Genomic DNA, 115,077 nt, shown 5'->3' on the forward strand with positions numbered 1-115,077 from the left:
GGCCATCGCCGCCAACTGCCTGGACGACGATCCTGGTGTCGCGGTCAGCTTCGAGGAGTTCACGCCCGACACACCCCCTTGGGAGAAGCCGGCATAGAAAAAGGGCGGCCGCCGAAGCGACCGCCCTCCCACCTGGCTTCCGACTGGCGGAGGCCTTTTATTCCTTCGGCATCGGCATGGCCGGCATCGCGCCCGCCTTGCCCTTCATGGCCTGGTGCTGCGCGGGCGGCAGCGGGATCAGGCCACGGCCTTGCAGGTAGCCGCCACGACCGGTGGCCGCGTCCGACACGAACTCGGTGACGAACTCCTTCAGGCCCGGCGTCACGCCGACCTGCGACTTCTTCACGTAGACGTACAGCGAGCGCGACAGCGGATACTGGCCGCTGGCGATGGCCGCCGGGGTCGGCTTCACGCCGTTGACCGACGCGCCCTTGATGCGCGAGGCGTTCTCTTCCAGGAACGAAAAGCCGAACACGCCCAGGGCGTTCGGGGTCTTCTCGATGGTGCCGACGATGGCGTTGTCGTTCTCGCCGGCGTCGACCCAGCCGCCGTCGGTGCGCATCGGCGACACGGTGGCCTTGAACTTCTTCTCGTCCTCGCCCTTCAGCTTGGCCAGGGTGGGGAGCTTGGCGGCGCCGCCTTCCATGGCCAGTTCGACGAAGGCGTCACGGGTGCCCGAGGTGGGCGGCGGGCCGTAGGCCAGGATGCGGGCCTTGGGCAGGCCGGGGCCGACCTCGTTCCAGTTCTTGTAGGGCTGCTTCACCAGCTGGCCGCCACGCAGGGACTGGTCGGCCAGGCCCAGGTACAGTTGCTCAAGCTTGAAGTTGAAGTCCGGGCCCTTCTTGTCGACCGCGACGACGATGCCGTCGAAGCCGATCTTGATCTCGACGATGTCCTTCACGCCGGCCTTCTGGCAGGCCTGGAACTCGGACTTCTTCATCGGGCGCGAGGCGTTGGCGATGTCGGGGAACTTCTCGCCGGTGCCGCCGCAGAACATCTTGATGCCGCCGCCGGTGCCCAGGCTCTCGACCTTGGGCGACTTCTTGCCGGTCTTCTTCGAGAAGTTTTCGGCGACGCGGGTCGAGAAGGGGAACACGGTCGAGGAGCCGGCGGCCCACACGTAATCGCGAGCGGCGTGCGCTTGGTCGGCGACGGCGAACAGGGCCAGCGTGGCGACCGCGCCAAGGAGCTTTTTCATGTCGTCAAATCCTGTGTGATCCGGGGACGCGGGGAACGTGCCGGAGCAATGCAGCGGCTTTTGTCACGGTTCCGCGACAGTTTTACGACACGCAATCCGTAGGCGGACGATATCGCGTTCGGCGCTGAAGAGCCAAGGAAAGGCGGGGCGGTTGCGGATGCGCTTGGGCCCGCTAAGGTTTCCCCAGGCAAGGTCGGAGCGCGGCGATGCTGGACCACATTACCTTCGGCGTGTCGGACTTCGATCGGTCGGTTCGCTTCTATGATCGCGCCTTCGCGCCCTTAGGTATTCAACGGTTGTTCGACGACGACAGCGGTCCCGCCAAGGCCACAGGCTATGGCGACAAACGCCCCTGGTTCTGGATCGCCGAGCACGATCCGACGTCCGGCAAGCTGCACATCGCGATCCGGGCCGCCAGCCGGGAGGCCGTCGACCTGTTTCACCAGGAGGGCCTGCTGGCGGGCGGCGTCGACAACGGCCGGCCCGGTCTGCGGCCGCACTATCATCCCGGCTACTACGGCGCCTTCGTCCTGGATCCGGACGGCCACAACATTGAGGCCGTGTTCCACGACGTCGTGTAGGCGTCCTCCTATCGGACGACCTCGCCGTCTTCCTTGGTGAAGGACTCCGGGACGTTTTCGAGCAGGGCGTAGACCTTCTCGGACGGGCGGGCCAGGGCGACGCCCTTGGGGGTCTCGACGATCGGGCGGTTGACCAGGATCGGGTGCTCGACCATCGCCGCCAGGATCGTCTCGTCCGAGACGCCGTCGGCCAGCAGGCCCAGCTCTTCGGCCGGCGTGCCTTTCTCGCGCATCAGTTCACGGACGGACAGGCCCGAGCGGGCCGACAGGGTCAGCAGCTGTTCGCGGGTCCAGCCGGCTTTCACATATTCGACGACGTTGGGCGTGTAGCCGGCCGCCTCGACCATGGCCACGACGTTGCGCGAGGTGCCGCACTTGGGATTGTGGAAGATGGTGACAGGGAAGTCGGTCATGCGGGTTCCTGCTTGAACATCCAGTCGAAGACGGCGAGCGCCAGGGCGGCGCCGACGACCTGTCCCAGGAGAAAACCCGGGATCGAGGCGGGCGCTATGCCCGAAAAGGTGTCGGTCAAGCCGCGCGCCAGGGTCACCGCCGGATTCGCGAACGAGGTCGACGCGGTGAACCAGTAGGCGGCGGTGATGTAAAGCCCGACGCAGGTCGCCGTGGCCTCTGGCCGGAACCGCGACGCGCCCAGGATGGTGGCCATCAGGCCGAAGGTCGCCACCGCCTCCGACAGCACCTGGGGACTGCCATCGCGGGCATGGGTCGAGACCTGCACGATCGCTTGCCCGAACATGGCATGGGCCAGGGCGACGCCGGCCAGCGCGCCGATGACCTGGGCGGCGACATAGAGGATGGCGTGGTTCGGCTCGATCTGGCGACGCAGCGCCATGACCGTCGTGACCAACGGGTTGAAGTGCGCGCCGCTGACCGGGCCGAGGACGGTGATCAGCACGACAAGCGCCGCGCCGGTCGCCAGGGTGTTGCCCAGCAGCGCCAGGGCGTCCTGGTCCGGCGCCAGGGTCTGGCCCATGATCCCGGAGCCGACCACCACGGCCAGCAGCAGGGCCGTGCCCAGGGCCTCGGCGGCGAGGCGGCGGGCGAGGGTCATTGGCACTTGAAGCTCGGCAGGCAGGCCTCGGGCGCGCCGCCGCAGCAGTCCTCGGCCAGCCAGGTGATCAGCGCGCCCATCGCCGCATACTCGGCGGCATGCAGGATCGAGCGACCGTCGCGGCGCGAGCGGGTCAGACCGGCGCGCTCCAGGATGGCCAGCTGGCTGGAGAGTGTGCTGGCCGGAACCTCGGTCAGGCGGGCGATCTCGCCGGCGGGCAGGCCTTCGGGACCGGCCTGGACCAGCAGGCGGAAGGCCGCGAGGCGGGCAGGGTGGGCCAGGGCCGACAGCCGGTCGATCGCGAGATTCATTTCCATATTTCTCGAATAATGGAAATGATGGGCTGGGGCAACCTCAGTCAGCCAGCGCCAGCAGCCGGCGCGCGCCGGTCTTGTCGGCCAGGATCTGCTCCAGGGTCTGGGCGTCCAGCACGGCCAGGAAGGCGGCGGCGGCCTGGTTCAGCGCGCGGGGCAGGCCGCAGACCGGGGCGACCTTGCAGGTGGCGCAGTCGACCAGCTGGAAGCCGTCCTCGGTCTGGCGCACGACATCGCCGATGCGGATCTCCGAAGCTGGTTTCCCCAGGCGCAGCCCGCCGCCGCGTCCGCGCTGCGCGGCCACGAAACCGGCCTTGGACAGCTGCTGCACCACCTTCATCAGGTGGTCCTTGGAGATGTCGTAGGCGCGGGCGATCTCCTGGATCGAGACCGTCTGGTCGTCGTGCGCGGCCAGGTGCATCAGCACGCGGATCGCATAGTCGGTGTAGCGGGTCAGGCGCATCTGGAGGCTCGCTTACAGGTCAGTTTCGGTCGCGTCGAGCGGCTCGGCTAAAATAGGTACTTAAGGGGCATCTTTTCTTGTTCCAGCTCTGGCGTGTGTATAGATGCATTTTGTCTGCATATTATAACCGAGAGCACCCCGATGACGACCCCGCTGAGCGGCAAGACGATCGCCCTGGTCAAGGCCACGGTCCCGGCCCTGACCGAGCATGGAACGGCGATCACCGCCGCCATGTACAAGCGCCTGTTCGAGACCGACCACATCCGGGCCCTGTTCAACCAGGCCAACCAGGAGTCGGGCGCGCAGGTGAAGGCGCTGGCCGGCGGCATCCTGGCCTATGCCCGCAACATCGATAACCTGGGCGTCCTGGGTCCGGTCGTGGAGCGCATGGCCCAGAAGCACGTCGGCTATCACATCCTGCCCGAGCACTATCCCTACGTGGCCACGGCCCTGCTGGAGGCCATCAAGGAGGTCCTGGGCGACGTCGCCACCGACGAGATCCTCGAAGCCTGGTGCGAGGCCTACTGGTTCCTGGCCGCCATCCTGCAGGGTCGCGAAACGGACATCCGCCAGAGCGTCGAGGCCCAGGAGGGCGGCTGGAGCGGCTGGCGCGCCTTCGTCGTCGAGAGCAAGGTTCGCGAGAGCTCGGTGATCACCTCGTTCGTGCTGCGTCCGCGGGACGGCGGCAAGGTCGTGGCCCACAAGCCCGGCCAGTTCCTGACCTTCGCCTTCGACACCGCCACCCAGAAGGGCGTGAAGCGCAACTACTCGATCAGCCAGGCCGCCAACGGCGAGACCTATCGCATCTCGGTCAAGCGCGAGACGCATGGCGTGGCCTCGGGCCACCTGCATGACGCCATCCAGGTCGGCGACGTCCTGATGGCCACCCCGCCGGCCGGCGACTTCCACCTCAAGCCCGCCGAGCGTCCCGTGGTGCTGCTGAGCGGCGGCGTCGGCATGACCCCGATGGTCGCCATGCTGGAGACCATCGCCGCCGAGCATCCGCAGCTGGAGGCCCACTTCGTCCACGGCGCGCTGAACGGCGACGTCCACGCGATGGCCAGCCATGTGAAGGCCCTGGCGGCGGCCCATGGCGGGACGCGGGTCTCGACCTTCTACAGCGAGCCGGCGGCCGGCGATGTGCTGGGCGACAGCCACGACGTCGAGGGCTTCGTCTCGATCGCCTGGCTGCAGGCCCAGACGCCGTTCGACACGGCCGACTTCTACCTGTGCGGGCCCAAGCCCTTCCTGCGGATCCTGGTCAGCGGCCTGGCCGCCGCCGGGGTGCCCGCCGACCGCATCCACTACGAGTTCTTCGGCCCCGCCGACGAACTTCTCGCTGCCTAGAGCTCACGCGCAAAGAAAGGAGCGCAAGCCATGGAACACGCGCCGTATTCCGTCTTCGTCACCAATGTCGAGCCCTATGAGGGCCCGGCGCCGATCGCCGCCAAGATGGGGGAGGCGGCCGCGGCCGACCTGCCCAAGGCGGTGGGCTGGATGATCGTCGCTTCGTACGCCTCCATCCTGGTCGCGTTCGGCGCGGTGTTCCTGGGGCAGGGCGACGTCCTGTTCAACCTGGGGGTCTGCGCCGCGTACCTGGCCATGTACCTGGGCGTGCCGTGGGTGTTCCTGAAGGTCGAGCCCAAGACCGGCGCGCGTCGTCCAGACCTCGCCGACTTCCTGGAACGGGGCCTGTCCACCTGGACCGGTCACGTCACCGGCCGCGAGGCTCTGGCCCAGATCCTGACCATCCCGATCGCCGTGGCCTTCGCGGCCCTGGGCATCGGCATCATCGTCCGCCTAAGCGCCTGAGCGCGCCTGATCCCTCTCCCAGCCAGGCGCTCGAAAAGCCGGCCCCGCGAAAAATCTTCGCGGGGCCGGTGTGCGTGAGGGGGCGATGTGCGTCATGACTGTCGAGAGCAGTCATGAGGTGAAAGCCGTGGGGCAGGCGACGCCACACGATCTTCGAGGGTTGGATCGGCGCTACAGGCCAGCGCTGATGGCCTTCTTCATGCGCCGCGCCGCCACCCACAGCGACGCCGAGGACATGACCCAGGAGCTGTTCGCCAAGCTGGCGCGGGCGGAAGACCCGGCCATGCAGAACCCTGACGCCTATGTCTTCCAGATGGCCGCCAACCTGCTGCGCGACCGCCATCGGCGCGAGCGGGTGCGGGCCGGCTATCGCGCCGCCATGGCCGGCGACCCCATCGACCTGGAGCCGATCGATCCCGCCCGCATCCTGCAGGGCCGCGAGGACCTGGGCGAAGTCTCAAAGGTCCTGCGCGAGCTGCCCGAGCGGACGCGGGCCATCTTCCTGCTGTATCGTCTGGAAGGCATGAAGCAGGCGGAACTGGCCACCCTTTACGGCATGACCACCAGCGGCGTGCAGAAACACATCCTCAAGGCCATGGGCCATTTGACGCGACGCCTGAGGGCGAACCCATGAGCGGAGCAATGGACGACAAGCTGGATCTCGCCGCCGACGCCGCCGCCGAATGGTGCGTGCGCCTGTCGGAGGGTGACCTCTCGCCTGCCGAGCAGACGGCCCTGGACGCCTGGTTCGCCGCCGACCCGATGCACCGGGAACTGCTGGACGACGCCGTCGCCGCCTGGCGGGCGGTGGACGAGCAGGCCTCGCTGCCCGGCATGATCGCCCTGCGCGGCGAGGCCCTGAACGACCTGCGCCGCGCCCAGCGCAAGCAGTGGTCGCGCAAGCCCGGCCCGCGCGTGGCCATCTGGAGCGCCGCCGCCGCGGTGGTCGCCGCCGTCGCTCTGGGCGGGGCGCTGACCTGGCGGGCCAGCCTGCCGGACGTCTATCGCACCACCGAGGGCGAGCGGCGGATCGTCGAGCTGGCTGACGGCTCGCGCGCCTCGCTGGACGCCGACACCGTGCTGAAGGTCCGCTACGACGGCGATCGTCGCCGCCTGTGGCTGGAGCAGGGCCGGGCCAAGTTCGCGGTGGCCAAGGATCCGCTGCGGCCGTTCTCGGTCGCGGCCGGCGGCAAGCTGGTGGTCGCCACCGGCACCACCTTCAGCGTCGAGCGCGTCGCCGACCAGATGAGGGTGGTGCTCTATGAGGGCCATGTGGCCGTGCTGGACGGCGAGGGCGCCAAGGGCCGTCCGCCGCCGCTGCTGCGGGTCAATGGCGCGCCGACCGAGAAGTCGCTGACCCCCGACCACGAGCTGGTCGCCCAGGTCAATTCCGAGGCCGCCTCGGTCATGCCCGCCGATCCCACGCGCGCCGGCGCCTGGGAGACCGGCCAACTGGTGTTCCAGGACGAGCCCATGTCGCTGGCCGTCGAGCGCGTGAACCGCTACGCCCGCGAGAAGCTGCGGATCGGCGACCCCACCGTGGCGAACCTGCGCATCAGCGGCGTCTTCACCTCGGGCGACACCCGCGCCTTCATCGACGGCGTCACTGCCGTGCTGCCCGTCCGCGCGGTGAGCGGGCAGGGCGGCGAGACCGTGCTGCGGGCTTTCCAGCGCCAGCCAAAAAACTTCACCGAAGGCGGTGAGTCCTCGGTGGAGTGAGGCGTCTCACTTACCGAAAGCGCCGATAGACAAAACAAGCGGCGCAGGGAGGGACGTATGAGCAAGTCTTTCGACCAGCGCTGGCTGCTGGGCGCTTCGGCGGCGGTGTTGATGGCTTTTGCCGCGCCAGGCGCGGTCTCGGCGCAATCACGTGAGCAAGCTTTCGATATTCCAGCCCAGGACCTGGCCGGCGCCCTGCGCGCCTTCGGCCGCGCCTCGGGCAAGCAGCTGGCCTTTGACGAGAGCCTGACGCGCGGCAAGAAGGCCCCGAAGCTGAAGGGCGCCTACACCGCCGACGAAGGCCTGAGCCGCCTGCTGTCGGGCTCGAACCTGGTGGTCCAGCCCACCGCCAGCGGCGTCTACGCCATCCGCGAGCGGCCGCTGCTGGTCAGCGCCAGCGCCGCCGGTCAGGCCGCCGCGCCCGCCACCGCCGTAGAACAAAGCCGCCCCGAAGAGCCCGCGCAAGTCGAGGAAGTGATCGTCGTCGGCACGCCCGGCGGCGCCGGCATCGACAAGCTGTCGGCCAGCTTCGCGGTCACCACCGTCAACGCCCAGGACATCCTGAAGGCCTCGCCCAAGAGCAGCGCCGAACTGCTGTCGCTGGTGCCCGGCGTGTGGGTCGAGACCTCGGGCGGCGTGGCCGGCGCCAATGTCTTCGTGCGCGGCTTCCCCGCCACCGGCGACGCCGAGTTCCTGACCATCCAGCTGCAGGGCTCGCCGATCTATCCGCCCTCGACCCTGTCGTTCCTGGAGAACTCGTCGATCTTCCGCGTGGATGAGACCATCTCGCGGATGGAAGCCCTGCGCGGCGGTCCCAACCCGATCTTCTCGAACGGCCAGCCGGGCCTGACGACAAACTTCATGCTCAAGGAAGGCGGCCCGGAGACCAAGGGTCTGATCAAGGCCACGACCTCCGACTACGGCCTGCGCCGCGTCGACGGGGTGATGAGCGGCAAGCTGGCCGACGACCTCTACTTCATGGCCGGCGGCTATGTGACTCGCTCGCCGGGCATCCGCGACACCCAGTTCGACAGCGAGAAGGGCCAGCAGTTCACGGTCAACCTGACCAAACGGCTGGAGCGCGGCAAGGTCAATGTCTACGCCCGCTTCACCGACGACCACGGGGCCTGGTACCTGCCGTTCGCGGTCAATGTGCCCGGCATCGACAAGGGCGAGTACACCCAGCTGGGCGACTTCTCGCGCCAGCAGACCCTGCAGGTTCACGCCAACGGCCGCACCCGCGACTTCGACCTGGCCCATGGCCGCGGCTGGAAGGGCTATGTCGCCGGCGGCAGCTTCGAGCACGAGTTCGGCGACGGCTGGACCATCCGCGACCGCTTCAGCTTCACCAAGGGCGACGCCGACACCTACGGGCTGGTACCCGACGGCGGGGCGGTGACGGCGGCTTCGGTCGCGTCCGTGATCGGCGGCCCGGTCCGCCTGCGTGGCGGGGCGACCCTGGGCGCGGGCGACTATGTCCAGAACTGGGGCGCGTGGATCGTCGAGAAGGACATCGAGGCCTTCGTCAACGACTTCAGCATCAGCAAGACCATCGGCGACCACGCGATCTCGGCCGGTTACTACGCCTCCAGCTTCTCGTCGGACGACTTCTGGACCATCGGCAACTTCAAGCCGATGCAGGTGAAGGCCAATGGCGACTACCTGGCCGCCAACGTCTCTTGCGCCAACCTGGCGACGGCCGGGAGCGGCTCGGGCTGCTGGGCCTATGGCCTGACCTCGAACGGCGATGGCAAGGTCAACGCCTTCTACCTGGCCGACAGCTGGAAGATTAGCGAGGCGCTGCGCCTGGACGTCGGCGTGCGCCACGAAACCTTCGACACTGACTATGTGGTCGACGACGGCAACGGCTATCCGGACGGCCTGGCCATCCGCACGATCGACTACAGCAAGAGCAAGCTGTCCTACACGGCTGGCCTGAACTTCGATCTCAACGAGACCTCGGGCGTCTTCGCGCGGTATTCCAAGGGCTACAAGTTCCCAAGCTTCGACAACTTCCGGGAAAACCTGAACGACATCCTTAGCGTCAAGCAGTACGAGCTGGGCTACAAGCTGCGCTCGGGGCCGTTCGAGCTGTACGCCACGGGCTTCGCCAACAGCTTCGACGGCGCCAAGTTCGCCGATGTCGGCGGCACGCTGGAGACCAACTCCAACAAGGCGCGCGGCATCGAGCTGGACGGCCGCTGGCGCTCGGACTTCGGCCTGTCGTTGGCCCTGAACGGCACCCTGCAGAAGACCGAGATCAAGAAGTCCTCGATCGTGGCCAATAAGGGCAACAGCGCCCAGCGCCAGCCCAACTGGCAGATCCGCTTCACGCCCAGCTACGATGTCCGCATCGGTGAGGTCGCCACGACCTTCTACGGCACGGTCAGCGCGGTGGACGACCGCTGGGGCGACAACGCCAACACCCAGAAGCTCAACGGCTACACCAAGGTCGACCTGGGCGCGATCTTCAACGTCGGCGACTTCAGCGTCCAGGTCGCCGCCGACAATCTGACCGACAGCCATGGCCTGACCGAGGGCGATCCGCGTTCCACCAGCGGCGCCAATGCTCGCCCGATCCTCGGGCGATCGGTGCGGCTGTCGGTGGGGTATAACTTCTAGTCTTTGACCCAAACTCCGTTTGCCCGGCGAAGGCCGAGGCCCAGATCGTAGGGCTGTGCGTTTCGGATTATCGTCCAGCGCTCAGGCTGCATCTGGACCCCGGCTTTCGCCGGGGAGACGGTTGAAGGATAGATCGAATTGATGGTCCGCCTGATCGCCGCGTCGCTTGCCGCTCTCCTGCTGTCTTCGGCAACCCACGCCGAGGAAGCCGCGAAGATCCCGACGCCGGCGGACACCTATCAGGAACTGTTCCACCAGGTTCAGACGCGGCGGATCTTCCTGGACGGCAAGACCTTCGTCGACGCCACGCCCCGCCGCGCGCCGGCGAAAATCATGGCCGACTATCGCGCCCACGCCCGGTTCAGCGATGCGGAGCTGAAGCGCTTCGTGCGGGCCAACTTCATCGTTCCCGAGGCGGGCGCGGCCCCCAAGCCCAGCGCCGCGCGGCCACCGCTCAAGGATCACATCGCCGCCCTGTGGCCGCACCTGACCAAGCCGCCGGTGAAGCCCGTGGCCGGCGGCTCGGCCCTGGCCATGGCCAAGCCCTTCGTCGTGCCGGGCGGGCGCTTCCGCGAGATCTACTATTGGGACAGCTACTTCACGATGCTGGGCCTGAAGGCCGACGGCCGCGACGACCTCGTGGACAACATGATCGACGACTTCGGCGGGCTTATCGACGCCTATGGCCATATCCCCAACGGCGCGCGCAGCTATTATCTGAGCCGCTCGCAGCCGCCGTTCTTCTACGCCATGGTCGGGTTGTCGCCGGCCCACCGCAACCCGGACGCCTACAAGGCGCGCGTCGCCCTGATGCGCCGCGAGCACGCCTTCTGGATGGCCGGCGAGAAGGACCTCAAGCCCGGCCAGGCTCACCGCCGTGTCGTCGCCCTGGCCGACGGCACGATCCTGAACCGCTACTGGGACGATCGCGCGACGCCGCGCGACGAGTCCTACCGCGAGGACCTGGAGACGGCGCTGAAAAGCTCGCGCCCGGCCGCCGACCTGTTCCGCGACCTGCGGGCCGGGGCCGAGAGCGGCTGGGACTTCTCCTCGCGCTGGATGGCGGACGGCGCGAACCTGTCGACGATCCAGACGACCGCGACCGTGCCGGTGGACCTCAACAGCCTGATGTACGGCCTGGAGACGGCGATCCTGAAGGGCTGCATGATCCTGGCCGACTGGCCCTGCGTCGAGGACTTCGACAAGCGCGCCAAGGCCCGCAAGGCCGCGATCGACACGTGGCTGTGGGCGCCGGAGAAGGGCGCTTATCTCGACTACCAATGGAAGACCGGCCAGCGCCTGGACCACCTGAGCGCGGCGACCTTCTACCCGCTGTTCGTCGGTGCGGCCGACGAGCGCAAGGCTCACGTTGTGGCCCAGAAGGCCTGGGACGAGCTCTTGGCCCCCGGCGGCTTGCGCAGCACCACCGTCCGCACCGGCCAGCAGTGGGACACGCCCAACGGCTGGGCGCCGCTGCAATGGGTGGCCGTCTCGGGCCTGCGCCAATATGGCGAAGACGCCCTGGCCGCCGAGATCGCCAAGCGCTGGCTGGCCACGGTTGAGCGCGAGTACCAGGCCAGCGGCAAGATGCTGGAAAAGTACGATGTCGAGGAAGCCAAGGCCGGCGGGGGCGGGGAGTATCCCACCCAGGACGGCTTCGGCTGGACCAACGGCGTCACGCGCGCGCTGATGGATCCGCCCAAAAACTGAAGGCGCCAAGTAAAAAGGCTCTCCCCGTCGCCGGGGAGAGCCCTTCAAGACGCAGCGCTGTAGGGCGCTTAGAACTCGAAGCCGATCGTGCCGAAGAACTGGCGCGGGGCCGACGAGTGGAACACCAGGATGCTGCCGGCGGCATCATCCGGGGCGAACACGCTGCTGTCGAAGTTGGCCGCGTGGCGTTCGTTCGTCAGGTTGCTGACGTTCAGCGAGGCCTTGGCGCCCTTCATGAAGCCGGTCGGGGCGAACTTGTAGCTGACGCCCAGGTCGAAGGTCGTGTAGCCGCCGAAGCCCTGGTCGTTGGTGTAGGTGTAGTAGCGACGGCCGGTGTACTTGCCCTGCAGCATGGCCGAGAAGCCGCCCTGCTTGAAGGTCAGCACGCTGGCCAGCATTTCCTTGGGCGTATCGACCTGCTGCTTGCCCTTGGTCTGCTTGATCACGCAGGTGGTGGTGCACCAGTTCAGGTCTTCGTCGTAGGTCGACTTGCTGTACGAGACCGAGTTGTACCAGTTCAGGAACGACGTGGCCTTCCACAGCACGCCCAGTTCGGCGCCCTTGCTGGTGACGCCGCCGGCGTTGTGGAAGGAGTTGCCGCAGCCGGGGTTCTGCTGCTGGTTGGTCGGGCAGGGGTTGTACTGCAGCAGGCGGTTCTGGAACTTCACGTCATAGGCCGCGACCGAGACCTGCAGGTTGTCGCCGACATAACGGTAGCCGGCGTCGAAGCTCTTGGAGGTTTCCGGCTCCAGGTACTTGCCCTGGGCGTCCCACACGGCCTGCGAGACCGACTGCGGGCCCAGCTTAAAGCCGCCCTGGAACATGGCCATGTTCTCGGCGTAGCTGGCGAAGATCTCGTGGCCCGGCGCAATGCGGTAGCGGGCGCCGATCTCGGGCAGGAAATTGTCCGAGGCCTTCAGCGAGCCCGACGCGAACTGGGTCGCGGCGGCGGCCGGGGCCTTGGCGATGCCGGGCAGGGCCTTGGCGTTCGACTTGGCGACGGTGCTCTTGAAGCCGAATTCGACGCTCAGGGCGTCGTCCAGCAGGTTGATGGTGTCCTGGACGTAGAACTGCTGGGTGTTCCAGTCGGTCTTCTGGACCCACTGGGCGGTGTTGGGCTGGCCGTCCAGGTACTGGGCCAGGCTGAACGGGCCGGTGACGTTGGTCCAGATGTAGCGGGCGGCGCTGCTGGTGTTCTGTTCCAGCCACAGGCCGGCCTGCAGGTGGTTGAAGCCGTAGGTCCAGGCCAGGCTGGCGACCACGCCGTCACGGTCGATGGTGTAGCGCGTGTCGCGGATCTGGACGGGCAGGTCGTCGCTGGTGTCGGTCGTGCCCTGGTTGGACAGGCCGGTGATGAAGTTGTTGCCCGCGCCCTTGTCGGTGTGGCGATAGACCTGCATGTGCGCCTTCAGCGTCGACGTCACGTCGAAGTCGCCGGCGATGTAGAACAGGTCGTCGTTGCGCAGGATCTGGCCGTTGGTGAAGGTGACGTCGGCCAGCTTCTCAGGGGCCTTCGAGGTCACGCACTTGGCGGCCAGCGAGGCCACCGAGCAGGCCGCGCGGGCCACATAGTCGTTCCAGTTCGGCGCATAGCCGCCCCAGTCCCAGCCCAGGCGCGTGACCATGTCCTTGGACAGATAGGCGTCATCGGCCTGGTTGGTGCGCGACAGGTCGACGAAGGCGGTCAGCGAGCCGCGCTCGCCCTGATAGCGCAGCTTGCCGTTGAACTGCTTGCCGGTCGACTTGTTGTAGGCCGGCTGGTTCACGAACAGGTCCTGCTGGGCGTACTGGCCCGACACATAGGCCGACCAGCCGTTGTGCTCGCCGGTGTCGAAACGCACGAAGGTGCGGGCGCTGTCCTCGCTGCCGACGCCAGCATTGAACGACAGGCCCATGGCCTTCTTCGGATCGCTGGAGGTGTAGATCAGCGCGCCGCCCAGGTTGCTGGTCGACGGGATCGACAGGCCGGCGATGCCGGTGGCCAGATCGGCGCGGCCCAGGTTTTCGGAGATCAGGGCGCGGCTGATGGTCAGGCCGTTGTAGTTGTTGTAGGCGCCGTCACCCAGCGGCATGCCGTCCAGGCTGTAGCCCAGGTGGGTGGTGTTGAAGCCGCGAACCTGCAGCGACAGCGACTGCTCGTTGACGCCCAGGGCGTCGATCGACTGGGCGTTCACGCCGGGCAGGAAGTTCAGCGCCTTCTGGACGCTGGTGCCGGGCGGCAGGACTTCCAGGCTCTGCGGCGTCAGCGTATTGACCGAGCGGGTCTGGCCACTGCCGACGATGACGACGGCGTCCAGTTCGGTGTTGTCGGCGGCGGCGGCAGGCGCGTCGGCGGCCTGGGCTGCGGTCGTCATGAGGCAGGCGGCGATGGCCACCAGGCTGGCGGTTCTGAGCAGCATTCGGATATCCCCTGATACCGGTCGCCGCGCGGGATTCCCGTCTATGGCGCCGTTTTTGCGATGCGCCGCCTCTATTTCATGCGTTGATGACAGTTCTGCTGCGTCTAGATGACGGTTGCCGTCACAAAACCTACGCAGTCGCTGCCTAAGAGCGCCCCCAAGGTCTAGAAAGCACTTGAGGAGCTCACGATGTCGCGCCGCCGTCTCGCCGGAACCATTGTGGGTATCGCGGCCCTGGCCTTCGCGGCGGGAGCTTCGGCTCAGAGCGCGACCTACACGACCGCGCACTGGGACAAGACCCCTGGCGACGTGACCGTGCAGTTCGGCGGCAAGACCTATGTGAACCACGGCCTGGTCGCTGTCGGCTGGCTGCCGGCCGCGACGCGCGACTTCAACGGCGAGACCCTGGGCTCGTTCTCCAGCATGGCGCTGTCGGACTGGAAGAAGGCCGCCGACGGCTCTTACACGGGCGTGCTGCGCACCCTGCCTGATCGCGGTCCGAACAATGTCGGGCCGTTCAAGAGCACGACCGACTACGCCAACCGCGTCCACGAACACGCCATCAAGCTGGTCCCCGGCAAGGGCCTGACCATCACCCCGACCGGCGGTTTCCTGCTGAAGGACCAAGTCGGCCAGCCGTTCACCGGCATGGATCCGGGTTCGAATATCGTCGAGCGTAATGGCGTGCGGTACCCGTCGCCCGCCGCCGGCGGCGAGGGTGCGGGCAAGCTCAGCCTGGACAGCGAGGCGATCGCCTATCTGCCGGACGGGAGCTTCTACATCTCGGACGAATATGCGGCGGGCATCTATCTGTTCGACAAGACCGGCAAGCTGACCGGCGCGATCCAGACCGTGCCGGCGCTGCTGCCGATCAAGAAGGGCCAGCTGAACTTCGGGGCCGAGAAGGCGCCGGATCAGGGCCGCCGCAACAACCAGGGCCTGGAGGCCTTGGCCGTCAGCCCCGACGGCTCGCGCCTGATCGCCGTGCTGCAGAGCGCGGCCATGCAGGACCAAGGCGCCAACGCCGCCACGCGCAACAACACCCGCGTGCTGGTCTACGACATCAGCAAGACCAAGCTGCCCAAGGCTCCGATTGGCCACTACGCGCTGCAGCTGCCGACCGTGCGTGAGGCCGGCGACGGCCAGCCCGCCGACGTCACCGCCGCCCAGTCCGAGGCCGTGGCGCTGAGCAACGACCGCATCCTGCTGCTGGCCCGTGACGGCAATGGCCGCGGCAAGGGCACGGCCAATGCGCCGGTCTACAAGAGCATCCTGCTGGTCGACCTGGCGGGCGCGACGAACCTGGCCGGCACGCCCTACGAGCAAGAGGCCAAGCCGATCGCCACGGACGGCGTGCTGAACGCCGACATCAAGCCGGCCGCCCAGGCCGAGCTGGTCAACATCCTGAACCCGGTCCAGCTGGCCAAGTTCGGCGTGAACCTGTCGGTCAGCCCCTCGACCCCGACCAGCCTGCCCGAGAAGATCGAGGCCATGGCCATCGGCTCGGCCTTCGACAAGACCGGCGACGTCTTCCTGCTGGTCGGCTCGGACAACGACTTCGCCACGGCCAAGGGCCACGTCAACGGCCAGGACTTCGACGCCTCGCTGCACGGCGACACGGGGACCGGCGACAACAACAACCTCGTTTTGGTCTACCGTCTGAGCTTGCCGAAATAGGCTTGGCGGCCTAGGCGAGGCGTCATGAGCGAAGAAGCCAAGAACGCGCGCCATAACGCCAAGATGAAGGTCATCCAGGCGGCGCGCGCCAAGATGATGGCCGAGCGCCAGGTCGAGAAGGGCCTGCTGATCGTCCACACCGGGGCGGGCAAGGGCAAGACCACGGCGGCGCTGGGCATGGCCTGCCGGATGATCGGCCACGGCCGCCGGGTCAGCATCATCCAGTTCATCAAGGGCGCGATGGAGACCGGCGAGAAGGTGGTGTTCGACGCCTTTCCCGACCAGGTCGAGTTCCGGCCGATGGGCGAGGGCTTCACCTGGGACACCCAGGACCGCGCCCGCGACATCGCCGTGGCCCGCGAGGCCTGGGAGGTGGTGAAGGCCCGCATCCTCGACCCCGACGACTGGGACATGGTCATCGCCGACGAGCTGAACATCATCCTGCGCTACGACTACCTGCCGCTGGCCGAGGTGCTGGAGGTCATCGCCGCGCGGCCCGAGGGCAAGCACGTGGTGATCACCGGCCGCAACGCGCTGGAGCCCCTGATCGAGGCCGCCGACCTGGTCACCGACATGACCCAGGTCAAGCACCCGTTCCGGACCCATGGCGTGAAGGCCCAGGCGGGGGTCGAGTTTTGACCCTGCTGCGCGAGGCCGACGACGGCCCGGCGGTGGTGGTCTGCAACACCTGCCGTGTCTGGGCCGAGGAGCGCGAGACGCCCGACGGCGTGTGCGGCGGGGCGGTCCTGGCGGCGGCTCTGCGCGAGGCGGCTGCCAAAACTCCTGGCGGCACGGGCGTGGCGATCCAGGAGATGCCGTGCCTGTTCAACTGTGCGCAGCACTGCTCGATCCACCTGCGGGCGCCGGGCAAGATCGGCTACGTCCTGGGGCGGTTCGAGCCGACCGCCGAGGCGGCGCAGGCGATCGTGGAGTACGCGGTGGCCTATGCTGCAAGCGAGGAAGGCGTGGTGCCGTATCGTCAGTGGCCGGAGGGCGTGAAGGGGCACTTCATCGTGCGGGTGCCACCGGCGGGGAAGCTGGTGGGGGACTGAAATGCCTTGCGTGATCCTCGTCCTTCGACAGGCTCAGGATGAGGATCATGGTTAGGGCGGTTCATTAGAAACCTCATCCTGAGCTTGTCGAAGGACGAGGTTTCGGGCCCGCTCACGCGAACCCATCCACCGCCGCCTGTTCCGCCGGCCAGTGGTCGAAGCTCATCACGATCTGCTGCGCGGTCGCGTCCGCGATCAGCGCGCCGTCTTCCCGTCGGAACTCCGCCCGCGCCGTGATCAGCTGCCGTGTCCGCGCCACGACCTTCGCCTCGATCGCCAGCGGCTCCTCGCGAGCGACCTTCAGGAAGTTCACCTGCAGGTTCACGGTCCGAAACAGCCGGTCCCCCGGCACCACCGTCATGGCCGCGAACGCCAGCACCTGATCCGCCAGCGCGGCCAGATAGCCGCCGAACAACGACCCGTCCGCCGTGGCCAGCTCCGGCGCGGGCCGCCAAGACTTCCGCACCCAGCCTTCGCCCCAGTCGTCGATCAAGCCGAGCTTCAGGGTTTGCACGATCGGCGGCGGGGTCGCCGCGCCGGCCTTCAGTGCGTCGAGGCGTTCAGTCGCCCAGGTCATATTCGTCCCTCCGTGTGCTGCAACGGAAGGCTAGGGGACACGGCCGCGCTCTGTTACTCGACTTTCCAGGGGACGGAGAACCGCGATGAGCGCCGTTGAAAACATGCGGAAAATCCCGCGCCAGGGCCGGGCCCGCGTCTCGGTCGACGTCGTGCTGGAGGCGGCGGCTCAGGTTCTGGAGGCCTCGGGCGAGGCCGGGTTCAACACCAATGCGGTAGCCGAGCGCGCGGGGGTGAGCATCGGCACGCTCTACCGCTACTTCCCCGACAAGCAGGCGATCCTGCTGGCCTTGGCCATGCGGGAGACGCAGGCGCACCGGCGGACCGTCGTCGCGGTGGCCCAAGGCGACACTGGAGGTCTCGCCCGCGATCGGGCGATGATCCGATCGTTCGTCCAGGCTTTCGCGGGGCGCGCCAGAGCACGAAAGATCGCGGCGTCGGCCTTGTTGGCGGAGGCTGACCCTGTCGAGCTGGCGGAGGGTTTCGTGGCGGCGGAGGAGGGGCTCACCGACGCTCAGGGCCGTCCCCTGACCCGCATCCAGGCCTTCGTGCTGACACGGGCGATCCACGGCGCCATGCGCGCGGCGGTGCTGGAGGGCGCCGACTTTCTTGAGAGTCGCGAGTTCGAGGACGAGCTGGTGCGGCTGGGCCGCGCCTATCTGCGCGCCTAGCGCACCGGCCGCCGGACAGCCCAGGCCAGCAGCGCCGCCGACAGCAGGACGCCGCTCATCACCAAGCCGAAGGTGATCAGGCCCTCACGCGTGGCGCGGGCCTCGGCGCGGGCGGTGAACGGACCGGCCTTGGCCTCGGCGAGGGCCGACAATTCTTCGCGAACCAGGTCGTCGGACATGTCGGTCTCCTCTGGGGGCGGCTTAAGGGCGCGGCTCCGGGGGCGGGGGCGCTTGCGGCACGCCGCTGTTGGGCGCGGGCGGTTGTGGATCGGCTGGCGGGGTGGCCGTCAGCGGGGCGATCGGCAGGCCGTCGGGGCCGATCTCGCCTTCCAGCGACAGGCCCAGGTCCTCCAGCGGATCCTCCTCGACGGTCGGCGCGACCTGGCGACCCAGGGCGGCCAGCATGAAGGCCTTCCAGATCTTGGCGGGCTCGCCGCCGCCGACCACGCCGTTCATCGAGCTGTTGTCGTCATTGCCGACCCACACGCCGACCACCAGGTCGTCGACGTAACCGACGAACAGGGCGTCGTGATAGTCCTGGGTGGTGCCGGTCTTGCCGAAGGCGCCGGGGATGGCCGCTTCCAGGCCCGTGCCGCGATGGGTGGCCGAGCGCAGCAGGTCGCGCATGCCCAGCAGCACCTTGGGGTCATAGGCGGTGGTCTTGGGCTTCTGGAACGTGTCCAGGCCGTGAGCGACGACCGGATACTCGCCGGCCGCGATCGAGGCATAGGCGGCCGTCAGGCGCGTCAGGCTCATCGAGCCGGTGCCCAGGGCCATGGTCAGGTCGTCGGGGATCTTTTCGGTCACGCCCAGCTGGCGGGCGACCTTGATCACCTTGGCCGGACCCAGATCGTGGGCCAGGCGCACGGCGGCCACGTTGGACGAGGCGGCGAAGGCGGTGATCAGCGGCACCTCGCGGTCGCGATACTTGCCCTCGTGGTTCTTGGGCATGTAGCCGCTGACCTGCACCGGCGTGTCCAGGATCGGGCTGGTGGAGGTCATGCCCGACTGCAGGGCGGCCAGATAGACGAACAGCTTGAACGACGAGCCCGGCTGGCGCGCGCCATCGGCGCGGTTGAACTGGCTGGCGCCGTAGTCGCGGCCGCCGACCATGGCGACGACGCGGCCATCCTTGCGCATGGCCACCAGGGCGCCCTGGGTGATGTTCAGGACCTTGCCGTCGCGGGCGATGTAGTCGTTGAGGATCCGCTCGGCCTTCTCCTGCATCTCGGGATCCAGGGTGGTCTTGACGATGGTCTCGCCGTAGCGGGCGCCGATGGCGGCGCGGGCCTGGGGCAGGGCCCAGTCGGCGAAGTACGAGCCCGTCGGCAGCTTGTCCTCGATCTCGACCGGCGAGACGTCGCCCACCGCGTCGGCCTGGGCCTGGGTGATGGTCTTGGTCTCAACCATGGCGCCCAGCACCACGCGCATGCGCTCACGGGCGCCTTCGATATTGTTGGTCGGGGCCAGGCGCGAGGGCGCCTTGACCAGGCCGGCCAGCATGGCCGCTTCGCCGACCGACAGCTGCTCAGGCTGCTTGCCGAAATAGTGGCGGGCCGCCGCGCGCAGGCCAAAGGCGCCGTCGCCGAAATAGACCGACGACAGGTAGCGCGACAGGATCTCTTTCTTGGTCAGCCGGGCTTCCAGATAGACCGCGATCATCGCTTCTTGCGCCTTGCGACGCAGGTTGCGGTCGCTGCTCAGGAAGGCATTCTTGGCCAGCTGCTGGGTGATGGTCGAGCCGCCTTCCGACACGCCGCCGGCCTGGGCGTTCTTGCCCAGCGCGCGGGCGATGGCCTTCGGGTCGACGCCCATGTGGCTGTAGAAACGGCGGTCCTCGATCGAGATGAACGCGCCGGGCACGTAGTCCGGCAGCTTGGCCACGTCGATCGGGGCTTCCTTGTACGAACCCCGGCGGGCGATCGGCGAGCCGTCCTCGGCCACCAGCACGATAGCCGAGTTGGTCAGCGGCTCCAGGGCGCGGCTCAGGGGCAGCGACCAGAACAGCGAGGCGAACAGCACGACGACCAGCACGACGGCGGCGGCCGCGCCGATCAGCCAGGCGGGGCGCTTCCAGATCGGCGGCTTTTTGGGCGTGACCGGCTCGGCCGGGGAAAGGGCGGCTTCCGGGACCGTTTCGACGGCTTCCGGCAGCTCGGTTTCGGCGGGCTCGGGCGGGGCGTCTTCCGGGAGAGCCTCGGGTTCGGCGACCGGTTCTTCGACGGCTTCCGGCTCGGGCGCGACGTCCTCGACGACACGCGGCTTGCGCACGCGGCGCGGCTTGGGTTCGGCGGGCGTTTCTGACGAGGTCTCGGGAAGCGCGGCCGCCTCGGTCATCGCGGCGCTGGCGCGCGGCTTGCGAGGCTTCCTGGGCTTGGGCGCCGCCGGGGTCTCGGCAGGGGTGTCGTTCGGATCGTTGGGATCGGACATGAGACTCGGCGCTCGCTTCGGGCGCAGGCCCTCAACCGTGGTCGGGCTCAATACCACAGGGCCAGGACAAGCCAAGCGCGGTGAAAGGGAAGTTTTTGCGGCCCACGCCCTTGAACGGGATTTGTCCGATCATAGATGGAAACCCGTGAGGCTGTTGGCCTCTGCCCTTCCTGGGGCGTTTCCTCCCTAACTCCTTTAGCCCGGACGGTTTTCGCCCGGGCTTTTCTTTTGCCTACTACTCGGCCGCGACCGCGATGCCGCCAAAGCGCTGGGCGCGGGCGGCGCTGGAGCGCAGGTCCGAGAAGCTCTGGGCGACCAACGGATAATCGGACGGCAGGCCCCACTTGGCGCGGTACTGGTCGTCGGTCAGGCCCAGCTGGTTCAGGTGGCGGCGCAGCGAGCGATAACGGCGGCCATTCTCGAAGCTGACGATCGCGTCGGGCGTGACGCTGGCGGCGATCTCTTCGGCGGTCGGCGCGGACACCAGCAGGGGCGTGGCGGACGGACCGGCGAACACCGCCTCGAGGGCGGCATAGGTGCGGGCCGTCAGGGCCGGCAGATCGTCGGGCGAGACGGTGTTGTTGCTGAGATAAGCGCACAGAACCTGGGTGGCGATGTCAGCGGCGCGTTCCTGGGCTTTGTTCATCTTGTTGGTCTCACGAAGAAAACCCGGGAGCGCTGGGCGCTCCCGGGAAGGCGGGTGGGATTAGTGGGCGAGGGCCGCGCGCAGGCGGTCCCCGAAGGCGCAGGAGCTGGGGAGCTCGACGTTCACCCCGGCCCGGGCCTTGCCTTTCAGCCAGTCGCTGAGAGCCTCGGCGACGGTGTGGTCCAGGCTGGTCAGGCCGCGGGTGTTCAGGCGGACCCGGCCCTTGTTCGGGGCGCCGTCCAGGACCTTGGCGATCTTGGGCAGCTGGAGGAACGTGGCCGCGCCTTCCAGTCGGATCTCGCTCTCGTCCTCGCTCAGGCGGTGCTGGGCGACGCTGAGGCGCATCTTCTTCAGGTTGGGGATCAGCTCGAGCAGGGTCAGGGCCATGCCGACCAGCACGCCGGTCAGGAGGTCCGTGGCCACGACCATGGCGAAGGTCGCCGCCCAGATCAGGGCCGGCAGCAGGCCGTAGCGCGCGAACAGGTGGCGCACGTGCTGCAGGCTGACCAGCTTCCAGCCCGTGACGACCAGCACGCCGGCGAGGGCGGCGCTGGGCACCATGCGCAGAAGCCAGGGCAGCAGGGCGACGAAGGCCAGGATCCAGACGCCGTGCAGGATCGCCGACATGCGGGTCATGGCGCCGGCCTGGACGTTGGCCGAGCTGCGCACGATCACGCCGGTCATCGGCAGGGCGCCGACCATGCCGCACAGCAGGTTGCCGACGCCCTGGGCGCCCAGCTCCTTGTTGTACTTCGTGCGCTCGCCGTCGTGCATGCGGTCGACGGCGGCGGCCGACAGCAGGGTCTCGGCCGAGGCGATGAAGGCCACCGCGATGGCGGTCACCAGCAGCATCGGATCGGCCATCTTGGCGAAGTCCGCGACACCAGGGATGGCGATCGCCGCGGCGATCGATTCCGGCACGATGATCTTCTTCACATCCAGGGCGAAGACGGTCGCCAGCACGGTGCCGGCCACGACGCCCAGCAGAGCGCCAGGAACCAGCTTCAGGGCCTTGGGACGGAACTTCTCCCACAGCAGGATCGAGCCGATCGTCACCACGCCGACGGCCAGGGCGGCCTCGACCTGGGTCAGGGTCGCGAACTGCACGCCGGCCAGGGCGCCGGGGATGGCGGCCAGGTTCTGCAGGCCGTGGGCCTTGGGCGAGTCGCCGAACAGGACGTGGAACTGGCCCGCCACGATCAGCACGCCGATGCCGGCCAGCATGCCGTGCACGACGGCCGGCGAGATGGCGCGGAACCAGTTGCCGAGCTTGGCGGCGCCGGCGATCAGCTGGATGGCGCCGGCGACGACCAGGATCGGGCCCAGCATGGACAGGCCGTGCTTGGCGACGATCTCGAAGACGATGACGGCCAGGCCGGCGGCGGGACCGCTGACCTGCAGGGGCGAGCCGGCCAGGGCGCCGACGACGATGCCGCCGATGATGCCGGTGACCAGGCCGCGTTCGGCCGGAACGCCGGAGGCGACGGCGATGCCCATACACAGAGGCATCGCCACCAGGAAGACGACGATCGAAGCAATGAAGTCACGCGACAGGATCGTACCGAAACCAGCCTTCGCGCCGGGGGAGGAGGCGGAAGCTTGGGTCATTCGGCGGCGATGCCCAGGTGGTCGGCGGCGACCATGCGCTTGGACGGGCGTTGGGCGACGGGCAGGGGCGAGCCTTCATAGACTTGCTCGAACTGGCCGGTGTCGCCGTTATAGGCCTGGATCTGGCCGGTCTCGATCTCGAAGAACCAGCCGTGCAGGGTCAGCTTGCCCTGGGCGATGGCCGAGGCCACCGACGGGTGGGTGCGCAGGTGGTTCAGCTGGACGACGACGTTTTCCAGCGACAGGGCGCGGGTCGTGCCGTGCTCGTCCAGGCCATGATAGGCGTTGCAGACGACGCTGTGGGCGGCGTGGGCGTGACGCAGCCAGGCGGCCACGTTCGGCATCTTTTCCAGGGCCGCCGGGTTCGAGAACGCCTTCATGGCGCCGCAGTCCGAGTGACCGCAGACGACGATGTCGCGCACGCCCAGGGCCATGACGGCGTATTCCACGGCCGACGAGACGCCGCCGTTGGCTTGGCTGAACGGCGGGACGATGTTGCCGGCGTTACGGCAGACGAACAGGTCGCCGGGCGCGGCTTGGGTGATCAGCTCGGGCACGACGCGGCTGTCGGCGCACGAGATCATCAGGGCCGAGGGGCTCTGACCGTGGCTGGCCAGACGCTCGTAGAGCGCGCTCTGGGCGGGGAAAACCTGACCGCGAAACAGCGCGGCCCGTTCGAGAAACTGTTCCAAGGCAACCTCCGTACAAGTAGCCGCCGCGACGCCTGGAAAAGGGGGGAAGGGCATCGCGGCGGGCGTCTAACGGGCAGAGCCCGACGCAGTACGAAGGTGGTTTCTGGGTTTTGCTGCGTTGCAGCGGCTTTGTGACAAAGGATGTCCGCAAAGCGCAGTTGGAACCGCTACAGAGCGGGCAGTCTCAGCTCTACGCGCAAGCCGCCTTGCGGCCGGTTCTTCAGCACCAGGGCGCCGCCCTCGCGCTGCAGGATCTGCTGGACGATGGTCAGGCCCAGGCCGAGGCCCGCGGTGTTGCGGGCGCGGGCGCTGTCCAGGCGGTGGAAGGGCTGCAGCACCTCGGCCAGCTCATTCTCCGGGATGCCGGGACCGTTGTCCTCGACCGCCAGCACCGCGGTGCGGCCCTCGCGGGTCAGGGTCACCATCGCGTCGCCGCCATAGTGCAGGGCGTTCTCGACAATGTTGCTGATCGCCCGTTTCAGCGACACGGGACGCGCATGGACCGGCAGGTGGTCGAAGCCGGCATAGGTCGCCTGGCGTTCGGAGTCGGTGGCGTTGTCGACCACGGTCATGGCGATGGCGGCCAGGTCGGTGCGGCGTTGCGGTTCGGGATCTTCCTGGCCGCCCAGATAGGCCAGCAGCGAGTCGAGCATGGCCGTCATCTCGTCGACATCGGCCTCCAGCGCCTCGCGGGCTTCGGCGTCCTTCACGAAGCCGGCCCGCAGGCGCAGGCGCGACAGGGGCGTGCGCAGGTCGTGGCCGACGGCGGCCAGGGCCTCGGTGCGGGTCGTCAACAGGCCGGCGATGCGGTCCTGCATGGCGTTGAAGGCCTCGGCGACCAGCTTCAGGTCGCGGGCCCCGCTCTCGGCGATGCGGACATGGGCGCCTTGCCCGACCTTGTCGGCGGCCTCGGCCAGGGCGCGCAAGGGACGGCTGAGGTTGTGCAGCACCAGGGCGGCGGCGGCGATGACGCCCAGGCCCAGGATGAAGGCCGAGCCCACGCTGCTCAGCAGCACTGCCCAGGGCGCGGCGCGGATCTTGGTCTTCAGGGTCAGCCAGGAGCCGTCGCGCAGGCGCACCGACGCCTTCAGATAGGTGTCGCGCGGCAGAGCGTGGTCGGTGTCGGCGTTCAGGCGCAGATCGCGGCCGCGCAAGGTGGGCTCGGCCTCGCGCAGGCGTTGCTTCAGCTGGTTTTCGGCCGGGCGGTTGCGGTCGACCAGGTGGGGCAGGGGCGACCAGGTCAGCTCGGTGGCGCGATTGGAGATCATCGCCGCCTCGGCCTCGCGCTCATTGGTCGGGCCGGTCTCCAGAATCGTTTCAGCCGCGACCAGCTGTTCGGCTGCGCGGCGGATCTGGTTGTCTCGATTGGGGTAGAGCCGACTGTTCTCGAACAGGATCGAGCTGCCGACGAATTCCAGCGCCACGGCCAACATCAGCACCAGGGTGACCTGGCCGACCAGGCGCTGCGGCCACAGCCGCAGAAGCTTCATCGTCGCTCCCGATTCATCGCAGCCCGATTATCGACGTTCGACTGGGGCGGTGAAGATATAGCCGACGCCGCGCACGGTGCGAAGCAGGGCCTCGGCCTGACCGGTGACGGCCAGCTTGCGGCGAAGGCGGCTGACCAGCACGTCGATGCTGCGATCCGAGGCGTCCGAGAAGCGGGCGCGCGACATCTCCAGCAGGCGCTCGCGACCGATCACCCGCTGGGGCGAGCTGACGAAGGCCAGCAGCAGGTCGAACTCGGCGCCCGACAAATCAACGAAAGCGCCATCGGGCGACAGCAGCTCGCGGCGGCCCGGATCCAGGCTCCAGCCGGCGAAGGTCATCTGCTGGTGACCGCGGGGCTGGCTGGACTGGGCCCCAGCCTGGGTGCGGCGCAGGATGGCGCGGATGCGGGCGATCAGCTCCTTCTTGCTGAAGGGCTTGCCGATATAGTCGTCGGCGCCCAGCTCCAGGCCGATCAGGCGGTCGGTCTCGTCGTCGCGGGCGCTGAGCATGACGATCGGCACGTCGCTCTCGCGACGGATGCTGCGGCACAGGTCGAAGCCGTTGCTGCCGGGCAGCATGACGTCCAGCAGGATCAGGTCGACCTTGTTGGTCTCCAGCACCCGCGCCATCTCGGCGCCGTGGCCGGCGCTCAGCGGCTGGAAGCCTTCCTCGCGCAGCAGTCGCATCAAGAGGGTGCGCAGCGCCGGATCGTCCTCGACGATCAGCACGGAAGGCGCGAGCGGCGCAGTCGCCATCTCACGCGGTAAAGCGATCGTTCCGTGACCTGAAGAATCCATACGCCTAGGCTACTTAAGCGCGGCTGGGCCGCGGACAAGGTCTTAGCACATGGCTTCGACCGGAAACGGTGACGAAAGGTCGCCCTCGCGTGCGGTTTGCAGGTTAGGGGTTGCACGCGAGGGCGGACCGCCGGGGGCTCAGATCCCCAGCGGCCGTTCGGAAGCCGGGCCTAGCTGGCGCGGCAAGCCTTGTCCTTGCTCTCGGTTTGACCGGCCTTGGGGGCGCAGTCAGCCGAGGCTTGGGTATTGGCGGCGGCGGCTTCGGCCTTCTTCTTGGCGGCCTTCTTCTTGGCGACCTCTTCGGTGAAGGTCAGGCCGGTGCCTTGCGGGCCCGCGAACGCCGGGGAAGCGACGACGCAGGCGGCCGCGAGGGCGAGGGATGCGAGAACTTTCATAGGAAACTCCGTATGCGACAGGCGGCTTAGCTGCCCGAGGCGGTGTCGGCCGCCGCCTGGGTGGCGGGCAGGGCGCGACGGTAGGTGTCGACGGCCTTCAGCAGGCCCTCGATCTCGGCGTGGGTGATGGCGGTGCGGTGCTCGTAGCCCTTGGGCGAGGTGAGCTTGTAGGCCCAGGCGCCCGGCTTGGCGGCGGCGCTGCGCAGCTCGGCCTCGGAGATGCCGAACGAGACTTCCTCGCGGCACACTTCCGGCGCTTCGAAGAAGAAGCAGTGGCTGGCGTTGTCGCGGATCTTGGTCAGCGGCGCTTCGACCGGCCATTGGCTGGTCTGGTACGACACCTGGCCGTAGTGGCGGATCGCGCCCGGGTACATCACGGTCTGGCGCACCTCGAAGCGGGTGGCGCCCGAGCGCTTGTCGACGAAGGCGCGCAGGTGGTTGTCGCTGGCCGGCGACTTCAGCAGGCCCTGACCGGCGCGGAAGCCTTGTTCCGAGCTGATCACGGTCTCGACGTCCAGCGGATCGTCGATGACCTGGGTCTTGGCGTGGAAGTGGGCCGCGGTGAGGGCAGTCTGCTTGGCGGACAGTTTGACCGGCTCGGCGCCGGCCGTCCCGGCGACGGCCACGCCGCCGGCCAGGGTCAAAGCCAACAAAATATTACGGGTCGTGATCATCCAATTTCTCCCGGCAGTGGCCGCCCTGGGGGACGAGCGGCCCTGCTACGGGTCTGAGATTGGCGACGCCGCCTTGCGGCTCTGCATCGCGTTCGTGACAAAGAATGACAGGCTAAGCTGTCGACGGATTCCCTTACGGCTTCAGCTTTTCCGCGATGGCCGACCACGGGACGAGCTTGAAGTTCTGGTGTTCGGGCGGGGAAATATTGCGGCCGTCCTGGGCCACGAACGCTCCGCCTTCCAGGCCAGGACCCAGGTTGGCGCTGCTGACGTCCAGGCCGTCGGTCTCGGAGATCCCGTCGATCGACTTGCTGCCGTCGGCGGTGACCGCGAAGCTGCCGACATAGGCGTTGTCGCCCTCGCGGCGGAACACGGCGTAGGTGTTGTTGCCCTGGCTGGACAGCACCAGGAAGCCCTTGCCGCCGGCCTGGGCATAGAGGCCGATGCCCTCCAGGTCGTCCTTCAGGGCGGGGTTGTCGGCGATGCGCGCGACGACCTTCTTGGCCGAGCCGACCTTGGCGTCGGCGCCCAGCCGCCAGAGGGCGACGTCTTCCTCGGCCACATAAAGCGCGCCGGTCTCGTCGTCGGCGACGCAGCCCTCGGTCTGGGTGTCGAAGCGGATGTCGCGGACAGCCTCGGCCTTGACCTTGCCGGCCGGGGTGGCGGTCAGCTTCCATTGTCGCACCAGGCCATCCGGATCGCTGATGAACACGAAGGTCCCGCCCTTGCGGTCGCGGTACATGCACAGGCCGTAAGGATCGGAAAGGTTCGTGGGCTGAAGACCGTCGGCGACATTGCTCAGCAGGCGTGTCTGCGGATCGATCGTGTAGAGCGCGATCGACTTGTGCGTCCGGTCGCTGGCGGCGATCAGGGTCACGGTCTTGCCGCCCAGCTTGAAGCCGCCGCGCAGGTCGACATTGTTCATCTTGCCGTCGGGCAGGAACTGCAGGCGCTGGCCCGACAGGTCATAGACGGCCAGGCCGCCCTTCTTGTCGGTGGCGATGACGGCGCTTTTGGCGGGATCGGTCGGGTGGACCCAGATGGCCGGATCGTCGGCGGCGTCGCCGTCGTGGTCGACCGGGACGGTCTCCATGGTGGCGTGGACCAGAGCGACCTTGCTCTTGGGCGCGGCCGGGGCGTCGACGCCGACGGGGAGCTTCAGAGCGGCGGCGATGTCGGCCCAGGACAGGACCTGGCTGTGGGCGCCTTGCTTGCGATCGTCGGCGATCAGCAGGGCGCCGGCCGGCAGGCTGGCGCCGACGGGCGTGCGCAGGCCAAACAGCGCCGAGGGGTTCTGGATCGCCCCGGCCTTGAACCCGCCCAGGAACTTGTCGCCCGCGCTCCGGTCATAGACGTTGAAGTCGCCCGCGTCGGCGTTGGCCGCGACCAGGTAGTTGGCGCCCGCGCCGCCATCGATGACGGCCAGGCCCCCGACCTCACCCTTGATGTGGCCCAGGCGGTTGATGTCGACGATGGTCGGGACCGGCTCGGCCTCGGGATCGGCGTCGTAGCGCCACACGCCCACTGCGGCTTGCGCGACATAGAGGGCGCCGGTGGCGTCGTCGGCGACGCAGAACTTGGCCTCGGACGACAGGCGCAGGCGGCGGACTACGCGGCCGTCCATCTGGCCGCCTTCGGTCGGATACAGCAGCCACTGGTCCAGCTGGCCATCGCGGCCCATGGCGAAGGCATACAGCGCGCCATCGCGGGCGCTGCGGTGCAGGCACAGGCCTTCGCCGGAATAGCCCAGCGCCAGCGGCTTGGCGTTCAGCGCCGAGACCTGGCCGCTGGCGTAGTCGCGGGCGAACAGGCGCATGGCGCCGGCCTGGGTGTCCAGCACGGCCAGGATGGCGCGCTTTCCGTCGTCACGCGCGTCGACCGCCTTGACCTCGCCGCCGGGGACGGAGGCGATCCTCTGGCCATCCAGGCCGTAGAACTCCAGCCCCGCCAGCTTGGCGGTTGCGGCGATCACGCTTTTCTTCGGATCGCTGGGATCGCGCAGCAGCACCACGCCATTGGTCCCGCCCTGGGCGGTCGGGACGGTGGTCGCCACGGGCTGCACTTGAGCCAGGGCCGGCGCGGCGATGGTCAGGGCCAGCAGGCTGGCGGCGAGTTTCAGGCGGTTCATGGCGGCCCCTCCGGTCACGTTTGCGAGGCGGACCCCTAGACGGCGGCCGCTGACGCCTGGCTGACGAACCGCGTCATATGAACGGCATCGGACACATGACGATGACAGCCAAGCTTCCTCGATACGGGGACGCGAAACGTTCAAGCGTGCTCGCCCGTTGTGCGCACGTAGGGAACCGCTAGTCTCAAATTGTGAGTGATCATCTCGGGGCGGACATGATCGAGGGAGCGCCGGCCACGGCCGAGGCGTTGAGGGCGGCGATCGTCGACCGCTACGACGCGCTGAGCGAGCGCCAGCGGCAGATCGCGCGCTACGTCCTGGATGAGCCCAACGCCTTCGCGCTGGAGACCGTGGCGGTGATCGCCGAGCGCTGCGGCGTCCAGCCCTCAGCTATCATACGTTTCGCCAAGAGCTTCGGTTATCCTGGCGCCAGCCAGATGCAGCGGCTGTTCCGTGACAGCCTGTTGTCGGGCCAGGCGCCTGGGCTGGGCGAACGCGTACGCCATTTCGGGGAAGGCTCGGGCGCCGAGGTGCTGGAAGCCTTCGTCGAGGGCGATGTCCAGGCGCTGCGCAGCCTGCTTCAGACGGTGCGGGAAGCCGACCTGCGCGCTGCGGCCGAACTGATCGCCAAGGCCGAGATGGTCTATGTCGTGGGCTTTCGGCGCTCGTTCCCGGTGGCCTCGTACCTGGCCCACGCCCTGCAATATGCCGGCAAGCGGGCCCTCTTCGTCGACGGCATGGCGGGGCGGGTCCGCCAGCAGGTCCAGTCCATCGGCCCGCGTGACTTGCTGATCGCCGTCAGCAGTCATCCTTATGCCGAGGAGACGATGCAGGCGGCTGCGGCGGCGGTGCAGCACGGCGCCCGGGTGCTGTCGATCAGCGACAGCGCCGCCAGCCCGATCGCCGCCTCGGCCCAGCTGGTGCTGCCGGTGCGAGAGGCCGAGACGGGCGCCTTCCGCTCGGTGGCGGCCTCGATCTGCCTGGTCCAAGCGCTGGTGTTCGGCTTTCCCGCCGATAACGCGGGCGAGGATTGCTTGGGCGCGGAGCCCGTCCGGCCAACCTGAAGCGTTGCGGCGCGTCAGGGGCGTGTCAGGATGGCTGTGGAATCGTCCAGCCCATGACCTTGTCCCGCACCCCCTTCATCAGCCTGGTGGTCATCGCCCTGACTGCCTCGATCCTGGCCGCCACCAGCGTTGCCGCCTCCGACGACCACAAGAAGCAGAGCCACGAGGCCGCGCGCCAGGCGTTGCTGCGTAAGGAAGTCTTGCCGCTGACCCGTATCCTGGCCATCGCCGCCCAGCGCGTGCCCGGCGAGATCATTGAGGTCGAGCTGGAGCAGGGCGACCATGGCCGGCTGAAATACGACCTGAAGATCCTCGCCAAGTCCGGCCGCATCCGTGAACTGGAACTCGACGCCAAGACCGGCGCGACCCTGAAGCTCGAGGACGACTGAGTGCGGGCGCTGGTCGTCGAGGATGATCCCGTCGTCGGTCCGGACCTGGTCAAGGCGCTGGCCGCCAGCGGCTTCGTCGTGGACCTGGCGCGCGATGGCGAGGACGCCTCGTTCAAGGGCGAGGTCGAGGACTATGCCGTGGTGATCCTGGACCTGGGATTGCCGCGCCTGGACGGCCTGTCCGTGCTGCGCCGCTGGCGCAAGGACGGCCGGGCGTTTCCGGTGCTGATCCTGTCGGCGCGCGGCGATTGGACCGAGAAGGTCGAGGGCATCGAGGCCGGGGCCGACGACTACCTGGCCAAACCGTTCGAGATGGGCGAGCTGCTGGCGCGGGCTCGGGGGCTGGTGCGCCGCGCCGCCGGCCGGGTCTCGCCGGTGATCGAGGCCGGGCGTCTGGCGCTGGACACCCGCCGCATGTCGGCGACCCTGGACGGCGCGCCGGTCAAGCTGTCGCCGCTGGAGTTCCGCCTGCTGGATTGCCTGGCGCACAATCCTGGCCGCGCGGTCTCGGCCGGCGAACTGGCCGAGCAGCTGTACGGCGTGGCCGAGACCGCCGACGCCAACGCCATCGAGGCCCTGGTCACCCGCCTGCGCCGAAAGGTTGGAGCCGACGTGATCGAGACGCGGCGCGGCTTTGGTTATCTCTTGAGCGGCGTAACCGCGTGAAGGGACGCTCGCTGCGAGGACGGCTGATCGCCGGGGGCATGCTGGCCATCCTGGCGGCCCTGGCCGTGTCGTGGCTGGCCATGACCTGGCTGTTCGAACGGCATATTGAGCGGCGGGAGATCGCCGACCTGACCCGGATCGGTCTGGAGCTGGCCGCCAATGTCCGACCCGCGCCGGTGGATGACGTGATGGTCCAGACCCTGCTGACGGAACCGCGTCTGCGCAAGCCGATGGGCGGTCTGTATTGGCAAGTGTCGTCGTCCAAGGGCATGCAGCGGTCGATGTCATTGTGGGACCAGATGCTGACGCCGCCTGCCGACGCGCCGACCGACGAATGGGCTTGGCGTGTCGCCGCCGGTCCCTTCGGCGACCGCCTGTTGTTGGTCGAACGGTCTGTGCGCCCCGACCGCAACGGACCCGCCGTGCTGATCCAGGTGGCCAGCGACGAGAAGGGCCTGCGAGCGGCGCGGCAGGAGTTCGGCCGCGACCTGGCGCTGTTCCTGGCCGGCTTGTGGGTCGTGCTGTCGGCCGCCGCCGCCTTGCAGGTGACCCTGGGCTTGGCCCCGCTGGCCCGCGTGCGCGACGACCTGGCCCGCCTGCGCAAGAGCCCCTCGGCCCGGATGTCCGACGCGCATCCGCAAGAGATCGCCCCGCTGGCCGAGGCGATCAACGCCCTGGCTGAGGCGCGGGAAGGGGACCTCGCCCGCGCCCGTCGTCGGGCTGGCGACCTAGCCCATAGTCTGAAGACCCCGCTGGCCGCTTTGTCAGCCCAGAGCCGCCGCGCCCGCGAAGCCGGAGCCGCCGAGGCCGCGGACGGCCTGGACGCCGCCATCGCCGCTGTCTCTTCCGCGCTGGAAGCCGAACTGGCCCGCGCCCGCGCTGCCGCCGCGCGGGAAGCCGCCTTCGCCGCCGAGGCCGCGCCCTTGGTCGTCGCCGAGCGCCTGGTGGCGGTGCTGGAGCGCACGGCCGACGGCGAGCGGCTGATGTTCGACGTCGAGATCCCCGCCGACCTGCGTGTGCCGGTCTCCGAGGACGCCGTGACCGAGATGCTGGGCGCCCTGATCGAGAACGCCGCCCGCTTCGCCCGCCGCCAGGTGCGGGTGTCGGGCGAGGCCGGCGTGCTGCGCGTCGAGGACGATGGTCCTGGCATGGACGAAGGCCGGGCCGAGGCGGCGCTGGCGCGCGGCGCGCGGCTGGACGAGGCTGGCCCGGGTCACGGCCTGGGCCTGGCCATCGTCCGCGACTTGGCCGAGTCCTCCGGCGCGGCGCTACGCATGGATCGCTCGGACCTGGGCGGCTTGCGCGTCACCATCGCCTGGACGGCCTAGAGCCTCATCGACAGCTCGACGTCCTCGGCGAATGGCACGGAAACATAGCCGGCCATCGGCGAGCGTACGCGGCCCAGATAGTCCGGCGCGTAGTCGGCATTGTCGGCGATGATCAGCGCGCCGGGCTTCAGGCGGTTTTCCAGCAGGGCCAGGATCTCGGGATAGAGCGCCTTGGCGCCGTCCAGCAAAACGAGATCGATCTGGTCGGGCAGGTCGCTGGCCAGGGTCTGCAGCGCGTCGCCCTCGCGGATCTCGACTAGGTCGTCGACTCCGCCGGCGATCAGGTTCTGTCGGGCGCGGTCGGCCTTGGAGGGCTCGAACTCGGTGGTGATCAGCCGGCCGCCGCCATTGTCGCGCAGGGCCGCGGCCAGGTGCAGGGTCGACAGGCCGAACGAGGTCCCGAACTCGATGATCGTCGTGGCGCGGATGCTGCGGGCCAGCATGTAAAGCAGGGCGCCGGTCTCGCGCGACACGGCCAGGGGATAGGCCTTGAGGCGGTCATAGAGCTCGCGGTACTCGGTCTTGCTGCGCATCAGCCGGGAATGCTCGTCCTCGGTGATGTCGGCGAAGGCCGGATCGTTCATAGGCGAGGCCTCGTCGGCCTCGGCGAACAGGCGCTCCAGCAGGGGTGCGATGGGGGCGGTGGTCAGGGTCGTCATCGGGGTGTCCGAAACTTCGAAAAGGCGCGTGCTTGCGTCCCGGCCAAAAATACGAATAATCCGTCGGGTTGCGGTATTCGCGTTGCGAGGCTGCCGATGACTGATCGTCCAACACCCCGAATTTCCTCACGAAAGCTGCCCCAACAGGCGCGTTCGACCGAGCTGGTGTCGGCGATCCTGGAGGCCGCTGTTCAGGTTCTGGCCAAGGAAGGCGCCCATCGTTTCACGACGGCGCGGGTGGCCGAGAAGGCTGGGGTCAGCGTCGGCTCGATCTACCAGTACTTCCCCAACAAGGCCGCGATCCTGTTCCGCCTACAGAGCGACGAGTGGCGCGAAACCACGGATCTCTTGAAGGAAATCCTCGGCGACGCCTCCAGTCCGCCCCTGGAGCGCCTGCGGGCGCTGGTCATCGCCTTCATCCGCTCCGAATGCGAGGAGGCCGAGGTGCGGGGCGCGTTGGACGACGCAGCCCCGCTGTACCGCGACGCGCCGGAGGCCCAGGAAGCCCGGCTGTCAGGGACCCAGACCCTGCTGGACTTCATGATCGAGCTGATGCCCGACACGCCCGAGGCCGACCGCGTTCTCGTGGGTGATCTGATCTCCAACACCTTGAAACAGGTAGGGAAATCCTTCTCCGAAACGCCGCGCGCCGATGACGAGATCGAGGCCTATGCCGGGGCCATGGCCGACATGTTCCAGGCCTATCTGGTGTGGATCGGCTGGAAGGCTCCCAAGGCCTCGGACCGCCGCAAACCGATGATCTGACGCTTTCGTCGTATTTGTTACGGCGTATCGAGCAATTTCAAGAAGTTAGCCAAGGTTGCTGAGACCTCGCCGCGCCGCCAGACGAGGCCGGTTTCCAGCTCCGGCACAGCGCCGGCCAGCGGGATGTAGCTGACCCCGGTCCGGGCCATGTTCCGCAACGAGGCCGGGACCAGGGCGATGCCCAGGCCGCTGGAGACCAGGCTGATGATGGTCTGCATCTGGATGGCTTCCTGGACGATTCTGGGCGCGCCGCCCAGGGCCGCGTAGTAGCCGGTGACCAAGTCGTGGAAGGCTGGCGCGACCTGCTTGGGGAACAGGATCAGCGGTGAGGCCAGCACCTCGTCCGTCGACAGCCGCGTGTCGCTGGCGATACGGCCCTCGTCGATCCAGGCGGTGGGAACGGCCGCGATCAGCGGCTCGCGCAGCAGGCGGCGGTAGTCCAGCGGCGGCGGCAGGGCTTGGTCGGCGGGCGGGATGATGATGCCGGCATGGCGTTCGCCGGCAACCAGGGCCGGGATTTGCACGTCGCTGGTGGCCTCGAACAGGCGGATCTCGACGTCCGGAAAGGCCTGGGAATAACGCCGCACCAGGGCCGGCAGGACGCTGTAGTCGGCGGTGCTGACGAAGGACAGGGCCAAGAGGCCCGTCTGGCCGTCGCGGATGCGGCGGGCGGTGGTCGGCAGTTCGTCCAGGCTGTCCAGCGTCGCCAGTACGTGCGGCAGCCACTGCTCGCCGAAAGCGCTGAGCCGGACGTTGCGCTTGGAGCGCACAAATAGCGGCGCGCCCAGGCTCTTTTCCAGCGCCATGATCGACTGGCTGAGCGGCGGCTGGGTCATGCCCAGGCGCTCGGCGGCTCGGCCGAAATGCAGGGTGTCGGCGACAGCGGCGAAATGGCGAAGCGGGCGGACGTCCATTTTGATATGCTCAACGACTTAATAGTGCTGAACTAATATATTTTGCGCGTGGAAGGAACGGCCGTAGAAAGACCCCACAGCCGACATTGAGATTTCCCATGCCTCCCTATCGCTCTCGCACCTCGACCCACGGCCGCAACATGGCCGGCGCCCGCGGCCTGTGGCGCGCCACCGGCATGAAGGACGAGGATTTCGGCAAGCCGATCATCGCGGTGGCCAACAGCTTCACCCAGTTCGTCCCGGGCCACGTGCACCTGAAGGACCTGGGCCAGCTGGTCGCCCGCGAGATCGAGGCGGCCGGGGGCGTGGCCAAGGAATTCAACACCATCGCCGTCGACGACGGCATCGCCATGGGCCACGGCGGCATGCTGTATTCGCTGCCCAGCCGCGAGCTGATCGCCGACGCGGTCGAGTACATGGTCAATGCCCACTGCGCCGACGCCATCGTCTGCATCTCCAACTGCGACAAGATCACGCCCGGCATGCTGATGGCCGCCATGCGGCTGAACATCCCGGTGGTCTTCGTCTCGGGCGGTCCGATGGAGGCCGGCAAGGTGACGATCAAGGGCGAGATCCGCGCCCTGGACCTGGTCGACGCCATGGTCGTGGCCGCCGACGACAAGTACACGGACGAGGAAGTCACCGCGATCGAGAAGGCCGCGTGCCCGACCTGCGGCTCGTGCTCGGGCATGTTCACCGCCAACTCGATGAACTGCCTGACCGAGGCCCTGGGCCTATCGCTGCCCGGCAATGGTTCGGTCCTGGCCACCCACGCCGACCGTGAGGCGCTGTTCCTCGAGGCTGGCCGCGTGATCGTCGACCTGTGCCAACGCTGGTACGAGCAAGACGACGCCACCGCCTTGCCGCGCAACATCGCCACCCGGGCCGCGTTCGAGAACGCCATGAGCCTGGACATCGCCATGGGCGGCTCGACCAACACCGTGCTGCACTTGCTGGCCGCCGCCAGCGAGGGCGAGGTCGAGTTCGGCATGGCCGACATCGATCGCCTGTCGCGCAAGGTGCCGTGCCTGTCCAAGGTCGCGCCTGCCAAGGCCGACGTGCACATGGAAGACGTCCACCGCGCCGGCGGTGTCATGGCCATTCTGGGCGAGCTGGAGCGCGGCGGCCTGATCGACACCAGCCAGCCGACGGTTCACGCCACCACGATGGCCGAGGCCCTGGCCCGTTGGGACATCGGCCGCACCAACAGCGCCACCGCCCACGAGTTCTTCCGCGCCGCGCCGGGTGGCAAGCCGACCCAGATCGCCTTCAGCCAGGCCGCCCGTTGGGAGAACCTGGACCTGGACCGCGAGAAGGGCGTCATCCGCTCGGTCGAGCACCCGTTCTCGAAGGACGGCGGCCTGGCCGTGCTGTTCGGCAACCTGGCCCCCGAGGGCTGCATCGTGAAGACAGCCGGGGTCGACGACTCGATCCTGACCTTCAAGGGCACGGCGCGGGTCTATGAGAGCCAGGAGGCGGCGGTCAGCGGCATCCTGGGCGGCCAGGTCAAGGCCGGCGAGGTCGTCGTGATCCGCTACGAAGGCCCCAAGGGCGGTCCGGGCATGCAGGAGATGCTGTACCCGACGACCTATCTGAAATCGAAGGGCCTGGGCGCGGCCTGCGCCTTGATCACCGACGGTCGTTTCTCGGGTGGCACTTCGGGCCTGTCGATCGGCCACGTCTCGCCGGAAGCCGGCGAGGGCGGCCTGATCGCCCTGGTCGAGACCGGCGACAGCATCCTGATCGACATTCCCAACCGGGGCATCACCCTGGAGGTGTCGGACGAGGTGCTCGCTGAGCGTCGAGCGGCCGAACTGGCCCGCGGCAAGGACGCCTGGAAGCCCAAGGATCGCCAGCGCGTGGTTTCGCCGGCCCTGCGCGCCTACGCCGCCATGACCACCAACGCCGCCAAGGGTGCGGTCCGCGACGTCAGCCAGGTCGAACGCGGCTAGACGGGCGATAGGCCGCCACGTCGATGTCGTGGCGGTCCAGCTTGTCGTAGAAGGTCTTGCGCGGAATGCGCAGGACCTCCAGCGCCTTGCGCACGTCGCCGTCGCAGCCGGCCAGGGCTTCGCGGATCACGTGGGCCTCATAGGTCGCCACGCGCTCAGGCAGGGGCGGCAGCTCTTCCGGCGCGCCGGTCGAGGTCTGGTCGGCCAAGCCCAGCGCTACCCGCTGAGCGTAATGGCCAAGCTCCCGCACATTGCCCGGCCAATCGTGATTGTGCAGCCGCCAGCGCACCTGGTCGTCGACGACCGGAGGCGGGCCGTCCAGCCGCTCGCAGGCCCGCGCCAGGAAGTGGGCGAACAGCAGCGGCACGTCCTCGCGGCGCTCGCGCAGCGGCGGGATGCGGATGCGCACCACGTCCAGGCGATGGAACAGGTCCTGGCGGAAGGTCCCGGCCGCCACGGCGTCGGCCAGATTGCCCTTGGCGGCGGCCACGACGCGCAGGTCCAGGGTCTGGGCGCGGTTGGAGCCCAGGGGCGTGACCTCGCGCTCCTCCAACACCCGCAGGAACTTACCCTGAGCTTCCGGGGCCAAGGTCTCGATTTCATCCAGGAAAAGCGTGCCGCGATCGGCCTGCTGGATGCGGCCCATCCGCTGGCGCACCGCGCCGCTGAAGGCGCCCAGCTCGTGGCCGAAGAGCTCGCTGTCCAAAGCGCCGGCGGGCAGGGCGGCGCAGTCGACGGCGACGAACTCGCGGTCGCGGCGACGGCCCCAGGCGTGCAGGGCGCGGGCGGCCAGCTCCTTGCCGACCCCGGTCTCGCCCTCGAGCAGGACGTCGACATCGGCGCTGGCCAGCTGACGCAGGGTGGCCCGCAGGCGCTCCATCACCGGCGTCTGGCCGATCAGCGGCCAGTCGCCCTGGGCCTGGGCGGCCAGGGTGCGCAGCTCGCGGTTCTCCAGCACCAGCCGGCGCTTCTCGATGGCGCGGCGCACGCTGCTGACCAAGCGCTCGGGGGCGTAGGGCTTGGCCACGAAGTCATAGACGCCGTCGTGCAGGGCCTCGACGGCTTCGGTGACGTCGGCGTGGCCGGTGATCAGGATCACGGGCAGGTCCGGATCCTGCTCCTTGAGGCGACGGAACAGCTGGCGGCCGTCCATGCGCGGCATGCGGATGTCGCTGATCACCACGCCGGAAAAATCGGCCGGCACGGCGGCGACGGCGGTCTCGGCGGAGTCGAAGGCCAGCACCTCGAACCCCGCCAGCTGCAGAGTCTGGACGTTGGCGTCGCGCAGGACGTCGTCGTCGTCGATAAAGGCCACCTGGTTCACGGAAACGGGCATTACGAACGCGCCTTGGGCAGGGACATGAGGAAGCGGGCGCCGCCGGGGCCAGCCTCCAGGGAAAGCTCGCCGCCGAACTCGGCGACGATGTCGCGGCTGATCACCAGGCCAAGGCCGAGGCCCCGAGGCTTGGTGGTCGCGAACGGGGTGAACAGGGTCTTGGCCGCCTCGGGGGCGACGCCGGGGCCATTGTCGGCGACCAGGATCCGCACCTGCGAGCGCTTGACGGAAACCTGGACGCGGATCTCCGGATCGGCCGCGCCCTCCAGCGCCTCCAGGGCGTTCTGCAGCAGGTTGACCAGCACCTGCTCCAGACGGAAGCGTTCGGCCATCACGCGGGCGGCCTCGTCGGCCTCGTCGCGGATCACCCGCACGCCCTGCTGGCGCAGGCGCGGGCCGACCAGCAGCAGGGCGCCGTCGACGGCCTCGCGCACGGCCACCGGCGCGGCGGGCGCGCTGGACTTGCGGGCGAAGGCGCGCAGCTCGTCGGTGATCAGGCCGATGCGTTCGGTCAGGCCCGAGATCAAACCGAGATTGGCCTTGGCGGTCTTGTCGTCGGACCGGTCCAGGAAGGCGGCGGCGTTGTCAGCATAGGCGCGGATGGCGGCCACCGGCTGGTTGATCTCGTGCGCCACGCCGGCGGCGATCTGGCCCAGGGTGGCCAGTTTGTTGGATTGCACCAGCTCGTCCTGCATGACGTGGACGTGGGCTTCGACGCGGCGGCGTTCCTCGATCTCGACGGTCAGGCGCTGGTTGGTCTCGCGCAGCTCGGCGGTGCGCTCCTGGACGCGGGCTTCCAGCTCCAGGCGCGCGGCCTCCTGGCGGGCGGCGCGGACGGTGGCCTGGCCGCGCCAGCGCAGCAGGGCGGCGGCGATGGCGCAGGCCACCAGGCCCGCGAGCAGGGCAATGGCGCGGGCGCCGCTGATCGCCGTGCGCAGGGCCGCGCCGACCGGCGTCAGGGTGTAGACGGTCCAGCCCACGGCCCCCAGGTCGGCGCTGGCGGCCATGTAGCGGCTCTCGCCCTGGTCGGGCGGCGAGAGGCTGGTCAGGGTCGGGGCGCGGCCGGCGACGGGCAGCGGCGCGGCCTTCAGCACGCTGAATGGCGCGTCGCCGAAGCGGTGCTCGGCCCGCAGGCGCTGCTGTTCTGCCGGGGGCAGGGGGCTGAGCGTCGAGAACCGCCAGGCCGGGACCGAGGTCACCAGGATCACCCCGCGCGGATCGGCGGCGAAGGCGGGCTCGGCGGCGGACCACTCGGCTTCCAACGCCTCGAACTCGACCTTCACGACCACCACGCCCAGCAGGCCGTGCGGGCCTTCGACCCGGCGCGACATGAACAGGCCGGGCCGGCGGCTGACCGTGCCCAGCGCGAAGAGCTCGGCGGTGCCGTCGGCCTTGGCCTCCTTGAAGTAGGGGCGGAAGCTGTAGTCCGAACCGACGAAGCTGGTCGGCTCGCGCCAGTTGCTGGCGGCGATGGTCATGCCCTTGGCGTTCAGGACATAGATCACCGCCGCGCGGGTGCCGCCGCTGAGCGTCTCCAGCTTGCGGTTCATGGCGGCCAGGCCTTGAGGGTCTTCAGAGCGCAGCACCTCGGCCACGTCGGGATCCTGGGCCAGGACGAAGGGCAGGGAGCGGTGCTTGGCCAGCTCGCTGCGCAGCACGGCCGCGTGCAAGGTGGCCGAGGCCTGGGCCTGGCGGGCGAGGTCGGTGGTGGCGCGGCGCTCGGCCACCGCGCCCGCGAAGCCGACGACGGCCGCCAGCAGGATGGCGCTGACCACGACGAAGGCCAGCCAGCGGCGGGCGATCGGGTCGGCCAGATTCGGCAGGGGCGGGCTCTTCACGGAAGCGTTTCCAAGGTTTGTGCGGATTTTCGCACAAAATGCGAGCCGGGCGTGGGGTTTTTCGCCGACCCGGTAGCGGTCCCTAAATGACCGTGAGGAAAAAACTCTAGATAAATCAACGGTCGGGCGCTTTTCTTGAGGCCGCTTGCGTGGGGTCCTAAGGCCTAGGATCGTCTATCCAAGCGTCCCGGCAAAGGGGCGCGGGGTGGAAACGAGGCCTTCGGGCCAGGCCAAGAGGCGACAGTGCAGACGATCCAACCGGCCGCCCCTGAGCGCCCTAAGCCGTTCTATCGTCACCTGTACTTCCAGGTGCTGCTGGCCATCGCCCTAGGCGGCGCCATCGGCCACTACTATCCCGAGATCGGCCAATCGCTGAAGCCGCTGGGCGACGCCTTCATCAAGCTGGTGAAGATGGTCATCGCCCCGGTGATCTTCCTGACCGTGGTCACCGGCATCGCCGGCATGCGCGACCTGGAGAAGGTCGGCCGCGTGGCCATTAAGGCGCTGCTCTATTTCCTCGTCTTCTCGACCCTGGCCCTGATCGTCGGCCTGATCGTCGCCAACGTCGTCCAGCCGGGCGCGGGCATGAACATCGATCCGGCCACCTTGAAGGCCGGCAAGGTCGCCGAATACGCCGCCAAGGCCCACGATCAGAGCATCGTCGGCTTCCTGATGAACGTCATTCCCAACACCGTGGTCGGGGCCTTCGCCGAGGGCGAGATCCTGCAGGTGCTGCTGATCTCGATCCTGTTCGGCCTGTCGCTGACCTTGGTCGGCGCGCCGGCCAAGCCGGTGGTCGACTTCCTGGAAGTCGTGGCCCAGGCCTTCTTCAAGTTCGTGCACATCGTGATGAAGGCCGCCCCGATCGGCGCCTTCGGGGCCTTCGCCTTTACGATCGGCAAGTACGGGATTTCCTCGGTCGCCAACCTGGCCCTGCTGGTCGGCACCTTCTACCTGACTTCGGCGCTGTTCGTGGTCGTGGTGTTGGGCGCTGTTGGTCTCTTCAACGGCTTCTCGATCTTCAGCCTGATCCGCTACCTCAAGGCCGAACTGCTGCTGGTGCTGGGCACCAGCTCGTCGGAAGCCGCGCTGCCCAGCCTGATCGAAAAGCTGGAAAAGGCCGGTTGCCCGAAGTCGGTCGTCGGCCTGGTGGTCCCGCTGGGCTACTCGTTCAACCTCGACGGCACCAACATCTACATGACCCTGGCGGCGCTGTTCATCGCCCAGGCCACCGGCGTGCACCTGTCGTGGGAAGAGCAAGCCCTGCTGCTGGGCGTGGCGATGCTGAGCTCCAAGGGCGCGGCTGGCGTCACCGGCGCCGGCTTCATCACCCTGGCCGCCACCCTGTCGGTGGTGCCCTCGGTCCCGGTGGCCGGCATGGCCCTGATCCTGGGCGTCGACCGCTTCATGTCCGAGTGCCGGGCCCTGACCAACTTCACCGGCAATGCGGTGGCGGCGATCGTCGTCTCGCGCTGGGAGAAGGGCCTGGATGTCCGGGCCTTCAAGTCGGCCCTGAACCCGAAGAAACACCCGCCGGCAGCCCCCGGCGGTCCCGTCCCGGAGGCCGCGCGTCCTTAAGCGGCGCGCCGATCCGACCCACCGAACTGACAACAAAAGAAAACACTGGGGAGCTAAACGTGACTTACCAGACCTACCGCCGCCATCTCGTTCGGGGCGCGGCCCTGGCCGTCCTGCTGACCGCCACCGGCGCCATGGCCCAAGAGGCCGCCGACGCCAACACCAAGGTCGAAGAGATCGTCGTCGTCGGCAGCCAGATCAAGGGCGCCAAGACCACGGCCGCCCTGCCGGTCACGGTGATGGGCGAGAGCCAGATCGCCGCCACCGGCGCGGTCTCGGGCGATGACCTGTTCCGCTCGATCCCGCAGATGGGCGACGTGTTCATCAACCCGACCAACGCGGCCCAGACCAGCAACTCCACGCGTGGCGACGTCAACTCGATCAACCTGCGCAGCCTGGGCGTCGGCAACACCCTGGTGCTGCTGAACGGCCGCCGCCTGGTCTCGCACCCGACCAGCCAGTCGTCGGGCACCGTGCCGCTGCTGGGCTTCAACGCCAACGCCATCCCGACCTCGAACCTGGACCGCCTGGAAGTGCTGCGCGACGGCGCCGCCGCCATCTACGGCTCGGACGCGGTGGCTGGCGTCGTCAACACCGTGCTGAAGACCGATTTCGACGGCCTGACCGTCGACGCCCAGTACGGCTGGGCCGAAGGCACGCACCGCAAGGAATACTCGAGCAACATCTTCGCCGGCCGCAACTTCGCGGAAGGGCGGGGCAACATCTCGCTGAACGGCAACTTCACCTGGCGCACGGCCCAGCGTCCCAGTGACCGGCCCTATACCGCGACCCAGGACCTGCGCTCGCTGTTCGCCGGCTATCCGGACTATGCGGCCAGCGCCGCCCCGGACAACCGCGGCAACCAGAACTCGTTCGCCAACTTCACGGTGTTCGGCGGCCCCGGCACGATCCGCCAGGGCACGACGGCCCTGACCACGGCGGCCGGCGCGACCCACGTGCAGCCCAACACCATCGCCGGCTGCGCTGCCCAGATCGGCAACGGCCTGTGCCTGGGCACCGGCAACCTGGCCACCGGCAGCACCGCTAACGCCTATCGCTACAACGCCCCGCAGAACGACGCGACGACCGTCGCGCCGGAGATCGAGCGCCAGAACCTGTTCCTGAACGGCCACTACGACATCAGTGACACGCTGACGGCCTATGGCGAAGTCGGCTTCTACCACGCCACGTCGGAAGGCCTGACGACCCAGGGCACCAGCCTGGTGGCCATCGGCGTGCCGGCCAGCAACTACTGGAACCCCTTCGGTCCGGTGACCTTCGCCAACGGCCAGGCCAACCCGAACCGCCTGCCGGGCCTGACCAACGTGCCGGTCGGCGGTCTGCCCGTGACCTTCACCAACTACCGCTTCAACGACCTGGGCCCGAGCAAGGTCGAGGTCGAGAACTATCAGACCCGCTTCCTGGGCGGCCTGAAGGGCGAGAAGTGGGGCTGGAACTTCGACACGGCGGTCCTCTATTCGAAGGCCGACGCCAAGGACGAAAGCGACGGCATCGACAGCAAGAAGCTGGCCGCCTCGCTGGCCCTGTCGACTCCCGACGCCTACAACCCGTTCAACGGCGGCTGCCTGGACGGCACGGGCGGCCGTGACTGCACGCCCAGCTCCAAGGCCGCGCTGGACGCCATCCGCTTCCGCCTGAAGCGCCACTCGACCACCACCCTGACCATGGCCGACTTCAAGGTTTCGAAGCCCGACCTGATCAACATCTGGAGCGGCTCGGTCGGCGTCGCCGCCGGCGTCGAGTTCCGCCACGAGACGCAAGAAGATCGCCGCGATCCGCAGCTGGACGGCCGCACGCCGTTCACCGATCCGGTCACCGGCCTGACCAGCAACAGCAATGTCACGGGCGTCAACGACACCCCCAGCACCAAGGGTTCGCGCGACGTCGGTTCGGCGTTCCTCGAATTCGCCGTCCCGCTGGTCTCGCCCGAGATGAACATCCCGCTGGTCCGCCGCATCGACCTGCAGCTGGCCGGTCGCTACGAGAATTACAGCGACTTCGGCTCGGTCGCGAAACCCAAGATCGCGTTTGCCTGGGACGTGATCGACGGCGTCCGCTTCCGCGGCTCGTGGCAGCAGGGCTTCCGCGCCCCGAACCTGGAAACCACCAACCCGTTCGCCTATTCGCGGACCAACACCGTCACCGACTACTACCGCTGTGAGGCCGACCTGCGCGCCGGCCGCATCTCGACCTTCACCGCCTGTACGCGTGGCGTCGGCATCCGCTTCACCACGGCGGGTAACCCGAACCTGAAGGCCGAAACGAGCGAGAACTACTCGGTGGGCGTCGTGCTGCAGCCGACCTTCATCCCCGAACAGTTCGGCCGCTTCACGGTCACGGTCGACCGTTGGCAGATCAAGCAGGAAGGCATCGTCGGCACGCTGGGCTCGGCCAACATCGCCATCCAGGACTACCTGTCCCGTGTCACCGGTTCGAGCAACGCCAACGTCATCCGCGCCGCGCCGACCGTCGACGACATCGCCTTCTTCCAGGGCACGGGCCTGGCCCCGGTTGGCCAGATCCTGGAGATCCGCGACCAGTTCAAGAACCTGCAGCCCCAGACCGTCAGCGGTATCGACTTCGGTCTGAACTGGAACCTGCGCACCGAAAACGCCGGCCGGTTCAGCGTCGATATCGACGGCACTTTCATGGACAAGTTCTCGCAGGAACTGGCTCCGCCGGTCGCCGAGCTGTTCGCCGCCCGCGCCGCCGGCACGATCAACCGCGCCACGCCGCTGACCGACGTTGGCGACCTGCTGAAGAAGAACGGCAAGCCCAAGTGGAAGTGGACGGGCACCGGCACCTGGCGCGGTGGTCCGGTCCAGATCGGCGCCTCGGTGGTCTATACCGGCTCGGTCCTGGACATGGACTTCGTCTCGACCGCGGGTGAGCCCTGGGCCGTCAAGCCGCTGACCACGGTCAACCTGTATGCCCAATATCGCTTCGAGCAGAAGGGCTGGGCCAACGACACCCGCATCCGGGTCGGCGCGCGCAACATCTTCGACAAAGACCCGCCGCTGTCGTCGGGCGGCTTCATCGGCTCGCTCTACAACCCCTATGCCCGTTACTGGTACATGAGCGTCAGCAAGTCGTTCTGACGTTCATTCCGGCCGGCTGCTCCACGTCCTCCCCCGGGGCGGCCGGCCCTTCTTGTTTCCGCGTGATGAGGTCTCTGGTGAAGAAGCTTTCCTCCGCCATCCTGGGTCTGGGCCTTGCCCTGGCCGCGTCCGTCGCCCATGCGGAAGCGCCCAAGGAGAAGACCTGTCCCGAAGGTCTGCCCGCCGAGACCAAGTGCCTGGCCGGCCAGGACCAGAACGGCGCGTACTACTGGATCGCCATTCCCAAGGCCTGGAACGGCACGCTGGTGCTGCACACCCACGGCGGCCCGCGCCTGAAGACGCCCAAGCCCGACGACGCGATCGAGGACCTGCAACGCTTCGCCGTCACCGTGGCCGAGGGTTATGCCTGGGCCGGCTCGAACTATCGCCGTGAAGGCTATGGCGTCCGCTCGGCCGCCGAGGACAGCGACAACCTGCGCAAGCTCTTTTGGGCGACCTACGGCCGGCCCAAGCGCACCGTGCTGCACGGCCAGTCGTGGGGCGGCAATGTCGCGGCCAAGACCGCCGAGCTGTACGGCAAGGACGCCGACGGCAAGCTGATCTATGACGGCGTCATCCTGACCAGCGGCGTCGTCTCGGGCGGCACACGGGCCTACGACTTCCGCGCCGACCTGCGGGCCGTCTATCAGTTCTATTGCGGCAACCACCCGGCCAAGGACGAGGTCCAGTACCCGCTATGGCAGGGCCAACCCGTCGGCTCCAAGCTGACCAACAAGCAGCTGGACGAGCGCCTGGACGCCTGCACGGGCGTCAACCGCCCCGCCGGCGAGCGCACGGCCCAGCAGCAGCGTAATCTGAAGAACATCCTGGCAGTCACCCGCATCCCCGAGCGCACCCTGGACAGCCACCTGTCCTGGTCGACCTTCACCTTCGCCGACATGGTCAACAAGCGGCTGGGCGGCAAGAACCCCTTCACGAACGTCGGCGTGGTCTATACGGGCTCGGACGACGACAAGGCGCTGAACAAGGGCGTGCCACGCTTTAAGGCCGATCCCGAGGGCGTGCGCGGCCTGGCCGACGACAGCGACCTGACCGGCAAGCTCTTGGTCCCGACCCTGACCATGCACGCCATCGACGACCCGACCGCCTTCGTCGAGTTGGAGCAGGTGTTCCACGACACCGTCGCCAAGGCCGGCAAGAGCGATCTGCTGGTCCAGTCATTCACCGACGAGCACGAGCACTCCAAGCTGGCCACGCCGGAATACGCCGCCCTGCTGCGGGCCATGGACGCCTGGATCGGGCAGGGGACCAAGCCCAGCCCCGCGACCCTGGCCGCCGGCTGCGCCGAGGCGGTGAAGACCTATGGCGAGGCCTGCCACTTCCAGGTCGACTACAAGGTTCCGGCGCTGTCGACCCGCAGCTATCCGCGCAAGAAGCCCGGCCTGAAATGATCGCTCGCCTCGTCGCGGTCCTGGCGCTGCTGGCCGGCCCCGCGCTGGCCCAGCCGACCGCCACGATCGAGACCGGCGCCCTGCGCGGCGTGGTCCGTGAGGGCGTCGAGCAGTTCCTGAACGTGCCTTACGCCGCGCCGCCGGTCGGCGTTCTGCGTTGGGCCGCGCCACAGCCTGCGAAGGCCTGGAAAGCCGAACGCGACGAAAACATCGCATATGTGCGCTGCCCCCAAACGGCGACCGCCGACACCCCACGATCCGAAGTCGAGGACTGCCTGGTCCTGAACGTCTACCGCCCCGTGACGCCGGCCAAGCGGCCGCGCGCGGTGTTCCTGTACGTCCACGGCGGCGGGGCGACGAACGGGGCAGGGATCGACCATGACGGCGCGGCCCTGGCTGGGCGCGGTGACATCGTGGTGGTGACGATCAACTACCGTCTCGGCGCGCTGGGCTTCCTCAACCATCCGAGCTTTGGGCAGGGGAACTACGCCCTCCAGGATGTCGAGGCCGCTCTGCGCTGGACGGCGCGCAATATCGCCGCGTTCGGCGGTGATCCGGCCAAGGTCACCATCGGCGGCGAGTCCGCCGGCGGCACGGTGCTGTGCCCGTTGCTGACCTCAGCCAGCGCCAAGGGTCTGTTCCGCGCCGCGATCATCTCCAGCGATGACTGCCTGCACGATGTCGACCTGCCGTCCGCCAGCCTGGCGCGCGGGGAGGGCGTCCTGGCCCGCGCCGGCTGCGCCGATGCTGCCTGCCTGCGGACGCTGCCGGTCGGGCGCGTAGTCGACATCGGCGGCTTCGCGGCGCCGGTGGTCGAGGCGACGGCCTTCGACCAGATCGTGCGCGGCGCCTGGAACCCCGTGCCGGTGTTGCTGGGCGCCAATCGCGAGGAAGGCCGCATCGCCGGGCCGGCCTATCTGGGCTTCGACAAGGCCGCCTATGCCGCCTGGCTGCGCAAGCTGGCCCCGGAGGCCTTCGCCCGCCGGATCGAGCAGGCCTATCCCGTCGAGACGCCGGGGCTGGAGGCCGCCTATGCCGTCAGCGCGGTGATGACCGACAGCGGCATGCGCGGTTTTGGCGGCTGCACCAGCCTGGCCGTCGCCGAGGCGATGTCGAAGGCCGCGCCGGTCTACTACTACCAGTTCGAGGACCCGGACCCGCCGTTCGACGTCCGCGCGGGCGGCTACCGCTTCGGAGCCGCCCACAGCGCCGAACTGACCTATCTCTGGCCCGGCGGCGTCTTCGCAGGTCGCGCGGCGCGGCTGACGCTGGAGCAGCGCCAGCTGTCGGACCGCATGATCGCCTACTGGAGCGCCTTCGTGCGCGAGGGCGTCCCCGGCGGTGGCTGGCCTCGGATGCAGCCGAAGGACGGCCACCTGCTGGCCCTGAGGCCCGGCGCCAAGGATGCGGCGATGACCAGCCAGGCCTTCGCCCGTCAGCACCGTTGCGCGCTGTGGTCGGAGCAGCCCTGGATCATGTCCCGCGGCTAGGCGGCCGCGTTGAGACCGGCGGCCAGCAACGGCTGCAAGGCCAGCATGGCCTGGGTGCGGTTATGGACGCCCAGCTTGCGGAAGATGGCCGTCAGGTGGGCCTTGATCGCCGCTTCGGTGACGTGAAGTTCGGCGGCGACCTGCTTGTTCAGGCGGCCGTCGGCGATGTTCAGCAGCACCTTCAGCTGGGTCGAGGTCAGGCCCTCCAGCCGCTTGCGCATGGCCGCCAGGTCGTGGTGGGCCAGGTTCGCGCCGCTCAGCTTTGGGAACATGCGCGCGCCGGCCGCGACCTTTGTCAGGCAGTCGGCCAGCTCGGCCATGCCGGCGGACTTGTGCAGATAGGCGGCCGCGCCGAGGGCGTTGCTGTGGCTGACGATTTGATCGTCGTCGCGCGAGGCGAACACGACGATCGGGGCGTGGGACAGGCGCTGCTGGACGCTGACCAAGGCCGACAGGCCGTGGGTCTCGGCCAGGCACGGATCCATGATCACCAGGTCGATGGTCGCGCCGAAACGGCAGGCGCCGTCGAGGGCGGAAATGTCGCCAACCTCGATGGTGTGGACCTTGGGCCAGACCGTCAGGGCGACTCTTCGAAGGGCCTCCAGCATCAGCGGATGGCTGTCTATCAGTAGGACCCGCTTCACGCGTGGCTCCTGAATCGTATCAAGTGATACGAGCATGCAGACGCAACGCATCCGTGTCCTCGCGCCAAGTGTCGCATCCGCGCGACGGCGTTCGATGATCCAAGCTCTGCAACACGCTCGCAAACCCGTGCTCGATAAGGGATTACGCGATTTTTCAAGATCTTGAGCGTCACTGTTCGCACGGAAGGTCTTTTGACAAACGATTGCGGCAGGACGTCGCAGGGTTGTGGCGAAGTCCAGGATCAAAGAAAGCGATACGCTTTTTGGGGCGAGTGAAAAGCATCGGCTCGCACTAGACGATAGTCTAAGGGTTGGCCGTCTGTTCCTGATCGGTAAGGTCTGATTAGCCGTCTGAGCGCGGTGTGGGGGTCTGCTTTTCATCCCACGGCCCCACGACCACATGTTCCGCCTTCACCGCCTTTTCGCCAGCCGACGCACCGCCTTGAGCGGCGCGGTCGCGTGCGCGCTGGTGTCGGCCGGTCTGGCGGCGATCCCGACCCTGACCCACGCGCAGACGATGACGCCGTCGGGCACGATGATCGACAACGTCGCGGCGCTGGGCTTCACGGACACGGCCGGCCCCGTCACCCTGTCTTCGAACAAGGTCTCCTTACAGGTGCAGGAGATCATCGACGTCTCGATCGAGGTCCTGACGCCCGAGGTCGAGGTCGAAGCTGACTCCCAAAACCAGCGCCTGGCGTTCCGGATCCGCAACCTGGGCAACGGCCATCAGGCCTTCGACCTGTCGCTGGCGGTGATGGACGGCGACTTCGACCCGCAAAGCTGCAGCATCTGGGTGGACTGGGACGGCGACGGTCATCTCGACGTGACCCGCGACAAGATGTCGAACGTCACCCCGGTGCTGGCCCCGGGCCAGGCCGTGGTGGCCTGGGTGTCGTGCAGCATTCCGAATGCGCTCAATGGCGCCTGGGCGCGCGTGATGCTGCGCGCGTGGCCCTCGGTGCTGCGCAACGGCGCGACGGCTACGGTCATGGCCACGGCCGGCAACGGCGGCGTCTATGTCGTGATGGGGCCGGGCCTGCGCGGCAATCCGGGCGGCAATGGCGGCAACGGCGGTACGGGCGGCGGCGCGGGCGATGGTCCCACCACCTTCGCCACCTATCGGGTCGGCCAGGTCAACGCCCAGCTGATCAAGACCCAGTCGGTCGTCGACGCCGCCGGCGGCTCGCGCGCCGCGCCGGGCTCGATCGTCACCTACAGCCTGGAAGCCCGCTTCGGCGTCGGCGCCAACGCCCGCCAGGTGAAAATCTCCGACGCCATTCCGGCCGGCTCGACCTACGTGCCCGGCAGCCTGACCGTCGATGGCGCGGCCCTGACCGACGCCGAGGACGGCGACGCGGGCCGCTTCGCCGCCGGTGGCGTCGAGGTCGCCCTGGGCGATGTCGAGGCCAAGACCAGCCGCACCGTCACTTTCAAAGTTCGTATCGACCCCCTCGGGAGCTCTCAATGACCAAGACCCTTTTGCTGGCCCTGGCGGCCGCGGGCCTGCTGGCCCACGCCCCCGCGCGGGCCGCCGAGGCCACCCTGACCTCGGCCGTGTTCAAGGAAGTCGAGACCCGTGGTCCCGACGGCCGCGCGACCATGGCGCTGAAGCCCGCCGCGCGCGTCACGCCGGGCGAGCAGGTCGTCTACGTCCTGACCTATCACAACGGCGGCGACAAGCCGGCCGAGGGCGTGGTCGTCACCAATCCGCTGGCCCAGAACCTGGTCTATGCCGGTCCGGCGGACACGCAGCCGCCGCTGGTTTCCATTGACGGCCAGACCTTCGGCCCTCTGGCCTCGCTGACCAAGACCACCGCCGGCGTCGCGGCCAAGGCTGTCGCCGCCGACGTCACCACCCTTCGCTGGACCCTCGCCCAACCCGTTCCGGCGGGCGGCGAGGTCCGCCTGTCGTTCCGCGCGCGCCTGAAGTGACGCGCCAGCCCCGTTTGAAAAGGAAAACCCTCGTGAAGAACTCATGCCGTAAATTCTGGCTGGCAGGCGCGTCCGCGATCGCGGCTGGCCTGTGGAGCCAGGCCGCCCTGGCGGCGACCGGCACCCAGGCCGGCGTCAGCATCAACAACACCGCCTCGGTCTCGTACTCGGTGAACGGCGTCAGCCAGACGCCGGTGTCGTCGAACAACTCGACCTTCGTGGTCGACCGGAAGGCCAATGTGATGGTCGCCGAGGTCGGCGGTACGGCGACCTCCGTCGCGTTCGGCCAGACCAACCAGGTCACCACCTTCACCGTGACCAATACGACCAACGCGACCCAGGACTTCCGCCTGTTCGCCACGAACATCGGCCTGGGCGGCACCACCCAGCTGGGTCACACCGACAACTTCGGCGTCACCAACATCCGGGTCTTCGTCGACGTGAACGGCAACGGCACATATGAGGCCGGCACCGACACGGCGACCTATATCGATGAACTGGCGCCGGACCAGACCAAGACGGTCTTCGTCGTCGCCGACATCCCGGCCTCGGGTCCGGCCAGCGGCATTTCCGGCGTCCAGCTGACCGCCGTGGTCGCCACGGGCGGGACCGCCACGTCGTTGGGCGCGGACCTGGTCCAGACCATTCTGGGCGATGACCCGAACCAGGTCGACACCGTCTTCGCCGACGGCGTCGGTTATGCCGACCTCCTGCGCGACGGTCGCTTCAGCGCCGGCGACGAATACGCCATCGCCGCGGCGACGGCCGAGGTGACCAAGTACGCCACGCTGATCAGCGACCCGATGAACGGCAACCTCCTGCCCAAGGCCATCCCGGGCGCGGTCGTCGAGTACTGCATCGCGGTCAAGAACATCGGCGCCAACGCGCTGACCAGCGTCGGCGTCACCGACAACATTCCTGCCAACACGACCTACGTCGCCAGCAGCACCTATGTCGGCGGCAGTTTCGCCCTCGGCGTCTGCGTCGCGGACGGGGCCCAAGCCACGGACGGCAACGTGTTCAACGGCACGCGCATCGCCACCTCGATCGCCAGCATCTCGGTCGGGGCGATCGTGACGACGCGCTTCCGCGTCACGCTGAACTAGCGCTCGCCAAGAAAGAGACGGTTCGACCGGGCGGCCTTCGCGCCGCCCGGAACGGCCCCTCACGCTCGCATGAAGCTTTTCGCCCGCATCAAACTCGCGCTGACAGGCCTGGCGATCGCCGCCGGGCTCTGCGCGCCGGCGCATGCGCGGCAGACGGCCGTCATCTCCAACACCGCGCGACTGAGCTACGCCAGCGGGACGGCGACGACGGGCGTCAATTCCAACACCACCACCCTGACCGTCACGGCCAGCAAGGCGCCGGCGATCAAGCTGCTGCGCATGGCCGTCGGGGCCGAGGGCACGCCACGCGACGTCAGCACCACCCAATGCCTGATCGAGGGCAGGGGCTACGTCTCCCCCGACACCTCGAGCGGCGCAGGCTTCGACCCCACGGCGGTCAAGCTGCGCACGGCGACCTCGTTCCACGCCGGCGAGCCGGTCTTCATCTTCATCTCCGCGCCCGACGCCAACCGCGATGCGGCGACGCGCGACCAGATGGCGATCACCATCAAGACCTCACTGGGCGACAAGGAGACGATCAAGGTTTGGGAGACAGGTCCCGACACCGGCCGGTTCCTGGGCTACATCCCCGTCACCGACAGCACGCCGACCAGCTTCGACTGCCAGATCTCGGCGCCGCGCGGCAACGCGCTCGACGTCACCGTGGCCGACTTCTACGACGGCACGTCGGCGACCGCCTCGGCGCTGATCGACCCCTACGGCTACGTCTTCGACTCCCGCACCGGCAAGGCGATCGACGGCGCCCGCGTGACCCTGGTCGACCAGACAACGGGAGCGCCCGCCAAGGTGTTCGGCGACGACGGTGTCAGCGTCTATCCCTCCACCGTGATCAGCGGCCACGACGTCGTCGACAGCGGCGGGGCGGTCTATCAGTTCGCGCCAGGCGAATACCGTTTCCCACTGACGGCCTCGGGGCGGTACGCGCTGTTCGTCGAGCCGCCCGACGGCTATTCCGCCCCATCCTCGGCCACCGAGAAGGCCTTGGCCAAATTGACGGCCCCGGACGGGGACGCGTTCAAGATCTCGCCGGCCTCCTGGGGCGCGGCGTTCGACCTCGTTCAGGTGGACCCCCTGCAGGTCGACATCCCCCTGGACAGCGGCAAGCTGCCCGTCGTCGCGCGCCGTTTCGTCCAGGGCCTGTCGCTGGAGAAGTCCGCCTCGATCCAGAAGGGCACGTTCGGCGACCTGGTCGGCTACAGCCTGTCGATCCGCAACCTGGGCTCGGCGCGAACGATCAATATGGTCGAGGCCAAGGACAGTCTGCCGCGCGGATTCCGATATGTGACGAATTCGTCGCGTCGTGACGGCGCGCCTATTCCAGACCCTGTGATCAGTCCGGACGGGCGGACTCTGACCTATGGCCTGGGCACGATGGGCCCGGCGGCGGCGACCAGGATCACCTATGTCGTCGCCATCGGCCCGGACGCCCCCGTGGGGGTCGCGGTCAATCGCGCCATCGCCACCGGAGCGCTGGGCGCCAACAGCGGCGAGGCCGAGGCCAGGGTACGCGTGGCGCCGCCGATGATGGCCGACGCCGGCACGATCGTGGGCCGCGTCACCGAAGGCGCCTGCGCCAAACGGCGTGAAGACGGCCGCATCGGCGTGCCGGGCGTGCGCTTGGTGATGGAGGACGGGACCTACGTCGTCTCGGACCGCGACGGCCTGTTTCACTTCGAGGGCGTCAAGCCGGGCGTACACGTCGTGCAGCTGGACGCCGGCGCCCTGCCGGCCGGGCTGGAGGCCGTCGCCTGCGGCCGTGACACCCGCATCGCCGGGCGGGCCTTCTCGCAGTTCGTCGAGATCCGCGAAGGCGCGCTGCAGCGTCTCGAATTCCGCCTGCGCCGCACGGCCGTGGCCCCGTCGACTTCAGTCGCCGTCGAGCCGCCGCCCGAGGACGCCGCACCCGGCACGATCGACTGGTTCGCCGGCCAGGAGCTGGGCGAAGGTTTCGTGTTCCCGGCCGAGGGCCACAACCCCGTCGCGCCGGCCATCCGCGTGGTGGTCAAGCACGGGCCGGGCGCGCGTGTCGCCCTGACCATCAACGGCGCGCCGGTCGACCCGCTGGCGCGCGACGGCGTCGAGACCAGCGCCGATGGCTCCATGGCCGTCTCGATGTGGCGCGGTGTGCCGCTGGTCGAGGGCTCGAACCTGCTGGTCGCGACCATCACCAACGGCCGTGGCGACGTCATCGCCGAGGTCAAGCGCGAGGTCGCCTACGCCAACACGCCGGCCAAGGCGGCCCTGGTCACGGAAGCCTCGCGGCTGACCGCCGACGGCCTGGACGGTCCGGTCGTGGCCGTGCGCTTCACCGACCGCTTCGGTCACCCGGTGCGCCCCGGCACGATGGGGACCGTCGAAGTCGCCGAGCCCTATGCGATCGCGCCCGATCCGCAATCAGATCAACGCCTTGCGGGCGAAACCGGACGCAACTCGACCTGGCGTGTCACCGGCCAGGACGGCGTCGCCCTGATCGCCCTGGCCCCGACCACCAAGGCCGGTTCGGCCGTGCTGCGCTTCAAGCTGCCGGGCCTGGACCAGGCCGCGCCGAGCGAAGTTCGCGCCTGGCTCAGCGCCGCGCGCCAGGACTGGATCGTGGTCGGCTTCGCGGCCGGCACGGCGGGCTACAACACCCTGTCGCGCCACGCCGCGCCCCTGGCCCGCAAGGACCGCGACAGCACCATGGTCGATGGCCAGCTGGCCTTCTACGCCAAGGGCCGCGTGAAGGGCTCGTGGCTGCTGACCATGGCCTATGACAGCAAGAGCTCGCCCGATCCCGAGCGCGGCCTGACCTATGGCATCGATCCGGACCGCTACTACACCGTCTATGGCGACGGCTCGGGTCAGGCCTATGACGCCGCTAGCCAGCGCAAGCTGTATGTTCGCCTGGAGCGCAAGGCGTTCTACGCGCTGTTCGGCGACTTCCAGACGGGCTTCGACGCCACGCGCCTGGGCCGCTCGGACCGCACGCTGAACGGCCTGAAGTTCGAGCGCCAGGGCAAGGTTGTCAGCGTCGCGGGCTTCGTGGCCGACGCCGAGCAGGACCACGTGCGCGACGAACTGCCGGGCTCGGGCCTGGCCAGCCTGTACCAGCTGTCGCGCCGGGACATCGTGCCCAACACCGAGACCGTGACGATCGAGACCCGCGATCGCCTGCGGGCCGAGCGCGTGCTGAGCGTCCGCGCCATGACGCGCTATGTCGACTACGACATCGACTACACGACCGGCGCGCTGACCTTCCGCGATCCGATCGCCAGCCGCGACGCCGACCTGAACCCGAACGTCATCGTCGCCAACTACGAGATCCTGGGCAGCGGCGAGAAGAACACCGAGATCGGCGCGCGTGTTTCGGCCGACCTCCTGAAGGGCAAAGCCCGCGCCGGCGTCACCTATCTGCACGGCCGTCCCGGCGCCGCGCAGAGCGACACCGACCTGGTCGCCGCAGACCTGACCCTGCGTCCCCGCGCCGACACCGAGGTGCGCCTGGAGGCCGCCACCAGCCAGTCGGTGCAGACCGGCCGCCAGGAGGCCTGGATCGCCGAGGTCGAGCATCACTCGGCCCGCTTCGACGTGCTGGGCTATGCCCGTCAGGCTGACAAGGCCTTTGGCCTGGGCCAGCAGAACCTGGCCGAGCTGGGCGCGCGCAAGGTCGGCGTCGACGGCAAGGCGCGCCTGACCCAGCGCCTGTCGCTGAACGTCTCGGCCTATCACGAGACCTATCTGGACAGCGGCGACGTCCGTGAGGTGGTCGACGCCCGCCTGGACTACCAGCTGAACGCCCTGCGCATCGGCGCGGGCGTGAAATCGGCGCACGACACCCCTGAGAAGGGCGAGGCGGTCCGTTCGGACCTTTTGACCCTGACCGCCGGCCGCGAATTCCTGAACCGCAAACTGCAAGTGACGGCGTCGTCGGACTTCGCCCTGGGCGACGCCGAGAGCCTGGATTTCCCGGTCCGCCGCCGGCTGGGCGCGACCTATGTGGTCAGCGAGCGCATCCGCATCCTGGCCAGCCGCGAGATCATCAAGGGCACGGACTACAAGGCGGCCGTGACCGGCGGCGGCGTCGAGGTCTCGCCGTGGAAGGGCGCGCGCCTGACCAGCGCCCTGAACCGCCAGGATCTGTCGGCCTTCGGTCCGCGCACCTTCGCCCAGTTGGGCCTGGCCCAGAGCGTCCAGCTGAAGGGCGGCTGGACCCTGGACGCCTCGATCGACTCCGCCAGCACCCTGGCGGGCAAGGCGCCGGATCCGAACACCGTCGCCACGAAAGCGACCGGCGCCGCCCTGGCGACCGAGGACTACACCGCCGTCAGCCTGGGCGCGGCCTATCGCGCCGACGGCTGGAGCTGGAACGGCCGCGTCGAGGCGCGTCGTGGCGACAAGACCGACAGCTGGGCCGTGCGCGGCGCCTATCTGCGCCAGCTGCGCGAAGGCGTCACCGCCGCTGTCACGGTCCGCGCCGACGAGACCAAGGCCCAGGACGGCGCGATCTCGCGCGGGGCCGAGGTCGCGGGTTCGCTGGCCTGGCGTCCGCTGGACAGCCGCTGGGCGGTGCTGGACAAGCTGGAGGTCCGCCGCGAGGAGGCGCAGGGCATCGTGCAAGGGCAGGGGACCGCCGGCTACGGCGCCACCGCCCGCGGCGCCGGCGTCACCGGCAAGCTGATCAACAACCTGGCGGTCAATTTCGACAGCGACCGCGGCGACCACACGCCGGGCGCGGTGCAGGCCAGCCTCTATCACGGCGCCAAGCTGGTGCGCAGCCGCTTCGAGGGCGAGGCGCGGACGAACGTCGTGCAGGTGATCGGCGCCGAGGCGCGCTTGGACCTGACCCGCAAGATCGACCTGGGCGTGAACCTGTCGCTGCGCCACGCCGGCAAGAACGGCGGCACGGCCTATGCCATCGGCCCGTCGATCGGGATCTCGCCGGCCGAGAACACCTGGATGAGCATCGGCTGGAACGCGGTCGGCTACCACGATCCCGACTTCGCCTCGGCCAACTACAGCCGCCAGGGCTTCTACGTCACGGCGCGGGTGAAGTTCGACCAGAACACCTTCGGCGACCTGCTGAGGGCGCGCCGGTGAGCCAACAACAACAAGAGGAAACGCCCATGAAAATGCTGACCCAGACTGATCATGAGGAACTGCTGCGGCTGGCGGCCCTGGTCCGCAGCTCGGTGCTTGATACCGCGCGTGATCCCGAGTTCGACCGCATCGCCGAGGCGGCCAAGACCCTGTTCGGCGCGACGGCCGGCATGGTCACCTTCGTTGGCCAGGACCGCCAGTTCTACAAGGGGAGAGCCGGCGTCGACATCGCCGAGACGCCGCGCGCCGTTTCGTTCTGCAGTCATTGCCTGGAGTACCGCAGCCTGTTGTGGATCGAGGATACGCGGGACGATCCGCGGGTGTTCGACAACCCGTTCGTGACCGGCGCGCCGCATGTCCGCTTCTACGCCGGCGCGCCCGTCCGCGACGCCGACGGGTGGCTGTTGGGCACGGTCTGTGTCGTGGACCTGCAGCCCCGGCCGTTCGACCAGATCCTGTCTGCGACGCTGTCGTCCCTGGCCGACGCGGTGTCGGCGCGCCTGGCGAGCTAGAGGCGCACCACGCAGCGGAAGCCCAGGTGTGAGGTCGTGGTGTCGATCGGCTGGGCGAAACGCGCGGCCGGGCGATAGCGCTGGCAGTAGCTGGGCGCGCACAGGTGCGAGCCGCCCTTGATCACCCGGCGCGGCGTCCAGGGCGTGGGGGAGGCGGCGTCGAGGCTGTCCTCCGCTTGGACCTTGGCCGGCGTCCCGCAGCAGCCGGCGGCCGGCGGTGTCGCGGCGTACCAGTCGGCGGTCCACTCCCAGACATTGCCGATCATGTCGAACAGGCCGTGGCCGTTGGCGGGGTAGGAGCCCACGGGCGCGGTGCGCTCCAGGCCTGGCGGGGCCAGGTTTCGGTGCGGGAAGTCGCCGGTCCAGATCTTGGCCATCGGCTGGCCCTCGGGCTCCAGGTCCTCGCCCCAGGCATAGGTCGCGCCGTCCAGGCCGCCGCGCGCGGCATATTCCCACTCGGCCTCGGTCGGCAGGGCCTTGCCGGCCCAGGCGGCGTAGGCCTGGGCGTCCTCGACGCCGACATGGACGACGGGGTGATCTTCGAGGCCGGCCATGTCGCTACCCGGACCCAGCGGTTGACGCCAGTCCGCGCCATGGACGAAGCGCCACCACAGCGGCGGGCCACGCACGTCGACCGGGGCGGAGGGCGGGGCGAAGACGATCGAGCCGGCGACGGCGTCGTCCGGATGCATTCCGGGATAGTCGCGCGGATCAGGCGCGATCTCGGCTTGAGTGACGTGGCCCGTCGCGGCGACGAAGGCGGCGAACTGGGCGTTGGTGACCGGCGTCGCGTCCATCAGGAAGTCGCCGACGGTCACGCGCCGCACCGGTTTCTCGTCGGCGTAGAAGTCGTCCGAGCCCATCGCGAAGGCGCCGCCACGCACAAGCCGCATTCCGGGGTGATCGTCGATGTGCAGGGCGGCTTGCATGGCGCGGATATTCAGGTCACTGACATCGATGTCAATAATGCCCTCGATGTCGTCTCGTGACATTGCAGGCGCGGGGGCCTTCGGGCCAAAGGGTTTGAGAGCAGGCGTGTGACGGAACGGACCAAAGGGGCCAGCATCAAGGACGTGGCGGAGTATGCCGGCGTCTCGCCCAAGACGGTGTCCCGCGTCCACAATGGCGAACGCTGGGTGCGCGAGGAGGTCCGCGAGAAGGTCCTGGCCGCGATCAAGGCCCTGAACTATCGCCCCAACGCCGCCGCCCGCAGCCTGTCGGGCTCGCGCTCGTATCTGCTGGGCCTCGTCCTCGATAACCCCAGCTCGCACTATGCCGGCGACGTCCAACTGGGGGCCTTGAAGCGCGCGCGGCTGCGCGGCTGCCACCTGGTGGTCGAGCCGGTCGACATCAAGGCGGCCAGCTGGACGACCGAGCTGACCGCCAGCATCACCGCCCTGCGCCTGGACGGCGTGCTGCTGACCCCGCCGCTGTGCGACAACGCCGAGGTTCTCAAGGTCCTGGACGACCTGGACATTCCCTATGTGCGGATCTCGCCGGACCGCGATCCGGACCGCTCGCCCTACGTCCATATCGACGAGCGTGCGGCGGCCCATGAGATGACGACCTATCTGCTGGACCGGGGCCACACCGACATCGGCTTCATCCGGGGCCAGGCGACGCACAGCTCGGCGCGGCTGCGTTTCGAGGGCTTCCGCGACGCCCTGGCTGAGCGGGGTCTTGAGCCGCGCGAGGCCTGGATTGTCGACGGCAACTTCCAGTTCCCCTCGGGCCAGGACGCCGCCCGGACCTTGCTGAGCGGGGAGGGGCGGCCGACCGCCATCTTCGCCGCCAATGACGCCATGGCCTTCGGCGCCATCGTGGCGGCCTCGAAGCAGGGCTTGAGCGTGCCCGGCGACCTGTCGGTGGTGGGTTTCGATGACGCCCCGGCGGCCCAGATCTACTCGCCGGGCCTGACCACGATTCGACAGCCGGTCATCGAGATGGGGGCCATGGCGGTCGACCTGCTGCTGTCCCCACCCGGCGACGAAGCCGCCAGCGGCGGTCATTGCCTGGCCCACGGTCTGGTCGAACGCGACAGCGTCGCGGCGCTGGCAAACCCTTAAGCCACAAGCCTTTTTGGCTGGCACGGACGGACACCGGCCATGCGACTGTCCAGTAACCTGACAACGATGTCAGTGTTTTCGATTGACCTGACATCGATGTCATGTTTTCTCGTCGACAACAGACAAATGAGGTGCGGGGAGAAGACGTGGTGAAGGCAGCCGCCGCATAGGCGTCGAGACGGGCCGTCGGTCCGCGCTCATCCTCAATCCCATTCCTGAAACAGACCGCTCAGGCGATCGCCAATAGGCGAGCTCGTCGCGCGACGACCTGTGTCCAAGCGTAAGGCCGCCAACTCAAGGCGATGGCCGCAATAACAAGATCGGGGAGAACTAGATGACGACTCAGAACATCCGCAAACTGCTGCTCGGCTCGGCCGCCGTCCTGCTGACCGCCGGCCCGGCCCTGGCCCAGGACGCCGCGCCCGCCGCCGCTGCTCAAGACTCCTCGGTCGAAGAGATCGTGGTGCGCGGCATCCGCAAGTCGCTGGCCAACGCCGTGGCCGTCAAGCGCGACGCCGCCCAGATCGTCGACGCCATCTCGGCCGAGGACATCGGCAAGCTGCCCGACCAGAACATCGCTGAGTCCCTGCAACGCATCACCGGCGTGCAGATCAGCCGTTCGAACGGCGAAGGCTCGGGCGTGGCGATCCGCGGCCTGACCCAGATCCGCTTCGAGATCGACGGCTCGACCCTGACCGGCAACGGCACGGGCCGCGCCGTGTCGTTCGAAAGCATCCCGTCGGAACTGTTCGGCCAGCTGCAGGTCTTCAAGTCGCCCAGCGCCGAGATGATTGAAGGCGGCCTGGGCGGCACGATCAACCTGGTCACCCGCAAGCCGCTGGACCTGGACGGCCTGACGATCACCGGCAGCGTGCAGGGCGGCTATGCCGACTTCCGCGACGCCAAGTATCCGCGCCTGTCGGGCCTGGTCTCCAACAAGTGGGACACCAGCATCGGCCGTTTCGGCGCGCTGCTGAACGTCTCGTACGAAGAGCGCAAGCTGCGCTCGGACGAGTTCGACGTCCTGGCCTGGGACCGCGTGGGCCTGGGCGACATCAACGGCGACGGCGTGACCCAGACCGCGACCAGCGGCCCGCTGACCCCGGACGAAGTGTGGCGTCCGCGCCAGCTGCGCAGCGTCAGCCAGGCCCAGGACCGCAAGCGCCTGGGCGCGGTGGGCACCCTGCAATGGGCCCCGACCTCGACCCTGCAGTTCACCTGGACCAACAGCTACAACCGCTTCAAGTACCGCAACGACTACCGCCTGCTGCGCCTGGACGTCGACAAGGCCCGCGCCAACACGACCGCCTTCAAGCGCAACGAGAACGGCACGCTGATCTCGGCCACGGTCAACAACGGCAATGTGCTGACCAACAACTTCGTCGAGCCGACCAACCAGACCAACTACACCTCGCAGCTGGACGTGAAGTGGGATCTGTCCGACCGCCTGCAGGTGACCGGCAAAGCCAACATCGCGCGCGGCCGCAACCGCGTGCCGCTGGTGGTCTATCCGACCCTGGTGGGCAACAGCACCACGACGATCGCCTACGACTTCGCCAGCGGCGCCGACCTGCCGACCGTCAAGCTGCCCAGCTTCAACCTGAATGACCTGACCAACTACAAGGTCAACACAGTGGTCCCGCAGTCGCGCCACACCGCCAACAACGAGGACGCCGTCCGCTTCGACGCCAAGTACGATTTCGACAAGGGCATCCTGGAGTCGGTGAAGGGCGGCGTGCGTTACGGCAAGCGCACCCTGGCCCAGCAGAATGACGACTCGTTGTCGAACAAGTTCACCAACACGCCGGTCTCGACGATGCAGGGCCAGATGGCTGGCGCCTTCACCGGCACGCTGACGACGGGCAATGACTTCCTGTCGGGCCTGGGCGGCGACCTGCCGCGCAGCTGGGCCGGCTATGCGTCCAGCTTCGTCAACGGTCCGGGCCTGGACCAGCTGATGAGCGCCTGGGGCCTATCGGTCCCGATCGCCAAGAACATCACCACCTATTACGACGTGCAGGAAAAAACCTGGGGGGGCTACGTCCAGGCCAACCTGTCGGGCGACATCGCCAGCAAGCCGTGGTCGGGCAATATCGGCGTGCGGGTCGTCCAGACCGACTCCCACTCGTTCGCCTTCCTGCCCGACAAGACCGGCGCGCTGACCTGGCAGGACAATCCCAACAAGTACACGGACGTCCTGCCCAGCGCGAACTTCAAGGTGAACCTGACCGACGACCTGGTGCTGCGCCTGGCCGCCGCCAAGGTCATCGCCCGCGCCGCCGCCGACCAGCTGAAGGCCGCCACCAGCATCAACTACGGCTTCCAGACGGCCAGCTCGGGCAACCCGACCCTGGATCCGTTCCGAGCCACCCAGTACGACGCCTCGCTGGAATGGTACTTCCGCCCGTCGGACCTGCTGTCGATCGCGGTGTTCAAGAAGGACGTCTCGGCCTTCATCGCCAACGAGATCGTCAACATCACCATCGTGAACAAGGAATTCCCGGGCCGCGACGACTTCCGCCTCAGCCGCCCGCGCAACGGCAACAGCGGCGAGGTCCAGGGCTTCGAACTGGGCCTGCAGCACAGCTTCACCGAGCTGCCGGGCGCGCTGGATGGCCTGGGCATCCAGGCCAACTACACCTTCATCGACAGCACGACCCCGAACACCGATCCGTTCACCGGCGACACCCTGCCGCTCGAGGGCCTGTCGAAGAACAGCTACAACCTGGTGGCCTTCTACGAGAAGTACGGCTTCTCGGCCCGCATGGCCTACAACTGGCGCTCGAAGTTCCTGACCGGCACGGTGGCCGGCTCGCCGATCTTCTCCAAGGCCGTGGGCCAGCTGGACGCCTCGGCCAGCTATGACGTCAACGAGCGCCTGACCGTGACCTTCGAGGCGCTGAACCTGAACGGCGTCGAAGGCTACACCTACCAGACCGTGAAGGAGCGCCTGCTCTCGCACGTCAAGAACGACCGGCTGTTCAGCGCGGGCCTGCGCTTCCGTTACTGACGGAATCCGCGCTGACACGCGCCGCGACGCTGATCAAACGCTCTCCCGCGTCCAGCGTCGCGGCGCCCTTTTGGCCATCATCCGGGAGACCCTCCGTGGCCCTGAACAGACGCAAGCTTCTCAATGTCGGCGCCGTCGCGGCGGCGGCCTCGGTGCTGCCCAAGGCGGCGGTGGGCAAACCGGCGCGTAAGCCCAACTTCGTGGTCATCTTGTGCGATGACCTGGGCTTTGGCGACGTGCAGCCGTTCGGCGGCAAGATCCCGACGCCGTCCCTCAGCCGGATGGCGGAGGAGGGGCTGACGGGCCAGAGCTACTACTCGGCCGCCAATATGTGCACGCCGTCGCGGGCGGGCCTGCTGACGGGGCGCTATCCGATCCGCACGGGCCTGGCCTGGGAGGTGATCCTGATCGGCGACGACCGGGGCCTGCCCCTCGAAGAGAAGACCATCGCCCACGCTCTGAAGGCCGACTACGCCACGGCCTTGGTCGGCAAATGGCACCTGGGTCACACCGCGCCCTGGTGGCCGCCGACCAAGCACGGCTTCGACCAGTTCTACGGCATCCCCTACAGCCACGACATGGCGCCCCTGCAGATGTTCGACATCAAGGGGCCGGAGGCGACGTCGGGCAAGGACGTCGACCTGCATGACCTGCAGCAGATGTTCGTGACTCGCGCCGAGCAGTTCATCGAGCAGAACAAGGACCGGCCGTTCTTCCTGGAGCTGGCGCTGAGCGCGCCGCACTTGCCGGCCGTGCCGTCGAAGACCTACGACGGGGTCACCATCCAAGGCCCGTACGGCGACTTCGTGCGCGAGATCGACGACATCGTCGGTCGGGTTCTGTCCAAGCTGAAGGCCCTGGGCCTGGCCGAGGACACGCTGGTGCTGTTCACCTCCGACAATGGCCCCTGGTTCGAAGGCTCCAGCGGCGGCCTGCGCGACCGCAAGGGCGGGGCGGCATACGACGGCGGCTATCACGTGCCGTTCCTGGCCTGGCGTCCGGGCCACGTGCCGGCCGGCAAGAAGACCAGCGCCATCCTGTCGGCCATCGACTTCCTGCCGACCTTCTGCGCCATGGCCGGCTACGCCCCGCCGGCGGGTGTCGAGCTGGACGGCAAGGACGTCAGCGACGTCCTGCTGAAAGGAGCGGCCTCGCCGCACGACGCCATCCTGCTGTTCAACAACGAGGACATCGTCGGCATCCGCACCCAGCGCTGGAAATATGTCGCCAAGGCCCACTGGCGCGGCGGCATCCAGGACTTCTCCAAGCGCGGCTATGACGAGCTCTACGACATCGAGGCCGATCCGTCGGAGAGCTACAGCGTCGCCGAGCGCCATCCCGAGGTGGTGGCCGAGATGAAGCAGCGGCTAGCCGAGGCGCAAAGGAAGTTCGACAGCTTCCGCAAAGGCGTGCCGCCGTTCTTCCAGAAGGCCAGCGCGCCCAAGGCGACGCACGACTAGCGCGACAGCAGTCGCTTTAGCGCCCCGCCGGGGATTAGCTTGAAGTTCTGCTTGTCGGGGCTGTTGTCGCCGTCCTGCACGACGAACAGGCTGTCCTGGAACGGCGCACCGAAGTCGCCGGGGGCGAACTCCAGGCCGTCGGTGTCGGTCACCCCGTCCACCGCGCCCGAGCCGGTGACGCGGAAACGGCGCAGGTAACGGCCGGTCTCCAGGTCGTAGGCGACATAGGCGTTGTCGTTCTGGCTGGAGGCGATCAGCACGCCGCCGCGCTTGCCTTCAGGCATGATGGCCAGGCCCTCGATGTCGGGGATCAGCCGCACGCCGTCCACAGCGGCGAACAGGACGGGCGCGGCCTTGCTGTCGGGCGCGGGGTCCATGCGCCAGATCCCGCGCTCTTCCTCGCCGACATAGAGCAGGCCTGTGCGGTCATCGACGACGCAGCCCTCGGTCTGGGTGGCCAGGCGCACGTCCCGGACCAGCTTGGCGGTCGGCGTGGCGCTCGACAGGTCCAGCGCGTACTCGCGCACGTCGCCGTTGTTGTAGGCGATGATCGCGAACACCTGGTCGGCGGCGCGCCGCCACAGGCAGAAGCCGTAGACGTCGCCGACGCCATCGCCCTCGACACGCGGATGACCCAGATGGCGCAGGCCGACAGGCGTGCTCTCCAGCGCATAGAGGGCCAGCTTGCCGTTCGGGTCCTCGCTGCGGTCGGTGGCGGCGACCAGTACACCCGGCTTACCCTTGATCAGCACGTCGACGCGCAGGTCGACATTGTTGACCAGGCCCGCCGGGGCCGAGGCGAGCAGGGCGCCTGACAGGTCGTAGACGTGCAGGCCCCACTCCTTGTCGGTGCCGACGATCAGGCTCTTGGTCGGGTCCGCCGGATTGCGCCAGATCGCCGGATCATCGGCCGCGTCATTGGGCGAGGCGACCGGAACGGTCTCGCGCACGGCCTGGATCTCGAAAGTCTCGACGGCCGGTTTATTTTCTGGGGTAGCGGTGGCGATTTCAGTATTGATGGAGCATGCGCATAGAACAGAGGCGGATATAGAGACGAGTTTGTGCAATGCGGGCATCGTAATTCCCTATGGTCTGTGATGTCGTGAATGTGACGGCGTATTTTTCCCTCATATGAGCTGAAATTCGGATGCGCCACGGCTTTCTGTGCCTGATGACAACTTCATAAAAGCTTCACTCACGAGGCCGATCGGCCTGCGTCTTCCCCAAAGCGCGCATCCATGCGGCGCAGCGATTTCTCGCTGATTGAGGGGATCATGAGACATTTTTCGAAGCTCGCGGCTCTGGGCGGCTGCTCGCTTTTGGCCTTGGGCGTCTGCACGCCGGCCATGGCCGAAGAGACCGCCGCGACGGCTGAAAACACCGTCGACACGCTGGTGGTCAGCAGCTTCCGCAAGGGCCTGGCCAACGCCCGTGAGATCACGCGGTCGGCCGACAACCTGGTCGAGGTGCAGTCAGCGGACGACGTCGGCAAGCTGCCCGACACCAACATCGCCGAGGCGCTGCGTCGCCTGACCTCGGTCTATCTGATCCGCGACCAGGGCGAGGGGCGCTACGTCTCTATCCGCGGCGCCGATCCGATCCTGAACAACGTGACGATGAACGGCCAGACCATCGCCGTCTCGGACACCGACGGGGAGTCGGGCCGCGCCGCGCCGCTGGACGTGCTGAGCGCCAGCGCCCTGTCGCGCGTCGAGATCCACAAGGTCACGCTGCCCTACATGGACGGCCAGTCGATCGGCGGCACGATCAACATCGTCACGCCCACGGGCTTCGACCATGCGGGCCGCTACATCAACGCCAGCGCCGAGGCCGGCTACAACGACTTTGGCAAGGACAGTAAGATCTACGCGGCCAACCTGTCGATGAGCGACCGCTTCGGCGCCAATGACGAGTTCGCCGTCTTCGTCAGCGGCGAATACTGGTTCAAGCAGTACACCTCGCAGCAATACACCTCGTCGGGTTCGCAGGCGGTCGCGGGCTATCCGGCCCACTACCTGTTCCCGACCAGCATCGTCTACGCGCAGTCCATCGGCGAGAAGGAGCGCTACGGCTTCTCGGGCAACATCGAGTATCGGCCCAACGACGACACCAAGGCCTGGGCCCGCTATTTCTTCACCCAGTACAACGATGACCGCACCCGTCCGCAGATCACCCTGCGCGGCCTGCAGGGGCGGGCCGTGGCAGCGCCGGCCGTGCGTCGCCCGATCCTGAACCCGACCTCGCAGACCGAGTTCGGCTTTGCCGCCTATCGGTCGCAGATGGAGAACCGCGTCGAGGTCCAGGAGCGCCCGGTCCAGCAGTTCGTCGTCGGCGGCGAACACCGCTTCGGCAAGGGCTGGAAGCTGGTCGGCGACCTGAACTACACGACCGCCAAGGAGCTGAACCCCTACCAGCGCTACTTCGAGTCGATCACCGACACGACCGGCGCCCTGCCGACCGAAGCGCCGGCGATCACCTTCGCCCGCACCAGCGAAGGCCTGCTGCGGCCGACCGGCTACAACACCGCGCTGTCGGGCGGCCTGACGTTCCTGGATCCGGCCTTCAACACGATGTACCGCCTGCGTGGCGTCACCTCGACCGTGGTCGAAGAGACCTACACCGGCAATCTGGACCTGACCTGGGACGGCGACATCGGCGGCCGTGAGCTGGAGTTCCGCACCGGCCTGAAGGTGCTGTCGCGCGACAAGTCGGTGGACGACACCGACTACCGCTACCAGTTCACCGGCCCCAAGACGACGCTGGCCAGCGCCCCCAACCTCTTCATGCGGTTCGAAGACGGCCGCGGCGAGACCTATCAGCCGGTGTCTGGCCTGTCGCTGCTGGCCCCGAACCGCTTCGGCTACGAGGCCTTCTTCGCGGCCAACCCGACCTACTTCACCTATGACGCGGCCGGCGCGGCGGCCAACTCGATGGAGAACGACTACAAGCTGAACGAAGACATCTTCGCCGGCTACGTGATGGGCGAGCTGCACTTCACGCCGGACTTCAGCGTCACCACGGGCGTGCGCGTCGAGAAGACCAAGTCGGACATCTTCGCCCAGGGCTTCGTCGCCCAGGTCTCGGCTGATCCCAACACTCCGGCGGGCCGCTCGCGTCTCGGCGAGGTGCCGTTCAAGACCAGCGACATCATCGATATCTCGCGCCAGCACGACTACACCAACGTCCTGCCGGCGGCGGTGCTGAAGTGGGACATGACCAAGGCTTGGCAGCTGCGCGCCTCGGTCACGACCAATATCGGCCGCCCCGACTATACCGACATCGCGCCCATCTCGACGGTCGTGGTCAGCGAGTTCTACGACCGCACCAACAACAAGGTCGAGCTGAACGCCTCGGTCGAGATCGGCAACCCGAACCTCAAGCCCTACAAGGCGCTGAACTTCGACGCCTCGCTGGCCTACTACTTCCCGGACAATTCGGGTTCGGTCAGCGTCGGGGCGTTCCACAAGCGCGTCGAGAACGCCGTCTACAGCATCGGCAACGAGTACAAGAACTACAAGTTCGAGACCGTCACCTACGACAACTACGTCGAGAGCACGGTCGCCAACGCCAAGCCGGGTTTCATCCGCGGCATCGAGCTGGGCGTGCAGAAGGACTTCAAGGAACTGCCCGCGCCGTTCGACGGCCTGGGCGTGTTCGCCAACGCCTCGTTCATCGACTCCGAGGTCGAGATCGTCGTGCCGGGTCGCCCTGACGGCCACGTGCCGTTCTTCAATCAGGCCGATAAGATCTTCAATCTGCAGGGTTATTACGAGCGCGGCGGCTTCCAGGCCCGCGTCGCCTATTCCTACCAGGGCAAGGCGACCAGCAGCGCGTTCGGCGCCAATCCCGACCTCGACACCTATCGCGACCCGCGCAAGTCGGTGGACGCCCGCGTCGGCTACACCTTCGGCAACGGCGTGCAGGTGGCGCTGGCCGGGGCCAACCTGACCAGCCCGGCCAACATCAACCGCCGCAAGTCGGACGGCTTCAACATCTCGAGCTACGAGCTGTTCGGGCGTGAGTTCCGCCTGTCGATTTCCAAGACCTGGTGATCCCCGGAGCCCGTGCATCCCTGGATGTGCGGGCTCTTCAAACTCCGAAGGAGGGCGCTTCGCGCGCCCTCCGCTTTTTCGTTGAGCGCCCCATGAAGAACTCCCGCCGCACCTTCATCGCCACCGCCGCGGCCGCCGGTGTGGCCGGTCCTTTCGCCGCGCACGCCGAGACCAATCCCGAGGGCACGCCGCGCCTCCTGCTGGGGCCGATGGTGGGCGCGGTCACCGCGACCAGCGCGCCGATCTGGATGCAGCTGAGCGGCGACTATTTCGACGCCCAGGTGGCCTATACGACCGACCCGGTCGCCGGTCCCTGGAAGCGCACCACACCCTCGCGCGCCAAGGCGCAGGACGACTGCACACTGGTCATCCGCCTGGAGGAGCTCCAGCCCGACACGACCTACCACTATCGGGTGCTGTCCAACGGCAAGGTCGACAAATACCTGCGCGACCTGCCGCCGATGAGTTTCCGCACCGCGCCCGCCGCGCCAGCGAGGTTCCGCGTCGCCTTCGGTTCGTGCGCCCGCATCCAGAGCGATCCCGAGCAGCCGATCTGGCGCGCCCTGGCGATGAACCGGCCGGACCTCTTCCTCTGGCTGGGCGACAACATCTATGGCGACAGCACTGTCCCGGCGACCCTGGCCATGGAGTACCAGCGCCAGCGGTTCGTGCCGTCCTTCCAGCCGATCGGCCGCAACATCCCGCAGCTGGCCATCTGGGACGACCACGACTTCGCCCTCGACAACTACGACCGCACCAACCCGATCCGCGACAAGGCGCTGGAGATCTTCAAGCGCTACTGGGCCAACCCCGCCTATGGGCTGCCGGGCGCGCCGGGCGTGTTCTTTGACTACGGCTATGGCGGAGTGGACTTCTTCATGCTGGACGGCCGTTATCACCGCGCGCCGGACGCCGATCCCGATACGCCCGAGAAGGAGTTTCTGGGCAAGGGCCAGTTCGAGTGGCTCAAGGCAAGGCTGCTGGCCAGCAAGGCGCCGTTCAAGATCCTGGCCTGCGGCAGCGGCTGGTCGCGCTTCAAGGGCCCGGGGGGCGACTCCTGGTCGGCCTATCTGCACGAGCGCCAGCGCCTGTTCGACTTCATCCGCGACAACAAAATTAGCGGCGTGGTCCTGCTGTCGGGCGACACCCACTTTCCCTATGTCGCCTGCGCGCCGCAGTCGGAGCAGGGCGGCTACGACCTCTATGACCTGGTGAGCTCGGCCCTGGCCCAGATGGTGGCGGGGTCGCCCATGGACCTCGGGAAGATCGCTGCCCGCATGGCCCCGGACCAGATGATCCGCCAGCCGCTGTTGGGGGTGAACAACGCCGGGATCATCGACTTCGACATGACCGGCAAGACGCCGACCCTCAGCTTCAACGTCATCGATATTCGCGGCAAGGCGCTCTACGACCCGCTGACTCTGCGTGCGGACGAACTGGTCAACGGCGTGTCGTCATGGCGTGGCAAGCTGGGGCGATGATCGTCACGGCGACCAAGCAGGCCTCGAGCGTGAAAGACGGCGGCGACCCGCTGTTCGAGGCGTTTGTCGCCTTGGAACCGGCCCTGCGCCGGTTCGTCGCCTCGCGCACCCGGCAGGACGCCGATGTCGACGACATCCTCCAAGGCCTCGCGGCGCGCATCGTCGCGCGCGACCGTGACGTTCCGGTGGAGAATAAAACCGCATTTCTATTTTCGATTGCGTCTAACCTCCTGAAGGATCGCGGACGACGCGGGCTTGCGCGCCGTCAGGGCGAGCACGTCCCGCTGGACGGCGTGGAGCTGGCCGATCCGGCGGCGTTGCAGGACGATGTCCTGGACGGACGCCAAAGGATGCGGCGGTTCCTGGCGGCGCTGGACGCGCTGCCGGGCAAGGAACGAGAGGTATTTGTGCTGCATAGGGTGGAGGGGCGTACGCTTCTGCAGGTCGGGGAACAGACCGGCCTGTCGCTGTTCCAGGTTCGCAAGCTGGTCGAGCGCGCGATGACGCGCCTGGCGCGCAAGGTCTGGAAGGATTGACGGTGAGCGGCGCGTTTTATCACGAGGAAGAGGACGACGAGCTCGTCGCGGCGCGCTGGGTGCTGGCGGTCGACGCGGGGCTCGAGCCTGGCCAGACCGAGGTGTTTCATGCCTGGCTGGCGGCGCGTCCGGAGCGTGCCGACCTGATCGCGCGGCAAGCGGCGCTGCAGTCCCTGGCCAAGAGCGCGCGGACCGACGCGCGCCGGCCGACCTCGCGGCGCGGCCTATTGATCGGCGGCGGCGTGGCGTTCGGCGCGGCGGCGATCGGCGGCGCGGCGGTGCTGCTGCGGCCGCCGCCCAGCGAGATCTATGAGACGGGAGTCGGCGAGGTGCGGGCGGTCAATCTGGCCGATACGAGCCGACTGTGGCTGGACACCCGCACCCGCGTCACGACCCAGATGGGCCGCGCCAACCGCTGGGTGTCGTTGACCGCCGGCCGGATGTTCGTCGAGGTCGCCCACGACGCCACGCGGCCCTTCATGGTGCGCGCCGGCAAGTTCGAGGCCCGCGCCCTGGGCACGGCCTTCGAGGCCGCCGCCTTCCCGGGCCGCACCGGTGTGGCCGTGACCGAAGGCGTCGTGCGCTTCACGCCGCGCGACGGATCGGCCATCGAGCTGGGCGCCGGGGAGGGGGCCTGGATCACCGCTTCGGGCCAGATCCAGCGGGTGTCGACGGCCATGCCGGGCGTCGCGGCCTGGCGCGAGCATCGGATGGTCCTGAGCGATCGCCGGCTGGACGCGGCCCTGGCCGAGCTCAGCCGCTATTTCGATCAGCCGCTGACGGTGGTCGACCCGAGCCTGGCCGCCCGACGGGTCAGCCTGTCGTTCTCGATCGCCGACCTGGACGAGCGCCAGGCCGCCCGGATCATCGCCGACGCGGTGGACGCCGACTTCGCCGCGCGGGCTGACGGAGCGCTGGTGCTGCGCCCCAAGCTTAGCCTGTAACAGCGCCGTCACGCGCGAACGATATCGTCCCGACGATGCGGCAGGCGGACATGCGGCTCTTTCCCCTCGTGTTGTCGAGCCTGATCGCCGCCGGCGCGCCGCTGCCCGTCCTGGCGGCCCAGGCGCCGCGCATGGACGCCGTGGCTGGGCCCGGACGCCCCGGACGATTGGCCGACGCCCTGCTGGCGCTCGCGGCCCAGGCTGACGTCAACATCGCCTTCGACGCAACCCTGGTCGGTGACCGTCGCACGCGTGGCTTTGCTGGGCCCACCACCTTGAGCCGCGCGCTCGACGCGCTGCTGGACGGCTCGGGCCTGACCTATGTCCTGGCGCCCAACGGCGTGGTTCGGGTGCTGGCAGTTCCGCCGCCCAGGCCTCCAACGCCCTTGCCGGTCGCGCCGGCCGTCGAGCCCTCGACCCTGATCGAGCCCATCGCGGTGGTGGGGTACCGGGTCGGACTGGACCTGGCCGAGGCGCGGGCGCGCCGCTACGACGGCATGGTTCAGGTGATCACGGCTGACGCGGTCGGCAAGCTGCCCGACAGCAACATCGCCGACGCCCTGGACCGGCTGCCGTCGGTCTATCGCATCTCCGACCAGGGCGAGGGGCGCTACCTGTCGCTGCGGGGCCTGAGCCAGGTGCTCGACACGGTGACCTTCAACGGCGTGACCATCGCCGCCTCCGACACCGACGGCCGTTCGGGCCGCGCCGCGCCGCTGGACGTGCTGAGCGCCTCGGCGATCTCGGAGGTCGAGATCCACAACGTCATCACGCCCGATCGTGACGCCGGGGCGATCGGCGGACTAATCGACGTGCGCACGCCGACAGCCCACGACTTCGCGGGGCGTGTCGCCAGTTTCACGGCCGAGATCGGCGCGGTGGACAACGGCGGCGGTCGCGACATCCACTCAGTCGGCGGCGCCTTCGCCGACACCTTCGGGTCCGGCAAGGCCTTCGGGGTCTATCTGGCGGGCGAGCACTGGGTGCGCGAGTACTTCTCGCCCTTCTACGACACGGCCGAGATCGTGCCGTCGGACAAGGGCCTCTATCCCGACCGCATCCTGGTCGGCGCCTCGATGGGGCGTCGGGAACGGACCAGCCTGACCGGCGCGCTGGACTGGCAGGGCGAGGCCGGCAACGCCGCCTGGTTGCGGGTGTTCGCGGCCAACTACACCGACGAGGAACTGCGGCCGGAGTTCATGTTCTATCGGCGCGGCGCCCTATCGACAGATGGGGGTGATGCGTTCTCGTGGCGCGGCCTGCGGGTGCGCACCGAGACACGGCATGAACGCCAGGACCGGCCCGTGCGCCAGTACGTGCTGGGCGGCCGCTGGGCCTTGAGCGACGACTGGACCGTCGAGGGCTCGGTCAACCGGACGACGGCGCGGGAGCTGAACCCGTATCTCGACTACTACGAGACTCTGGGCGACATCGATCCGCTGGACGGGGCGGCGGACATCGGCCGTTTCCGTATCGTCGACGGCGTCTCAAACCCCGACGGCGCCATGACCGCGCCGGACGGCCGTTCGGTGTTCGACGGCGGCTTTCAGCACCTGTTCCGGATTCGGCGGATCAGCTCGACGGTGCGGGAAGACATCACGACCCAGCAGCTCGACCTGAGCCGGCGCGGGCCCATTCAGCTGCGGTTCGGCCTCAAGCGCCTGTCGCGGGTGAAGTCGGTGGCCGACGCCGACAACCGCTTCAACTTCCTGGGCGCGGCGACCCTGGCCGATCCCGCCTTGGCTGGCCGGATGAGCAACTACGGCGGGGCCGACGCGATCGTGCCGGGCCTCGACTTTCCATTTCCCGACCCGGCCGGCCTGGAGGCGCTGTTCGCGCGGCGACCGGACCTCTTCGTGTTCGACGCTGCGGCCTCGCGCGAGAACTCCGTCGAGGACCAGTATCGCATCCGCGAGACCATCTGGGCGGGCTATCTGATGGGCGAGGTCCCCGTGACGGCGGCGCTGCGCCTCACGCTGGGCGCGCGGGTCGAGCGCACGCAGGTCAGCGCGATCGCCAACGCCTTCGTGGCGGAGTTGACCGGTCCATCCGCCGGCCTGCCGTTCGGGCAGGCCGATATCCTGCCGACTGCGGGCAGGCGCAGCTATGTCAACCTCGCACCGGCCTTGCTGGCCAAGTGGGACGCCGGCGGGGCCTGGGTGCTGCGCGCTTCGGCGACCCAGACCTTCGCGCGGCCCGACTATGTCGACCTGGCGCCGATCGCCCGTTTGTCTGTGTCGGTCGCGCCGGATCCGCGCACTGGCGCGTCGGTCGTCAGCGGCGTCAACGAGATCGGCAATCCGCATCTGCGGGCGATCGAAAGCCGCAACTGGGACGTCTCGGCCCAGTACCACCTGCCGCGCCGGCTGGGCTGGATCTCGGCGGCGGGGTTCTACAAGGCGCTCGACGGCCTGCCGTTCGAGGTGTTGGAGGACCGGCCGGGCGAGACCTTTGACGGCGCGCGCTTCGACCAATATGTGGCGGTCACCAAGAGCAATGTCGGTCACGGCCATGTGGCCGGGGTCGAGCTGTCGCTGCGCTACGACCTGCGCGATGCGCCAGCGCCGTTCGACGGCTTCGGCGTGCTGGCCAACGCGGCCTTCCTGGACTCAAGCGTCTCCGCGCCCGGACGCGCGCCGCGCCGTCTGGCCGACCAGGCCAAAGCGCTCTACGCCGCCCAGCTCTACTACGAGCGTGGCTGGTTCCAGGCGCGCCTGGGCTATGCCTATCAGGGCCGGGCGCCGCGCAGCGACCAGTGGTCGGAGCCGACCGGCCTGAACTATCGCAAGCCGATCTCACGCCTGGACCTGAAGGTCATAGTCGACCTACCGAACGCCTGGCGCGTCACCCTGGCGGGCGCCAATCTGAGCAACACGCCGTATCGCACCGACCGCAGCACCCAGCCCTACCTTACGGGGACGGGTCCGGGCTACGAGGTCTATGGCCGGGAGTATCGCCTGGGCCTGACCCGGCGCTGGTGAGGCGACGGGGTTCGAACACGCTGTAGGTCAGCGTCCCCAGGAAGATGAAGTAGAAGATCCACAGCGTGATCACATAGCCCCGGGCCATCAGGGTCGGGTCCAGGATCATGCCCAGGTGCGCCATGACCGTGGCCAGCTCGACGCCCGCCGCCATGATCAGCCAGGCGCGGTCCCAGCGCAGCGCCAGGACGACCAGCAGGGCGCACATCGTGATATCGACCAGCGCGACGCCCAGCAGCGGCCAGTGATGGCCGCCCAGCTTCTGGACGTAGGGCGTGATCAGGAACGCCGCCAGCGAAGCCAGGGCCGCGATCCGCTCCGGACGACCGCCGCGCCACACCACCAGGACCGTGACGAGCGGCGTCAGGATCGTGCCGAGGGTCTGTACAGGCGAGTGCGACATGAGGCCTCCGCGCGCCAGGGGAGGTCGAAGCATCGGCATGGTCAAGCCTCAGGCTTGCCGGACTCAGGACTGTCGTGAGCTAATGCCCGACACACAGGGGCCTGTTTCGCCCGCGTCGCGTGGGTGATGGATGAGCCGCTTCGACAAGCTGACCCCCCGTGAACGTGACGTGCTGCTGGGCGCGGCGCAGCTGAAGTCGTCGAAGGAAATCGCCTTCGATCTCGCCCTGCGCAAGGCCACCGTCGACAAGCATTTCGCCAGCGCCGTCAGCAAGCTTTCCTTCGGCTCGCGGCGTCAGGCGGCCATGGCGCTGGTCGTCCATTTGCGCGAAAGCGGCCTGCCTATTTTATACCAGGGGCGCCCGATCCCACTACCGTTCGACCTTTCGCCGCTCGTCAATGAGGGGGCGAAAGGAGACCTACATGCTCGATCCGATGGAAGCGGTGCCAGCCTTTCCGGCGATCACATGGAGCGATCTGGAAGCGATCTACGAAGACCTGGCGATTACGAAGGTGGAGCGGGAGGCGGTGCAGCATTTGCTGACCATCACCCGGCTCATGAGCCCCCACCTGTCTCCGCTCGATCTGATGCGCGAGATTATCTGCATCGCTTTCGTTCTGACGCCCGCGAGCGATCAGTCGCCGAACGAGGGCAAGTCCCGCCGCTGGCCCGATCCAAAGCCCAGCGGCTGATCCTGATCCTGGCGGCCGCGCTGGGGTCGGTCGTGTTGGCCTTGGTCGTCCTGGCTCTGGTGATCCAGGTCGGCCACCTGTCCGACGCTTTCGACGCCTGGGTCACGCGCCGCTAGGGCGACGACTTCCTCATCCTCAATCCTCTCATCAAGGAGCCCGCCCTGCCGGCGGGATCGAGATCGCATGCAAAGACGAGACATCGCTCAATCCGTCGCCGACGCCCTGTTCGAGGCCGAGCGCGCCGTCGACCTGGCCCTCGAGAAGGCGGCCCTGTTTATCACCCACACCTCGACCCTGCGCCGGGACCACAACTTCTCGGCCATGCTGGGACACGAGGGCGTCACCGCCGTCACCCGCTCGATCGAGACCCTGGGCCAGACCCGCGTGCACATGATGACGGCCCACGCCGCGCTGGCCGCCGCCGCGCCGCAGATCGGCGTGCGCCCGCTGACCCTGCACGGCACGGGCACCGACAAGCCCGACACCGAGATCCCGCCGACGGGCGAGATCGCTCCGCCGCGGATCGTCGCCTCGTCCGCCGAACGCGCTGCTTAAGCCGTGAGCCCCGGCGGTCGATCGCGGCCGCCGGGTGTGTTTTACGAAACCAGGGTTTCGACTAAGTCGGCCAGGATGCGTTGCTGCGCCGATGTCAGCTGCGGAAACGCCGCCGCCAGGCGGTTGGAACCGGGCGCGGTGATGAAGTCGGCGAACTGGCCCAGCACGTTGCCGCCGTCGTCGACGTCCAAGCCCTCGAACAGCGCGCTGGGCGCGATGCCCAGGGCCCGCGAGGCCTTGTAGAGCTTCGAGGCCGAGATGCGGTTGGCGCCGCTCTCGTACTTCTGGACCTGCTGGAAGCTGACGCTCAGGGCCTCGGCCAGTTCCTGCTGCGAAACGCCCATGGCCAGGCGATGGACGCGCAGAAGCCTTCCGACGTGAACGTCGATCGGGTCGGGGGCGTCCGGGTCAGCTACGTGCATCGAGCAACCTTAACGCGCTTTCTGAGCGTTGCAATCGAGAAGGGCGCAACCTAGCCCTCTCTGAGGGCGGGCGCGGGCCGTTGCGAGAGCGCCAGCGCTGCGGCGATCAGACCGCCCGCCGCCGCCAGAGTCGCCGCGCCGACCATCAGGATCAGCACGCCGCTCCAGTCCACGCTCCAGCGGGCCTCGAACACCTTGACCACCACGGGCCAGGCGGCCGCGAAGCCGCACAGGACGCCAGCCGCGCCGGCGATCAGGCCGACCGCGCCATACTCGATGACATAGGCGGCCAGGATCTGCGACCGCGTCGCGCCCAGCACCTTCAGGGTGGCGGCCTCTCGGGCGCGCGCCCTGGCGCCGGCGGCGATCGCGCCGGCCAGCACCAGAAGGCCGGCCAGCCCCGCGACGGCCGCCGCGCCGCGCACCGCCAGGGCCAGGCGGTCGAATAACGAAGCGGCGGCGTCCAGCTGCTCGCGGACGCTGATCACATTGACCGTGGGAAAGTCCGCGCCCAGCTGGCGGGTCAGGATCGCCTCGTGCTCGCGGCTGAGCCGCGCGATCGCCACGCTGCGCAGCTCGGCGCCCTCCAGCGTGGCGGGGTTGAAGATCAGCGCGAAGTTGGGCCCGAAGCCGCCGAAGTCGACCTTGCGCAGCGCGGCGATGCGGGCCTCGATCTCGCGGCCCAGGATCAGGACAGTGATGGTGTCGCCGACCTTCAGGCCCGCGGCTTCGGCGACCTCGATGTTCAGGGCGACCTGGGGCTGCCCGGCATGGTCGGCGGGCCACCACCGGCCGGACACGACGCCGGCGTTGCGGGGCTCGCGGGCGAACAGCGAGACGCTGATGTCGTTGTCGAACGCCCAGCGCTCGGAAGGCTTGATGGCCTTCGTATCCACCGGCTTGCCCTTGAGGGCGACGATACGGCCCGTCGCGAAGGGCATGCGCAGATAGGCGTCTTCCTTCAGCGGTCCGATGACCTTGGCCACGGCGGCGTCGAAGGCGATGGCGCGGTCGGCGGGGATTTCGGTGAAGACCATGGCCGGGGCGGTGCGCGGCGCCACGTCGCTGACCTGGGCCAGCAGGGCCGACTGGATCAGCACCACGCAGGCCAGCAGCGCGACACCAAGGCCGATGGCCGGGCTGGCCGTCCGCGCCGCCGATCTCGGTCCGGCCAGATTGGCCAGGCCCAGTTTGACCGGACCACGCGTCAGGCCTCGCGCTCGACCGGCGACCCAGGCGGCCGCGCGCCCCAGGGCGGACAGCAGGCCAAAAGCGACGGCGACGCCCGCGATCATGATCGCCGCCGAGACCGGCGTCGGGGCGGTGGCCACGGCCAGGGCCGCCAGGCCCAGGCCCGCGACGGCCGCGCCGATCGTCTCCACGCCCAGCGGCAGGCGGGCGCGAGGCGCGCGCCGGAACAGGGCCGATGGCGGGGTGCTGCGCGCCCGCGCCAGCGGGATCAGCGAGAAGGCCGCCGCGGCCAGGATCCCGAACAGGCCGGCCTTGGCCAGCGGCCAGGGATAGACCTTGAACAGGGCCGGGATCGGCAGGCTGGAACCGGCGAACTGCCCAAGGATCAGCGGCGCGGTCGCGCCGACCGCCAGCCCGATCGCCACGCCCAGCAGCGCCAGCAGGCCGATCTGGATCAGGTGCAGGTCGCGGATCAGGCCGCTCTGCGCGCCCAGGGCCTTCAGCACGGCGATCGCCGGCTCTCGCGCCGACAGATAGGTCGACACCGCGCCGGCCACGCCCAGGCCGCCCGCGACCAGCGAGGCCAGGCCGATGAAGCCCAGGAAGTATTCCAGCTGGTCGATCAGCCGCCGCGCGCCCGGCGCGCTGTCCAGGCGATCGCGGACCCGCAGGTGGGAGTCCGGGAAGGCGCTCTGGATGGCCTTGCCGGCCGCGCGGGGGTCCTGGTTCGCCGGCAGCGCGATGCGGACGGTGCGGCCCGACAGACCGCCCGGCGCCAGCAGTCCCGAGGGCTCCAGGACATCGCGGCGCACCAGGACGCGCGGGGCCAGCGAAAAGCCGCGCGACAGGCCGTCCGGCTCGCTGACCAGACGGGCGGTGACGACCAGGGTCATCGGTCCGGCCTCGAAGCGGTCGCCGATCTTCAGGTGCAGGCGATCCAGAAGCGCGGGCTCGACCGCCGCGCCCGGAACGCCGTCATGGTCGGCCAGCGCCGCGGCAAGGTTCGGCGCGCCGTCCAGCTTGACCGCGCCCGCCAGCGGGAAGCGTCCGTCCACGCCACGGAGACTGACCAGGCGGCGGTCGCCATTGGGCGCCTGAGCCATGGCGCGGGCGACAGCGGCGTAGGTCGTGGCCCCCAGCTTGTCGAAGGCGGCGCGTTCCTTGTCGGTGAAGTCACGGTTCTCGACCGAGAACGACAGGTCGCCGCCCAGGATCTCGCGCGCCTGTCCGGCCAGGCCCTGTCGGAAGGCCTCGGCGGTCGAGCCGGCGGCGGCGATGGCGGCCACGCCCAGCGCCAGGCAGGCCAGGAAGATTCGGAAACCGCGCACGCCTGAGCGCAGCTCGCGGGCGGCCAGTCGAAAGGCGAGAGGGGCCATGCTCAGGCCTGGATCCGGCCGTCGGCCATGCGCACGATCCGGTCGGCGCGGGCGGCCAGCGTCGGGTCGTGGGTGACCATCACCATGGCGGCGCCGACCTCGGCGACCAGGTCGAACATCAGGTCGGCCACCGACGCGGCGGTCGCGCCGTCCAGGTTGCCGGTCGGCTCGTCGGCGAACAGCAGGGCGGGGCGCGCGGCCAGGGCGCGGGCCAGGGCGACGCGCTGCTGCTCGCCGCCCGACAGCTGGTGCGGATAGTGGGTCAGGCGCTGGCTCAGACCGACCCGGCCCAGCCAGTCGCGGGCGATGGCGGCTGCGTCGCGGGTCCCGGCGATCTCCAGGGGCGTGGCGACGTTCTCCTCGGCCGTCATGTTGGGCAGCAGATGGAAGGACTGGAACACCAGGGCCGCGCGGCCGCGGCGCAGACGGGCCCGGCCGTCCTCGTCCAGCTTGGCCAGCGTCTGGCCGAATAGCCGCACCGTTCCGGCCGTGGGTTCCTCCAGCCCCGCGCCGACCGCGATCAGCGAGGACTTGCCCGATCCCGACGGACCGACCACGGCCACGCGCTCGCCCGGAGCGACGACGAAGTCCACGCCGCGCAGGATATTCACGGGTCCGGCGGATGAGGGCAGGGTCAGGGCGACGGCGTCGAGGGCCAAGGGGGCGGCGGGCGAGGGCTCGTCGGTCATGTCGCTTCCTGAGGAGCCGGCCATTGTTCCGCCGGCAGCCAGACTACATAGGAAGGCATGAGCCCGATCGCACAGCGTTTTCCCAACCGTCGCCGAATTTTGCTCGGCCTTGGCCTGTTGAGCCAGCTGGCCGCCGCGCCCAAGCCGCCGGTCGTCACCGTGTTGGGCGACTCCATCACGGCCGGACTAGGTCTGCCGGCGCGTGACGCCATGCCCGCCCAGCTCCAGGCTGCCCTGGCGAAACGAGGCGTGTCGGCGATCGTGCGGGCCGCCGGGGTGTCGGGCGACACCAGCGGCGGCGGCCTGGCGCGGGTCGGCTTCAGCGTCGGGCCGGACACCAAGGTCTGCGTGGTGGCCCTGGGCGGCAACGACCTGCTGCAGGGCGTCGAGCCCGCGCGGACCAAGGCCAATCTGCGCGGCATCCTGCAGAAGCTCAAAGCACGCGGCGTCAAGGTGGTGCTGGTCGGCGTGGGCGCGCCGCCAGCCATCGGCGCGACCTATGCCCGCGAGTTCAACGCGGTCTATTCGAGCCTGGCCAAGGAGTTCGCCGCGCCGCTCTATCCCAACATCTTGGCCGGGGTGAATGGAGACCGCGCCCTGATGCAGGGCGACGGCATCCACCCGAACGCCGCCGGCGCCAAGAGGATCGGAGAGGCCTTGGCGCCTTTGGTCGTTCGAGCTCTGGCGGGGCGCTAGATCAGCGGTTCCAGGGGAAGACCAGGCTGGGCTGGTGAGCGTAGCGCTTGACGCCGATGGTCAGGGTCTCGCCCGCGCCCGGCGCCAGGCGGACGTTGAACCATGAGGCGTTGACGGTCATCGACGCGCCGCTCGCCGACTTGACGGTGGTGGCGTCGTTCTCGCCATAGGCCCCCATCTGCACCGTCACCGTCCGCGCCTTCAGCGGATTGGTGTTGACCAGGGTCAGGATCACCGTCTCGGGCGTGATCTTGCGCACCAGGGCGGCGACGCCGTCCGGCAGGCCGGGGCGGCGCGCCTCGGGGTCGAAGTGGCGGACCTGGGCGTGCAGCGCCAGGGGGCCGTGACCCGAGCCGCCCGGATCGGCCGCGCCCATGGTCAGGTTGATCAAGGCTTCGGTGGCGACCGGGTTGGAGTCCGACCAGCGGGTGTCGTCAGGCGGAAAGCCGATCGTGGTGTCGTCCTTGCGGATGCGCTCGCCCGCGACGCGGACCTCTTCCAGCCCCGCCTGCAGCGCGTTGACCGCATAGGCCTCGTCGCCCGACTGGAGGTAGTCCAGCCAGCCCGGCTTGGTCTCGCTGGCCTTGGCGCGGGCCAGGTCGGCGGGGTTCATCTCCCACAGATAGAGGTCGGCCTCGAGCTTGCGGCGATTGCCCAGGCCCGGCGAGCGGCCGGCCACGTCGTAGTAGCCGTACCAGCCCTTGTCGCCGTAATAGACCGGGATCATCGTCTTGCCGTTCTCGACCTTCTTCTGGGCGTACAGGTTGTCGAGCTGCTTGCGCAGGACGGCGGTGTAGCCCTGGTCGCCGGTCAGCAGCAGGGCGTTGCCGAAGGCCTCGGGCGGGCCGCGCAGCACGTAGTTGCGCACGCCGCTGTCGGGCGAGTTCCAGCCGAACACCCCGCCGTACCACTTGCCGCCCCACTCGCCGCCGATCGAGCCATCCAGGCCGATGTTGGAGGGGATGTTGCCGCCATTGGCCTTTGTCCGTTCCTTCCAGGCATCGACATAGGTCAAGAGCCAGGTCCGGTACTTGGCGTCGCCGGTAGCCATGTAGGCGGTCATGGCCAGGTTGGTGCTGGCCAGGTTCAGCGGATGGTCGCCCTTGATGTTGGTCGACTTCAGGAAGCGCTTCTGGCGCTCGGGATTGCCGCCGGGCACGGGCGGGCCGTCCCAGTCAATCGGCGAGGGCTCGCCCAGATTGGGACCCTTGCTGCCGTTGAACAGGCTGCGGATGATCTTGTGCTGCGGGTCGTAGTTCGGCGCGGCCGGGTCTTCGTTCAGGTAGAAGCCCGCGAACCGGCGCAGGCGCGTGACGTACAGCGGGTCATCGGGCTGGGCCAGGCCGTAGAAATAGAAGCCCGACAGGCCTTCGCCGATGTGCTCCCAGTCGAACGACGGGGTGAACTCGCGCTGGTAGATGCCGTCGCGGGCCGAGGCCACTTCCGGCACCTTGGCGCGGGAGTATTGGTCCAGGTGTCCCTCCCAGACCGTCTGCCAGCTCTTGAGGATCGTGTCGGGTCCGCCCAGCGCATAGGCCAGCGGCCAGTTGCGGATCGGCTCGACGGAGTCGTCCGGGCCATCGGTGATGCCCCAGTGCTCGGGACCCTTCAGATAGCCGCGACCGTCCACGAACTTCCGGGTGAAGGCCTCGACGCCCTCGGCGTTGGCCTGCAACAGGGCGCGTTCGGCCAGGGCCCAGGCGGGAGCGGGCATCGGCTTGTCGACGGCCAGGGTGGGCTCGGCCCGCGCGACGGCGGTCGAGGCCAGCAACGCCGAGAGCGCGAACGCGGCGAGGGAGAGGCGGCGGGGAGGGGACATGGGAGAGGATCCGTCGGGAGGGGAAAGCAAAAAGGCCCGGGGCCGCGTGGCGCGGCCCCGGAGTTGGCAGGACCTAGAAGCTGTAGCGAAGGCCCAGATAGAACTGCCGGCCGGTGTGGCCGTAGACCCAGGGGCGGTCCGACACGTCGACGTAGCGGTCGTTGGCCTCGTCGGTCAGGTTGATGCCCTCCAGCGACAGCTGGAAGCGCTCGTTGATCGTGTAGGTGGCCTGCATGTCGACGTTGAAGGTCTTGTTGGTGCCTTCGACGAAGTTGCTGTTGCGGCCCGGGACCTGGGTCAGATAGCCCGACCGATAGGCCAGAGAGCCGCGGATGCTGAACTTGTCGGTCTCGTAGTACAGCGTGCCGTTGGCGGCGTCCTTGGACAGGCCCACCAGGGTCGAGGTCACCGTGGCCGCGCCCGGAACGTCCGAGGTCAGGTACTCGATGTCCGAGGTGACGTGGGTGTAGTTGGCCATCACCCCAAAGTGCGACAGCCAGCCGGGCAGGAAGGTCAGCCGCTGCTGCAGGCTGATCTCCAGGCCCTTCAGCTTGCCGCCATTGGTGTTGACGGGCCGTGAGACGTCGAACTCGTCGGTGGGCAGGGCGATGGTGCCGTTCAGGATGTCCAGCGGCAGGCCCAGCGTATTGAACGGCTGGCTGGTGCGCAGGGTCTGGACGAAGGTCGAGATGTCCTTCTGGAACAGGCCCACGGCATAGATCGAGCCTTCGGCCGGGTACCATTCGAACGACAGGTCCAAGTTCTTGGACTGGGTCGGCTTGAGGTCTGGATTGCCGGTCGAATAGCTGCGGTTACCGCCCTGGACGCTGATGTCGCCGCCGGGGCGCAGGCTGCCCAGGCCCGGACGGGCCATGGTCTTGGCCGCGCCGAAGCGCACCAGCACGTCGTCCGTCACTTCCAGGGTCAGGTTCAGCGACGGCAGGTACTTGTGGTAGGCGCGCTCGGCATTGACCAGCTCGATCTTGGAGCCGACCGCCGCATAGCCCTCCGAGTTCTGCTCGGTCTTCAGGTAACGCACGCCGGCGTCGCCGCGCAGGGGACGGCCAAAGAGGCTGGTGCGGAAGTCGGCCTCGACGAAGGCGCCGGTGTTCTGCTCCTCGACCCGGCCGGTGGCGCTGCGGGCCTCGGTCTGCTCGATGGTGCCCAGCTTGAAGAGGCCGGTGTTGCTGTAGATGTTCAGCGCCTCGGCGTACTTGTCGATATTGGGGACCAGCCAGGACGTCACGCTGCCGCCGGGCAGGCCCAGGCCCTTGCCGTAACCGCTGAACACCTCGGACAGATCAGTCATCTGCTGGGCGGTGAGCACCGGGATATCGGTCTCGCCGGCGATACGGCGCTGGTCGGCCGAGTTGAATTTGAACTTCCGGGTGTCGGCCCCGACCCGCAGGGTGATGTCGCTCGTGAGGTCGAACGCGCCTTCCAGCTTGGCGGTGTCGAAGGTGTTCTCGATGCGGGTCTTGACCAGGTTCAGCGCCGAGAAGCCGGGGATCGTCGCCCAGCTGGCGGGGCTGGCCGCGTCGAAGGGCAGCTTGACCAGCGGCAGGCGGTCGTTCTGGCGGTAGTCGTAGGAGTAGCCGTCGACGTCCAGCCGCTCATAGGTGACCGTCGTGCCGATCGGGCTGTCGAACACCGACGAGGCGTGGCCGGCCAGGCCCTTGACCTGGAAGCGGTCGTTGAAGCGGTGCTCGAAGTCCAGGGTGAACTGCTTGAAGGTGGTCGTGGACTCGGTGTGCGAGGCCTGCGAGCGCATGTCGACATTGTCGAAGACGCCGTAGACCAGGTCGTGAGTGTCGTTGACGACGCCGTCACGGATGATGGTCGCGGGCTTGCCGGCCGAGCCGCTGCGCGAGAACGAAATCGCCTGCAGCAGGCGCTCGTCACGCTTGCCGTCCAGCTTGCCGTACAGGGCGTTCAGCGAGACCAGCGTGCGGTCGGTCGGCCGCGCCTGCAGGGAGGCGGTGACGCCCAGTCGCTTCTCGACGTGCTCGAAGCTGTTGAAGCTGGGATTGCGCGGATGGAAGATCGCCGTGGCGGTGGTGTTGGAATTGACCTGGGCGGCGGTGTAGCCGGGCAGGGTCGAGGCGGTGCTGAAGCCGCCATTGGCGCCGCCGGGACCCCAGCGCGTGGTGCCGTGGCTGTCTTCCACGACGTCGCGTTCGCCATAGGCCACCGAGAGCAGGGCCCCCAGCTTGCCGTCCGCCCAGGTCTTGCTGGCCAGGGCGGCGAAGCGCGGATCGTAATTCTTGGACAGGTCATTGTAGCCCATCTGGGCGGACAGGACCAAAGTGGGCTTGCGGAAGTCGAACGGCCGGCTGCTGGCCAGATCGACCGTAGCGCCCAGCGAGCCTTCCTCGACATCGGCCGAGGCGGTCTTGCGCACGGTCAGGCCGTTGAACAGCTCGGAGGCGAAGACGTTGAAGTCGAAGCCGCGGCCGCGGTTGTTGCCCGCCGCGCCGCCGCTGTCGCTGCCGCCCGAGGTGGCCAGGGCCTCCATGCCGTTGATGCGGACGCGGGTGTATTCGGGGCCCAGGCCCCGCACCGAGATCTGGCGGCCTTCGCCGGCCACGCGGGTGATGGCCACGCCGGGGATGCGTTGCAGGGACTCGGCCAGGTTCAGGTCGGGGAAGGCGGCGATGTCCTCGGCCTTGATCACGTCGACGACGCCGGTCTCGCGGCGCTTGGCGGTGATGGCGCTGGCCAGGCTGGCGCGGAAGCCCGTGACGACCACGGCCTCGACACTGGTGTCTTCGGGGGGCGCCTGTTGAGCGGCGGCATTGGTGGCGGTCAGGCCCAGACCTAGAAGCGAAACTCCAAGTAAAAGGGCATGACGAGACGGCACGCGGGGCGTGTTCATAGGCGCGTTTCTCCCTTCCCCGAATGGATCGGGGTTATGTTTTTTGTATTTGCCGGGTCGGCGCGCGACGGAGGGGCGCGATGCTTGAGCTCTCCGCCGATCGGCGCGTGTTTGGCGAATTAAGTCTTCATTGTGGCAATCTGTCTTGCCAATGCCGATATCGGTGTTCGCCATGCGATATCGGCATGGCCTCACCCTTCGGTTGATCTTGGCGCGGAGCCCCGCGCCGTGTAGCCATGATGGGAAAACGACAACGAATGACGCCGTCATCTGATTGATGATGATACCGGTGTCATCAAGGGGAGGATGATCATGGTCGCGAGAAGCGCCTTGCTCTCAACCGTTCTGGCGACGCTGCTGCTGGCGGGCGGACACGCCGCGGCGCAGGACACGCTGGCGGGCCTTGGCCCCGTGCGGGGCTATACCGACGTCGTCTTCGACACCACCAAGGAGCGCTACGACATCCTGGTGGACGCCTCGCGCCCCGAGGATCCCGCCGCCCATCGCTACCGGACCATCCAGGCCGCCTATGCCGCCGCGCCGGCCGGCACGCGCGAGCGGCCGACGGTGATCGGCATCCTGCCCGCCGTCTATCAGCTGGGCGGCAGCCCGACCGAGCCAGGCCTGACGATCACCAAGCCCAACATCACCCTGATGGGCCTGACCCGCGATCGCCGCAGCGTGGTGCTGGCCGATAATCGCGGCAACAAGCAGGGCGCGGCCAACAATGGCTTCACGATGATCGTCGACGCCGACGGCTTCTCGGCGATTAACCTGACGATCCTGAACTACTGCAATGTCGACTACGACTATCCGGGCGACCCGTCCAAGAGCCTGAAGCGGCGCTCGGGCGTGATCACCCAGGCCGTGGCCATCCAGATGAGCGGCGACCGGCACGTCTATTCGCACGTGGCCATCCTCAGCCGGCTGGACACCATGTTCAACCGGACCAAGCGTTCTTACTTCACCAACGCCTATCTGGAGGGGACGGACGACTATCTGGGCGCGCCGGGCGCCAGCGTCTGGGAAGACTCCGAGATCAACTTCATTGAGGGCGGCGGCATCCTGTTCGCGGGCGGCACCACCTTTATCCGCACCCGGTTCCGTGCCGTCAAACCGATGCAGTTCTACAAGGTGCCGGTCGCGCCGGTGGCGCTGATCGACTCCACCCTGCCCGACGTGCCGCTGGCCTGGTTCGGCTGGCGCGCGCCGCCGCAGTCGGAAGCCTCGCTGACCTATCGCACCAAGACCGACGCCGGGCGGCCGGTCGACCTGATCGACAGCATCGTCGGCCCCGAGCGCCGTACGCTCTCGCGCGAGCTGACCGCTGACGAGAGCCTGGCCTTCAATCCCTGGAACCAGCTGCGCTGGGCGCCGGACGGCAGCGACGACGGCTGGGACCCGGCCGACGCGCGGGCGAAGTTCGACGGGCAGGGGACCCGTCCCTATCGCATCAAGCTGGCCAATGGCGTCAGCCGCATCCGCACCGGCGAGGCGCCGGTCGAGATCGCCGCCCAGGTCCTGCCCAAGGGCGCGACAGGGCGGGTGCGCTGGAGTTCGTCCTCGCCCCTGGTCAAGCTCAGCGCGACCGAAGGCGACCGCGTCGTCGTCACGGCGACCAACACCGGTGAGCGGACCGAGATCGCGACGATCAAGGCCGCCGCCGACAACGGCTTCAGCAGCACGGCCTACGTGACTGTGGATCCAGCCTACCGGCCCGCGCCCGCGCTGGTTGCGGCGCCGAAGCTTCAGGCGGCTTCCGGCGGCCTGTCGGTCGTCTACGGCCTGGCCGGCTCGACCGGTCGCCAGGACCAGTCGCTGGTCACTTGGTTTGCCTGCGCCGACGCGGCCTGCGCCAAGCCTGAACGGATCGCCGTCTCGCGCGGCGACGATCCTCTGCGGACGCTGAAGCTCTCCGGCAACCTGGCCGGTCGCTACGTGATAGCCGAGGTCCAGCCGAAGACCGATCTCAGCCAGCCTGGCCCGGCGGTCCGGACGACGCCGATCAAGGCGCCGGCCATCGCATCGGCGGCGGCCGTCCTGGACCCTCGCACGCAGCCCGACAGTTCGGCCGCTGACCGGTGGGAGAAGGACTGGAGCCTGACCGGAGCCTGGTCCAGCCAGGCGCCGTTCGAGGACCAGACCCACTGGGGCCTGCGCGCCGGCGACAAGGACAACACGCTGCTTTATGTCGGCCGACCGTCTGCGGGCGACATGGATGTCACGGTCGCTTTCGATACCGACAAGCTGGAGGGGCAGGGCTTCTCGATCGCCGGCTCGCCCGCGGACGACGGCCGTCCGCGCGCCGACATCCTGTTCAAGTACGATCCCGTGAGCCGCGACGGCTACGCGCTGCGCTTCTGGCGCTCGACCCGCTCGGCCACGGCCGTCGTGTTCCAGCTCTATCGGATCAAGGCCGGCCACGGGACGCCGATCAGCGACCAGGACCAACTGACCGGCGTGGTCAAGCCGACCACGACGATCCAGATCGCGGTGCGTGGCGGTCAGGTGACCGTGAAGGGCTCCAACACCGCCGACGGCGAGACCTTGAACCTGACCGGAACGATCGAGCCCAACGGCCACGGCGCCGCCGGCCTTTACTGGACCGCCTCGCGCCCCAGCGGCTCGGTGGTCCTGCGCGGGCTCAGCGTGACCTACCCCTAATCGCGGGGCTCGCCGTCTTCCCAGAAATAGGCGTCGCGCACCGGGTCGTAGAAGTAGAAGCGGCCGACGCGGCGATCGAAATACTGCCGGCGATTGATCTCGTAGGGGCGAGGCGCGGTGCGGGGCGGTTCGGCGCGTTCGGCCGCGACCTCGCTGTTGTCGTCGGCCGGACCGGCCGCGCGATCGGCCGTGCGGGCCGGCGCCTCGTAGAAGACCGTACCGCCGGTCTCGCCCGTCGCCGTCGCGGCGAAGCGGGAGGTGTCGGCTCCGACCAGGGTGATCAGCTTGGAGAAGCGGTTGGGGCCGTATTTCTCGTCAGTGGTCACGTCGAAGTCGAGGCGCAGCGTCACCTCGCACAGCAGGCCGTTGGGGCGGACCTCCTGGGTGATGCGGGCGATGCCGCTGAGGCGATCGTGCACCTCCTCGCGGCAGGTCGCGTTGTCAGGCCACAGATAATAGTAACGCCCGACAAGGTCGTAATTGGCGTTGGCCTCGTTGCGACGCTTGAGGTCATAGACCGCGACCACGTCGCGTCCGCACCGGTCGGCGGTCTGCGGCGTCATGCGCTGCACGCCCCGATACGACGGCTTGAAGGCCAGGGACTCGGCGAACCGCTTGGCCTGGTCGCAGTCACCCCGGAAGGCGCTCTGGGCCTGGGCCTGGGTCGCGCCGACCAGGAGCAGGGCGGCGGTCGCCGCCGCGAGGGTGCGGGTCATGGTCTGGCTCCTTGGCAGGTCGCGACGGCGCGCACCTGGCAGTAGTTGACGCCGTTGGGGCAGTTGGTGTCGCCGGCGCGGACCGACAGGGTCTCGCCGCCCTCGCTGTCGCAAGCGGCGCGGCCGGCCAGCTCCAGCGATGGATAGAAGTTCGTGGTCGGATCGACCTTGATGAAGCTCGAGGTCGTCCAGGTGCGCAGGGGGAGGGTCGGCGCGGCGGTCGCGGGGCGACGCGGCGGCAGCGTCACCGGCTTGGGCGGCGCGCGCACGACGGGCGGAGCGGGCTGGACAGCTTTGGGCGGCGGTGGTTTCGCCACGACCTTGGTCGGTGGTTTGGCGACGGGCGTCTTGGCCTTGGGGGCGGGCTTGGGCGCCGGGGCCGGCTTTTCCTCGACCGGGGGTTCGGGCGGGGCCCCGACAGGCGGAGGCTTCGTGGCCGCATCGATGCGGGCCAGGCCCCGCTCGCCCTCACGCTGCAACAGCGAACCATCGCCCAGCTGGGCCACACGGGCATAGAGGCCGCGCGCCTGGGTCAGCCGATCTGCATCGCCGCCGGCCTGGGCTTCCAGCAGTTGGGCCAAGGCCAGCACGGCGTCGGCGCGGCTGCCGGCGGCGGCTTGGCGCAGGCGGGTCTCGGCAGCGGCTGGGTCTGGCGCGCGCCCGCCTTCGCCGCGCGCCAGCATCTGGCCCAAGGCCAGGGCCGCGTCGTCACGCGCCCGCGCCGTGTCGGGCCGGCCGTCGTCCGGGGCGTCCGCCGCGCGGCGCAGCCAGCCCAGCGCTTGATAGGCATAACCGCCGCGATCGGGATTGGCCGTCTCGCTGGCCCGCAGGCGATAGAAGGCGCCTAGCCGTTCCATGGCGGCCGGCTCGCCGGCGGCGGCGCGGGCCGTGGTCTGGGCGTCGAAGCGCTCGGGCAGGCGCAGGCCTTGGGCCGGGGCGTCCGCGCAGCGTAGGCGCCAGGCGCCACCGGCCGAGATCCATTGGCAGCCGGTCGGCGCGACCGGGACGGCGGCCTTGGGCGCCGCGGCGGTTGGCGGTGTCGACGGTCGCGAAGTCAGGCGGGGCGCGACTAGGGCGACGGCGGCGATCGCGATGGCCGTGAGCCCCGCTGCCCACCAGCCCCATCGACGTCGAGCCGGCGCCTCGCGGGCGATCGTCAGCGGGGCGTCGACGGCGTCCGAAGCCTCAAACAGATCGGCCATCGGCAGCGGCGGCAGCGCCAACGAGTCTGTCTCCGGCTCCGGCGAGGGGATCTCGGGCGGCGTCTTGGGGAGACCTTCGAACCAGGGCGCATCGTCCGGCTCGGGTCCCAGGTCCAGGCCGGCCAGCCAAGCCGCTGCGCTGACCGGGCGCTCGGCGGCGACGGGCGCGAGCCCCGCCTCGATCCCGGCGCGCAGGCCGACCGAGGTCGTGGCGGCGGGCCAGGTGTCGTCGCCGGCTACGCGTGCAGTGGCGGGCGGCGGCGTACGGCCGGTCAGCAGACGCTGGAGCAGGGCGCTGGCGGCGTAGAGGTCGGCGGCCGGACCGATCGGATGGCGCAGCGCGCCGTCATGACCTTCGGGCGGCGCATAGCCGGGCTCGACCAGGTCGTGCTGACTGCGCAGCGGCCGGAAGAACGGCCGGCGATCGACCATGAAGCCGGTCAGCCGCACTTCGCCATCGCCGATCAGCACGGCGCGGGGCGACAGGTCGCCGTGCACGATGCCGGCCGCGTGCAGCTCTTCCAGAGCCCGGGTCAGTTGGCGGGCGAAGGCGACGACGACAGGCTCTGCGACGGGGCCGGGGTGCTCGGCCAGCCAAGCCTCCAGCGTCACGCCGGCGGGCGGCTGAAGCCAGAAACAGCCGCCAGCCGCGCGGGCGACGGCCTCGACCGGCAGAGCCGCGCGCGGCGCCGTCGCCTGGAGTCTGCGGCCAAGGGCCTCGAAAGCGTCCAATGCAGTCGCGTACTGCTCCGCCGCCTCTGGGATCGCCGTCAGTTTGCCGTCCTCCCGCACGGCGCCGGCCGGGGTGAAGCGGACGGCCTCCAAGGTCTCGCCCTCGACGGCGAAGGTCTCTAGTGCGCCGGCGCGGCGAAGGGGCCGCAGGCGCAGCGGCTTGCGGAAACCCTCGACCTTCAGGCGCAGCGGCGCCGCGATGACCGTCATGGCATGTCTCCACAGTCGGCGACGGCCCGCGTTGCGGCCTCGACGATCCGGTCGGCCTTGGGCGCGGCCGGTGCGTCGAGCGGCGCAAGCGCGACGCGGATCGGCGTGGCCGAACCGTCTCGACGCCAAACGCTTTCGGAGCCGCCTCCGTTGAGTCCCAGCGTGGCGCGCATCAGGGCCGGATCGGCGGCCAGGCCCGAACAGGCGAAGAAGTGCGGCCAGTCGCGGGCGGCGGGAGTGCCGGGGGCGACATTCACGGTCAGCCAGCGCGGCGCGGTGACATCGGCTTGTGGAGCCGGCGAGGGACGCGCCATCCAGGCGCCAAGGCCCAGGGCGGCCAGCCATAGGGCGGCGATGGCGGTGTAGGGAACCCAAGGCCTCATGACCCGCCTCCCGCGATCCAGCTGTGAGCGGCGGGCGAGCGCAGGATGGCCGCGACGACCGCCAGGGCCGGGGTCTCGGCCTGCCGCTTGTCCTGCAGATTGACCACGATGGTCAGCCCTCGCGCCGGCTGGCCGCCAGCCTGGCGCAAGGCGACGACGGCGATGGCGTGGCCGTCCAGCAGCGGCGGCTCGACCGGTCGCAGCGGCAGGCTGAGAACCCGGCCGTCCGGCTCCGGCGTGAAGTCCCCCGGCTGGCAGTCGCGGTAGCCGCAGGCATAGCGCTGCATCTCCGCCGCCGCCTGCTGGGCGAGGTCGGAGCGGCCGGCGACGCGGACGCGGCAGCGGGTCTCCTTGAGGTCCAGGATCTGGCGTGTGGCTTCGGCCTGGGTCTTGGGCGCGGTGAAGCCGAACTTCAGCACCCCGGCCGTCGCGTCCCAGCGCAGGCCGCAATCGCTGCGGGCCAGCTGTCGCAACAGAGCCGCACCTGTTTCGCTGGGCGCCTCGCCGGCGACCTTCATAGTGCCGGTCTTGCCGTAGAGGGCGACGTCGGGGCCGTAGCCCATCTCAGAGAACGAGCGGCCCAGGCCGGCGGCGGTGCCGGTCTTGATCACGCGCGACAGGCCGTCGAGCACGGTGGCGCGGATCTGCGGGCTGCGCATCGGCAGCGTGTCGGCGGGCGGTCCGGCGTTGGGCGTGAAGCGGGCGCGCACCGCTCGACCCGTGACGATCCGCGAATAGACCTCGGCCATCTTGATGGCGCTCCAGGTCGAGCGGCTGCCGCCCAGCACGGCCATCAGGTAGTCGTTGCGGAACGAAGCCACGGCGTCGAAGCCCAGCCGTTCGCGCTCAGGCGAGGCACCGGCCAGGGGTGAGGCGCAGGGTGGCGTAGCCCCGCTGAGCCCCCGCCAGACGCCGACATCGTAGCGGCAGCCGCCGCCCTGGCCGGCGTCGAGGTCGAACAGGCGGGCCAGGCGATCGGGCCAGGCCGGACCGCGTCCGGGCGGCGGGCGCAGAACCCAGCCGAACGGCCCCGGCGCGGTCGCTTCGCCGAAGACGGGCAGGGGCGGGACGTCGGTATGGCTCTTGCCCTCCAGCGACCAGGCCTCGACCGGCGACGGCTGGGCGCGGGTCGGCGGCGGCGGCGCGCCGGGCGTCCGATAGGCCAGCATCATCAGGGCCAGAGCGTAACGGTTGTTGGAGTGCTCCAGGAAGGTCGGGAAGTCGGTGACGCCCAGCCCATGGTTGTCGAAGCCGCCCTTGCCCAGGTCCATGCCCAGCACGGTGCGGACGCGAGCATCGGTCCCACCCTGGATCTTCAGGGTCGCCAAGCCTGGATCGGCGTCGAGGATCGCCATCGAGAACGGCCCCTTGGCCATCGAGCCGACGGGCAGGCGCTCGAAATTGTGGTTCTGGTCGATCAGGTTCTGACCTCGGCGCGTGCGGCGCTGGGCGGGGGCAAGGTCGCTGTCGGTCAGCGGCCAGGAGGCGACGGCCAGCACCTGGCCGGTGGTGGAGTCCATCACCGTCACCGCCGCCTTGAAGGCGTCGCCGCCGTCCTTCTGGGCCTCGGGCGAGGGGCTGGCGCGCACCGTGGCCGCGCCGGCCGAGAGGGCCTCCTGGGCGACCTGTTGCAGGCCCGCGTCCAGCGACAGCCGCAGCGGCGCCGGCGGTCGGCCGCTCATGACCCGCTCCAGCGGTTGGGCCAGGGGCTGCAAGGCCGGATAGTAGGCGCGGGCGCCCGAGGGCTCGCTGTGGGCGATGTCGGCCACGCCGCCTTCGAGGCGCAGGCGCAGCACCGACTGGCCGGTGCGCAGGGTCAGGGTTTCGCCCTGGGGCAGGGGCGTCAGGGTCACGTCGCCGTCGGACCGGGGGCGGATGTCGCGGGCGCCGACCCGGATCTCCAGGATCGACGGGGTTTGCACCCGCACCACGGCCTGGTCGCCGACCAGCATCACCGAGCCGACCGCGTGGGGCGGGGCGTCACCGTCCTTCAGGCAGATCGACAGCGCGCGGCGCGAGCCGGCCGCCCCCACCCGGCGGGTCGGCATCAGAATGTCGCAAGCCGCGGCCGGGGCGCCGTTCGGCCCCAGGGCGATGGGCGGCGGGGGCGGATCTCCGCCCAGCGGCTGCAAGCGCAGGCCGGGGGCCGGGCCGCCGCGGAACAGGATCGGGCCGGCCCAGGCGCCGCCGCCGGAATAAGGCCGGTCGATCTGGTGGGCGAACGGATCGATGCCCTCGACCCATTGGCCATCGTCACTGAGCCGCCAGACCGCCGGGTCTTGCAGGTCGGCCCGCAGGTACGAGGCGTTGACGAAGGCGCGCAGGCGCGGGTCGCGGCCGACCGGGCCGTCGCGCAGGGCGATCCGGGGTTCGCCGTTGGCGTCATAGCGCACCGACAGCCATTGGCGCTGGGCGATGGCGTCGACCAAGCGCTCGTAGCCGCTGGTCAGGCCCTGGCCCGCCGGCCGGCCCAGGGCGGCTAGCACCGCCGGAGCGCCGGCGACCAGGGCGACGACGGCGATCAGCGGCGCGGCTATGGCTGCGGCGCGGGTCCAGGGGAGCGAGCGTTTGGGACGGCGGCTCATCGCTTGGCCTCCGCGGAACGCTCGGCCAGGCCCCAGACGGCCAGGGCGACCAGGATCGCGCCTTCCAGCAGGTCGCCGCCGGAGGTCGGGGCCAGCAGGTAGGCGTTGCGGCCGGTGAACGGGACCAGCTGCAGGTTGGCCAGCGTCATGTAGGTCGCCGCACCGAACAGGCACCACAAGGCCAGGAGGCCGGTCGCGCGCTTCGCATCGAGCGGCGCCGCGCGCGTCATCGACCAGACGGCGATCGGCGCGGCGGCCAGCAGGGCCAGGAACAGGCCGGTCGCCAGCCGCCCGAACGGCGACATCAGGTGGATGGCGGTCAGGTTGTCCGTGGCCTGCACCGGCTTCAGCGCGGTCAGGTTGGCCGGCGACAGGTAGCCGCGTCCCAGCAGCGAGCCAGTGTAGTCGGACAGCTGCGCCGACCAGACCTTCAGCGCCTCGGCCTCGGTGGAGACGTCGGCGCCCAAGGCCTCGGGCGCGGCGATCAGGTAGAGGCGCAGCAGGTTCTGGCTGGCCTTGGCTTGGCGGTCCAGGCTGGCGAGGGCCTGCTCGTCGCTGAGGCCGCGCGTCATCTGGGCGGTCTGGCCCAGGCGATCAGCGCCGGCGGCTCCGACCGCGCCCAGCAGCGGCAGGATCAACAGGGCGGCCATGGCCGCGACCGCCGGCGCCGCCCAGGGCAGGCGCGCGACGCCCCGACGCCAGGCCAGGCCGGCGGCGACCGCGCCGATCGGCAGGAACATCAGCGCATAGCCGCTGTCGCGCACCGTGAACGGGATGACGAAGGTCGCCAGGGCCAGCAGCACCCAAAACACGATCGGCCTTCCCCAGCCGGCTGGCCGGTCTTCGCTGGCGGCCAGCAGGCGGCCGAAGCCGATCAGGATCAGGGGCGTGTAGACGACGCTGATCGCGAGCACCGTGACGCCCAGGTCGATGCGTTCCTTCCAGCCGATGGCCCCGACCGCCAGGCGGCCGATCAGGACGATGATCAGCAGCACGACGCCGGACAGCCACGCGGACTTGGCGGGCGCGGTTTTCCAGCGTTCGGCGAAACCGTTCAGGGCGGAGGGCGCAGCGCCTTTCAATGGCGGCGTCTTGGCGATGCGCCACAGCAGGGCCAGGCCCCAGGCTCCGAGCAACAGCAGGGCCAGAACACTGAGGTGGCGGGTCCAGGCCAGGACGACGGCGGCGGCCAGTGGCGGGGCGAGGTCCAGGGCCAGATCGCCGGCGTTGCGCACTTCGCCGGCCCGCGCCCACGCGAGCAGGGCGGCCGGAACGACGGCATAGGCGATGGCGGCGTCGCCGAGGATCTCGCGCCAGTCCAGCGTCGGGTCAGCCTGGGCGGCGGCCAGGCCGATCAGCAGGCGCAGGGCTAGCAGGAGCTGCAGCAGGCTCAGGATCGTCCAGAGGGCTGGGCGGCGGTGGAAGAGATCGCGGCAGAGCAGCAGCAGGCCGACGGTCCAGGCCAGCACGACCAGCGCCGCCGGCCAGGGCGTCGCCAACTGATCCAGCGCCAGATGGGCGATGCGCAAAGCCGGAGCTGCGGCGGGCGCATCGAGCTTGGCGTGGGTGAAGGCGGCGCAGGCAGGTCCTTGAGGGACGGACGGCGCCTGGCGCAGGGCGTCGGCGGTCAGTCCGCCGACGACGGCGGCTTCCAAGCCCAGGCGGCGAGGCGGCGCGCCTTGTTCGCAGCGGCCGACGACCTCGGTCGGCGGTGTGGCGAAGGTGATCTCGGCCTGGCCGTCGCGTTCGGCCAGGATCAGGCTGCGGCGCAGCTGTAGGCGGCCCCGCCGCGCGTCTGGTCCGTCCAGGACGCCATCGACGAAGCGGGGCTCGAAGATCTCCGCCCGGATCCCGGCTCCCAAGGGAATGGCCGCCGGCGGGGTGTAGGGAACGACTTGTCCGCCCCGCGCGATGCGGGCGCCCGGATCGGCCAGGATGATCGCCCAGGCCGAGCCGCCGAAGCCGCCCTGCTGGAACAGGAAGCTGCGGACCGGCGCGCGGGCCGCGCCCTTGCCGACGCACAGCCAGCGCTCACAGTCGGCCAGCACGCCGCCGGCCGCGCTGGCGCCGGGACGGGGAAAGAAGTCGCGCAAGGGGTGGATCGCCTGGGCCGGGGTCCAGTCATTGACGCCGCCGAAGGCCAACAGGGTCTTACGCTCGGGCATGGCCGGGCCGCCGGCGCCGGGTTCGGCGACGACCTGACCGTCTCGCCACACAGCGGGCGTCAGGGCCCGCCCGTGCAGGATGGCCCAGGCTGCGCCGTCGCGCTCGCAAGGCGTTTGGACACAGACGGCGTCGCCTTCGCCGAAGACCAGGGCAGTGGGCCAGGTCAGGCGCCGACCGTCGCGCAGGCCGATCACGACTTGCGACGGGGCCTTGTCGGCGCCGGCGACGACCAGGGCCAGGGGCGGGGCTTCACCGCCGGTCGAGAGGTCGGGCTCGACGGTGGCGAAGCCGGCCGGCAGGCGCGGCACAACCAGGTCGTCGCGGCCGGCGTCGCCGCCCAGGCGCAGCGGGAACTGACGGACCTCGGCCGTCAGGCGCAGCAACGACAGGCGCAACTCGCCCGTCCGGCCCTGGACGGAGGCCGTCAGCAGGCAGCCGACGACCAGAACGGCCGGCGCGATGATGCCGATCATCAGGGCGGCGACCCTCGCGGTCGAAGGCTTGCGCCGGGCCGAAGCGCCGTCGCTTGCCACACGCCAGTACGCCAGACCCAGCGCCAGGCAGACGACACCCAGCAGGACACCACTCATCCGCTGCCCGCCCTCCGCGCCGCGCCGAAGGTGGACCGACCCAGATAACGCCAGTGGTCATGGACCCGCTTGAGGGCCAGCAGACGCCATAGCGCCAGGCCCAGCGCCGCCAGCGACCCCGCGATCAGCGTCGGCCAGCCCAGCTTCGGACCCAGGGCCACGATCACCGGAGAGATCGCCGCGACATGCTCCATCGGCGCCGGACACAACGCGCGGTCATTGCGCACCAGGGCCCGCCGCGCCTCGCGGAAGGCCGGGTCGGCGTCCATGCCGGCGCCTTGGCACAGGTCGCGCCGCAGCGCCGCGCCCTGGGGCGTGTCGCCGAGGGCCGCCAGGCGTTCCGCGAAGGCGGGTGTCGGCGACGACCAGGGCTCCAGCTGCGACAGGCCCAGCCGCTCGATCCACGGACCGCCCCCGCGCGTCGGGGCCGCACCCACAACGGCCGCGCCCGGACGGAGCGTCAGGCCCAGCGCCCACACGATCGCGCCCACTGCCAGAAGGACCAGAAGGCCGCTGACGACCAGCGGCCTGACGCCGTTGCGCCGGGTCATGGCGCCGACTCCGCCAGCGGGGTCTCAGCCGCCGGCCGCCGCCGGAACAGGCCCGTCAGCCCGTCCCAGGCGCGGCGCTTCTCGGCGTGTTCCTTCAGCCGCAGCAGGGCGCGGATCAGCTCGGTGACCCCGACATGGTCGAGCCGATAGTTGATGGTCGTCGACCCTCGCGCCACGCCCTCGAAGGCGGTGGCGAACTGGAAGCTGGCGAAGGCGAACCACTCGTCGATCTGGCGGGCGACCCCGGGGCGCAGGGCGTTGAGGGTGGCGAAGGCGTCGGCCTTGGCCGGCTCGCGGCGCAGGACGCGCAGCAGGTGCGCCGCTTTGGGGTGACCTTGCAGCAGCCGGCGGATCGGCAGCTGGACCGCATCGGAGCGATGGGTCAGGTCGTCGCTTTTGGACAGCACGATGAACATCGGCTTGGTCGGCTTCTTGCGCTCGGCCTCGCGGCTGCGGTCGAACACGGCGTAGGCGTCCATCGACGGATCCAGATCGGGGCCGCCGCGCTCTTCCATCACCACCATCAGCTGGGCCATCAGGCCCACGCCGCTGATATATTCGCCGAGCTCCTCGTGCTTGGAGGCCAGGCGTTGCAGCGCCTGCTCGACGCCGCCCTCCAGCAGATGCTTGCGCTCGCGGACCAGGGTCTTGAGCTTGGTCTGGGCCTTGGCGTCGCCGGCCTCGGCCGCTTTGCGGGCTTGCGAGACCTGGCGCTTGAGGGCGTCGACCCGGTCGATCAGCGCCTGGGCGGGCGGCAGGCCGGCCGTATCGACGGGCGCGGTCCCGCCGGCGGCGGCGCGTCGCCAGAGGACGTCGTGGGCCAACTCGGACAGCAGGGTCTCGTCGGCCGGCAGCAGGGTCAGGAACGCCTGGCCGGTATGGATCACGTGCCGCATCAGGGTGTTGGCCTCACCCAGGAACGAGCCCTCGACCGCGCGCAGGAACCGTTCGCCCGGGATGTCGATGACGTAGAAGTCCTGCGCGCCCTTGCGGAAGCGGTGGGCGGTGAACTGGACGGTGTTCTCCACATCGCCAGGCGGCGCCCGGCGCGGATAGCAGGCATAGGCGTCGCCTTCCTGCAGTTCGTACTTCAGCCGGTTGAGGAACCAGGTCTTGCCGGCGGTGGGGAAGCCCAGCAGCACCATGGTGAAGACGCCGGACTCGCGGATGCGGCGCAGGGTCTCGACGTCCAGCTCGCGGGCGACCGGACCGGCGATCGGCGTCTCGGCGACGGGCTCGGCCTCGACGGGGGCGAAGGACGGCTGTTCCGAGGCGGCTGCGGCCTGGTCGACCTTCTGTTCGACCAGCGCCTTCAGGCTTTCACCCAGGCCTTCGGGCGCCTGGGGTTCGGCGCTGGGGGGCGGTGGCTCGGGCGGCGTCATGCGGCGCAGGGTGTCGATCACCTCGCCCATGGTCACGCCGGGCGTCGGCGTTTCGAGCGCGCGGACAGCCGGAGACGCCGTGCGGCCCTCGGCCAGGGCGCAGTGCGGGCAGTCGGCGAAGTCCTTGCTGGAGAACTCGTTGGTGCAGATCTCGCAATAGGTCATCGGGCCGCCCTCGCCACGGTGACCAGCGCCCAGGCGGCGCGGGTGAACTCGTCCGGATGGCGCGCCTGGCGCAGGCCGGTCGGAATGGCCCGCGTGGCCAGGGCGGCCGACAGCTCGGGCGCGAACTGCTTGGCGGCCGCCAGCACGCCGGGATCGGCCAAAGCAGCGTCGGCGCTGGCCGGGGGGCGAGCTAGCAGGGCCGAGAGCGCCGCGCGGGTCCGGGCGCCGTCCATGTTGGGCCGTTGGCATTGCAGGCGCAGCAAGGTCCCGGCCAATCGGCGGGCGTCCTCGTCGTCGAGGTGTGTCAGGGCCTTGTCCAGGACGGCGTCGAGGAAGGCCGGCGCGGCGAGGGCGATCTCCTCGGCGAAGGCGGGATCGGCCGCCAGCCGTGTCGCCCACAGCGTGACGATGCCTGTCAGGTCCAGGCGCGGGGCGACGTCGCCCAGCCAGGCGGCGACGGCAGGCCTGGCGATGACCGCGTCCAGGCTGGGCAGGGCCTTGGAGCCGGCGCCGTCGATCAGGCCGCGCACATAGAAGGCCGCGCCTTGCGCATCGGCGACGGCGACCAGGGCGTCGAAGGTCTCCGACACGCCGTCGCGCAGGGCCTGGCTGGCCGCGTCGGCGCCGTCGGCATGGCGCATCACCGCGCGCAGCAGGGCGATCATGGCCTCGGGCGTCAGCTCGGCGCAGGCCGAGGCGATTTCCTCGAACATTACGCCGGCGGCCGGCAGGCGGGCCTTGTCCTGCGACCATTGGGCCGAGCGCAGGGCGGCGGCGGCCGGTTCGCGCTCGGCGATCGCGGCCAACTTCAGCCAGGCTTTCCAGGCCAGGGTCGGCTCGGCCATGGCCTTGATCGACAAGAGCTCATGCGTGGCCTGGAAGGCCGCCGGGCTTTCGGTCGCGGCGTGGGTGACCAGCTTGAACACGAGGGCCGGGTCCAGGTCACCGACCGGTGCCATCAGGCTGGTGCTGGCCCAGCCGGTGAGGCTGGCGCGACGTGCGGGGTCCTCGACGCCTTCGACCAGGGCGCTAAGCGCGTCTTCCGGATCCTCGTCGCCGACATCGATGGCGACATCGCCCCAGCCGACGCGCGGCGCGATCATGGGACGGGCGACGACGGGCTTCAGGCTCTTCGGCGAGACCTTGAGAGGCTCCAGACCGAAGGTCGGGTTCTCCGGCTGGGGCAATAGGCGCAACAGGCGCGGTGAGGCCCAGCCGATGGCGTCCAGAAGGGCGGCGTCGGCGAGCAGCAGGTGGGCGACCGCGATGGGACCAAGCTCGCCTTCGCCCAGGTGCCGGACGCGCGCCACGGCGAAGGACGAGCCGTCGGCGGCCAGCGGCAGCATGGCGACGAACTGCTGGCGGCGCTGCATGGCCCACCCCGCCAGCGACAGGGCGAAGTCGGCCAGGCGGGCCTGGCTTTCCGAGGTCAGGCTTGGTCCGGCGTGCCGGCGCAGACCGTAGTTGCGGCCCTGGGCCTTGGGGCCAATGACCGCCGTGGGGACGAGGACCGTCATGGCGTCGTCGCCGGGGGCGGATTGGCCGGCGTCGGCGCTGCGCCGGCGCCGACGGGTTGCGCCGAGCGCGGCGGGGCTTCGCTGGTCGCCGCGGCGGGACGGCCCAGTTCGCGCGGCGGCGTGCGGGCGGCGGGCTTGGCGGGCGGTGGCGCGGTGCGTTCGGCGCGAGGCTGCTGGGTCGGCGCCGTGCGTGGCGTGGCGGCCGGCGAGGGCTCATCGACGGTCGGCGCGATCGGTGCGATCGGCGAGGCGGCGGCCGGTGATGTCGTGGGCAACGGATCGTCCGTCCGTCCGACCTGCAGGCCCAGCAGATAGCCGACGCCCAGCAGCGCCGCCGCGGCGACCGCCATCAGCGCCATCCCCCATGGCGGCACACCCCATAGCCCCCGGGCCTTGGCGCGCTGTTCAAGCGCCTCGGCGATGCGGTCGGCGGCCTCGGCGGATAGAGCCTGATGCTGTTCGGCGACGGCGCTGCGCGCGGCGTCGCCGACCGCGCGGGTCAGGGCGGTTGACATCGCGCCGCCCGGATCGTCCTTCACCGACTTGCCGGCCCATTCGAGGATCAGCGCCGCCAGTTCACGGCGCAGAAGTTCGACGTCTCGAAAATGGCCGTCCGCCATCGCTGGGTCCTCGCTCGCCTTCCGCCCGAGCCGCCAGCATCTCTCTCCCAACATGAAGCGCGCCTGAACGAGCTTGACCGTGGGAGCTTCGACGAGAGGCGGCTCTTGGTAAAACGAAGCCGCCCGATCATGGTTGTCGCTCTGGAGGAAGAAGTCGCTGGGCGCTCAGAAGCGAAGCTGGGCGAACAGAACGGCCAGGTCGACGGGCTTTCCGCCCAGCGCGCGAACCGCCGGTCCGGCCTGCTGATGGACCCACTGGGCCTGGAGCTTCAGGTTGCGGGTGACCTGCCAGCTGCCATCGAGCTGGGCGGCGCCGCCGACGGCCTTGGCGCTGTCGGTTCCGCTGGGCGCCAGCGGGACCAGGGGCTGGATGTAGATGGCGTCTGCGCCGGTCCAGCGGCGATGCGTCGAATAGCTGGCCTCCAGGCTGACGCCCTTGCGCGGCGTCACGCCCAGGCTGGACCGCAGCGACACCAGATTGCCCCAGCTGAACAGCGTCGTTTCGTTGAAATAGCCGCCCTTGGGGAACAGCGGGTTGAACGTTCCCAGGACGCCGTCGGTCGGGTCTTTGTCGCCCGAGCCCAGGTCCAGGCGCAGGCCCAGGCGCGGCTTCCACGGCTGGCTCAGCGTGTAGCCGCCGGCGGCCGAGGCCGACCAGGCGCGGATCCTGCGACCGGCGAAGCGTCCGCCCTGGACCATGCCTTCGGCGTCGTAGTCGAAGGCGCCCGCCGTTCCGGCCAGGCGCGCGCCGAGACTGGTGCGACGCTCATCCCCGACGACCGCGCCGAACCGCACGTGGTCGCGCTCCAGGCCCAGGGCGTAGACGTCCAGGGTCTGGCGGGCCGACAGCCTGGCTGCGGCATAGAGGCCATAGAACCGCTGGGTGCGGCTGCGCGTGTCGTCGAAGGCGCCGGGCGAGAGGGCGACAGGCTGCAGGTAGAAGGCGTCCAGCTTCAGGTCGCCGGCCGAGCGCGTGACCCGCGCGCCGTCGAAGCTTTGGCGGATGTTCGGCGCCTCGCGCACGGCGATGAAGCGCTGGGTCGGGTTCAGCTGCAGTTCCTGGCGGCCCAGGCGCACGCGCCAGCCGGCGGCGGGCGCGATGTCGACGAACAGCACTTGGGCGTCGACGTCGTCGCGATCCAGCGCCGTGGCCGGGTCGCGCTTGCCGATGTCGCGATGGACGCCCAGTTCGCCATAGACGCGGACGGTCGGGGTCAGGTGCAGGTCGGCGCTGAGCAGCAGCCGGGTCAGGGCGAAGGTGTCGGCCTGCTCGCCGCCGATCCCGAAGTGCGGGGCGTCGATGGCGTCGACCCGCAGGCGGGCCTCGCCGCCGAGGCTGAGATAGGCGTCGCCGCCCAGCGGGATGTAGCGGAGCGGATCCAGGCCGGCGCGATCCTGGACATCCTTCAGGTAACCGTAGTCTTCGTCAGATCGCACCGGCTTGAAGGCGGGCGGCTCGGCGGCCAGGACGGCTGCCGCGGCGAGCAGGGCGGCGATCATGCCTGCATGGCGCGCGGAACGCGGGCGTACAGGCCCCCCAGGATGGCGACGACGACGACGGCCGGCAGCAGGCTCCAGGCTCCGGCGACCAGCACCCCGACCGCGCCGCCGATGGCGCCGACCGCGAAGGCCATGACCGGCGGCCAGGTCTTGGCGATCCGGGCGCGCAGGGCCTCGTCCAGCCCGTTCTTCGACGACAGCAGATCGACGAGGTCGATGGCGATCTGGGTGACGTTGCCGGTCATGATGGTGGTCGGGGCCATGTGGCTGAACACCACCCGCGCGCCGACGTTCTGGACGGCCATGGCGCAGACGCCCACCAGGCCCGCCAGCATCACCGCGGGTTGGTCGGCATTCTTAGCCGGCAGGGCCGCGACGGTCAGCAGCATGAAGACCAGCAGCATCACCGCCTGCAGCAGCAGCACCGCCGCTTCGTTGGCCTGGCCTCGCGCCCGGCGCTTGCAGATCATCACATAGGTCGCGGCGGCCGCGACGATGAACACCGGCAGGGACAGGAGCTTGGTGGCGATGCCCTGGCCGCCGCCGGCCAGGGAGACGCCCAGCATGACAAGGTTGCCGGTGGCGTGGTTCACGAACAGGCCAAACAGCAGGACAAAGCCGACCACGTCGACATAGCCGCCGACCAGGGCCATGCCGATGGCGGTCGTCGACGACAGGCGAGGGGAGGGCGGGCTCATGCGGTGCGCTCCCGACGGTCCAGCAGCGCGACCAGCACGAAGCCGCCGATGAGGCCGATGTGCTCGACGAAGGCATTCGTGGCCATGAAGCGGTCATGCCCCGGGGCCATCGCCCAGAACGCATTGGCCTTGAAGGCCGCCAGCAGGGTGAAGACGCCCAGCATGCCCGCGCCCAGCCACAGCCAGCGACGGGTCAGGATCAGCAGGGGACCAACGATCTCGACGGCGATGGTCAGCGCGGCCCAGAAGGTCGGCGGGCTCATGCCGAAGTGGGCCTGCTCGGCGACCGCGCCGGGAAAGTCGCTGGCCTTGACGGCCGCGCCCAGCAGATAGGCGCTGACCAGGGCCAGGCGGGCGATGTGCGCCGTGGGGCGCCAGTCGAGGATGGCGTCGACGAAGCGCGGGGTCTGTGTCGAACGGGTCATGATCACACCGCCCAGCAGCCGCAGCCCATGGCGCCCCAGAAGGAGCGCGCATCGGAGGTCGGGGCTTCCCGCGTATAGGCCGAGGCGTGGTCGTGACCGTGGACGTTGCAGCTGCTGGCGCAGCCGCACGCACTGGCCAAAGCCATCGCCGTGCGCTTCGAGCGGTTCTGATAGCCGCCGAAGGTGCGCACCGGCGACCAGTCAGGCATCGGCGGGGGGAGGGAGGGCGAGAGCTTGGCGTAGTCGCCTTCGCCGTGAACCACCTTGCCGCCCAGCAGGGTCAGCACGGCCGACAGGTGCGGGATCTCGTCCTCGGGCACGGTCATGTAGTCGTCGGCGAGCACCGCCAGGTCGGCCAGCTGGCCGACGGCGATCTGGCCCTTCTTGCCTTCCTCGTTCGAGAACCAGGTGTTGGCGGTGGTCCACAGGCGCAGGGCCTCCTCGCGGTCGACGCGGTTGGCCGGCGGGTAGAGGCGCGTGCCGCCCACCGTCTTGCCGGTCACCAGCCAGTTCAGCGAGACCCAGGGATTGTAGCTGGCCACGCGGGTCGCGTCGGTGCCCGCGCCGACGGGCACGCCGGCCTTCAGCATCTTGGTGATCGGCGGCGTGGCTTCGGCGGCCTTGGCCCCGTAGCGGTCCATGAAGTACTCGCCCTGGAAGGCCATGCGGTGCTGCACGGCGATGCCGCCGCCCAGGGCCGCGATGCGGTCGATATTGCGCTCGCTGATGGTCTCGGCGTGGTCGAAGAACCAGTGCAGGCCGTCGAACGGCATGTCGCGGTTGACCTTCTCGTAGACGTCCAGCGCCCGCGTGATGGTCTCGTCATAGGTGGCGTGCAGCCGCCAGGGCCAGCGGTTCTCGACCAGGTGACGGATCACCGGCTCCAGGTCGCCTTCCATGTTGGCCGGCATCTCGGGCCGCTCGACCCGGAAGTCCTCGAAGTCGGCGGCGCTGTAGACCAGCATCTCGCCCGCGCCGTTGTGGCGGTATTTGTCGTCGCCCTGGCCGGGCTTGACCTGCTTGGACCACGACTGGAAGTCCGACAGCTCGGCCTTCGGCTTCTGGGTGAACAGGTTGTAGCTGATGCGCAGGGTCAGCTGGTCGTCCATATGCAGCTTCTCGATGATCGCATAGTCATCGGGATAGTTCTGGAAGCCGCCGCCGGCATCGATCACGCCGGTCACGCCCAGGCGGTTCATCTCGCGCATGAAGTGGCGGGTCGAGTTCAGCTGGTACTCTTCCGGCAGCTTGGGACCCTTGGCCAGGGTGGCGTAGAGGATCGTGGCGTTCGGCTGGGCCAGCAGGAGCCCCGTGGGCTCGCCCGAGGCGTCGCGCTGGATCTCGCCGCCCGGCGGGTTGGGCGTGTCCTTGGTGTAGCCGACGGCGCGCAGGGCGGCGCGGTTCAGCAGGGCGCGGTCGTAGAGGTGGAGAATGAACACCGGCGTCTCGGGCGCGGCGGCGTTGATCTCGTCCAGGGTCGGCAGGCGCTTCTCGACGAACTGGTGCTCGGTGAAGCCGCCCACGACGCGCACCCACTGGGGCGGCGGGGTGTTGGCGGCCTGCTTCTTCAGCATGGCCATGGCGTCGGCCAGGGTCGGCACGCCGTCCCAGCGCAGCTCCATGTTGTAGTTCAACCCGCCGCGGATGATGTGCATGTGGCTGTCGATCAGGCCGGGGATCACCCGGCGGCCCTTCAGGTCGATGATCGTCGGGTTCTCGCCGGCGGCCTTACGGACCTCGCCTTCCTCGCCGACGGCGGCGAACTTGCCGTCACGGACCAGGGCGGCGTCGGCGCGCGGGTTGGAACGGTCGAGGGTTGTGAACTTGCCGTTGATGAGGAGCAGGTCGGTCATGGGGCGCCTTTCAGCGAAAGCGGAACTGGAGAGAAAGGCCGCGCCGAGCGCGACAGTCTGGCGGCGATTGAGGGTCATGCCTGGCCCTCGGTCTTTTGCGGGTCAACGGCCTGGGGACCCAGCACCTGCCCGGCGCATTCGGGGGTCTTGAGGTAGGCGACGACCGGCGCCTTGGTCAGCAGGCGCTTGGCGATTGGGACCGCCTGCTCGCCCAGCAGCATGCCGAGCAGACCCAGGAGGGCGATGGCTGGTGGGGCGGGGGAGCGCACGTTCAGCAGCGCATAGATCACGCCGACCAGCAGGCCCGCACCCAGGGAGAGCAGATAGGGTTTCATGACGACGCTCCAGCTTCGAGAATAGGGGGCGGGTCCGTCGGCCCGCCCCGGTGACTTGCGCCCGATGACTCGCTTCAGTGGCCTTCGGAGGCGCCGAACATGGTCTTGGCGTAGGTGATGCCCAGGCCGTAGGCGCCCCCGAACTTGCGGGCGACGCCCGTGGTCATGTCGTAGGTCTCGCCGCGCGCCCAGTCGCGTTGCAGCTCCAACAGGTATTGCAGCGAGGTCATCGGCTGGGCGCCGGCCTGGACCATGCGGGCCACGGCGCGCTCATGCGCTTCGTTGGAGATGTCGCCGCTGGCGTCGGTGATGACATAGACCTCGAAGCCCTGGTCCAGAGCCGAGAGCGCCGGGCCGACGATGCAGACGCTGGTCCACAGGCCCGCCAGCACGATGCGCTTCTTGCCGATGGCGTTGACCTGGGCGATGACCGCCTCGTCTTCCCAGGTGTTCATCGACGTGCGGTCCAGCAGCGGCTGGCCGGGGAAGGCGTCGGTGATTTCCGAGAACATCGGGCCCGAGAAGCTCTTTTCGGCGACCGTGGTCAGGATGGTCGAGACGCCGAAACCGGCGGCGCCGTTGGCGACCAGGGCCGCATTGGTGCGAAGCAGGCTGGTGTCGATCGACTTGGTGGCGAAGGCCATCTGCGACTGGAAGTCGATCATGATCAGGGTGTGGTCGGTGGCGTTGAGGAGGCGGGCGCCGGGGGTGGTTTTGGCTTGCGGGGTCATGGCTGGATCCAGTCCTTGGGCTTGTTGGCGAGCCGCTCCGGGCCGCCGCGTTTGCTGCGATGAGGTGACTTTGGCCGTGATCCATTGGCCCTGAAATGGAAATGATGGAAATCCATCGTTTCCATTTTTATATCTCTAGCGATCGGCGGAATGCGCCCGCGGCGCCGAGATGTCCAAGACCTTGGCCCTCGTCGTTCATGTGTGTGGCTGAACTGAATTAGCGCCGAGACGCGTCGGCTCGGCTTGAACAGTTCTCACGCGAAGAACGGGTTTTTCTTATCGTCAGGTGACCTGCGACGGCCTCGGACTTGACCGCGATTTACTGGGCTTAACACCAACACGGCGGCGGCTTCTCCTAGTCTGTCCAGGTGAAATCACCAGGGCGGAGAGAGACCCGTGCACCAGTTTCAACAGGCCTTGGCCAACGGCGCCGATCACTACGAAGGTCTGCTTCCGTGGCAGGCTAAGCGGGTTCGAGACTATGTCGACGCGGGCCTGCATGGCCGTGTGTCACTGGGCGCGGCGGCCAGCCAGGCGCGCCTGAGCCCCGGCTACTTTTCCCGATGCTTCCGGCAGTCCTTCGGCGTCACCTTCACCCGGTTCGTCGCGCGTCGGCGGGTCGACCGCGCGCAGGGCTTGATGTCCGATGGCGCGACGAAGCTTAGTCAGGTCGCCCTGGCGTGCGGCTTTGCCGATCAGGCGCACTTCACGCGCACCTTCGGCAACGTCACGGGATGCACCCCCGCCCGGTGGCGGCGTCAGGTCGCCATCACCCTGTCGCCGGTTCACCTGAACTGACAGGTCGATCCTGGAAACCCTGAGTTTCGAGCGGTTCGCTCGCGGCGCCGAGGCGTGCGGGCTAGACCGGTCTCGGGCGCGGGCAAGCCTTTTAAGTTGTATCGTCAGGAGTATCGATCATGACCACCCACAGCTGGACCCGCCGGCGCGCCTTGAAGTCCGGGGCCGGCGTCCTGGGTCTGAGCCTTGCGGCCTCGGCCAGCGCGGCGTTCGCCAACCCGCCACAATCGGAAGGCTACGCCAGCGTGCCGGGCGGTCGGATCTATTGGCGAAGGTTCGGCTCGGGCGGCAAGACGCCGCTGCTGACACTGCACGGCGGGCCGGGCTCGTCGCACAACTACCTGCTGCCGCTGCAGGCCCTGGCCGACGAGCGGCCGGTCATCTTCTACGACCAACTGGGTTGCGGCCGGGCCGATGCGCCTGAAGAAGACAGCGTCTACTCGATCCAGCGCTCAGTCGAGGAACTGGACGCGGTGCGCGCCGCCCTGGGCCTGGACCGGGTCGTACTGCTTGGCCACTCCTGGGGCGCGCTGCTGGCGGTCGAGTATCTGTGCCAAGGCCGAGGGCAGGGCGTCGACCGTCTGATCCTCAGCGGCGCCATGGCCAGCATCCCGCAGGTCATGGCGGGCTTTAAGCGCCTGTTCGCCACCATGCCAAACGGCTGGGGCGACAAGATCCATGCGCTGGAAAAGGCCGGCAAGACGGGCACGCCCGAATATGCCGAGCTGGTCCAGACGTTCTACGACACCTTCGTTCTGCGCGTTCCGCCCAGCCCCGAGGTGCTGACGACCCTGGAGGCGCTCGCCAAGTCGCCGGCCTATCGCGTGCTCAATGGTCCCAACGAGTTCACCATCGTCGGCAAGATCAAGGACTGGGACCGCCGCAAGGACCTCAAGGCGATCACCCAGAAGACCCTGATCACCACCGGCGAGTTCGACGAGGTCACCCTCGATTGCCACCAGACCCTTCGCGACGGGATCGCCGGCCATGCGCGCCTGGCCGTGATGACCGGCTGCTCGCACCTGACGATGAATGAAAAGCCGGCCCAGTATAACGCGCTGCTGCGAGGCTTCCTGAACGAGGCTTGATGTCTCGCCGGCGGCGGGGCGACCCGTCGCCGGCGGCTCAGAGGTTCAGGCTGGCGTCGTCCTTGGCCAGACGATCGGCCATGCGCACCAGATCGGGCAGGGACTCAGCCTCCATCTTTTTCATCACCTGGCTGCGATGCAGCTTCACGGTCGCCTCGGTGATGGCGACGCGTTCGGCGATCTGCTTGTTGAGCAGGCCGGCCGCGACCAGCGTGAAGACCTGGCGCTCACGCTCGGACAGTGTGGCGTGGCGTGACCGCAGCGCCTGATCGAGCCGGGCTTCCACGCGGCGCTGCTGGTCCAGGGCCAAGGCTCGGTTCACCGCTTCCAACAGGTCCTGTTCGCGCACCGGCTTGGTCAGGACGTCGACCGCGCCGGCCTTCATCGCCCGAACCGCCATCTGGACATCGACGTGGCCGCTGATCAGCACCACCGAATAGGTCGCGCCAGTTCGGGCCAGGGCCTCCTGAAACTCCAGGCCGCTGCGGCCTGGCAGGCGGATGTCCAGAACGATGCAGCCGGCCCGTTCCAGCTGTCCTGACTCGAGGAAAGCCTGCACCGACCCGTAGATCTCGGTGACCATGCCGACCGATTGAAAGAGCCCGCGTAGCGCTTCGCGGACGCTCTCATCGTCGTCGATCACGACGACGATGGCGCCGCCATCCTTAGCGATTGGAGACATGAACGCCGTATCCTTCCGCCAGGGGCAGGGTGAAACTGAAGACGCCGCCGCGCGCGCCGTGGTTGGCCGCCCAGATCCTGCCGCCGTGGGCTTCGATGATCGAGCGGCAGATGGAAAGGCCCATGCCGATGCCTTCGGCCTTGGTGCTGAAGAAGGCCTCGAACAGGTGATCCGGGTCGTCGGCGCCCAGGCCCGGTCCGGTGTCCGTCACGCTCACCAGCGCGTCGCCGTCGCGGATCTCGGTGCTCACGGTCAGGCGGCGTGGGTCGGCGGCCGTGCCGGACATGGCCTCGACCGCGTTCATGACCAGGTTCAGGACGACCTGCTGCAGCTGGGTGTTGTCACCCTGGATCGTGATCGCGTTCGTCTCCAACTGAGCCTTGGCGACCACGCCCTGGCGCTGGAATTCGTTCTGCAGAAGATCGAGGACGACCTGGATGACCTGATCCAGGCTGACCTTTTCCATGCGCGGCGCGGACTTGCGCGCCAGGTTGCGCAGGCTGGTGATGATGTCGCCCGCGCGGTGACCGTCCCGCACGATGCGCTCGGCGGCCTGGCGCGCCATGGCGATGTCGGTCTGGGCGCTGTCCAGCCACCGCAGGCAGGCGCCGGCGTTGGTGACGACCGCCATCAGGGGCTGGTTGACCTCGTGGGCGATCGACACGGCGAGCTCGCCGATGGTCGTCATCCGGGTCACGTGGGCCAGGTCGTTCTGGCTCTGGCGCAGGTCCGCTTCCGCGCGCTTGCGGTTCTCGATGTCGACATTGACGCCGAACCACTGGGTGAGATTGCCCGCCTCGTCGAAGAACGGACACGCCCTGATCAGGAACCAGCGGTACTCGCCGTCCGCTCGGCGCAGGCGTAGCTCCGCTTCGCCGGGGACGCCCGAGGCGATGATCTGCGTCCACATTTCGAGGATGTGGTCGCGGTCGTCGGGGTGGATGTAGTCGGCGAACTTGAAGTCGAGGACGTCCTCGAGCTGGACGCCCGCATAGTCCAGATACTGCTGGCTCCAGAACCGGGTGGCGCCCTTGGCGTCGGACGACCAGGTCAGGCCCGGGATTGAGGAGATGATCTGCTGCAGCTGGCGCTCGCTGTCACGCAGCGCCGCCTCGCTGGCGATGAGAGCGACTTCGGTTCGCTTCAGCTCCTCGATGTCGAGATCGACCCCGAACCACCGGACGGTTCCGTTCGCATCGGCGAACTTTTGGCCCGCGAAATAGAACCAGCGATACTCGCCGTCGAACCGCCGGATTCGCGCCTGGGCCAGGGAGGTGTCCTTGTCCTGGGCGTCGCGCCAGGCCGTCATCAGGCCATCCACGTCGTCGGGATGGATGACGTCGGCGAAGCCGAAGTCCAGGATGTGCTCGGCGGATAGGCCGACATAGTCCAGGTACCTCTGGTTCACGAAGTCGGCGCTGCCGCCTTCCTTGGCGGACCAGACCAGGACTGGCAGCGAATCCAGGATCAGGCTGACATTGCGCTCGCTGGCGACCAGTGCGGCCTCTGCGCACTTGCGGTCCTCGATGTCCAGGTTCACGCCGTACCAGCGGACGACCTCGCCCTCGGCGTTCAGCAGGGGGCTGCACCGGCAGATCAGCCAGCGATACTCGCCGTCGGCGCGTCGCGACCGCCCCTCGATGTCGCCGCCGGTCTTGGAGGCCATCATGACCTGCCACTCGGCGAACATCCGGTCGACATCGTCGGGGTGGAATTGCGCGAGGAAGCCGGCGCCTTTCAGCGTCTCGGCCGAGAGCCCGACGAAGTCGATGAAATGCTTGTTGAAGGTGTCGGCATAACCTTCCGCGGTCGTCGACCACGCCATGCCGGGAATGGTGTCCAGCATCAGGCTCAGCGTCCGCTCGCTTTCGCGCAGCGCCGCTTCGCTGGCCCGAAGCGCGTCCTCGGCGCGCTGCAGGTCCTCGATGTCGACATTGCAGCCGAACCAGCGGACGACGCCATTGGCGTCGGTCAGTTTGCGGCCCGCGAAATAGAACCAGCGGTATTGGCCGTCGGCCCCGCGGATGCGTCCCTTGAGCGCGGTCTGATCGTTGTGGGCGATGTCCCGGGTCCAGATCTCCATCATGCTGGGGACATCGTCGGGGTGATAGAGATCCAGGAAGCCCCATTCCAGGATCTTGTCGGCCGGCTCGCCGGCGTAGTCGCGCCAGCTTTGGTTGATGAAGTCGGCGCTGCCGTCAGGGCGCGCCGACCAGACCAGGACGGGCAGCGAATTGATGATCAGGTTGAGGTTTTGCTCGCTGGCCAGCAGGGCCGCCTGGGCCTCTTCGAGCGCGGTCTCGGCGCGCTTGCGATCCTCGATATCGGTACCGGCTCCATACCACTTGATGACATTGCCGTCCGCGTCGAACAGCGGGTTCTGCCGGAGCACGAACCAGCGATACTCGCCATCGGCGCGGCGCAGCCGGCCCTCGACCTCGCGAGGGCGCTTGGTCGCCATGATCTCCTGCCAGGCGGCCAGCAGGTGGGCGGTGTCGTCCGGGTGGAAGATCGGCCAGAAGCCCTGACCGCGGATCTCCTCGGCGGGCCAGCCGACATAGTCGACGAAGTTCTGGTTGCAGAAGTCGATCAGGCCGTCGGGCGTCGTCGACCAGGCCATCGCCGGAATGGTGTTGATCGTCAGGTGCAGACGCCATTCGCTTTCCGCCACCGCCGTCACGGACGGGGGCTTTTGACGAAGGTCGACGGGTGGCGCGCGATCGCTGAACTCACGTATTTCACGGCAGGCCAGGGCGGCATGGGCGGCGGCGATCTTCAGCTTCGACCGGTCCATGGCGTCGGGAAAGGCGTCGCGACGCGCTCCGGCCAGGATCACGCCGATGCTGGCGATTTCACCCAGAGGGCATTGGACGACCGACATCGGCTGGCCGCCGACGGTCAGCGTGGGGCTGGATGTGCCGCTAGCCGACCAATCCTCCAGGGCGATCCGAACCTCTTCGGGCGAGCAGGTCTCGCCGAAGGCCGGCGCCATGCGCAGGAAGACGTGCGTGGTGTCGCTGAAGCGCAGGCCGACAAAATCCAGGGCGAGCATGTCGAGCAGGGTCTCGATCACGCTTTCCGCAATGGACGTCGGGTCCAGGCCTTTCCAGATCTCAGGCAGCTGGCTCAGGCGCTCGATGTCGCGATGGAGCTGTTCCAGAATCCGACTTTCAGCCGCCTGCGGCATGACGTGCGGAGGCGCCACAAGCGGCCCTTCGTCTTGTCTCTCCGACGTCGCGGCAACCTAACGTGATCGCAGCGCGGCTTCCACCTCAACCAAGGTCTAGCCGCGCTCGACGATAGGCTAGGTCGGCCCGCCCTGCGGCGATAGCAACGCGACCATGGGTGAATTGAAGCCCGATGGCGGCGAGCGCTACCTTCCGGTTCTAATCCGAGGAGGGTGGTGTGTCGAAGCGTTCGAAATCCACCTGCCGTCTTGTGTCGCCGGGCAAGGCTGCGCGCCCATGACCCACGCGCCGACCTTCGCCTTCGGGACCTACCTGTTCATACCGCGACGCCAGCTGCTGTTGAGGAGCGGCCAGGTCGTTCGTGTCGGCGGTCGAGCGCTGGACCTGCTGGCCGCCTTCGTCCAGCGTCCCGGCGAGGTGCTGACCAAGCGCGAGCTGCTGGAAGAGGCCTGGCCCAACACCACGGTCGTCGAAGGCAATCTGAAGGTCCACATCGCCGCCTTGCGCCGGGCGCTCGACGACGACGCGGACTCCGCCACCTACATCGCCACCGTGAACGGTCGCGGCTACCGGTTCGTCGCGCCGGTGGAGACTGGCCAGGCGTTGACGAGCGCGCCGGAGCGGCCGCCTCTGCTCGAAGAGGTTCAGCCTGGCCCCGTCGAGGGCGACTTCGAGGGCATCCTGGCCTTGCTGGCCCGATCGATGCGCTCGGTGGTCATCGACATGCCGCGCGACGGTGAGGTGGACGCCGCCGCGCCGCGCCGGGTGTTGTTCATCGAGCTGACCTCGCGAGACGAGGCCTTGATCGAGGATGTCTTCGCCCAGCGTCAACGCAGACTATCCGCGACGCGTTGAGCATCGCGGATAGCGCGGCGGCGAGCGCCAGGCCTTACTTCGTGACCTTGCGATCCAGGAAGTCGTGGATCAGCGGCGCCATGACGTCGAGGCGGTCTTCCAGGGCGAAGTGGCCGGAGTCGAGGATGTGGACCTCGGCCTTGGGCAGGTCACGCAGATAGGGCGGCGCGCCGGCTTCCGGGAAGATCTTGTCGTTCTTGCCCCAGACGATCAGCGTCGGCGGCTGGAAGTCGCGGAAGAACTTCTGGAAATCGGGGTAGAACGGCACGTTGGAGCCGTAGTCGCCCAGCATGTCCAGCTGGATGTCGCGGTTGCCCGGACGGTCGAGCAGCGCCTGATCATGCACCCAGTTGTCGGGGCTGATGCGCGCTACGTCGCCCATGCCGTCGGTGTACTGGAACTTGGTGATGTCCAGGGTGACCAGGCCGTTCAGGGCGTCGCGGTTCTTCTGCGAGCGGTCCTTCCAGTAGACCTTGATCGGATCCCAGAACGGCGACTGCAGGCCTTCGGTGTAGGCGTTGCCGTTCTGGACGATCAGGCCGCTGACCCGTTCGGGGTGCTTGAGCGCCAGCCGGTAGCCGATCGGGGCGCCGTAATCCATGACGTACATCGTGTAGCGCTTGAGGCCCAGCTGGGTGGTCAGCTTCTCGACGACGTCGGTCTGGTTGGCGAAGGTGTAGGCGAACTTCGTGTGGTCCGGGGCGTCGCTCTGGCCATAGCCCGGATAGTCCGGCGCGATGACCCGATACTTGTCGGCCAGCAGCGGGATCAGGTTGCGGAACATGTGCGACGAGGTCGGGAAGCCGTGCAGCAGCAGCACCACCGGACCGTCGACCGGGCCGGCCTCGCGATAGAACACCTTCACGCCGTCGATGTTGGCGGTCCGGTAGTGGATGACGGGCGGCGCGGGGCGCGTGACCGCCGCCTTCGGAGCCGGGGCGGCCAAAGCGTGGGGCGCGACGGCCAGGGTGGCGGCGGCGAGCGCCAGGGACGTGAGCAGTCGGGTCATCGAAGTTCTCCGTAGGTTTTGAGGGCAAGGGGAGGGGCGTCGTCAGGCGGGGCGACTACTTGGCGTCGTCGGCCGCCATCGCGATGAAGTCGGCGACGTAGGCGGGCTTGGAGAGCATCACGGCGTGGCTGCTGGTCGTTTCGACCAGCGTGGCCTTGGCCCGCACCGCCATGGCGCGCTGGGCGGCGGGCGGGATCATCAGGTCCAGGGTCGTCAGCAGGTAGTAGCTGGGCTTGGCCTTCCAGGCGGGCGCGGTGATCTTGGCGCCCACGGCGCCCAGGCCCCACGGCACTTGCGAGGCCGCCATGAAGTGGGTGACGGCCGGATCGACATCGGCGGCGAAGGCCGAGGCGAACTTGGCCGGGTCGACCTGGATGAAGCCGTCCTTGGGCGGCAGCAGAGGGGCGGGCGGCGCGCCGGGGACCGGCGTGGTCGCCAACTGCAGCACGGACTCGCCCGCGTCAGGCGCGAAGGCGGCGAGATAGACCAGACTTTTGACCTTGGGGTCGGCGCCGGCCTCGGTGATCACCGCCCCACCGTAGGAGTGACCCACGAGGATGACCGGATGCCGGGCCTGGGCGATGGCCTGCCGGGTCGCCGTGGCGTCCCCCTCCAGGGTGATCGTCGGGTTCTGGACGATCAGGACCTCGTAGCCCTTCTTCTCCAGCAGGTCGTACACGGGACGCCAGCCCGAGGCGTCGACGAAGGCGCCATGCACCAGCACGATGGACACCGGCTTCTCGGCGGCGAAGGCCGCGCCCGCCGGCGCGGCGGCGGCCAGGGCCGCGATCATTCCAACAACGGCGCGCTTCATCTTGTTCTCCTTGGGGTGACCTGGCCCGGGTGGGCGTTGGTCAATAGGATTAGTCCCCAAGGCGGCGGCTGTGGTGTTAGGCGTGGTAAAGCCTGGTAAAGTTCAGAACATGTCTAGCGGTCGATGTAAAATCTGAACTCATTCGTCAGTGATATTGAAAGTGCGATCGCGCGCCGTGATCTTTCAATATTGAGTCGGTACAAGATTTTACCGGGATTTACTGGTCCGCTCGCGCTCGGTCGGGAAGGGTCGATGGGCGCGGGGCGTTCTCGACGATGCCGACCGCAGCGCTGACCCTTCGAGGAAGTCCCATGACGATATCGCCGAACCCAAAAACCAGCGTCCTGCCTTCAGGCGGCGGCGCGGCGCTCATTGATCCCGCCGATGCGGTGATCCTGCTGCTGGATCACCAGGCGGGCCTGTTCCAGACGGTCAAGGACATCGCGGTGGCGGACCTGCGGCGCAATGTCGAGATGGTCGCCCGGCTGGCGACCCTGCTGAACATCCCGGTGATCACGACCGCCTCGGAGCCGAATGGGTCGAACGGTCCGTTGATGCCGGAAATCCACGAGCAGGCGCCTCACGCCGTCTATGTGCCGCGCAAGGGCGAGGTGAACGCCTGGGACAATGGCGATTTCGTCGCCCAGGTCGAGGCCACCGGCCGCAAGACCCTGATCATGGCCGGCGTCTGGACCAGCGTCTGCGTGATGTTCCCGGCGCTGGACGCCGTGGTCGCCGGCTACGACGTCTATGCGATCATCGACGCCTCGGGCGATCCCAGCGAAATGGCCTCGCGCACCAGCCTGGCGCGCTTCGTCCAAGGCGGGGTCAAGCCGACCTCGACCAACGCGCTGCTGAGCGAGCTGCATCGCACCTGGGCGCGTCCGGAAGCCGCCGAGCTGGCCAAGCTCTATGGCCTAGCGGCCCCCAACTACGCCGCGGTGATGGAGAGCTTCCAGAAGGCTCAGGCGGTGGCCCGGGCCGGCGCCTAGCGACCGGTCAGCGCGAACCGGAACATCCGGCTGGGGCCATCTTCGGGCACGAGATAGAGGTCATTGCCTTTCAGGGCCATGCCTTCTTCCGTGTACCGAATGCCCCGGTCGGTAGCGCCGGCCGCGCGGCTGTCCATCAGCTTCATCGAGGGCCAGGCGAACCAGTCGATGGCGCCGGCCTTGGGGCCCAGAGCGCCGGATCCGACCAGGCGGCCGCGCTCGAACTTCATGTCCTGATAGCGGGTCGCGGCGGGGTTCTTGACCACCCGAACCTGTCGCCCCTGGCGATCGAACACGTAGAGCAGGCGGCTGTCCCAATTGCCGGCGACCAGGCCACGACCTGACACCGCTACGCAGCCCAGGTGATCGGCGACCGGGATCCTGCGCCGGATCTCGAACGTCCGCTTGTCGATCTCGACCAGCACCGCCGAGCTGTTGGCCCTGTACTCCGCCACCGGGACCCAGATCGAGCGGCCATGCATGGCCATGCCGCCGGGGTGATAACGAACGCCGTCGGTGATCTCGAGCCGGCGCTGAAACTTACCGCTGCGCCGATCGAACTGGTGGATGTAGCCCTTGTGCTCGCGGGTATCGACGGACGTGACCCAGATGTGCTGGGCGTCGAGGTCCATGCCCTGGACGTGGAAGAGTTCTCCATCGAGCGGCAGGATATCGACGAGCCGGGCGCGTTCGATCGCCGTGACCGGCTGCGCCGAGGCCACGCCGGTCAGGAACAGGAGGGCCGTCGCTGCGGCCAGGACGCGGGCTCGGATCATCAGGTCTTCCAGTGAAAAAGAGCGGGGCCGGTGGTGACCGGCCCCGCAGTCGTCGGGGATCTAGAACGTGG

The 115,077-nt window shown here is 68.9% G+C and carries 94 protein-coding genes (2 of these 94 cut by a window edge); 43 read left to right on the forward strand and 51 right to left on the reverse strand.

Going from position 1 to position 115,077, the window contains the following annotated elements:
- A protein-coding gene (locus AC1RRR_RS00580; protein WP_492809664.1) for a GFA family protein crosses the window boundary here: on the forward strand, positions 1-97 show its 3' end. Its footprint begins 263 nt before the window's first position; 97 of the gene's 360 nt are visible here — the last part of the coding sequence; its start codon lies off the left edge, out of view; it ends in the stop codon at positions 95-97.
- A 60-nt stretch (positions 98-157) separates the two neighbouring features.
- Here the strand turns inward: AC1RRR_RS00580 and AC1RRR_RS00585 are convergent, their stop codons facing one another.
- Entirely contained in the window at positions 158-1,198 is a 1,041-nt protein-coding gene (locus AC1RRR_RS00585; RefSeq protein WP_492809666.1) for a substrate-binding domain-containing protein, read from the reverse strand.
- 206 nt (positions 1,199-1,404) lie between these two features.
- Here AC1RRR_RS00585 and AC1RRR_RS00590 point away from each other — a divergent pair, with 206 nt between their 5' ends.
- Positions 1,405-1,779 carry a VOC family protein gene (locus AC1RRR_RS00590; RefSeq protein ID WP_492809668.1) on the forward strand — a complete coding sequence of 125 codons (375 nt, stop codon included), beginning with the start codon at positions 1,405-1,407 and terminating at the stop codon, positions 1,777-1,779.
- Positions 1,780-1,787: 8 nt separating this feature from the next.
- Here AC1RRR_RS00590 and arsC read toward each other — a convergent pair whose 3' ends face one another.
- Genes arsC through AC1RRR_RS00610 form a run of 4 tightly spaced genes read right to left on the reverse strand, consistent with a single transcriptional unit; the run spans position 1,788 to position 3,628 of the window.
- Positions 1,788-2,192 (reverse strand): arsenate reductase (glutaredoxin), encoded by a 405-nt coding sequence (arsC, locus tag AC1RRR_RS00595; RefSeq protein ID WP_492809670.1) that lies wholly within the window; start codon positions 2,190-2,192, stop codon positions 1,788-1,790.
- Positions 2,189-2,851 (reverse strand): MIP/aquaporin family protein, encoded by a 663-nt coding sequence (locus AC1RRR_RS00600; protein WP_492809672.1) that lies wholly within the window; start codon positions 2,849-2,851, stop codon positions 2,189-2,191. The genes arsC and AC1RRR_RS00600 overlap by 4 nt, the downstream gene beginning before the upstream one ends.
- On the reverse strand, positions 2,848-3,162 hold the full coding sequence (locus tag AC1RRR_RS00605; RefSeq protein ID WP_492809673.1) for an ArsR/SmtB family transcription factor: 315 nt from the start codon (positions 3,160-3,162) through the stop codon (positions 2,848-2,850). The genes AC1RRR_RS00600 and AC1RRR_RS00605 overlap by 4 nt, the downstream gene beginning before the upstream one ends.
- A gap of 43 nt (positions 3,163-3,205) precedes the next feature.
- Complete coding sequence (locus tag AC1RRR_RS00610) at positions 3,206-3,628, reverse strand: Rrf2 family transcriptional regulator (RefSeq protein WP_492809675.1); 423 nt, start codon at positions 3,626-3,628, stop codon at positions 3,206-3,208.
- A gap of 141 nt (positions 3,629-3,769) precedes the next feature.
- On the opposite strand from AC1RRR_RS00610, the gene hmpA reads away from it, so the two are divergent.
- The 6 genes from hmpA (at position 3,770) to treF (ending at position 11,491) form a co-directional block, all read left to right on the forward strand.
- Positions 3,770-4,975, forward strand: a complete 1,206-nt coding sequence (gene hmpA / locus AC1RRR_RS00615) for an NO-inducible flavohemoprotein (protein WP_492809677.1) — start codon at positions 3,770-3,772, stop codon at positions 4,973-4,975.
- Between the two features lie 30 nt (positions 4,976-5,005).
- Entirely contained in the window at positions 5,006-5,440 is a 435-nt protein-coding gene (locus AC1RRR_RS00620) for a hypothetical protein (protein ID WP_492809678.1), read from the forward strand.
- A 94-nt stretch (positions 5,441-5,534) separates the two neighbouring features.
- Complete coding sequence (locus AC1RRR_RS00625; protein ID WP_492809680.1) at positions 5,535-6,074, forward strand: RNA polymerase sigma factor; 540 nt, start codon at positions 5,535-5,537, stop codon at positions 6,072-6,074.
- Positions 6,075-6,082: 8 nt separating this feature from the next.
- Positions 6,083-7,159: a FecR family protein gene (locus AC1RRR_RS00630; protein ID WP_492809682.1), complete on the forward strand. Its 1,077-nt coding sequence runs from the start codon at positions 6,083-6,085 to the stop codon at positions 7,157-7,159.
- 57 nt (positions 7,160-7,216) lie between these two features.
- The gene (locus tag AC1RRR_RS00635; protein ID WP_492809683.1) at positions 7,217-9,781 is read left to right on the forward strand and encodes a TonB-dependent receptor; all 2,565 of its coding nucleotides are present in this window, start codon (positions 7,217-7,219) and stop codon (positions 9,779-9,781) included.
- A 141-nt stretch (positions 9,782-9,922) separates the two neighbouring features.
- Positions 9,923-11,491, forward strand: coding sequence for an alpha,alpha-trehalase TreF (gene treF, locus AC1RRR_RS00640; protein ID WP_492809685.1), 1,569 nt, complete (start codon positions 9,923-9,925; stop codon positions 11,489-11,491).
- 68 nt (positions 11,492-11,559) lie between these two features.
- Here treF and AC1RRR_RS00645 read toward each other — a convergent pair whose 3' ends face one another.
- A complete protein-coding gene (locus tag AC1RRR_RS00645) occupies positions 11,560-13,890 on the reverse strand; it encodes a TonB-dependent receptor (protein ID WP_492809687.1) in 2,331 nt (776 codons plus the stop codon).
- Positions 13,891-14,079: 189 nt separating this feature from the next.
- Between AC1RRR_RS00645 and AC1RRR_RS00650 the strand changes: the two genes are divergently transcribed.
- From AC1RRR_RS00650 to AC1RRR_RS00660, 3 genes are read left to right on the forward strand one after another with little or no spacing between them, the layout of a single operon-like run.
- Positions 14,080-15,567, forward strand: a complete 1,488-nt coding sequence (locus tag AC1RRR_RS00650) for an esterase-like activity of phytase family protein (protein WP_492809689.1) — start codon at positions 14,080-14,082, stop codon at positions 15,565-15,567.
- A 24-nt stretch (positions 15,568-15,591) separates the two neighbouring features.
- Positions 15,592-16,206, forward strand: a complete 615-nt coding sequence (cobO, locus tag AC1RRR_RS00655) for a cob(I)yrinic acid a,c-diamide adenosyltransferase (RefSeq protein WP_492809691.1) — start codon at positions 15,592-15,594, stop codon at positions 16,204-16,206.
- Positions 16,203-16,619, forward strand: a complete 417-nt coding sequence (locus tag AC1RRR_RS00660) for a DUF1636 domain-containing protein (RefSeq protein ID WP_492809693.1) — start codon at positions 16,203-16,205, stop codon at positions 16,617-16,619. The genes cobO and AC1RRR_RS00660 overlap by 4 nt, the downstream gene beginning before the upstream one ends.
- A gap of 112 nt (positions 16,620-16,731) precedes the next feature.
- Here the strand turns inward: AC1RRR_RS00660 and AC1RRR_RS00665 are convergent, their stop codons facing one another.
- Positions 16,732-17,196 (reverse strand): PaaI family thioesterase, encoded by a 465-nt coding sequence (locus tag AC1RRR_RS00665; protein ID WP_492809694.1) that lies wholly within the window; start codon positions 17,194-17,196, stop codon positions 16,732-16,734.
- Between the two features lie 85 nt (positions 17,197-17,281).
- On the opposite strand from AC1RRR_RS00665, the gene AC1RRR_RS00670 reads away from it, so the two are divergent.
- On the forward strand, positions 17,282-17,866 hold the full coding sequence (locus AC1RRR_RS00670) for a TetR/AcrR family transcriptional regulator (protein ID WP_492809696.1): 585 nt from the start codon (positions 17,282-17,284) through the stop codon (positions 17,864-17,866).
- Here AC1RRR_RS00670 and AC1RRR_RS00675 read toward each other — a convergent pair.
- From AC1RRR_RS00675 to AC1RRR_RS00720, 10 genes are all read right to left on the reverse strand, one after another.
- Positions 17,863-18,045, reverse strand: a complete 183-nt coding sequence (locus tag AC1RRR_RS00675) for a hypothetical protein (RefSeq protein WP_291875144.1) — start codon at positions 18,043-18,045, stop codon at positions 17,863-17,865. The two genes, AC1RRR_RS00670 and AC1RRR_RS00675, sit on opposite strands and share 4 nt — an antisense overlap.
- A gap of 22 nt (positions 18,046-18,067) precedes the next feature.
- Positions 18,068-20,296: a transglycosylase domain-containing protein gene (locus AC1RRR_RS00680; RefSeq protein WP_492809698.1), complete on the reverse strand. Its 2,229-nt coding sequence runs from the start codon at positions 20,294-20,296 to the stop codon at positions 18,068-18,070.
- A gap of 235 nt (positions 20,297-20,531) precedes the next feature.
- Positions 20,532-20,942, reverse strand: a complete 411-nt coding sequence (locus tag AC1RRR_RS00685) for a Ros/MucR family transcriptional regulator (protein ID WP_492809700.1) — start codon at positions 20,940-20,942, stop codon at positions 20,532-20,534.
- Between the two features lie 60 nt (positions 20,943-21,002).
- Entirely contained in the window at positions 21,003-22,550 is a 1,548-nt protein-coding gene (locus tag AC1RRR_RS00690) for a SulP family inorganic anion transporter (RefSeq protein WP_492809702.1), read from the reverse strand.
- A complete protein-coding gene (locus AC1RRR_RS00695; protein ID WP_454715436.1) occupies positions 22,547-23,242 on the reverse strand; it encodes a carbonic anhydrase in 696 nt (231 codons plus the stop codon). Before AC1RRR_RS00695 ends, AC1RRR_RS00690 begins: the two co-directional genes overlap by 4 nt.
- Before the next feature lie 167 nt (positions 23,243-23,409).
- On the reverse strand, positions 23,410-24,732 hold the full coding sequence (locus AC1RRR_RS00700; protein WP_492809704.1) for an ATP-binding protein: 1,323 nt from the start codon (positions 24,730-24,732) through the stop codon (positions 23,410-23,412).
- A 27-nt stretch (positions 24,733-24,759) separates the two neighbouring features.
- The gene (locus tag AC1RRR_RS00705; protein ID WP_492809706.1) at positions 24,760-25,461 is read right to left on the reverse strand and encodes a response regulator; all 702 of its coding nucleotides are present in this window, start codon (positions 25,459-25,461) and stop codon (positions 24,760-24,762) included.
- A gap of 239 nt (positions 25,462-25,700) precedes the next feature.
- Positions 25,701-25,925 carry a hypothetical protein gene (locus AC1RRR_RS00710; RefSeq protein ID WP_492809708.1) on the reverse strand — a complete coding sequence of 75 codons (225 nt, stop codon included), beginning with the start codon at positions 25,923-25,925 and terminating at the stop codon, positions 25,701-25,703.
- A gap of 26 nt (positions 25,926-25,951) precedes the next feature.
- Entirely contained in the window at positions 25,952-26,599 is a 648-nt protein-coding gene (locus AC1RRR_RS00715) for a hypothetical protein (RefSeq protein WP_492809709.1), read from the reverse strand.
- Between the two features lie 133 nt (positions 26,600-26,732).
- Entirely contained in the window at positions 26,733-28,727 is a 1,995-nt protein-coding gene (locus AC1RRR_RS00720) for a phytase (protein ID WP_492809711.1), read from the reverse strand.
- Positions 28,728-28,942: 215 nt separating this feature from the next.
- On the opposite strand from AC1RRR_RS00720, the gene AC1RRR_RS00725 reads away from it, so the two are divergent.
- The 4 genes from AC1RRR_RS00725 to AC1RRR_RS00740 are packed head-to-tail and all read left to right on the forward strand — an operon-like array spanning position 28,943 to position 32,174.
- Positions 28,943-29,791, forward strand: a complete 849-nt coding sequence (locus AC1RRR_RS00725; protein WP_492809713.1) for a MurR/RpiR family transcriptional regulator — start codon at positions 28,943-28,945, stop codon at positions 29,789-29,791.
- A gap of 53 nt (positions 29,792-29,844) precedes the next feature.
- Entirely contained in the window at positions 29,845-30,180 is a 336-nt protein-coding gene (locus AC1RRR_RS00730) for a PepSY domain-containing protein (RefSeq protein WP_492809715.1), read from the forward strand.
- Entirely contained in the window at positions 30,181-30,846 is a 666-nt protein-coding gene (locus AC1RRR_RS00735) for a response regulator transcription factor (RefSeq protein ID WP_492809717.1), read from the forward strand.
- Complete coding sequence (locus tag AC1RRR_RS00740; RefSeq protein WP_492809719.1) at positions 30,843-32,174, forward strand: sensor histidine kinase; 1,332 nt, start codon at positions 30,843-30,845, stop codon at positions 32,172-32,174. The genes AC1RRR_RS00735 and AC1RRR_RS00740 overlap by 4 nt, the downstream gene beginning before the upstream one ends.
- Here the strand turns inward: AC1RRR_RS00740 and AC1RRR_RS00745 are convergent.
- Complete coding sequence (locus AC1RRR_RS00745) at positions 32,171-32,833, reverse strand: O-methyltransferase (protein ID WP_492809721.1); 663 nt, start codon at positions 32,831-32,833, stop codon at positions 32,171-32,173. The two genes, AC1RRR_RS00740 and AC1RRR_RS00745, sit on opposite strands and share 4 nt — an antisense overlap.
- A 165-nt stretch (positions 32,834-32,998) precedes the next feature.
- Between AC1RRR_RS00745 and AC1RRR_RS00750 the strand changes: the two genes are divergently transcribed.
- A complete protein-coding gene (locus tag AC1RRR_RS00750) occupies positions 32,999-33,598 on the forward strand; it encodes a TetR/AcrR family transcriptional regulator (RefSeq protein ID WP_492809722.1) in 600 nt (199 codons plus the stop codon).
- A 17-nt stretch (positions 33,599-33,615) separates the two neighbouring features.
- On the opposite strand, the gene AC1RRR_RS00755 is transcribed toward AC1RRR_RS00750, so the two are convergent.
- Positions 33,616-34,512 (reverse strand): LysR family transcriptional regulator, encoded by an 897-nt coding sequence (locus AC1RRR_RS00755; RefSeq protein ID WP_492809724.1) that lies wholly within the window; start codon positions 34,510-34,512, stop codon positions 33,616-33,618.
- 98 nt (positions 34,513-34,610) lie between these two features.
- Here AC1RRR_RS00755 and ilvD point away from each other — a divergent pair, with 98 nt between their 5' ends.
- Complete coding sequence (gene ilvD, locus AC1RRR_RS00760; RefSeq protein WP_492809726.1) at positions 34,611-36,464, forward strand: dihydroxy-acid dehydratase; 1,854 nt, start codon at positions 34,611-34,613, stop codon at positions 36,462-36,464.
- On the opposite strand, the gene AC1RRR_RS00765 is transcribed toward ilvD, so the two are convergent.
- Entirely contained in the window at positions 36,442-37,800 is a 1,359-nt protein-coding gene (locus AC1RRR_RS00765; protein ID WP_492809728.1) for a sigma-54-dependent transcriptional regulator, read from the reverse strand. The two genes, ilvD and AC1RRR_RS00765, sit on opposite strands and share 23 nt — an antisense overlap.
- Complete coding sequence (locus AC1RRR_RS00770) at positions 37,800-39,638, reverse strand: sensor histidine kinase (RefSeq protein ID WP_492809729.1); 1,839 nt, start codon at positions 39,636-39,638, stop codon at positions 37,800-37,802. The genes AC1RRR_RS00765 and AC1RRR_RS00770 overlap by 1 nt, the downstream gene beginning before the upstream one ends.
- A gap of 243 nt (positions 39,639-39,881) precedes the next feature.
- Between AC1RRR_RS00770 and AC1RRR_RS00775 the strand changes: the two genes are divergently transcribed.
- The 4 genes from AC1RRR_RS00775 to AC1RRR_RS00790 all read left to right on the forward strand — a co-directional run bounded on the left by AC1RRR_RS00775 (position 39,882) and on the right by AC1RRR_RS00790 (position 47,237).
- Complete coding sequence (locus tag AC1RRR_RS00775) at positions 39,882-41,216, forward strand: dicarboxylate/amino acid:cation symporter (RefSeq protein WP_492809731.1); 1,335 nt, start codon at positions 39,882-39,884, stop codon at positions 41,214-41,216.
- Between the two features lie 59 nt (positions 41,217-41,275).
- Positions 41,276-44,335 (forward strand): TonB-dependent receptor plug domain-containing protein, encoded by a 3,060-nt coding sequence (locus AC1RRR_RS00780; protein WP_492809733.1) that lies wholly within the window; start codon positions 41,276-41,278, stop codon positions 44,333-44,335.
- A 77-nt stretch (positions 44,336-44,412) separates the two neighbouring features.
- Positions 44,413-45,747 carry an alpha/beta hydrolase gene (locus AC1RRR_RS00785; RefSeq protein WP_492809735.1) on the forward strand — a complete coding sequence of 445 codons (1,335 nt, stop codon included), beginning with the start codon at positions 44,413-44,415 and terminating at the stop codon, positions 45,745-45,747.
- Entirely contained in the window at positions 45,744-47,237 is a 1,494-nt protein-coding gene (locus AC1RRR_RS00790; protein WP_492809736.1) for a carboxylesterase/lipase family protein, read from the forward strand. The genes AC1RRR_RS00785 and AC1RRR_RS00790 overlap by 4 nt, the downstream gene beginning before the upstream one ends.
- On the opposite strand, the gene AC1RRR_RS00795 is transcribed toward AC1RRR_RS00790, so the two are convergent.
- The gene (locus tag AC1RRR_RS00795; RefSeq protein WP_492809738.1) at positions 47,234-47,881 is read right to left on the reverse strand and encodes a LuxR C-terminal-related transcriptional regulator; all 648 of its coding nucleotides are present in this window, start codon (positions 47,879-47,881) and stop codon (positions 47,234-47,236) included. The two genes, AC1RRR_RS00790 and AC1RRR_RS00795, sit on opposite strands and share 4 nt — an antisense overlap.
- Before the next feature lie 442 nt (positions 47,882-48,323).
- Between AC1RRR_RS00795 and AC1RRR_RS00800 the strand changes: the two genes are divergently transcribed.
- The 5 genes from AC1RRR_RS00800 to AC1RRR_RS00820 all read left to right on the forward strand — a co-directional run bounded on the left by AC1RRR_RS00800 (position 48,324) and on the right by AC1RRR_RS00820 (position 56,531).
- Entirely contained in the window at positions 48,324-49,352 is a 1,029-nt protein-coding gene (locus AC1RRR_RS00800) for a hypothetical protein (protein ID WP_492809740.1), read from the forward strand.
- Positions 49,349-49,816 carry a hypothetical protein gene (locus tag AC1RRR_RS00805; protein WP_492809742.1) on the forward strand — a complete coding sequence of 156 codons (468 nt, stop codon included), beginning with the start codon at positions 49,349-49,351 and terminating at the stop codon, positions 49,814-49,816. The genes AC1RRR_RS00800 and AC1RRR_RS00805 overlap by 4 nt, the downstream gene beginning before the upstream one ends.
- Positions 49,817-49,848: 32 nt before the next feature.
- Positions 49,849-50,922: a hypothetical protein gene (locus AC1RRR_RS00810; protein ID WP_492809744.1), complete on the forward strand. Its 1,074-nt coding sequence runs from the start codon at positions 49,849-49,851 to the stop codon at positions 50,920-50,922.
- 69 nt (positions 50,923-50,991) lie between these two features.
- Complete coding sequence (locus AC1RRR_RS00815) at positions 50,992-56,019, forward strand: hypothetical protein (protein ID WP_492809746.1); 5,028 nt, start codon at positions 50,992-50,994, stop codon at positions 56,017-56,019.
- Between the two features lie 26 nt (positions 56,020-56,045).
- On the forward strand, positions 56,046-56,531 hold the full coding sequence (locus AC1RRR_RS00820; protein ID WP_492809748.1) for a GAF domain-containing protein: 486 nt from the start codon (positions 56,046-56,048) through the stop codon (positions 56,529-56,531).
- On the opposite strand, the gene AC1RRR_RS00825 is transcribed toward AC1RRR_RS00820, so the two are convergent.
- Entirely contained in the window at positions 56,528-57,523 is a 996-nt protein-coding gene (locus AC1RRR_RS00825) for a formylglycine-generating enzyme family protein (RefSeq protein ID WP_492809750.1), read from the reverse strand. The two genes, AC1RRR_RS00820 and AC1RRR_RS00825, sit on opposite strands and share 4 nt — an antisense overlap.
- A gap of 45 nt (positions 57,524-57,568) precedes the next feature.
- On the opposite strand from AC1RRR_RS00825, the gene AC1RRR_RS00830 reads away from it, so the two are divergent.
- The 3 genes from AC1RRR_RS00830 to AC1RRR_RS00840 all read left to right on the forward strand — a co-directional run bounded on the left by AC1RRR_RS00830 (position 57,569) and on the right by AC1RRR_RS00840 (position 63,067).
- Entirely contained in the window at positions 57,569-58,597 is a 1,029-nt protein-coding gene (locus tag AC1RRR_RS00830) for a LacI family DNA-binding transcriptional regulator (protein WP_492809752.1), read from the forward strand.
- 334 nt (positions 58,598-58,931) lie between these two features.
- Positions 58,932-61,607: a TonB-dependent receptor gene (locus tag AC1RRR_RS00835; RefSeq protein ID WP_492809753.1), complete on the forward strand. Its 2,676-nt coding sequence runs from the start codon at positions 58,932-58,934 to the stop codon at positions 61,605-61,607.
- Between the two features lie 95 nt (positions 61,608-61,702).
- Complete coding sequence (locus tag AC1RRR_RS00840) at positions 61,703-63,067, forward strand: sulfatase family protein (protein WP_492809755.1); 1,365 nt, start codon at positions 61,703-61,705, stop codon at positions 63,065-63,067.
- On the opposite strand, the gene AC1RRR_RS00845 is transcribed toward AC1RRR_RS00840, so the two are convergent.
- Positions 63,064-64,143 (reverse strand): phytase, encoded by a 1,080-nt coding sequence (locus AC1RRR_RS00845; protein WP_492809756.1) that lies wholly within the window; start codon positions 64,141-64,143, stop codon positions 63,064-63,066. The genes AC1RRR_RS00840 and AC1RRR_RS00845 overlap by 4 nt on opposite strands.
- Positions 64,144-64,341: 198 nt before the next feature.
- On the opposite strand from AC1RRR_RS00845, the gene AC1RRR_RS00850 reads away from it, so the two are divergent.
- The 5 genes from AC1RRR_RS00850 (at position 64,342) to AC1RRR_RS00870 (ending at position 73,061) form a co-directional block, all read left to right on the forward strand.
- Complete coding sequence (locus AC1RRR_RS00850) at positions 64,342-67,119, forward strand: TonB-dependent receptor (RefSeq protein ID WP_492809758.1); 2,778 nt, start codon at positions 64,342-64,344, stop codon at positions 67,117-67,119.
- A 92-nt stretch (positions 67,120-67,211) separates the two neighbouring features.
- Positions 67,212-68,600, forward strand: coding sequence for an alkaline phosphatase D family protein (locus AC1RRR_RS00855; RefSeq protein WP_492809760.1), 1,389 nt, complete (start codon positions 67,212-67,214; stop codon positions 68,598-68,600).
- A complete protein-coding gene (locus AC1RRR_RS00860; RefSeq protein WP_492809762.1) occupies positions 68,597-69,136 on the forward strand; it encodes an RNA polymerase sigma factor in 540 nt (179 codons plus the stop codon). The genes AC1RRR_RS00855 and AC1RRR_RS00860 overlap by 4 nt, the downstream gene beginning before the upstream one ends.
- Before the next feature lie 2 nt (positions 69,137-69,138).
- Entirely contained in the window at positions 69,139-70,080 is a 942-nt protein-coding gene (locus AC1RRR_RS00865) for a FecR family protein (protein ID WP_492809764.1), read from the forward strand.
- Positions 70,081-70,130: 50 nt separating this feature from the next.
- The gene (locus AC1RRR_RS00870; protein WP_492809765.1) at positions 70,131-73,061 is read left to right on the forward strand and encodes a TonB-dependent receptor; all 2,931 of its coding nucleotides are present in this window, start codon (positions 70,131-70,133) and stop codon (positions 73,059-73,061) included.
- On the opposite strand, the gene AC1RRR_RS00875 is transcribed toward AC1RRR_RS00870, so the two are convergent.
- A complete protein-coding gene (locus AC1RRR_RS00875; protein ID WP_492809767.1) occupies positions 72,991-73,464 on the reverse strand; it encodes a hypothetical protein in 474 nt (157 codons plus the stop codon). The genes AC1RRR_RS00870 and AC1RRR_RS00875 overlap by 71 nt on opposite strands.
- 130 nt (positions 73,465-73,594) lie before the next feature.
- Here AC1RRR_RS00875 and AC1RRR_RS00880 point away from each other — a divergent pair, with 130 nt between their 5' ends.
- Positions 73,595-74,272, forward strand: coding sequence for a response regulator transcription factor (locus tag AC1RRR_RS00880; RefSeq protein ID WP_492809769.1), 678 nt, complete (start codon positions 73,595-73,597; stop codon positions 74,270-74,272).
- 67 nt (positions 74,273-74,339) lie between these two features.
- On the forward strand, positions 74,340-74,711 hold the full coding sequence (locus AC1RRR_RS00885) for a hypothetical protein (RefSeq protein WP_492809770.1): 372 nt from the start codon (positions 74,340-74,342) through the stop codon (positions 74,709-74,711).
- A gap of 41 nt (positions 74,712-74,752) precedes the next feature.
- Here the strand turns inward: AC1RRR_RS00885 and AC1RRR_RS00890 are convergent, their stop codons facing one another.
- From AC1RRR_RS00890 to AC1RRR_RS00900, 3 genes are read right to left on the reverse strand one after another with little or no spacing between them, the layout of a single operon-like run.
- Complete coding sequence (locus AC1RRR_RS00890; RefSeq protein WP_492809772.1) at positions 74,753-75,133, reverse strand: helix-turn-helix domain-containing protein; 381 nt, start codon at positions 75,131-75,133, stop codon at positions 74,753-74,755.
- A gap of 50 nt (positions 75,134-75,183) precedes the next feature.
- A complete protein-coding gene (locus AC1RRR_RS00895; protein WP_492811730.1) occupies positions 75,184-77,706 on the reverse strand; it encodes an ABC transporter permease in 2,523 nt (840 codons plus the stop codon).
- Positions 77,703-78,389 (reverse strand): ABC transporter ATP-binding protein, encoded by a 687-nt coding sequence (locus AC1RRR_RS00900; RefSeq protein WP_492809774.1) that lies wholly within the window; start codon positions 78,387-78,389, stop codon positions 77,703-77,705. The genes AC1RRR_RS00895 and AC1RRR_RS00900 overlap by 4 nt, the downstream gene beginning before the upstream one ends.
- Before the next feature lie 57 nt (positions 78,390-78,446).
- On the opposite strand from AC1RRR_RS00900, the gene AC1RRR_RS00905 reads away from it, so the two are divergent.
- Positions 78,447-79,085, forward strand: a complete 639-nt coding sequence (locus AC1RRR_RS00905; protein WP_492809776.1) for an arylesterase — start codon at positions 78,447-78,449, stop codon at positions 79,083-79,085.
- Between the two features lies 1 nt (position 79,086).
- Here the strand turns inward: AC1RRR_RS00905 and AC1RRR_RS00910 are convergent, their stop codons facing one another.
- Positions 79,087-80,904, reverse strand: coding sequence for a DUF8034 domain-containing protein (locus tag AC1RRR_RS00910; protein WP_492809778.1), 1,818 nt, complete (start codon positions 80,902-80,904; stop codon positions 79,087-79,089).
- Positions 80,905-80,977: 73 nt separating this feature from the next.
- Positions 80,978-83,779, reverse strand: a complete 2,802-nt coding sequence (locus tag AC1RRR_RS00915) for a TonB-dependent receptor (RefSeq protein WP_492809780.1) — start codon at positions 83,777-83,779, stop codon at positions 80,978-80,980.
- Positions 83,780-84,091: 312 nt separating this feature from the next.
- On the opposite strand from AC1RRR_RS00915, the gene AC1RRR_RS00920 reads away from it, so the two are divergent.
- Entirely contained in the window at positions 84,092-86,443 is a 2,352-nt protein-coding gene (locus AC1RRR_RS00920) for a pectinesterase family protein (RefSeq protein ID WP_492809781.1), read from the forward strand.
- Here the strand turns inward: AC1RRR_RS00920 and AC1RRR_RS00925 are convergent.
- The 15 genes from AC1RRR_RS00925 to AC1RRR_RS00995 all read right to left on the reverse strand — a co-directional run bounded on the left by AC1RRR_RS00925 (position 86,440) and on the right by AC1RRR_RS00995 (position 104,804).
- Complete coding sequence (locus tag AC1RRR_RS00925; RefSeq protein WP_492809782.1) at positions 86,440-87,159, reverse strand: hypothetical protein; 720 nt, start codon at positions 87,157-87,159, stop codon at positions 86,440-86,442. The genes AC1RRR_RS00920 and AC1RRR_RS00925 overlap by 4 nt on opposite strands.
- Positions 87,156-89,303 carry a protein kinase domain-containing protein gene (locus AC1RRR_RS00930; RefSeq protein ID WP_492809784.1) on the reverse strand — a complete coding sequence of 716 codons (2,148 nt, stop codon included), beginning with the start codon at positions 89,301-89,303 and terminating at the stop codon, positions 87,156-87,158. Before AC1RRR_RS00930 ends, AC1RRR_RS00925 begins: the two co-directional genes overlap by 4 nt.
- Positions 89,300-89,686: a hypothetical protein gene (locus AC1RRR_RS00935; RefSeq protein WP_492809786.1), complete on the reverse strand. Its 387-nt coding sequence runs from the start codon at positions 89,684-89,686 to the stop codon at positions 89,300-89,302. Before AC1RRR_RS00935 ends, AC1RRR_RS00930 begins: the two co-directional genes overlap by 4 nt.
- On the reverse strand, positions 89,683-92,271 hold the full coding sequence (locus AC1RRR_RS00940; RefSeq protein WP_492809788.1) for a hypothetical protein: 2,589 nt from the start codon (positions 92,269-92,271) through the stop codon (positions 89,683-89,685). The genes AC1RRR_RS00935 and AC1RRR_RS00940 overlap by 4 nt, the downstream gene beginning before the upstream one ends.
- Positions 92,268-95,027, reverse strand: coding sequence for a hypothetical protein (locus AC1RRR_RS00945; RefSeq protein ID WP_492809789.1), 2,760 nt, complete (start codon positions 95,025-95,027; stop codon positions 92,268-92,270). The genes AC1RRR_RS00940 and AC1RRR_RS00945 overlap by 4 nt, the downstream gene beginning before the upstream one ends.
- Complete coding sequence (locus tag AC1RRR_RS00950; protein ID WP_492809790.1) at positions 95,024-95,578, reverse strand: hypothetical protein; 555 nt, start codon at positions 95,576-95,578, stop codon at positions 95,024-95,026. The genes AC1RRR_RS00945 and AC1RRR_RS00950 overlap by 4 nt, the downstream gene beginning before the upstream one ends.
- Positions 95,575-97,125 carry a hypothetical protein gene (locus AC1RRR_RS00955; RefSeq protein WP_492809791.1) on the reverse strand — a complete coding sequence of 517 codons (1,551 nt, stop codon included), beginning with the start codon at positions 97,123-97,125 and terminating at the stop codon, positions 95,575-95,577. Before AC1RRR_RS00955 ends, AC1RRR_RS00950 begins: the two co-directional genes overlap by 4 nt.
- Positions 97,122-98,642: a hypothetical protein gene (locus AC1RRR_RS00960; protein WP_492809792.1), complete on the reverse strand. Its 1,521-nt coding sequence runs from the start codon at positions 98,640-98,642 to the stop codon at positions 97,122-97,124. The genes AC1RRR_RS00955 and AC1RRR_RS00960 overlap by 4 nt, the downstream gene beginning before the upstream one ends.
- Positions 98,639-99,262: a hypothetical protein gene (locus AC1RRR_RS00965; protein WP_492809793.1), complete on the reverse strand. Its 624-nt coding sequence runs from the start codon at positions 99,260-99,262 to the stop codon at positions 98,639-98,641. Before AC1RRR_RS00965 ends, AC1RRR_RS00960 begins: the two co-directional genes overlap by 4 nt.
- Before the next feature lie 165 nt (positions 99,263-99,427).
- Positions 99,428-100,762, reverse strand: a complete 1,335-nt coding sequence (locus AC1RRR_RS00970; protein WP_492809795.1) for an alginate export family protein — start codon at positions 100,760-100,762, stop codon at positions 99,428-99,430.
- Positions 100,759-101,460 carry a YoaK family protein gene (locus tag AC1RRR_RS00975; protein WP_492809797.1) on the reverse strand — a complete coding sequence of 234 codons (702 nt, stop codon included), beginning with the start codon at positions 101,458-101,460 and terminating at the stop codon, positions 100,759-100,761. The genes AC1RRR_RS00970 and AC1RRR_RS00975 overlap by 4 nt, the downstream gene beginning before the upstream one ends.
- Positions 101,457-101,885, reverse strand: coding sequence for a DoxX family protein (locus AC1RRR_RS00980; RefSeq protein WP_492809798.1), 429 nt, complete (start codon positions 101,883-101,885; stop codon positions 101,457-101,459). The genes AC1RRR_RS00975 and AC1RRR_RS00980 overlap by 4 nt, the downstream gene beginning before the upstream one ends.
- Positions 101,886-101,887: 2 nt before the next feature.
- Positions 101,888-103,738 carry an amidohydrolase gene (locus tag AC1RRR_RS00985; protein ID WP_492809799.1) on the reverse strand — a complete coding sequence of 617 codons (1,851 nt, stop codon included), beginning with the start codon at positions 103,736-103,738 and terminating at the stop codon, positions 101,888-101,890.
- A 74-nt stretch (positions 103,739-103,812) separates the two neighbouring features.
- Positions 103,813-104,073, reverse strand: coding sequence for a DUF1427 family protein (locus AC1RRR_RS00990; protein WP_492809801.1), 261 nt, complete (start codon positions 104,071-104,073; stop codon positions 103,813-103,815).
- Positions 104,074-104,147: 74 nt separating this feature from the next.
- Complete coding sequence (locus AC1RRR_RS00995; protein WP_492809803.1) at positions 104,148-104,804, reverse strand: hydrolase; 657 nt, start codon at positions 104,802-104,804, stop codon at positions 104,148-104,150.
- A gap of 396 nt (positions 104,805-105,200) precedes the next feature.
- On the opposite strand from AC1RRR_RS00995, the gene AC1RRR_RS01000 reads away from it, so the two are divergent.
- Positions 105,201-105,602 carry a helix-turn-helix domain-containing protein gene (locus AC1RRR_RS01000; protein WP_492809805.1) on the forward strand — a complete coding sequence of 134 codons (402 nt, stop codon included), beginning with the start codon at positions 105,201-105,203 and terminating at the stop codon, positions 105,600-105,602.
- Positions 105,603-105,721: 119 nt separating this feature from the next.
- On the forward strand, positions 105,722-106,690 hold the full coding sequence (locus AC1RRR_RS01005) for a proline iminopeptidase-family hydrolase (protein ID WP_492809807.1): 969 nt from the start codon (positions 105,722-105,724) through the stop codon (positions 106,688-106,690).
- A gap of 37 nt (positions 106,691-106,727) precedes the next feature.
- Here AC1RRR_RS01005 and AC1RRR_RS01010 read toward each other — a convergent pair whose 3' ends face one another.
- Together AC1RRR_RS01010 and AC1RRR_RS01015 are read right to left on the reverse strand one after the other, a co-directional pair.
- On the reverse strand, positions 106,728-107,372 hold the full coding sequence (locus AC1RRR_RS01010; RefSeq protein ID WP_492809808.1) for a response regulator transcription factor: 645 nt from the start codon (positions 107,370-107,372) through the stop codon (positions 106,728-106,730).
- A complete protein-coding gene (locus tag AC1RRR_RS01015) occupies positions 107,356-110,577 on the reverse strand; it encodes a PAS domain-containing sensor histidine kinase (RefSeq protein WP_492809810.1) in 3,222 nt (1,073 codons plus the stop codon). The genes AC1RRR_RS01010 and AC1RRR_RS01015 overlap by 17 nt, the downstream gene beginning before the upstream one ends.
- A 259-nt stretch (positions 110,578-110,836) precedes the next feature.
- Here AC1RRR_RS01015 and AC1RRR_RS01020 point away from each other — a divergent pair, with 259 nt between their 5' ends.
- Positions 110,837-111,415 (forward strand): winged helix-turn-helix domain-containing protein, encoded by a 579-nt coding sequence (locus AC1RRR_RS01020; protein ID WP_492809812.1) that lies wholly within the window; start codon positions 110,837-110,839, stop codon positions 111,413-111,415.
- A 34-nt stretch (positions 111,416-111,449) separates the two neighbouring features.
- Here the strand turns inward: AC1RRR_RS01020 and AC1RRR_RS01025 are convergent, their stop codons facing one another.
- Positions 111,450-112,424, reverse strand: coding sequence for an alpha/beta fold hydrolase (locus AC1RRR_RS01025; protein ID WP_492809813.1), 975 nt, complete (start codon positions 112,422-112,424; stop codon positions 111,450-111,452).
- Between the two features lie 55 nt (positions 112,425-112,479).
- Positions 112,480-113,238 (reverse strand): alpha/beta hydrolase, encoded by a 759-nt coding sequence (locus AC1RRR_RS01030; RefSeq protein ID WP_492809815.1) that lies wholly within the window; start codon positions 113,236-113,238, stop codon positions 112,480-112,482.
- Between the two features lie 311 nt (positions 113,239-113,549).
- Between AC1RRR_RS01030 and AC1RRR_RS01035 the strand changes: the two genes are divergently transcribed.
- On the forward strand, positions 113,550-114,230 hold the full coding sequence (locus AC1RRR_RS01035) for an isochorismatase family protein (protein ID WP_492809817.1): 681 nt from the start codon (positions 113,550-113,552) through the stop codon (positions 114,228-114,230).
- Here the strand turns inward: AC1RRR_RS01035 and AC1RRR_RS01040 are convergent.
- Both AC1RRR_RS01040 and AC1RRR_RS01045 read right to left on the reverse strand, forming a co-directional pair.
- Positions 114,227-115,006, reverse strand: a complete 780-nt coding sequence (locus tag AC1RRR_RS01040; RefSeq protein WP_492809819.1) for a DUF6454 family protein — start codon at positions 115,004-115,006, stop codon at positions 114,227-114,229. The two genes, AC1RRR_RS01035 and AC1RRR_RS01040, sit on opposite strands and share 4 nt — an antisense overlap.
- 60 nt (positions 115,007-115,066) lie before the next feature.
- Positions 115,067-115,077: the end of a TonB-dependent receptor gene (locus AC1RRR_RS01045; protein ID WP_492809821.1), read on the reverse strand. Its footprint extends 2,845 nt past the window's final position; 11 of the gene's 2,856 nt are visible here — the last part of the coding sequence; its start codon lies beyond the right edge, outside the window; its stop codon occupies positions 115,067-115,069.

The sequence above is a fragment of the Caulobacter sp. GW821-FHT12D05 genome (assembly GCF_058807295.1).

Excerpts from the sequence above, each read along its gene's own strand:
- AC1RRR_RS00930 (WP_492809784.1), bottom strand. The coding sequence starts at position 89,303 with ATGACGGTCATCGCGGCGCCGCTGCGCCTGAAGGTCGAGGGTTTCCGC.
- AC1RRR_RS00605 (WP_492809673.1), bottom strand. The coding sequence starts at position 3,162 with ATGAATCTCGCGATCGACCGGCTGTCGGCCCTGGCCCACCCTGCCCGC.
- AC1RRR_RS00960 (WP_492809792.1), bottom strand. The coding sequence starts at position 98,642 with ATGACGGTCCTCGTCCCCACGGCGGTCATTGGCCCCAAGGCCCAGGGC.
- hmpA (WP_492809677.1), top strand. The coding sequence starts at position 3,770 with ATGACGACCCCGCTGAGCGGCAAGACGATCGCCCTGGTCAAGGCCACG.
- AC1RRR_RS00950 (WP_492809790.1), bottom strand. The coding sequence starts at position 95,578 with ATGACCCGGCGCAACGGCGTCAGGCCGCTGGTCGTCAGCGGCCTTCTG.
- AC1RRR_RS00845 (WP_492809756.1), bottom strand. The coding sequence starts at position 64,143 with ATGCCCGCATTGCACAAACTCGTCTCTATATCCGCCTCTGTTCTATGC.
- treF (WP_492809685.1), top strand. The coding sequence starts at position 9,923 with ATGGTCCGCCTGATCGCCGCGTCGCTTGCCGCTCTCCTGCTGTCTTCG.
- AC1RRR_RS00715 (WP_492809709.1), bottom strand. The coding sequence starts at position 26,599 with ATGATCACGACCCGTAATATTTTGTTGGCTTTGACCCTGGCCGGCGGC.
- AC1RRR_RS00920 (WP_492809781.1), top strand. The coding sequence starts at position 84,092 with ATGGTCGCGAGAAGCGCCTTGCTCTCAACCGTTCTGGCGACGCTGCTG.
- AC1RRR_RS00730 (WP_492809715.1), top strand. The coding sequence starts at position 29,845 with ATGACCTTGTCCCGCACCCCCTTCATCAGCCTGGTGGTCATCGCCCTG.
- AC1RRR_RS00880 (WP_492809769.1), top strand. The coding sequence starts at position 73,595 with ATGAGCCGCTTCGACAAGCTGACCCCCCGTGAACGTGACGTGCTGCTG.
- AC1RRR_RS00820 (WP_492809748.1), top strand. The coding sequence starts at position 56,046 with ATGAAAATGCTGACCCAGACTGATCATGAGGAACTGCTGCGGCTGGCG.
- AC1RRR_RS00855 (WP_492809760.1), top strand. The coding sequence starts at position 67,212 with ATGAAGAACTCCCGCCGCACCTTCATCGCCACCGCCGCGGCCGCCGGT.
- AC1RRR_RS00990 (WP_492809801.1), bottom strand. The coding sequence starts at position 104,073 with ATGAAACCCTATCTGCTCTCCCTGGGTGCGGGCCTGCTGGTCGGCGTG.
- AC1RRR_RS00680 (WP_492809698.1), bottom strand. The coding sequence starts at position 20,296 with ATGTCCGATCCCAACGATCCGAACGACACCCCTGCCGAGACCCCGGCG.
- AC1RRR_RS00745 (WP_492809721.1), bottom strand. The coding sequence starts at position 32,833 with ATGACGACCCTGACCACCGCCCCCATCGCACCCCTGCTGGAGCGCCTG.
- AC1RRR_RS00625 (WP_492809680.1), top strand. The coding sequence starts at position 5,535 with ATGACTGTCGAGAGCAGTCATGAGGTGAAAGCCGTGGGGCAGGCGACG.
- AC1RRR_RS00940 (WP_492809788.1), bottom strand. The coding sequence starts at position 92,271 with ATGAGCCGCCGTCCCAAACGCTCGCTCCCCTGGACCCGCGCCGCAGCC.
- AC1RRR_RS00905 (WP_492809776.1), top strand. The coding sequence starts at position 78,447 with ATGAGCCCGATCGCACAGCGTTTTCCCAACCGTCGCCGAATTTTGCTC.
- AC1RRR_RS00835 (WP_492809753.1), top strand. The coding sequence starts at position 58,932 with ATGACGACTCAGAACATCCGCAAACTGCTGCTCGGCTCGGCCGCCGTC.
- AC1RRR_RS00635 (WP_492809683.1), top strand. The coding sequence starts at position 7,217 with ATGAGCAAGTCTTTCGACCAGCGCTGGCTGCTGGGCGCTTCGGCGGCG.
- AC1RRR_RS00585 (WP_492809666.1), bottom strand. The coding sequence starts at position 1,198 with ATGAAAAAGCTCCTTGGCGCGGTCGCCACGCTGGCCCTGTTCGCCGTC.
- AC1RRR_RS01035 (WP_492809817.1), top strand. The coding sequence starts at position 113,550 with ATGACGATATCGCCGAACCCAAAAACCAGCGTCCTGCCTTCAGGCGGC.
- AC1RRR_RS00910 (WP_492809778.1), bottom strand. The coding sequence starts at position 80,904 with ATGTCCCCTCCCCGCCGCCTCTCCCTCGCCGCGTTCGCGCTCTCGGCG.
- AC1RRR_RS00665 (WP_492809694.1), bottom strand. The coding sequence starts at position 17,196 with ATGACCTGGGCGACTGAACGCCTCGACGCACTGAAGGCCGGCGCGGCG.
- AC1RRR_RS00945 (WP_492809789.1), bottom strand. The coding sequence starts at position 95,027 with ATGAGTGGTGTCCTGCTGGGTGTCGTCTGCCTGGCGCTGGGTCTGGCG.
- AC1RRR_RS00710 (WP_492809708.1), bottom strand. The coding sequence starts at position 25,925 with ATGAAAGTTCTCGCATCCCTCGCCCTCGCGGCCGCCTGCGTCGTCGCT.
- AC1RRR_RS01030 (WP_492809815.1), bottom strand. The coding sequence starts at position 113,238 with ATGAAGCGCGCCGTTGTTGGAATGATCGCGGCCCTGGCCGCCGCCGCG.
- AC1RRR_RS00700 (WP_492809704.1), bottom strand. The coding sequence starts at position 24,732 with ATGAAGCTTCTGCGGCTGTGGCCGCAGCGCCTGGTCGGCCAGGTCACC.
- AC1RRR_RS01040 (WP_492809819.1), bottom strand. The coding sequence starts at position 115,006 with ATGATCCGAGCCCGCGTCCTGGCCGCAGCGACGGCCCTCCTGTTCCTG.
- AC1RRR_RS00620 (WP_492809678.1), top strand. The coding sequence starts at position 5,006 with ATGGAACACGCGCCGTATTCCGTCTTCGTCACCAATGTCGAGCCCTAT.
- AC1RRR_RS00685 (WP_492809700.1), bottom strand. The coding sequence starts at position 20,942 with ATGAACAAAGCCCAGGAACGCGCCGCTGACATCGCCACCCAGGTTCTG.
- AC1RRR_RS00670 (WP_492809696.1), top strand. The coding sequence starts at position 17,282 with ATGAGCGCCGTTGAAAACATGCGGAAAATCCCGCGCCAGGGCCGGGCC.
- AC1RRR_RS00965 (WP_492809793.1), bottom strand. The coding sequence starts at position 99,262 with ATGGCGGACGGCCATTTTCGAGACGTCGAACTTCTGCGCCGTGAACTG.
- AC1RRR_RS00600 (WP_492809672.1), bottom strand. The coding sequence starts at position 2,851 with ATGACCCTCGCCCGCCGCCTCGCCGCCGAGGCCCTGGGCACGGCCCTG.
- ilvD (WP_492809726.1), top strand. The coding sequence starts at position 34,611 with ATGCCTCCCTATCGCTCTCGCACCTCGACCCACGGCCGCAACATGGCC.
- AC1RRR_RS00975 (WP_492809797.1), bottom strand. The coding sequence starts at position 101,460 with ATGAGCCCGCCCTCCCCTCGCCTGTCGTCGACGACCGCCATCGGCATG.
- AC1RRR_RS00915 (WP_492809780.1), bottom strand. The coding sequence starts at position 83,779 with ATGAACACGCCCCGCGTGCCGTCTCGTCATGCCCTTTTACTTGGAGTT.
- AC1RRR_RS00870 (WP_492809765.1), top strand. The coding sequence starts at position 70,131 with ATGCGGCTCTTTCCCCTCGTGTTGTCGAGCCTGATCGCCGCCGGCGCG.
- AC1RRR_RS00720 (WP_492809711.1), bottom strand. The coding sequence starts at position 28,727 with ATGAACCGCCTGAAACTCGCCGCCAGCCTGCTGGCCCTGACCATCGCC.
- AC1RRR_RS00935 (WP_492809786.1), bottom strand. The coding sequence starts at position 89,686 with ATGAGGCCTTGGGTTCCCTACACCGCCATCGCCGCCCTATGGCTGGCC.
- AC1RRR_RS00650 (WP_492809689.1), top strand. The coding sequence starts at position 14,080 with ATGTCGCGCCGCCGTCTCGCCGGAACCATTGTGGGTATCGCGGCCCTG.
- AC1RRR_RS00850 (WP_492809758.1), top strand. The coding sequence starts at position 64,342 with ATGAGACATTTTTCGAAGCTCGCGGCTCTGGGCGGCTGCTCGCTTTTG.
- AC1RRR_RS01005 (WP_492809807.1), top strand. The coding sequence starts at position 105,722 with ATGACCACCCACAGCTGGACCCGCCGGCGCGCCTTGAAGTCCGGGGCC.
- AC1RRR_RS00630 (WP_492809682.1), top strand. The coding sequence starts at position 6,083 with ATGGACGACAAGCTGGATCTCGCCGCCGACGCCGCCGCCGAATGGTGC.
- AC1RRR_RS00645 (WP_492809687.1), bottom strand. The coding sequence starts at position 13,890 with ATGCTGCTCAGAACCGCCAGCCTGGTGGCCATCGCCGCCTGCCTCATG.
- cobO (WP_492809691.1), top strand. The coding sequence starts at position 15,592 with ATGAGCGAAGAAGCCAAGAACGCGCGCCATAACGCCAAGATGAAGGTC.
- AC1RRR_RS00995 (WP_492809803.1), bottom strand. The coding sequence starts at position 104,804 with ATGACCCCGCAAGCCAAAACCACCCCCGGCGCCCGCCTCCTCAACGCC.
- AC1RRR_RS00725 (WP_492809713.1), top strand. The coding sequence starts at position 28,943 with ATGATCGAGGGAGCGCCGGCCACGGCCGAGGCGTTGAGGGCGGCGATC.
- AC1RRR_RS00900 (WP_492809774.1), bottom strand. The coding sequence starts at position 78,389 with ATGACCGACGAGCCCTCGCCCGCCGCCCCCTTGGCCCTCGACGCCGTC.
- AC1RRR_RS00690 (WP_492809702.1), bottom strand. The coding sequence starts at position 22,550 with ATGACCCAAGCTTCCGCCTCCTCCCCCGGCGCGAAGGCTGGTTTCGGT.
- AC1RRR_RS00985 (WP_492809799.1), bottom strand. The coding sequence starts at position 103,738 with ATGACCGACCTGCTCCTCATCAACGGCAAGTTCACAACCCTCGACCGT.
- AC1RRR_RS01010 (WP_492809808.1), bottom strand. The coding sequence starts at position 107,372 with ATGTCTCCAATCGCTAAGGATGGCGGCGCCATCGTCGTCGTGATCGAC.
- AC1RRR_RS00610 (WP_492809675.1), bottom strand. The coding sequence starts at position 3,628 with ATGCGCCTGACCCGCTACACCGACTATGCGATCCGCGTGCTGATGCAC.
- AC1RRR_RS00815 (WP_492809746.1), top strand. The coding sequence starts at position 50,992 with ATGAAGCTTTTCGCCCGCATCAAACTCGCGCTGACAGGCCTGGCGATC.
- AC1RRR_RS01020 (WP_492809812.1), top strand. The coding sequence starts at position 110,837 with ATGACCCACGCGCCGACCTTCGCCTTCGGGACCTACCTGTTCATACCG.
- AC1RRR_RS00590 (WP_492809668.1), top strand. The coding sequence starts at position 1,405 with ATGCTGGACCACATTACCTTCGGCGTGTCGGACTTCGATCGGTCGGTT.
- AC1RRR_RS00875 (WP_492809767.1), bottom strand. The coding sequence starts at position 73,464 with ATGTCGCACTCGCCTGTACAGACCCTCGGCACGATCCTGACGCCGCTC.
- arsC (WP_492809670.1), bottom strand. The coding sequence starts at position 2,192 with ATGACCGACTTCCCTGTCACCATCTTCCACAATCCCAAGTGCGGCACC.
- AC1RRR_RS00980 (WP_492809798.1), bottom strand. The coding sequence starts at position 101,885 with ATGACCCGTTCGACACAGACCCCGCGCTTCGTCGACGCCATCCTCGAC.
- AC1RRR_RS00925 (WP_492809782.1), bottom strand. The coding sequence starts at position 87,159 with ATGACCCGCACCCTCGCGGCGGCGACCGCCGCCCTGCTCCTGGTCGGC.
- AC1RRR_RS00790 (WP_492809736.1), top strand. The coding sequence starts at position 45,744 with ATGATCGCTCGCCTCGTCGCGGTCCTGGCGCTGCTGGCCGGCCCCGCG.
- AC1RRR_RS00860 (WP_492809762.1), top strand. The coding sequence starts at position 68,597 with ATGATCGTCACGGCGACCAAGCAGGCCTCGAGCGTGAAAGACGGCGGC.
- AC1RRR_RS00970 (WP_492809795.1), bottom strand. The coding sequence starts at position 100,762 with ATGATCGCCGCCCTGCTCGCCGCGGCAGCCGTCCTGGCCGCCGAGCCG.
- AC1RRR_RS00765 (WP_492809728.1), bottom strand. The coding sequence starts at position 37,800 with ATGCCCGTTTCCGTGAACCAGGTGGCCTTTATCGACGACGACGACGTC.
- AC1RRR_RS01025 (WP_492809813.1), bottom strand. The coding sequence starts at position 112,424 with ATGACCCGACTGCTCACGTCCCTGGCGCTCGCCGCCGCCACCCTGGCC.
- AC1RRR_RS00675 (WP_291875144.1), bottom strand. The coding sequence starts at position 18,045 with ATGTCCGACGACCTGGTTCGCGAAGAATTGTCGGCCCTCGCCGAGGCC.
- AC1RRR_RS00955 (WP_492809791.1), bottom strand. The coding sequence starts at position 97,125 with ATGACCTATTGCGAGATCTGCACCAACGAGTTCTCCAGCAAGGACTTC.
- AC1RRR_RS00890 (WP_492809772.1), bottom strand. The coding sequence starts at position 75,133 with ATGCACGTAGCTGACCCGGACGCCCCCGACCCGATCGACGTTCACGTC.
- AC1RRR_RS00755 (WP_492809724.1), bottom strand. The coding sequence starts at position 34,512 with ATGGACGTCCGCCCGCTTCGCCATTTCGCCGCTGTCGCCGACACCCTG.
- AC1RRR_RS00805 (WP_492809742.1), top strand. The coding sequence starts at position 49,349 with ATGACCAAGACCCTTTTGCTGGCCCTGGCGGCCGCGGGCCTGCTGGCC.
- AC1RRR_RS00825 (WP_492809750.1), bottom strand. The coding sequence starts at position 57,523 with ATGTCACGAGACGACATCGAGGGCATTATTGACATCGATGTCAGTGAC.
- AC1RRR_RS00885 (WP_492809770.1), top strand. The coding sequence starts at position 74,340 with ATGCAAAGACGAGACATCGCTCAATCCGTCGCCGACGCCCTGTTCGAG.